At 71.3% G+C, this 113,236-nt stretch carries 105 protein-coding genes and 4 pseudogenes (1 of these 109 cut by a window edge); 68 read left to right on the top strand and 41 right to left on the bottom strand.

The window, feature by feature from the left end; genetic code table 11:
- Positions 1-885, top strand: the 3' portion of a protein-coding gene (locus ICC28_RS12310) for a helix-turn-helix transcriptional regulator (protein WP_188288532.1). 90 nt of this gene lie to the left of the window's left edge; 885 of the gene's 975 nt are visible here — the last part of the coding sequence; the start codon falls outside the window, past its left edge; it ends in the stop codon at positions 883-885.
- A 21-nt stretch (positions 886-906) separates the two neighbouring features.
- On the opposite strand, the gene ICC28_RS12305 is transcribed toward ICC28_RS12310, so the two are convergent.
- The gene (locus ICC28_RS12305; protein ID WP_188288531.1) at positions 907-1,281 is read right to left on the bottom strand and encodes a hypothetical protein; all 375 of its coding nucleotides are present in this window, start codon (positions 1,279-1,281) and stop codon (positions 907-909) included.
- 188 nt (positions 1,282-1,469) lie between these two features.
- Here ICC28_RS12305 and ICC28_RS12300 point away from each other — a divergent pair, with 188 nt between their 5' ends.
- Positions 1,470-2,810, top strand: coding sequence for a ferric reductase-like transmembrane domain-containing protein (locus ICC28_RS12300; RefSeq protein WP_188288530.1), 1,341 nt, complete (start codon positions 1,470-1,472; stop codon positions 2,808-2,810).
- Positions 2,811-2,829: 19 nt separating this feature from the next.
- Here ICC28_RS12300 and ICC28_RS12295 read toward each other — a convergent pair whose 3' ends face one another.
- Entirely contained in the window at positions 2,830-3,507 is a 678-nt protein-coding gene (locus tag ICC28_RS12295) for a hypothetical protein (protein ID WP_188288529.1), read from the bottom strand.
- Complete coding sequence (locus ICC28_RS12290; protein ID WP_188288528.1) at positions 3,504-5,159, bottom strand: serine/threonine-protein kinase; 1,656 nt, start codon at positions 5,157-5,159, stop codon at positions 3,504-3,506. Before ICC28_RS12290 ends, ICC28_RS12295 begins: the two co-directional genes overlap by 4 nt.
- 164 nt (positions 5,160-5,323) lie before the next feature.
- On the opposite strand from ICC28_RS12290, the gene ICC28_RS12285 reads away from it, so the two are divergent.
- Both ICC28_RS12285 and ICC28_RS12280 read left to right on the top strand, forming a co-directional pair.
- The gene (locus ICC28_RS12285; RefSeq protein WP_188288527.1) at positions 5,324-6,589 is read left to right on the top strand and encodes a glycosyltransferase family 4 protein; all 1,266 of its coding nucleotides are present in this window, start codon (positions 5,324-5,326) and stop codon (positions 6,587-6,589) included.
- On the top strand, positions 6,586-7,437 hold the full coding sequence (locus tag ICC28_RS12280) for a transferase (protein ID WP_188288526.1): 852 nt from the start codon (positions 6,586-6,588) through the stop codon (positions 7,435-7,437). The genes ICC28_RS12285 and ICC28_RS12280 overlap by 4 nt, the downstream gene beginning before the upstream one ends.
- Before the next feature lie 36 nt (positions 7,438-7,473).
- Here the strand turns inward: ICC28_RS12280 and ICC28_RS12275 are convergent, their stop codons facing one another.
- Positions 7,474-7,797: an antibiotic biosynthesis monooxygenase gene (locus tag ICC28_RS12275; protein WP_188288525.1), complete on the bottom strand. Its 324-nt coding sequence runs from the start codon at positions 7,795-7,797 to the stop codon at positions 7,474-7,476.
- A 322-nt stretch (positions 7,798-8,119) separates the two neighbouring features.
- Between ICC28_RS12275 and ICC28_RS12270 the strand changes: the two genes are divergently transcribed.
- Positions 8,120-9,655, top strand: a complete 1,536-nt coding sequence (locus ICC28_RS12270) for a fused MFS/spermidine synthase (RefSeq protein ID WP_282700538.1) — start codon at positions 8,120-8,122, stop codon at positions 9,653-9,655.
- Between the two features lie 35 nt (positions 9,656-9,690).
- On the opposite strand, the gene ICC28_RS12265 is transcribed toward ICC28_RS12270, so the two are convergent.
- Together ICC28_RS12265 and ICC28_RS40475 are read right to left on the bottom strand one after the other, a co-directional pair.
- Entirely contained in the window at positions 9,691-10,119 is a 429-nt protein-coding gene (locus ICC28_RS12265) for a VOC family protein (RefSeq protein ID WP_188288523.1), read from the bottom strand.
- A 69-nt stretch (positions 10,120-10,188) separates the two neighbouring features.
- Positions 10,189-10,578 (bottom strand): DUF4232 domain-containing protein, encoded by a 390-nt coding sequence (locus tag ICC28_RS40475; RefSeq protein WP_223188743.1) that lies wholly within the window; start codon positions 10,576-10,578, stop codon positions 10,189-10,191.
- A 402-nt stretch (positions 10,579-10,980) separates the two neighbouring features.
- Between ICC28_RS40475 and ICC28_RS12255 the strand changes: the two genes are divergently transcribed.
- The 4 genes from ICC28_RS12255 to ICC28_RS12240 all read left to right on the top strand — a co-directional run bounded on the left by ICC28_RS12255 (position 10,981) and on the right by ICC28_RS12240 (position 15,260).
- On the top strand, positions 10,981-11,772 hold the full coding sequence (locus tag ICC28_RS12255; RefSeq protein WP_317453999.1) for an alpha/beta fold hydrolase: 792 nt from the start codon (positions 10,981-10,983) through the stop codon (positions 11,770-11,772).
- A gap of 333 nt (positions 11,773-12,105) precedes the next feature.
- On the top strand, positions 12,106-13,305 hold the full coding sequence (locus tag ICC28_RS12250; protein WP_188288521.1) for an NAD(P)/FAD-dependent oxidoreductase: 1,200 nt from the start codon (positions 12,106-12,108) through the stop codon (positions 13,303-13,305).
- A gap of 10 nt (positions 13,306-13,315) precedes the next feature.
- Positions 13,316-14,272: a sigma-70 family RNA polymerase sigma factor gene (locus ICC28_RS12245; RefSeq protein ID WP_188288520.1), complete on the top strand. Its 957-nt coding sequence runs from the start codon at positions 13,316-13,318 to the stop codon at positions 14,270-14,272.
- 688 nt (positions 14,273-14,960) lie between these two features.
- The gene (locus tag ICC28_RS12240) at positions 14,961-15,260 is read left to right on the top strand and encodes a hypothetical protein (protein WP_223188742.1); all 300 of its coding nucleotides are present in this window, start codon (positions 14,961-14,963) and stop codon (positions 15,258-15,260) included.
- A 526-nt stretch (positions 15,261-15,786) separates the two neighbouring features.
- On the opposite strand, the gene ICC28_RS12235 is transcribed toward ICC28_RS12240, so the two are convergent.
- Complete coding sequence (locus ICC28_RS12235) at positions 15,787-16,803, bottom strand: LacI family DNA-binding transcriptional regulator (protein WP_188288519.1); 1,017 nt, start codon at positions 16,801-16,803, stop codon at positions 15,787-15,789.
- A 303-nt stretch (positions 16,804-17,106) separates the two neighbouring features.
- Between ICC28_RS12235 and ICC28_RS12230 the strand changes: the two genes are divergently transcribed.
- The 4 genes from ICC28_RS12230 to ICC28_RS12215 all read left to right on the top strand — a co-directional run bounded on the left by ICC28_RS12230 (position 17,107) and on the right by ICC28_RS12215 (position 21,946).
- The gene (locus tag ICC28_RS12230) at positions 17,107-18,420 is read left to right on the top strand and encodes an ABC transporter substrate-binding protein (protein ID WP_188288518.1); all 1,314 of its coding nucleotides are present in this window, start codon (positions 17,107-17,109) and stop codon (positions 18,418-18,420) included.
- A gap of 103 nt (positions 18,421-18,523) precedes the next feature.
- Positions 18,524-19,519, top strand: coding sequence for a carbohydrate ABC transporter permease (locus ICC28_RS12225; protein ID WP_188288517.1), 996 nt, complete (start codon positions 18,524-18,526; stop codon positions 19,517-19,519).
- A 12-nt stretch (positions 19,520-19,531) separates the two neighbouring features.
- Positions 19,532-20,455, top strand: a complete 924-nt coding sequence (locus ICC28_RS12220; protein WP_188288516.1) for a carbohydrate ABC transporter permease — start codon at positions 19,532-19,534, stop codon at positions 20,453-20,455.
- Positions 20,456-20,503: 48 nt separating this feature from the next.
- The gene (locus tag ICC28_RS12215) at positions 20,504-21,946 is read left to right on the top strand and encodes a GH1 family beta-glucosidase (protein ID WP_188288515.1); all 1,443 of its coding nucleotides are present in this window, start codon (positions 20,504-20,506) and stop codon (positions 21,944-21,946) included.
- 81 nt (positions 21,947-22,027) lie between these two features.
- On the opposite strand, the gene ICC28_RS12210 is transcribed toward ICC28_RS12215, so the two are convergent.
- Positions 22,028-23,017, bottom strand: a complete 990-nt coding sequence (locus tag ICC28_RS12210; protein ID WP_317453998.1) for a Gfo/Idh/MocA family oxidoreductase — start codon at positions 23,015-23,017, stop codon at positions 22,028-22,030.
- A 1,706-nt stretch (positions 23,018-24,723) separates the two neighbouring features.
- Between ICC28_RS12210 and ICC28_RS12205 the strand changes: the two genes are divergently transcribed.
- The 3 genes from ICC28_RS12205 to ICC28_RS12195 all read left to right on the top strand — a co-directional run bounded on the left by ICC28_RS12205 (position 24,724) and on the right by ICC28_RS12195 (position 27,009).
- A complete protein-coding gene (locus tag ICC28_RS12205; RefSeq protein WP_188288712.1) occupies positions 24,724-25,410 on the top strand; it encodes a GAF and ANTAR domain-containing protein in 687 nt (228 codons plus the stop codon).
- 175 nt (positions 25,411-25,585) lie between these two features.
- Positions 25,586-25,762 carry a hypothetical protein gene (locus ICC28_RS12200; protein WP_188288514.1) on the top strand — a complete coding sequence of 59 codons (177 nt, stop codon included), beginning with the start codon at positions 25,586-25,588 and terminating at the stop codon, positions 25,760-25,762.
- A 515-nt stretch (positions 25,763-26,277) separates the two neighbouring features.
- The gene (locus ICC28_RS12195) at positions 26,278-27,009 is read left to right on the top strand and encodes a dienelactone hydrolase family protein (RefSeq protein WP_188288513.1); all 732 of its coding nucleotides are present in this window, start codon (positions 26,278-26,280) and stop codon (positions 27,007-27,009) included.
- A gap of 125 nt (positions 27,010-27,134) precedes the next feature.
- On the opposite strand, the gene ICC28_RS12190 is transcribed toward ICC28_RS12195, so the two are convergent.
- Positions 27,135-28,253 carry a fatty acid desaturase family protein gene (locus ICC28_RS12190; RefSeq protein WP_188288512.1) on the bottom strand — a complete coding sequence of 373 codons (1,119 nt, stop codon included), beginning with the start codon at positions 28,251-28,253 and terminating at the stop codon, positions 27,135-27,137.
- A gap of 7 nt (positions 28,254-28,260) precedes the next feature.
- Positions 28,261-29,316, bottom strand: a complete 1,056-nt coding sequence (locus ICC28_RS12185; protein ID WP_188288511.1) for a ferredoxin reductase — start codon at positions 29,314-29,316, stop codon at positions 28,261-28,263.
- Positions 29,317-29,402: 86 nt separating this feature from the next.
- Between ICC28_RS12185 and ICC28_RS12180 the strand changes: the two genes are divergently transcribed.
- The 3 genes and pseudogenes from ICC28_RS12180 to ICC28_RS12170 all read left to right on the top strand — a co-directional run.
- Complete coding sequence (locus tag ICC28_RS12180) at positions 29,403-30,542, top strand: PucR family transcriptional regulator (RefSeq protein ID WP_188288510.1); 1,140 nt, start codon at positions 29,403-29,405, stop codon at positions 30,540-30,542.
- Positions 30,543-30,827: 285 nt separating this feature from the next.
- The gene (locus tag ICC28_RS12175) at positions 30,828-31,409 is read left to right on the top strand and encodes a GNAT family N-acetyltransferase (RefSeq protein WP_188288509.1); all 582 of its coding nucleotides are present in this window, start codon (positions 30,828-30,830) and stop codon (positions 31,407-31,409) included.
- Positions 31,410-31,570: 161 nt separating this feature from the next.
- Positions 31,571-31,744: pseudogene (locus ICC28_RS12170) on the top strand (VOC family protein); the annotation flags it as partial.
- A gap of 233 nt (positions 31,745-31,977) precedes the next feature.
- Here ICC28_RS12170 and ICC28_RS12165 read toward each other — a convergent pair.
- On the bottom strand, positions 31,978-32,661 hold the full coding sequence (locus tag ICC28_RS12165) for an ABC transporter ATP-binding protein (RefSeq protein WP_188288507.1): 684 nt from the start codon (positions 32,659-32,661) through the stop codon (positions 31,978-31,980).
- Positions 32,658-33,731, bottom strand: coding sequence for an ABC transporter permease (locus tag ICC28_RS12160; protein ID WP_188288506.1), 1,074 nt, complete (start codon positions 33,729-33,731; stop codon positions 32,658-32,660). Before ICC28_RS12160 ends, ICC28_RS12165 begins: the two co-directional genes overlap by 4 nt.
- A 171-nt stretch (positions 33,732-33,902) precedes the next feature.
- On the opposite strand from ICC28_RS12160, the gene ICC28_RS12155 reads away from it, so the two are divergent.
- Both ICC28_RS12155 and ICC28_RS12150 read left to right on the top strand, forming a co-directional pair.
- Positions 33,903-35,129, top strand: coding sequence for a sensor histidine kinase (locus ICC28_RS12155; RefSeq protein WP_188288505.1), 1,227 nt, complete (start codon positions 33,903-33,905; stop codon positions 35,127-35,129).
- A complete protein-coding gene (locus ICC28_RS12150; RefSeq protein WP_188288504.1) occupies positions 35,126-35,761 on the top strand; it encodes a response regulator in 636 nt (211 codons plus the stop codon). The genes ICC28_RS12155 and ICC28_RS12150 overlap by 4 nt, the downstream gene beginning before the upstream one ends.
- 97 nt (positions 35,762-35,858) lie before the next feature.
- Here the strand turns inward: ICC28_RS12150 and ICC28_RS12145 are convergent, their stop codons facing one another.
- A complete protein-coding gene (locus ICC28_RS12145; RefSeq protein WP_188288503.1) occupies positions 35,859-36,728 on the bottom strand; it encodes an esterase/lipase family protein in 870 nt (289 codons plus the stop codon).
- Between the two features lie 166 nt (positions 36,729-36,894).
- Between ICC28_RS12145 and ICC28_RS12140 the strand changes: the two genes are divergently transcribed.
- The 5 genes from ICC28_RS12140 to abc-f all read left to right on the top strand — a co-directional run bounded on the left by ICC28_RS12140 (position 36,895) and on the right by abc-f (position 42,371).
- Entirely contained in the window at positions 36,895-37,551 is a 657-nt protein-coding gene (locus ICC28_RS12140) for a class I SAM-dependent methyltransferase (protein WP_188288502.1), read from the top strand.
- A 290-nt stretch (positions 37,552-37,841) separates the two neighbouring features.
- A complete protein-coding gene (locus ICC28_RS12135; RefSeq protein ID WP_188288501.1) occupies positions 37,842-38,144 on the top strand; it encodes a hypothetical protein in 303 nt (100 codons plus the stop codon).
- A 246-nt stretch (positions 38,145-38,390) separates the two neighbouring features.
- The gene (locus tag ICC28_RS12130) at positions 38,391-39,125 is read left to right on the top strand and encodes a DinB family protein (protein ID WP_188288500.1); all 735 of its coding nucleotides are present in this window, start codon (positions 38,391-38,393) and stop codon (positions 39,123-39,125) included.
- 124 nt (positions 39,126-39,249) lie between these two features.
- Positions 39,250-40,593 carry an MFS transporter gene (locus ICC28_RS12125; protein ID WP_188288499.1) on the top strand — a complete coding sequence of 448 codons (1,344 nt, stop codon included), beginning with the start codon at positions 39,250-39,252 and terminating at the stop codon, positions 40,591-40,593.
- Positions 40,594-40,715: 122 nt separating this feature from the next.
- Positions 40,716-42,371 carry a ribosomal protection-like ABC-F family protein gene (abc-f, locus tag ICC28_RS12120; protein ID WP_188288498.1) on the top strand — a complete coding sequence of 552 codons (1,656 nt, stop codon included), beginning with the start codon at positions 40,716-40,718 and terminating at the stop codon, positions 42,369-42,371.
- Positions 42,372-42,898: 527 nt separating this feature from the next.
- On the opposite strand, the gene ICC28_RS12115 is transcribed toward abc-f, so the two are convergent.
- From ICC28_RS12115 to ICC28_RS12095, 5 genes are all read right to left on the bottom strand, one after another.
- Complete coding sequence (locus ICC28_RS12115) at positions 42,899-44,044, bottom strand: RNA polymerase sigma factor (protein WP_188288711.1); 1,146 nt, start codon at positions 44,042-44,044, stop codon at positions 42,899-42,901.
- Positions 44,041-44,460, bottom strand: a complete 420-nt coding sequence (locus tag ICC28_RS12110) for a YciI family protein (protein ID WP_188288497.1) — start codon at positions 44,458-44,460, stop codon at positions 44,041-44,043. Before ICC28_RS12110 ends, ICC28_RS12115 begins: the two co-directional genes overlap by 4 nt.
- Positions 44,461-44,623: 163 nt before the next feature.
- Entirely contained in the window at positions 44,624-45,172 is a 549-nt protein-coding gene (locus ICC28_RS12105; protein ID WP_188288496.1) for a YciI family protein, read from the bottom strand.
- Between the two features lie 85 nt (positions 45,173-45,257).
- Positions 45,258-45,752 carry a DoxX family protein gene (locus tag ICC28_RS12100; RefSeq protein ID WP_223188740.1) on the bottom strand — a complete coding sequence of 165 codons (495 nt, stop codon included), beginning with the start codon at positions 45,750-45,752 and terminating at the stop codon, positions 45,258-45,260.
- Positions 45,753-45,871: 119 nt separating this feature from the next.
- Positions 45,872-48,568, bottom strand: coding sequence for a heavy metal translocating P-type ATPase (locus tag ICC28_RS12095; RefSeq protein ID WP_188288495.1), 2,697 nt, complete (start codon positions 48,566-48,568; stop codon positions 45,872-45,874).
- A gap of 204 nt (positions 48,569-48,772) precedes the next feature.
- Between ICC28_RS12095 and ICC28_RS12090 the strand changes: the two genes are divergently transcribed.
- The 5 genes from ICC28_RS12090 (at position 48,773) to ICC28_RS12070 (ending at position 51,293) form a co-directional block, all read left to right on the top strand.
- Positions 48,773-49,036: an SHOCT domain-containing protein gene (locus ICC28_RS12090; RefSeq protein ID WP_188288709.1), complete on the top strand. Its 264-nt coding sequence runs from the start codon at positions 48,773-48,775 to the stop codon at positions 49,034-49,036.
- 37 nt (positions 49,037-49,073) lie between these two features.
- A complete protein-coding gene (locus ICC28_RS12085) occupies positions 49,074-49,328 on the top strand; it encodes a DUF2933 domain-containing protein (RefSeq protein ID WP_188288494.1) in 255 nt (84 codons plus the stop codon).
- Positions 49,329-49,508: 180 nt separating this feature from the next.
- Positions 49,509-49,565, top strand: coding sequence for an ATP-binding cassette domain-containing protein (locus tag ICC28_RS41475; protein WP_411158591.1), 57 nt, complete (start codon positions 49,509-49,511; stop codon positions 49,563-49,565).
- Positions 49,566-49,848: 283 nt separating this feature from the next.
- A complete protein-coding gene (locus tag ICC28_RS12075) occupies positions 49,849-50,274 on the top strand; it encodes a hypothetical protein (protein ID WP_188288493.1) in 426 nt (141 codons plus the stop codon).
- A gap of 191 nt (positions 50,275-50,465) precedes the next feature.
- Positions 50,466-51,293, top strand: a complete 828-nt coding sequence (locus ICC28_RS12070) for a hypothetical protein (RefSeq protein WP_188288492.1) — start codon at positions 50,466-50,468, stop codon at positions 51,291-51,293.
- Between the two features lie 20 nt (positions 51,294-51,313).
- Here the strand turns inward: ICC28_RS12070 and ICC28_RS12065 are convergent, their stop codons facing one another.
- On the bottom strand, positions 51,314-52,177 hold the full coding sequence (locus ICC28_RS12065) for a F510_1955 family glycosylhydrolase (protein ID WP_223188739.1): 864 nt from the start codon (positions 52,175-52,177) through the stop codon (positions 51,314-51,316).
- A 115-nt stretch (positions 52,178-52,292) separates the two neighbouring features.
- Here ICC28_RS12065 and ICC28_RS12060 point away from each other — a divergent pair, with 115 nt between their 5' ends.
- The 3 genes from ICC28_RS12060 to ICC28_RS12050 all read left to right on the top strand — a co-directional run bounded on the left by ICC28_RS12060 (position 52,293) and on the right by ICC28_RS12050 (position 54,727).
- Positions 52,293-53,249, top strand: a complete 957-nt coding sequence (locus ICC28_RS12060) for a GlxA family transcriptional regulator (RefSeq protein ID WP_188288490.1) — start codon at positions 52,293-52,295, stop codon at positions 53,247-53,249.
- A 132-nt stretch (positions 53,250-53,381) separates the two neighbouring features.
- Positions 53,382-54,380, top strand: coding sequence for a type I glyceraldehyde-3-phosphate dehydrogenase (gap, locus tag ICC28_RS12055; protein ID WP_188288489.1), 999 nt, complete (start codon positions 53,382-53,384; stop codon positions 54,378-54,380).
- A gap of 170 nt (positions 54,381-54,550) precedes the next feature.
- Positions 54,551-54,727, top strand: a complete 177-nt coding sequence (locus tag ICC28_RS12050; RefSeq protein WP_188288488.1) for a hypothetical protein — start codon at positions 54,551-54,553, stop codon at positions 54,725-54,727.
- Between the two features lie 254 nt (positions 54,728-54,981).
- On the opposite strand, the gene ICC28_RS12045 is transcribed toward ICC28_RS12050, so the two are convergent.
- Positions 54,982-56,070 (bottom strand): hypothetical protein, encoded by a 1,089-nt coding sequence (locus ICC28_RS12045; protein ID WP_188288487.1) that lies wholly within the window; start codon positions 56,068-56,070, stop codon positions 54,982-54,984.
- A 241-nt stretch (positions 56,071-56,311) separates the two neighbouring features.
- Here ICC28_RS12045 and ICC28_RS12040 point away from each other — a divergent pair, with 241 nt between their 5' ends.
- The gene (locus ICC28_RS12040) at positions 56,312-56,836 is read left to right on the top strand and encodes an AAA family ATPase (RefSeq protein ID WP_188288486.1); all 525 of its coding nucleotides are present in this window, start codon (positions 56,312-56,314) and stop codon (positions 56,834-56,836) included.
- A 103-nt stretch (positions 56,837-56,939) separates the two neighbouring features.
- Here ICC28_RS12040 and ICC28_RS12035 read toward each other — a convergent pair whose 3' ends face one another.
- The gene (locus tag ICC28_RS12035) at positions 56,940-57,461 is read right to left on the bottom strand and encodes a hypothetical protein (RefSeq protein ID WP_223188738.1); all 522 of its coding nucleotides are present in this window, start codon (positions 57,459-57,461) and stop codon (positions 56,940-56,942) included.
- Between the two features lie 153 nt (positions 57,462-57,614).
- Between ICC28_RS12035 and ICC28_RS12030 the strand changes: the two genes are divergently transcribed.
- Complete coding sequence (locus ICC28_RS12030) at positions 57,615-59,036, top strand: glycoside hydrolase family 5 protein (RefSeq protein WP_188288485.1); 1,422 nt, start codon at positions 57,615-57,617, stop codon at positions 59,034-59,036.
- A gap of 164 nt (positions 59,037-59,200) precedes the next feature.
- On the top strand, positions 59,201-60,010 hold the full coding sequence (locus tag ICC28_RS12025) for an endonuclease/exonuclease/phosphatase family protein (protein WP_188288707.1): 810 nt from the start codon (positions 59,201-59,203) through the stop codon (positions 60,008-60,010).
- Here ICC28_RS12025 and ICC28_RS12020 read toward each other — a convergent pair.
- Positions 59,979-60,989 (bottom strand): HEAT repeat domain-containing protein, encoded by a 1,011-nt coding sequence (locus tag ICC28_RS12020; protein ID WP_188288484.1) that lies wholly within the window; start codon positions 60,987-60,989, stop codon positions 59,979-59,981. The two genes, ICC28_RS12025 and ICC28_RS12020, sit on opposite strands and share 32 nt — an antisense overlap.
- 6 nt (positions 60,990-60,995) lie before the next feature.
- A complete protein-coding gene (locus ICC28_RS12015) occupies positions 60,996-61,658 on the bottom strand; it encodes a HEAT repeat domain-containing protein (protein WP_188288483.1) in 663 nt (220 codons plus the stop codon).
- A gap of 160 nt (positions 61,659-61,818) precedes the next feature.
- On the opposite strand from ICC28_RS12015, the gene ICC28_RS12010 reads away from it, so the two are divergent.
- A complete protein-coding gene (locus tag ICC28_RS12010; RefSeq protein ID WP_188288482.1) occupies positions 61,819-62,874 on the top strand; it encodes a hypothetical protein in 1,056 nt (351 codons plus the stop codon).
- Positions 62,871-63,989, top strand: coding sequence for a hypothetical protein (locus ICC28_RS12005; RefSeq protein WP_188288481.1), 1,119 nt, complete (start codon positions 62,871-62,873; stop codon positions 63,987-63,989). The genes ICC28_RS12010 and ICC28_RS12005 overlap by 4 nt, the downstream gene beginning before the upstream one ends.
- Before the next feature lie 10 nt (positions 63,990-63,999).
- Here ICC28_RS12005 and vanX read toward each other — a convergent pair whose 3' ends face one another.
- The 3 genes from vanX to ICC28_RS11990 are packed head-to-tail and all read right to left on the bottom strand — an operon-like array spanning position 64,000 to position 66,678.
- Positions 64,000-64,608, bottom strand: a complete 609-nt coding sequence (vanX, locus tag ICC28_RS12000; protein WP_188288480.1) for a D-Ala-D-Ala dipeptidase VanX — start codon at positions 64,606-64,608, stop codon at positions 64,000-64,002.
- On the bottom strand, positions 64,605-65,645 hold the full coding sequence (gene vanA / locus ICC28_RS11995; protein ID WP_188288479.1) for a D-alanine--(R)-lactate ligase: 1,041 nt from the start codon (positions 65,643-65,645) through the stop codon (positions 64,605-64,607). Before vanA ends, vanX begins: the two co-directional genes overlap by 4 nt.
- Positions 65,638-66,678: a D-isomer specific 2-hydroxyacid dehydrogenase family protein gene (locus tag ICC28_RS11990; RefSeq protein ID WP_188288478.1), complete on the bottom strand. Its 1,041-nt coding sequence runs from the start codon at positions 66,676-66,678 to the stop codon at positions 65,638-65,640. The genes vanA and ICC28_RS11990 overlap by 8 nt, the downstream gene beginning before the upstream one ends.
- A 159-nt stretch (positions 66,679-66,837) precedes the next feature.
- Between ICC28_RS11990 and ICC28_RS11985 the strand changes: the two genes are divergently transcribed.
- The gene (locus ICC28_RS11985) at positions 66,838-68,181 is read left to right on the top strand and encodes a UDP-N-acetylmuramoyl-tripeptide--D-alanyl-D-alanine ligase (RefSeq protein ID WP_188288477.1); all 1,344 of its coding nucleotides are present in this window, start codon (positions 66,838-66,840) and stop codon (positions 68,179-68,181) included.
- Positions 68,182-68,221: 40 nt separating this feature from the next.
- On the opposite strand, the gene ICC28_RS11980 is transcribed toward ICC28_RS11985, so the two are convergent.
- Positions 68,222-69,424: a lipid II:glycine glycyltransferase FemX gene (locus ICC28_RS11980; protein ID WP_188288476.1), complete on the bottom strand. Its 1,203-nt coding sequence runs from the start codon at positions 69,422-69,424 to the stop codon at positions 68,222-68,224.
- A gap of 87 nt (positions 69,425-69,511) precedes the next feature.
- Here ICC28_RS11980 and ICC28_RS11975 point away from each other — a divergent pair, with 87 nt between their 5' ends.
- The 4 genes from ICC28_RS11975 (at position 69,512) to ICC28_RS11960 (ending at position 73,049) form a co-directional block, all read left to right on the top strand.
- Complete coding sequence (locus tag ICC28_RS11975; RefSeq protein ID WP_188288475.1) at positions 69,512-70,207, top strand: response regulator transcription factor; 696 nt, start codon at positions 69,512-69,514, stop codon at positions 70,205-70,207.
- Positions 70,200-71,357, top strand: a complete 1,158-nt coding sequence (locus ICC28_RS11970; RefSeq protein ID WP_188288474.1) for a sensor histidine kinase — start codon at positions 70,200-70,202, stop codon at positions 71,355-71,357. Before ICC28_RS11975 ends, ICC28_RS11970 begins: the two co-directional genes overlap by 8 nt.
- A gap of 305 nt (positions 71,358-71,662) precedes the next feature.
- Positions 71,663-72,331, top strand: coding sequence for a hypothetical protein (locus ICC28_RS11965; protein WP_188288473.1), 669 nt, complete (start codon positions 71,663-71,665; stop codon positions 72,329-72,331).
- 97 nt (positions 72,332-72,428) lie between these two features.
- Positions 72,429-73,049: a hypothetical protein gene (locus tag ICC28_RS11960; protein ID WP_188288472.1), complete on the top strand. Its 621-nt coding sequence runs from the start codon at positions 72,429-72,431 to the stop codon at positions 73,047-73,049.
- A 2-nt stretch (positions 73,050-73,051) separates the two neighbouring features.
- On the opposite strand, the gene ICC28_RS11955 is transcribed toward ICC28_RS11960, so the two are convergent.
- On the bottom strand, positions 73,052-73,831 hold the full coding sequence (locus tag ICC28_RS11955; protein WP_188288471.1) for an NAD(P)H-dependent oxidoreductase: 780 nt from the start codon (positions 73,829-73,831) through the stop codon (positions 73,052-73,054).
- A 148-nt stretch (positions 73,832-73,979) separates the two neighbouring features.
- Here ICC28_RS11955 and ICC28_RS11950 point away from each other — a divergent pair, with 148 nt between their 5' ends.
- The 6 genes from ICC28_RS11950 to ICC28_RS11925 all read left to right on the top strand — a co-directional run bounded on the left by ICC28_RS11950 (position 73,980) and on the right by ICC28_RS11925 (position 81,438).
- Positions 73,980-74,894 (top strand): helix-turn-helix transcriptional regulator, encoded by a 915-nt coding sequence (locus ICC28_RS11950; RefSeq protein ID WP_188288470.1) that lies wholly within the window; start codon positions 73,980-73,982, stop codon positions 74,892-74,894.
- A gap of 153 nt (positions 74,895-75,047) precedes the next feature.
- A complete protein-coding gene (locus tag ICC28_RS11945) occupies positions 75,048-75,632 on the top strand; it encodes an ArsR/SmtB family transcription factor (protein ID WP_188288469.1) in 585 nt (194 codons plus the stop codon).
- Between the two features lie 14 nt (positions 75,633-75,646).
- Positions 75,647-75,835, top strand: a complete 189-nt coding sequence (locus ICC28_RS11940; protein ID WP_188288468.1) for a hypothetical protein — start codon at positions 75,647-75,649, stop codon at positions 75,833-75,835.
- A gap of 245 nt (positions 75,836-76,080) precedes the next feature.
- Positions 76,081-76,638 (top strand): PadR family transcriptional regulator, encoded by a 558-nt coding sequence (locus tag ICC28_RS11935; RefSeq protein WP_188288467.1) that lies wholly within the window; start codon positions 76,081-76,083, stop codon positions 76,636-76,638.
- A gap of 71 nt (positions 76,639-76,709) precedes the next feature.
- The gene (locus ICC28_RS11930) at positions 76,710-78,434 is read left to right on the top strand and encodes an acyl-CoA dehydrogenase family protein (protein WP_188288466.1); all 1,725 of its coding nucleotides are present in this window, start codon (positions 76,710-76,712) and stop codon (positions 78,432-78,434) included.
- Between the two features lie 223 nt (positions 78,435-78,657).
- The gene (locus ICC28_RS11925; RefSeq protein ID WP_188288465.1) at positions 78,658-81,438 is read left to right on the top strand and encodes a glycosyl hydrolase; all 2,781 of its coding nucleotides are present in this window, start codon (positions 78,658-78,660) and stop codon (positions 81,436-81,438) included.
- Between the two features lie 80 nt (positions 81,439-81,518).
- Here the strand turns inward: ICC28_RS11925 and ICC28_RS11920 are convergent, their stop codons facing one another.
- Positions 81,519-82,544 carry a LacI family DNA-binding transcriptional regulator gene (locus tag ICC28_RS11920; protein WP_188288464.1) on the bottom strand — a complete coding sequence of 342 codons (1,026 nt, stop codon included), beginning with the start codon at positions 82,542-82,544 and terminating at the stop codon, positions 81,519-81,521.
- Positions 82,545-82,744: 200 nt separating this feature from the next.
- On the opposite strand from ICC28_RS11920, the gene ICC28_RS11915 reads away from it, so the two are divergent.
- Both ICC28_RS11915 and ICC28_RS11910 read left to right on the top strand, forming a co-directional pair.
- A complete protein-coding gene (locus ICC28_RS11915) occupies positions 82,745-84,016 on the top strand; it encodes a DUF418 domain-containing protein (protein WP_188288463.1) in 1,272 nt (423 codons plus the stop codon).
- Positions 84,017-84,071: 55 nt separating this feature from the next.
- Positions 84,072-84,698 (top strand): DUF6000 family protein, encoded by a 627-nt coding sequence (locus tag ICC28_RS11910; RefSeq protein ID WP_188288462.1) that lies wholly within the window; start codon positions 84,072-84,074, stop codon positions 84,696-84,698.
- A 47-nt stretch (positions 84,699-84,745) separates the two neighbouring features.
- Here ICC28_RS11910 and ICC28_RS11905 read toward each other — a convergent pair whose 3' ends face one another.
- The 3 genes from ICC28_RS11905 to ICC28_RS11895 form a co-directional block, all read right to left on the bottom strand.
- Positions 84,746-85,798 carry an alcohol dehydrogenase catalytic domain-containing protein gene (locus ICC28_RS11905; protein WP_188288461.1) on the bottom strand — a complete coding sequence of 351 codons (1,053 nt, stop codon included), beginning with the start codon at positions 85,796-85,798 and terminating at the stop codon, positions 84,746-84,748.
- Between the two features lie 26 nt (positions 85,799-85,824).
- On the bottom strand, positions 85,825-86,832 hold the full coding sequence (locus ICC28_RS11900) for an NADP-dependent oxidoreductase (RefSeq protein ID WP_188288460.1): 1,008 nt from the start codon (positions 86,830-86,832) through the stop codon (positions 85,825-85,827).
- A 197-nt stretch (positions 86,833-87,029) separates the two neighbouring features.
- Positions 87,030-87,488, bottom strand: a complete 459-nt coding sequence (locus tag ICC28_RS11895; protein WP_188288459.1) for a MarR family winged helix-turn-helix transcriptional regulator — start codon at positions 87,486-87,488, stop codon at positions 87,030-87,032.
- A gap of 257 nt (positions 87,489-87,745) precedes the next feature.
- Between ICC28_RS11895 and ICC28_RS11890 the strand changes: the two genes are divergently transcribed.
- Positions 87,746-89,299: a M28 family metallopeptidase gene (locus ICC28_RS11890; RefSeq protein ID WP_188288458.1), complete on the top strand. Its 1,554-nt coding sequence runs from the start codon at positions 87,746-87,748 to the stop codon at positions 89,297-89,299.
- Positions 89,300-89,670: 371 nt separating this feature from the next.
- On the opposite strand, the gene ICC28_RS11885 is transcribed toward ICC28_RS11890, so the two are convergent.
- A complete protein-coding gene (locus tag ICC28_RS11885; protein WP_188288457.1) occupies positions 89,671-90,009 on the bottom strand; it encodes an STAS domain-containing protein in 339 nt (112 codons plus the stop codon).
- A gap of 133 nt (positions 90,010-90,142) precedes the next feature.
- Here ICC28_RS11885 and ICC28_RS40465 point away from each other — a divergent pair.
- Positions 90,143-90,433: pseudogene (locus ICC28_RS40465) on the top strand (ANTAR domain-containing protein); the annotation flags it as partial.
- Between the two features lie 117 nt (positions 90,434-90,550).
- Here the strand turns inward: ICC28_RS40465 and ICC28_RS11875 are convergent.
- Positions 90,551-91,009, bottom strand: a complete 459-nt coding sequence (locus ICC28_RS11875) for a hypothetical protein (protein WP_188288456.1) — start codon at positions 91,007-91,009, stop codon at positions 90,551-90,553.
- Positions 91,010-91,143: 134 nt separating this feature from the next.
- Here ICC28_RS11875 and ICC28_RS11870 point away from each other — a divergent pair, with 134 nt between their 5' ends.
- The 3 genes from ICC28_RS11870 (at position 91,144) to ICC28_RS11860 (ending at position 96,422) form a co-directional block, all read left to right on the top strand.
- Complete coding sequence (locus ICC28_RS11870) at positions 91,144-92,301, top strand: serine hydrolase domain-containing protein (RefSeq protein ID WP_317453997.1); 1,158 nt, start codon at positions 91,144-91,146, stop codon at positions 92,299-92,301.
- Positions 92,302-92,954: 653 nt separating this feature from the next.
- On the top strand, positions 92,955-94,121 hold the full coding sequence (locus ICC28_RS11865; RefSeq protein WP_188288455.1) for a sugar phosphate isomerase/epimerase family protein: 1,167 nt from the start codon (positions 92,955-92,957) through the stop codon (positions 94,119-94,121).
- Between the two features lie 180 nt (positions 94,122-94,301).
- Complete coding sequence (locus tag ICC28_RS11860; protein WP_188288454.1) at positions 94,302-96,422, top strand: PQQ-dependent sugar dehydrogenase; 2,121 nt, start codon at positions 94,302-94,304, stop codon at positions 96,420-96,422.
- A gap of 242 nt (positions 96,423-96,664) precedes the next feature.
- Here ICC28_RS11860 and ICC28_RS11855 read toward each other — a convergent pair whose 3' ends face one another.
- Both ICC28_RS11855 and ICC28_RS11850 read right to left on the bottom strand, forming a co-directional pair.
- Positions 96,665-97,309 carry a hypothetical protein gene (locus tag ICC28_RS11855; RefSeq protein WP_188288453.1) on the bottom strand — a complete coding sequence of 215 codons (645 nt, stop codon included), beginning with the start codon at positions 97,307-97,309 and terminating at the stop codon, positions 96,665-96,667.
- A 38-nt stretch (positions 97,310-97,347) separates the two neighbouring features.
- The gene (locus ICC28_RS11850; RefSeq protein WP_188288452.1) at positions 97,348-98,640 is read right to left on the bottom strand and encodes a metallophosphoesterase; all 1,293 of its coding nucleotides are present in this window, start codon (positions 98,638-98,640) and stop codon (positions 97,348-97,350) included.
- 252 nt (positions 98,641-98,892) lie between these two features.
- On the opposite strand from ICC28_RS11850, the gene ICC28_RS11845 reads away from it, so the two are divergent.
- On the top strand, positions 98,893-99,084 hold the full coding sequence (locus ICC28_RS11845; RefSeq protein ID WP_188288451.1) for a hypothetical protein: 192 nt from the start codon (positions 98,893-98,895) through the stop codon (positions 99,082-99,084).
- 87 nt (positions 99,085-99,171) lie between these two features.
- Here the strand turns inward: ICC28_RS11845 and ICC28_RS11840 are convergent, their stop codons facing one another.
- A complete protein-coding gene (locus ICC28_RS11840) occupies positions 99,172-99,774 on the bottom strand; it encodes a DJ-1/PfpI family protein (RefSeq protein WP_223188736.1) in 603 nt (200 codons plus the stop codon).
- Between the two features lie 321 nt (positions 99,775-100,095).
- Between ICC28_RS11840 and ICC28_RS11835 the strand changes: the two genes are divergently transcribed.
- Complete coding sequence (locus tag ICC28_RS11835; RefSeq protein WP_223188735.1) at positions 100,096-100,779, top strand: hypothetical protein; 684 nt, start codon at positions 100,096-100,098, stop codon at positions 100,777-100,779.
- A gap of 109 nt (positions 100,780-100,888) precedes the next feature.
- Here the strand turns inward: ICC28_RS11835 and ICC28_RS11830 are convergent, their stop codons facing one another.
- A complete protein-coding gene (locus ICC28_RS11830) occupies positions 100,889-101,815 on the bottom strand; it encodes a phytoene/squalene synthase family protein (protein ID WP_188288449.1) in 927 nt (308 codons plus the stop codon).
- 435 nt (positions 101,816-102,250) lie between these two features.
- On the opposite strand from ICC28_RS11830, the gene ICC28_RS11825 reads away from it, so the two are divergent.
- The 6 genes and pseudogenes from ICC28_RS11825 to ICC28_RS11800 all read left to right on the top strand — a co-directional run bounded on the left by ICC28_RS11825 (position 102,251) and on the right by ICC28_RS11800 (position 108,364).
- Positions 102,251-103,159, top strand: coding sequence for an aminoglycoside phosphotransferase family protein (locus ICC28_RS11825; RefSeq protein ID WP_188288448.1), 909 nt, complete (start codon positions 102,251-102,253; stop codon positions 103,157-103,159).
- Between the two features lie 1,061 nt (positions 103,160-104,220).
- Entirely contained in the window at positions 104,221-105,147 is a 927-nt protein-coding gene (locus tag ICC28_RS11820) for a hypothetical protein (RefSeq protein ID WP_188288447.1), read from the top strand.
- Between the two features lie 420 nt (positions 105,148-105,567).
- Positions 105,568-105,966 (top strand): hypothetical protein, encoded by a 399-nt coding sequence (locus tag ICC28_RS11810; RefSeq protein ID WP_188288446.1) that lies wholly within the window; start codon positions 105,568-105,570, stop codon positions 105,964-105,966.
- Positions 105,963-106,154: a helix-turn-helix transcriptional regulator gene (locus ICC28_RS11805; RefSeq protein WP_188288445.1), complete on the top strand. Its 192-nt coding sequence runs from the start codon at positions 105,963-105,965 to the stop codon at positions 106,152-106,154. Before ICC28_RS11810 ends, ICC28_RS11805 begins: the two co-directional genes overlap by 4 nt.
- Before the next feature lie 761 nt (positions 106,155-106,915).
- Positions 106,916-107,070 (top strand): annotated as a pseudogene (locus ICC28_RS41470) (IS256 family transposase); the annotation flags it as partial.
- Positions 107,071-107,881: 811 nt separating this feature from the next.
- Positions 107,882-108,364 carry a GNAT family N-acetyltransferase gene (locus ICC28_RS11800; RefSeq protein WP_188288444.1) on the top strand — a complete coding sequence of 161 codons (483 nt, stop codon included), beginning with the start codon at positions 107,882-107,884 and terminating at the stop codon, positions 108,362-108,364.
- A 490-nt stretch (positions 108,365-108,854) separates the two neighbouring features.
- Here ICC28_RS11800 and ICC28_RS11795 read toward each other — a convergent pair whose 3' ends face one another.
- A complete protein-coding gene (locus tag ICC28_RS11795; RefSeq protein ID WP_188288443.1) occupies positions 108,855-109,592 on the bottom strand; it encodes an SDR family NAD(P)-dependent oxidoreductase in 738 nt (245 codons plus the stop codon).
- 84 nt (positions 109,593-109,676) lie between these two features.
- Here ICC28_RS11795 and ICC28_RS11790 point away from each other — a divergent pair, with 84 nt between their 5' ends.
- The gene (locus ICC28_RS11790) at positions 109,677-110,318 is read left to right on the top strand and encodes a TetR/AcrR family transcriptional regulator (protein WP_188288442.1); all 642 of its coding nucleotides are present in this window, start codon (positions 109,677-109,679) and stop codon (positions 110,316-110,318) included.
- 229 nt (positions 110,319-110,547) lie between these two features.
- The gene (locus tag ICC28_RS11785) at positions 110,548-111,444 is read left to right on the top strand and encodes an IS982 family transposase (protein WP_188288441.1); all 897 of its coding nucleotides are present in this window, start codon (positions 110,548-110,550) and stop codon (positions 111,442-111,444) included.
- Between the two features lie 20 nt (positions 111,445-111,464).
- On the opposite strand, the gene ICC28_RS11780 is transcribed toward ICC28_RS11785, so the two are convergent.
- Positions 111,465-111,632: a hypothetical protein gene (locus ICC28_RS11780; RefSeq protein WP_188288440.1), complete on the bottom strand. Its 168-nt coding sequence runs from the start codon at positions 111,630-111,632 to the stop codon at positions 111,465-111,467.
- 507 nt (positions 111,633-112,139) lie between these two features.
- Between ICC28_RS11780 and ICC28_RS40460 the strand changes: the two genes are divergently transcribed.
- Complete coding sequence (locus ICC28_RS40460; RefSeq protein WP_317453996.1) at positions 112,140-112,574, top strand: DsbA family protein; 435 nt, start codon at positions 112,140-112,142, stop codon at positions 112,572-112,574.
- Between the two features lie 278 nt (positions 112,575-112,852).
- Here the strand turns inward: ICC28_RS40460 and ICC28_RS11770 are convergent.
- Positions 112,853-113,236: pseudogene (locus ICC28_RS11770) on the bottom strand (hypothetical protein); the annotation flags it as partial.

The following is a 113,236-nucleotide window of genomic DNA, read 5'->3' as shown; positions in this document are numbered from 1 at the left end:
TCCACCCGCACCGTGCTGCGGGACATCGAAGCGCTGTCCGCGGCCGGCGTCCCGGTTCATTCCGAACGCGGCCGGCACGGCGGGTTCGCGCTGCTGCCCGGTTTCCGGACCGAGCTCACCGGGCTGAACCACGACGAGACCCTGGCCGTGCTGACCGCCGTGTCGGGCCGCGGCGCGCGGGTCTTCGGCCTGGGACCGTCGCTCGCCTCGGCCGTACGGAAGGTGGTCGACGCACTGCCCGACAGCCACCGGGCCACCGCGAGCGACGCGGCTCAGCGCTTTCTCGTCGAGCCGGAGACCGACCTCCTCTCGCGCAGGGCGGGCATCGAGCAGGTGTCCGGCACCGCCATGAGCGAGGTCAGGCGCGCGGTGCTCGCCGGACACCAACTGCGCATCCACTACGCCCCGGAGGGGCAGGATCCGCGCTGGCGCACGGTGCATCCGATCGGCCTGGTCACCGTACGAGACCGAAGCTACTTGCTGGCCACGAGATCCGGCGCGGACCGCACCTACCGCCTGTCGCGGGTCCTGGCCGCCGAGGAACTGCCCGAACCGGCGCAGCGACCGGACCGGATCGACCTGGACCGGATCTGGCGTGAACGCTCCGCGCGGTTCCTTGCCGGCGGCGACCACGTCATGGTGTCGGTACGGGTCGATCCGGCGCGTCGGGAGGAACTGCTGGACACCGCGCTGGCCGTCCGCGCGGAGGAACCCGACGCCGACGGCTGGCTGCGGCTGGAGGTGACCTTCCAGGACGCACGCCACGCGGCATGGGCGATGTGGCAACTCGGCACCGACGCCGAGGCCCTGGCCCCACAGTCGCTGCGCACCACCCTGCACCAACGCGCCATGGCACTGGCCACCCGCTACGCGGACCCGACCTGAACCCCGAGCGGGGGACCCTCATCAGGCGCGGTAGGTGAACCGGCCGAGGTAGTGCAGAGCGGTCCCGTGCGGGTTGGTGACCACGTGGGGAGCGAAGACGCAGATCGCGGCATCGGCCGGCTCGGTCGACTCCACCTGGGGCAGCCATTGGTCGGCGTAGGAGGCCCCTCGGAGGAGTACCTCGGGGGCGACCGGCGCGAGGTGACCGTCGTCCGCGGCGTGGACGGCTTCGACGCACATCGGTTCGAGCTCGACGATCCCGGCCTCGCGCATGAAGACGGGCGGCTCGGCGTCCCCGTTCTCCGACCACCCTGCGTCGACATGGGCGCGGATGTCCTCGTACGAGGAGAATCGGCCGTGCCAGAGGAAAGCGTGCTCCATGCAGGCTTCGGTCACCCGGCGATTGTCGCCCGACACCGACCCCGCCCGCCGGGGGAGACCGGGACAACCCGGTCTGAACGGATCGGGGCCGCGGGCCGTATCCTTAGCCGATCGGGGTTCGCATTTGGTCGAGTTCCTTGGTCTTCAAGGTGTTTGTGCGCATTGGGTCGCGAGCGGCGCGGCCACGGGGGAGGGGACCGACCATGATGGCGACGAGCGACGCGGTGCGGGCGCGCACCGTGCTTCCGGTGGATGTGGCGCGCCGGGTGATGTGGGCCTTCGTCATCGCCAACGTGGCGGTCGTCGAGGGCCTGTTCCTCAGCGCCGGCGAGGGCAAGAACGACGTGCTCACCGTCGCGAAGTGGTTCGGACTGCACGCGGCGCTGCTGATGATGTTCCAACTCCTGCTGGTGGCCCGGCTGCCGTGGCTCGACCGGCGCATCGGGATGGACCGTCTCACGGTGTGGCACCGCTGGATCGGCTTCACCCTGCTGTGGACGGTCCTCACCCACGCCACCCTGGTGGTGCTCGGCTACGCGAAGCTCGACGACGCGTCCATGGCGAAGACGTTCGCCGCACTCAGCGGCGTTCCCGCCTCCTTGCTGGGCATGCTCGCCGCCGCCGTCATCGTCGTGATCGCCGCGGTCTCCACCCGGTCCGTCCGGCGTCGTCTGAGGTACGAGGTGTGGCACGGTCTGCACCTGCTGCTCTACGTCGCCCTCGGGCTGTCGTTCGTGCACCAGCTGCAGGAGACGACGACGTTCACGTCCTCCGCGTTCGCCGAGGCCTACTGGTGGGGTCTGTGGCTGTTCGCGTTCGGTGCGTTGCTGGTCGGGCGTCTCGCCCTGCCGCTGTGGCGCAACGCCTACCACCGGTTCCGCGTCGTGGCCGTGGTGCCGGAGTCGCTGAACGTGGTCTCCGTGTACGTGACCGGACGGCACCTCGACGCGTTCCCCGCCCGGGCCGGCCAGTTCTGCATCTGGCGGTTCCCCGGACACAACAGCTGGTGGACCGCCAACCCCTTCTCCCTGTCGGCGGCACCGGGCGGGCAGGGGCTGCGCCTGACGGCCAAGGCGGTCGGCGACACCAGCGCCGGCCTGCGGAACGTCCCGGTCGGCAGCCGCGCCTTCGTCGAGGGACCCTACGGTGCCTTCACGTCGTTGCACCGGTCCCGGCCCGGCACCCTGCTGATCGCCGGCGGCGTGGGGATCACTCCGGTGCGGGCCATGCTGGAGGAGCAGACGGGCGGGGACGTCGTCGTGCTCTACCGGGTGCGCAGCGAGGCCGACGCCGTGCTGCTGAACGAGGTGCGCCACCTGGTCGAACTGCGGGGCGGTCGGCTGCACCTGCTCGTCGGCCGGACCGGCGAGAACGGTGTTCCGCCGTTGGGCCCCAGCACCCTGCACCAGTTGGTCCCCGACCTCACCGAACGGGACGTGTACGTCTGCGGTCCGCCCGCCATGACCACGGCCGTGCTCGCCGCCCTGCGCGAGCTGCGGGTGCCCGCGCGGCAGGTGCATTCCGAGCGGTTCGGCATGGCCTGACCGCCGGACACGCGGGTCGTCACGGGCAGGCGTACGTGAACCGGGCGGAGGCCGCCTCGCGGGTCGGCGAGAGGATCTGAAGCTCGGCCCGCGCCGTGCGCTGCCCCGGGCCCTCGAAGGTCCACAGCAGATGCAGCCTCGCGTGCTTCTGGCCGCGGACCACCTCCTCGCGCAGTACGCCGGAGGCGGTGCCGTCGCTGCGGACCCAGCGGTAGGTGAGCCGGCCGGGACGGCCGTTCGTGCGGACCACGCCGACGACGTCCGCCGTCCCGTCGCACCCCAGGACCGCCGGCCGGGACGTGACCGTCACCGCGTCCACCTCGACGGACGGCCCGAGGCGCTGCCAGGCGAGGAACGCCAGCACGCAGAGCAGCACCAGGGCGGGCAGCGCGTGCCTGCGCCACCGCCGGCGAGGGGGTGCCGGGGGCACCGTCACCACGGGGAGCGTGCGGTGCGCGAGGGCGGCGGTGACCCCCGGGCCGAAGCGCAGTACCGTGCCTTCGACACGGTCGGGCGCGGTCGGCGACGGGGTCTCCGCGACGGGCGTGTCGTGCACGGTCGGCGACGGTGTCTCCGCCACGCGCGTGTCGTGCACGGTCGGACGCTGCACCCACTGGCTGCCCAGCACGGTGGCGCTGTACTCGGCGTCGGGGCGGTCCGCGTCAGGCGGGGGAGTGCGGTCGTCGGTGGCGCTCATCGCAGGTCGCACCGCCTGGTCAGAAGTTGGTCGGAGGCGTCACCGCCGGCGGGCACCGGGCTGGTCGTGACATGGATCGACCAGTAGCAGCCGGTGTTCTGGAACGTGTGCTCGACGGTGATCGAGTACGTGGTGGCGCCGCTGCGGGTGAAGGTCTCGGGCGCCCCGTCGCCGTCGCCGGGCTGTCCGCCGGTGTTGCCCGTGAACCAGGAGACGGTGACGGAGACCGGTCCGGTGCCGTCCGTGGTGACGTCGACGGTGGCGGTGGCGGTCGTAGGGCCCGTCTGGCGGAAGCCCGACACCGTGACGGACTTGACGGCGGGCGCGGCAGGCGCCGGGGGAGCGGTGGTCGTCGGTGCCGTCGTGCCCTCCGTGCCGCCGGGCGGGGCGGAGGTCGCCTCCCCGGGCGGTGCGGTGGACGCGGAGGGCTCCTCGCCACCGGCGCCCGCCGTGCCCGTGGCCGACGGGCCGGGGGACGACGAGGGGCCGGCCGAGACGGTGGACGTCGGCGTGGAGGACGGGGAGACCGACGCACCCGGCGCCGCGGACCCGTCCGGAGCCGTGCCGGACCCGGCACTGGTCGTGGCCAGGGCCCGGGCCGCCTCCTGCGCCGCGGTCCCGGCGTCCAGCGGGGTGCCGTACGTCAGGAGCAGGCCGAGAAGGACGGCCGCGGCCGACACCAGCATCCCGGGACGGCCGGGCAGCCAGGAGCGCGCCGGGACGGGCCGCGGCCCCTGCGACAGGACCGTACGCGCGCTGTCCGTGGTGGTGCGGGGCGTGCTGCGGGCCGAGGGCAGCAGCAGGGGCAGCAGAGCCACCAGCGCCGCGAGCCGGCCCCGGCCCCGCTCCTCCCAGTCCATCCCGTAGGCGGCGCCGGCGGCCGCCTCCAACTGCGCCACGAACTCCTCCGCCTGCGCGGGCCGCTGCGCCGGGTCCTTGGCCAGACCGCGGCGGACCAGCGCCCGCACCGGCTCCGGAACCTCCTCGGCCGGAACGGGCGCCTCGACGTGCTGCAGGGCCAGCTCGGCGAAGTTGTCCCCGGAGTACGGCCTGCGCCCCGTCAGGCACTCGAAGAAGGTGGCCGTGGCCGCGTACACGTCGGCGGCGGGTGAGGCGGGCGCGCCCGTCCACTGCTCGGGGGCCATGTACGACGGGGTGCCCGCCACGCCCGCGCCGGTGCCCGAGTCGACCGCGATCCCGAAGTCGACGAGCTTGGACGTCCCGTCCGGCACGACCAGGACGTTCTCCGGCTTGTAGTCACGGTGGACGACGCCGACGCGGTGGGCGTCGGCCAGGCCGAGCAGCGACCCCTTGAGGAGGGCGAGGGCGGCTTCGGGAACGAGAGGGCCGTGCCGGGCCAGCAGGGTGCGCAGGGAGACGCCGTCCACCAGCTCCATCACGATGGCGGCGCCGTGCGGGCTCTCCACGTACTCGTACAGACCGGTGACGTAGGGGCTCTCCAGCCCGCCGAGCAGCCGCGCCTCCGCCCGGAAGTCGTGGACGAAGCCGGGCCGGGTGAGCAGCGACTCGCTGAGGTACTTCACCGCGACCGCGACGCCGCTCTCCTCATGGACGGCGAGGACGACCCGCCCGCTCGCTCCCGAGCCGAGTTCGAGAGATCCTGTGTATCCCGGTACTTCCCAGGTGCTCATCGCATCCCCCCGCATCGCGCAGCCCTCACCACGCGCTCAGAGACACATTTTCGGCCACCGCGGTTGCACCGTACGCCCACCGCGGCTCACCCGGGCTTGATCGAGAAGAGTACGAAGTGATAACGGAAGGCAACGGCATGGGGACGGGTGCGGTCTAGTCCGCTATGAAGATCTCTTTCCTGCTGCACAACGCCTACGGCATCGGCGGCACGATCACCACGACCTTCAACCTGGCCCAGGCGCTGGCCGAGCGGCACGAGGTGGAGATCGTCTCCGTGCTGCGCCACCGGGAGCACCCCAACTTCGCCCTGGACCCGAAGGTCTCCCTGCGACCACTGGTGGACCTGCGGAAGGAGAAGGAACATCCGCTCCACCTCAGACCGGCGAAGGTCTTCCCGGCCGCCGAATACCGGTACCAGCAGTACAGCGAGCTCACCGACCAGAGGATCGGCGAGTGTCTGGAGACGATCGACGCCGACGTCGTCATCGGCACCCGCCCCGGCCTCAACGTGCACCTGGCGCTGCAGGCCCCGCAGCACGTCGTCCGCATGGGACAGGAGCACCTCACCCTCGACAACCACTCACCGGGGCTGCGCACCGCCCTGCGCCGGGCCTACCGGCGGCTCGACGTGCTCACCACGGTCACGGAGGCGGACGCCGCCGCCTACCGGCGCAAGATGCGGCTGCCCGGCGTCCGCGTGGAGGCCCTTCCCAACAGCGTCCCCGACCCCGTGCTGCCGGCCGCTGACGGCCGTGCGAAGGCGGTGATCGCGGCCGGCCGACTGGTTCCGGTGAAACGTTACGACCTGCTCATCGAGGCATTCGCCCCGGTCGCCGCCGCCCACCCGGACTGGCAGCTGCGGATCTACGGCAAGGGAGAGGAACACGACCGCCTGCGCCGCCTCGTCCAGAGCCTGGACCTGTGCAACAACGTCTTCCTGATGGGCGCGGCCGCCCCGATGGAGGCGGAGTGGGTCAAGGGCTCGATCGGCGCGGCCACTTCCAACTTCGAGCCGTTCGGCATGACCATCGTCGAGGCCATGCGCTGCGGACTCCCTGTGGTGAGCACCGACTGCCCGTACGGACCCGGCGAGATCATCAAGGAGGGCGTCGACGGGCGCCTGGTACCGGTCGGCGACCGCGAAGCACTGGCCAACGCCCTGCTGGACCTCGTCCGCGACGACGAGCTGCGCCGACGGATGGGCCGCACCGCCCTGGAGAACGCGCGCCGCTTCGCCCCGGCCCCCGTCGTGGCCCAGGCCGAACGCCTGATCGGCGAAGCCCTCTCGGCGAGAAGGACCGGACAGCCGGCCACACCGGAACGCGACCGCATGGACCGCGCCCTGATCAGCCATGGCTTCGCCGCCCGAGACGCCGCCTACGCCGCGGCCGCCACCGCACTGCGCACCGTACGAAGGGGACAGCGATGAACCAGCAGCCGGCCACGACCACCACGGCCACCACACCCGCCGCACAACTGCGCACCCACTGCACGACCGACGCGGACGGCCGGATCACCTTCCACCTCCCCGCACTCGAGACCCCCGACCGCGAGTCGGCCCAACTGCTGCTGCGACTGCGCCCCAAGAAGGGCCGGCCCGAGGACACCCTCCTCCACCTGCCCGTCGAAACCGCCGCCGACGGCGGCCGACGCGCGGTCCTGGAGCCCCGGCCCGCCCTCGCGGAGGGACGGTGGGACCTGTACCTGATCCCCGCACCGGGAGCGCCACGCCAGCGCCTGCGCCCAGGACTCCGAGACCTGCGCGCCCTGGTCGACGGACACACCCGCGACCGGCCGTCGCCGGTGGCGGTACGCATCCCGTACGCCACCAAGGACGGCTACCTGGCGATACGGACCTGGCGGCGCACCGCCCATGCCGAGGTCGAGGCCCTCGACGTGACGTCCACGTCGATGACGGTCAGGGCACGCCTGCACGGCGCCACCCTGTCGGCGGAATCCGCCGTACGCCTGCGTGCGCGCGGTGCCGACGGCGCCGTACGGCACCAGGAACCACAGGCCGACGGATCGGGCCGGTCCTTCTCCTTCACCGTGGACTTCGCGGAGCTGACCGCCACCGGCAGCACCGTCTGGGACCTCAGCGTCCGCACGCACCCGGCCGGGCAAGCCGCACCCATCCGGATCGGCCGCCTGCTGGACGACATCGCGGACCGCAAGGAGATCTTCGTCTACCCGTCCGCCACGGTCGGCGGCGCCACCGTACGCCCCTACTACACGGTCGACAACGACCTCTCCGTGGAGGTGACAGCCGCTCCCTGACGCTCGCGCACCGTCCCGGCGACGGCACGCTGCCGGCTACCGGGGCTGCTCGCGACGGTCGAGCACCTCGTAGTGCGCGGACTGCTCGTCGAAGTCCGGGAGCACCGCCCGGGCGGCCGCCGGCACGTGGGCCGTCTCGTAGTCCTCGCCCATGAACGCCCGTACGGAGTCCAGGGCGTCGAACCACATCAGGGTCATGAACTCGACGTCCTCCGCCCGGTCGCGTCGTACCAGGTCGATCGAGAGGAAGCCCGGGATGCGCCGCGCCTCGATCCCGGGAACGACCTGCCCGCGGACGATGCGCTCGTATGCGTCGGCGTTCTCCTTGGTGCTCCAGCCCCGCCACACACGACAGATCATGCGCCGAGCGCAGGCGCGCCGCCGCAGCCGGACAAGGGTCGGCAGGGAGGTGGGGGACAGGCGGTCCGGGCGGGGACTTCTCGTGGGCGTCGGGCGAGGGGAAGGGACACCGTCACGCAGCGCGCCTGCCCGGGCAGAGACAGCGAAAGTGCGGCGCACGGGGCGCCCCCGCCCCGGCAGTCCGGGTCCCGCGGCGCCCCCCGGTTCGCCCGGCAGGGGACCGTCCGGAACACGGGAGCGAAGGCCCGTCGAGCCGACGGCGCGGGACCGGCACACGTCTCAACTCCTGTGCGCGGGCAAGCCACATGGAAGGATGCCGTGCGTGACCGGATTGTCTTCGTCGCCCGTCGCCGGGGGCACGCCTCGCGGCCAGGGCCTGGGTTCCCGCACGGCCGCCGTGCTCGTGTTCGTCTCCTCGTCCGCGGTCCTGGTGGTCGAGATCGTCGCCCTGCGGCTGCTGGCTCCCTACCTGGGCCTGACCCTGGAGACCAGCACCATGGTGATCGGCATCGCCCTCACCGCGATCGCCGCGGGCTCCTGGCTGGGCGGGCGCATCGCCGACCAGGTCAGCCCACGCCGCCTCCTCGGCCCCGCGCTCGGACTGTCGGGGGCGGTCGTGGCGCTGACCCCCGCGGTGCTGCGCACCACGGCGGAGTGGGCGCCGGCGGCCCTCTTCCTGATCGCGGGCTTGACCATCCTCGTGCCGGGCGCGCTGCTCTCCGCGGTGACGCCGATCGTGACCAAGCTGCGTCTCACCAGCCTCGCGGAGACCGGAACGGTGGTCGGCCGCCTGTCCGGCGTAGGAACCGTCGGCGCCATCTTCGGCACCGTCCTCACCGGCTTCGTCCTCGTCTCACGGTTCCCGGTCAGCGGCATCCTGATCGGACTCGGGATCGTCCTCGTGATCGGCTCGGCACTGGTGGAGTGGCGGACGCGCGGATGGACCGGCACTCCCGCGCTCACCCTCGTGATCGTCGCCGGCGGCCTCGCCACCACCGTCGCACCCGGCGGCTGCGACGCGGAGACCCGGTACCACTGCGCAACGGTCGTCGCGGACCCCGACCGCGACAGCGGCCGCACCCTCGTCCTGGACGGCCTGCGGCACTCCTACGTCGACCTCGACGACCCGACCTTCCTGAAGTTCACGTACGTCCGCGCCCTCGCGTCGGCCGTCGACACCGCCTTCCCCGAAGGCGACCCCCTCGCCGCCTACCACCTCGGCGGCGGCGGGCTCACGTTCCCCCGCTACCTCGCGGCCACCCGGCCCGGCACACGCAGCCTCGTGTCCGAGATCGACAGCGGAGTCGTCCGCGTCAACCACGACCACCTCGGCCTCGGACCACAGCCTGGCATCGACGTACGCACCGAGGACGGCAGGCTCGGCCTGCGGCGCCTGGACACCGACAGCCGCAATCTCGTCGTGGGCGACGCCTTCGGAGGCGTCAGCGTGCCCTGGCACCTCACCACCGAGGAAGCGATGACGGACGTACGGCGAGTGCTCACCCCGGACGGCCTCTACGCCGCCAACCTCATCGACCACGGCACCCTGGCCTTCGCCCGTGCCGAAGTCGCCACCCTCAGCAAGACCTTCGAGCACGTCGCCGTTCTCGGCGACCCCGCCGACATCGGCCTCGACCCGACCACCACCCCCGAGGGCGGCAATCTCGTGGTGCTCGCCGCCGACCGTCCCCTCGACCTGCCCGCAATCCAGGAAGCGCTGAACTCCCGCGACACCGGCTGGAGGATCGCCACCGGCGACGACCTCACCTCCTGGATCGGCGAAGCCCAACTCCTCACCGACGACTACGCCCCCGTGGACCAGCTCCTCCAGCCCTACAGCCCACGAAGCGGCCACTGACCGGACCCGGAACACCCACCGGCCTCGGCCGAGGCTCAGTCGAGACAGAACTCGTTGCCCTCGACGTCCTGCATCACGATGCACGCGTCATGACCGTCGTACAGCGTCTCCACGTGCACCGCGCCGAGCGGAGCCAGTCGCGCACGCTCGGCCTCAAGAGCGGCGAGCCGCTCTTCCCCCACGAGCCCGGTGGCCACGCGCACATCCAGATGCACCCGATTCTTGACGACCTTCCCCTCGGGCACGCGCTGGAAGAACAACCGCGGCCCGACCCCCGAGGGATCGCTGCACGCGAACCACGCCCCCCGCTTCTCGGGCGGCTGCGCACTCCAGTAGGCGTCCCAGGTGGCAAAACCCTCGGGCGGCGACGGCACGACGTATCCCAACACCTCGCACCAGAAGCGAGCGACGCGCTCCGGTTCCGCGCAGTCGAAGGTGACCTGGAACTTCTTGATCGACGACATCCGCGCACCCTAGCAAGTGAGTTGAAGGGACCACACACCCCTTTTTGCCGCGCACGGACGGGAACGGCCTCAGTAGGTGAGGGCGTCCTCGGCGGAGCCGAAGAAGCTGGTGACCCGGCCGTCGTTGACCGTGACGGGGCCGCCGTCGATCAGCACGGTCGCCGGGCTCTCGGCCGCGCTGAGGGCGACTTCGACCTTGTCCGTGCTCCTGCCGCCCGCGGTGTCGGCGCGCGCGAACATGATCCCCGCGTAGGCCTTCTCACCGGCCTTCAGGATCCAGTCCCTGCCCTCGGGTCCCATGTGCTCGGCGGCCCCGTCGAGCTCCGGAATCGTGATCACCAACTCGTCGGCGGCGAGCAGACACGGCTCGGCGCCCTTGTTGGTGGCGGTCAGCAGCGCATGGTTGACAGGTCCGGACGCGACGGTGACGTCGTAGGCCAGGTCGGTCGTCTCACACATGCCCACGCCTGCGTCCTGCCCGTCCGCGGAACCGGGCTCCGAGGGCGCGCCGCTTCCCGTGTCGACCGGGGATGCGCTCGTGGGGGAGGAGGACGGGCCGGCCGCGGTACCGGGGGCAGCCGCGTCCGGCTCCCCGCCCCCGTTGCAGGCGGTCAGCGCCGGCACGCCGAGCGAGAGAGCCACGAGCGCGGCAGCGGTACGACGAGAACGAGCGGTGTGAGCCATGAGAAGTCCCCCGGAAGTCGGAATGTCCCGGCGATCGTGCCCCACCGAGTCCCCGCCGCAGCCCGCAGGCACGGACAGAGATCCGTCTCCGAACAGCCCTGTGACACTGTGACAGGGAAGCAGGGGCAGGGACACGCCAGGCCTGTTGGCGGACTCACGACCGGGACGGGGACGACGGTGACGACTGACGGCGGAAAGCAGATGGCCGACGTGGCGGGCGACCCGCCCGCGGCGAGGCCGCTCACGGTGGTGCGCCGGGGCAGCGGTCCGGAGGTGCTGCTCGTCCACGGCGGCGCCGGGCCCACGGCGACCTGGCAGGGCCTGGCCCCGTTGAGCACGCGCTGGACACTGGCGTTCGTGCACCGCCGCGGCTTCGCGCCCAGCCCGCCCCCACCGGCAGGCCGCCAGGACTACGAGGTCGACGCCGACGACCTCGCGCCTCTCCTGGACGATCGCCCCCACGTCGTCGCGCACTCCTACGGAGCCTTGGGCGCCGTCATCGCGGCCGCGCGCAGACCCGACCGGGTCCGGTCGCTGACCCTGATAGAGCCGCCCTTCTTCCTGGCGCCCGACGATCCCGAGGTGACCCGCTTCCGACGCCTGAGCGACGCCGCGCTCACCCAGGGCCTGGACGCCGAACCGGCCGTGCTGCGCGAGTTCCTGCGCATCACCGGCGCCCCGGTACCGCAGGAGGGACCCCTGCCCGAAGCGGTCGTGCGCGGGGTACGCCGCGCCCACAAGTGCCGGCCACCCGCCGAAGCGAACCTGCGACTCGACGTCCTCCGGCACGCCGACGTCCCCGCCCTCGTGGCGTCCGGCCGACACACGACCGCGGTCGAGCGCATGTGCGACGCCACCGCCGAACAACTCCACGCCCAGCGACTCGTCGCACCCGGCGCAGGCCACTTCGTAGCCGCGGCGCCCGGATTCGCCGAACAACTCGACCGCTTCCTCGACGCCCGGAGCTGACCGCACTCACCGGCTCGGGCCCCGGCCCGGAAGCGGTGTGCCGCTTCCGGGGCCCTACCGGAGACTGCCCGGCACCGTCCCCGCGACGTCACCGGGGAGCTCTCGGTCAAAAGAGCGTGCCGCCCGTCATGCCGACCGCCGCTCCCGCACGGCGAGCAACGGGATTCCGCATGATCCCGGGGACCGGGGACCGGGGACCGGTGCCGCGGGCGCCGCAGACCACCCCCCTGCCGCATGTGACCCACATCACAGTCAATCCCTGTCAGGGATCGTCGGCCTGCTCCGCTCAAGTCACCGAAGGAGCCAAGCGAACCGACCGACAGGAGCAACGCCATGAAGCACCGCATCGTCGTCCTCGGCGCCGGTTACGCCGGGGCCTACGCAGCCGGCACCCTGGCCCGCCGCCTGTCCCCGGCGGACACCGAGATCACCGTGGTCAATGCCGTGCCCGAGTTCGTCCAGCGGATGCGGCTGCACCAGTTCGCGGCCGGCCGCGAGATCGAGGCCCCCCGCCTGACCGAGGTCTTCGCCGGTACGGCGATCAGGGTGCGCGTCGCCCGGGTCACCGCCATCGACCCGGACCAGCAGATCGTGCGCGTGGCCGACGCGGGCGGTGGCGGTGAACTCGCCTACGACACACTGCTGTACGCGCTGGGCAGCCACGTCGCCGACCACGGCGTCCCCGGCGTGCTCGACCACGCCTTCGACGTCACCGGCCGGCCCTCGGCGCTCCGCTTGCGCAAGCGCCTGGACGCCCTGGAGAAGCGGGGAGGCGGGACCGTACTGGTCGTCGGCGACGGGCTGACCGGCATCGAGACGGCCACCGAGATCGCCGAGGCCCGTCCCGGCCTGTCGGTGACGCTGATCGCCCGCGGCGAACTGGGCGCCCGCCTCTCCGCCGGAGCCCGTGACCACCTGCACCGGGCCTGCGACCGCCTCGGCATCACCGTCCTGGAGCACACCACCGTCGAGGCCGTCGAAGCGACTCAGGTGCGGTGCGCCGACGGCACCGCCCTGGCGTCCGACGCGACCGTGTGGGCGGCAGGGTTCTGCGTGAACCCCATCGCCGCGGCCGGCGGCCTTGAGGTCACCGACGACGGCCGGATCGTCGTCGACCGCACCATGCGCTCGGTCTCCCACCCGACCGTGCACGCGGCCGGCGACAGCGCCTACGCGATCGGCGACAACGGCCAGCCGCTGCCGATGTCCTGCGCATCCGCCGGCTACACCGGCAAGCAGGCCATCGAGGCGATCGTCGGACACCTGACCGGTCGCAAGACCACGCACACCAAGCTGGCCTACCCGGGCAACCACATCAGTCTCGGACGCCGCGACGCGATCCTGCAGATGGTCGACTCCGACACGCGGGCCAAGCCGAAGTACCTCGGCGGCCGCACGGCCGCGCGCATCAAGGCGGGCATCCTGGCCACCTCGCTGTGGGCCACCGCGCATCCCACCTTCGGCCTGCCCAAGCGCAGGCACCACCTGGCCGCAGCACCGACTGCCCCTGCCGAGACGGAAGTTGCCGCTTAGGGTGACCGGCATGGACAGCACCGCCATCGACCGTTTCGACACCGACCGGTTCGAGGCCGGCCGCAGCCGGCTGGCCTCGCTGGCCTACCGTCTGCTGGGCTCGGCGACCGATGCCGAGGACGCCGTACAGGATGCGTTCCTGCACTGGCAGGCCGCCGACCGGCAGCTCATCAAAGTGCCGGAAGCATGGCTGACCAAGGTCGTCACCAACCTGTGCCTCGACCGGCTCCGGTCCGCCCAGGTCCGCCGCGAACGCGCCGCCGGCGCCTGGCTGCCCGAACCGCTCCTGGACGGCGACCCGATGCTCGGCCCGGCCGACACCTTCGCCCAGCGTGAATCGGTCTCGCTGGCCGTGCTGACCCTCATGGAACGTCTCTCTCCCCTGGAGCGGGCCGTCTACGTCCTGCGCGAAGCGTTCTCCTACCCGCACGCCGAGATCGCCGAGATCCTCGACATCACCGAGTCCGCAAGCCAGCAGCACCTGCACCGGGCCCGGCACCGCGTCACCGCCGCCCGCCGCCGTGGCGGCAGCGAGATCGACCCGGCCTCCGCCCGCAGGATCATCGAGGAGTTCCTCGCCGCCGCGACCTCCGGCCGCACCGAACGCCTGGTCGCGCTGCTCACCGACGACGCCACCGCCGTCTCCGACGGCGCCGGCCTGAGCGCGAAGCTGCTGCAGTACGACACCCCGCAGCGCATCGCCGCCATCGCACGGGCCGGCTTCAGGCCCACGGACGCCAAGCGGCGCCTCGCCGGCGGCACGCCCGCCATGCACTACGCCGTCCTCAACGGCGCCCCGGCCATCCTCGCCGTGGTGGGCGGCCACGTCGTCGGCTCCGTGACCTTCGACCTCACCGCCGGCAAGATCGCCACCGTCCGCGGCATCGCCGCCCCCGCCCGGCTGACCCGCCTCAACGAAGCCTGGCGACAGCACGAACCCGACACGCCGCTCATCGCCCAGTGGTGACACGACGCCGGCAACACGGACGGGCAGGGCGGCCGCCGCACTGACCAGCGGTCACATGGCCGCCCGTCCCGCGCCTGCCGCCCGGTCCGCACCCCGTCATGCGCTGCCGGATGGCGCTTCGTGAGCCTCGGCAGGGCGGCGGAGGTGCTGCGGTACGGGGGCGCGGTCGCTGGTGGGCGCCCCTGCGGTACGGGGGCGCGGCGGCTGGGGGCGCCCCGTGGATCAACGGGTTGCCCCGGGACAGGAAGAGCAGTTCGTGGGCGAGCGCCTGGTGTGGGCCAGGGCGCTGCCCACAGCCTGCCGCACCCGGCCGGGGAGACCCGCCGGCCAACCCCTCTCGCCCCGCACGTGCGGAGGCTTCCGGCACTCCCGCGCCGGTACCGGAAGGAAGCCGCGCATGAGCGCAGGGCCAACTGCCCGGCCCGTCGAACCGTCCTGCGCGGACGGCACGTCGTGCCTCACTCCGGCCGGGACCGGCCCCGTCCGAACGGTGCCCGCTGTCCGCTCGCGATCCGACTCCCCGAGCGCGCGGAGGCCTTCACGGACCCCGGTACGCATCCACGCGCTCTGCCCGGGACGCCCCGGGGGTGGAACGATCCCGGTGCCGGTACCGGTTCGGAACACCATCGGCCCCCGGCCGGCAGGCCCGGGGACCACGCACACCACACAGAGGATCAGGGGGCTGGACATGGCAGTGGTGATGTCGATGCACTGGTCGGGAGTCACACCGGAGCAGTACGACGCGGTGCGGGACGCGGCCGGCTGGGAGGAGACCCCGGCGCCCGGTGGCCAGATACACGTGGCCTGGTTCGACGGGCAGGGCCTCCACGTGACCGACGTATGGGAGTCCGAGCAGGCCTTCGAGACCTTCTTCACCGAACGACTGGCAGCCGCGCTCGAGAAGGCAGGCATCACCGGAACCCCGGAGACCACCTTCAGCCCGCTGCACCGGCGCTTCGTCGCGCCCGGCGTCAGCGGCGTCGCCTAGGAGCGCTGCTGTCTCCTCCTGGGAGGTGTCCGCTCGTCTGCCCGGTCCCGGTGGGGCGGGGCAGACGAGCGGACCGCGTCGGTCCTGGCCGCGGTCCGGCACGGGCGGAGAGTGATTGTCGCCCTTGCTGATCCCGACCGCGGGAGTGAACTCCGGTCAGGCCGGTGTGCGCGGCCGCTGTACGGTACCCCGGCCGCGAACGCGGTTGCCCCGCTCCCGCCCTGGGCGCGCGGCGTGCTCGGCCTTGCGCGGCCCGCCCTGGTGGAGGACCTCGCGGTACGTCCCGCCGGTCTGCTGCTGACCCGCGCCGTCCGGTGGGCCATGGCCCCGGTCCGGCGATCGGATCAGGGCTGAGGCGCCAGGGGTGTCACCCGCGTCGGGTGACCGTGGTTGCGCTGCGGCTGCTTCACCGCGGCGGCCCTGCTGTCCGACAAGACGTACGCCAGGCCCGGGTTGCAGGGCGTTCGACCGCGCGACCCCCGTCTCCCTGCCGGAGACGCCGGGTTCGGGCTGTGCGCAACCTCGATCAGGACGACTCACGCACCACCAGTTCCGTCGGCAGTGTCAACTGCCGTGGACCGGAGGCGGCATCGGTGATCTCGTCGAGGAGGATCGCGGCCATGGTCCGGCCCAGTTCCTCGACCGGTTGCCGGACCGTGGTCAGCGGTGGGTTGGTGTGGCGGGCGAGCACGGAGTCCTCGAAGCCGACGACCGCGACGTCGCCCGGCACCTGCCGTCCCTGACGGCGCAGTTCGCTCAGGGCGCTGACGGCCATCAGGTCGGACGCCGCGAAGACGGCGTCCAGATCCGGTGCACGTTCAAGAAGCGAACGCATGGCCCGGCGTCCGCCTTCCTCGGTGAAGTCGCCCACCTCGACCAGGTGTTCGTCGGCCACGACCCCCGCCTCCTCGTGGGCGGCGCGCCAGCCGGCGAGGCGGCCGCGACCGACGTCCATGTCCAGCGCGCCGGTGATGGTGGCGATGCGGCGCCGGCCGCTGCCCAGCAGATACCGGACGGCGGCCGCGGCGCCCCCGGCGTTGTCGGAGGTGACATAGCTCAGCGGCTCGTTCTCGTCGCGCCGGCCCGCCAGTACCGTGGGCAGGCCCATCTCCATGAGGATGCCGGGCAGTTGGTCGTGGGCGTGGACCGAGACGAGCAGCACGCCGTCGACCCGGCGGGTCGCCACCGACTCGGTCAGCTGGTCCCGTTCGGCCTGGTCGCGGACGAGCATCAGCTGGAGCTGCGTGCGGGTTTCGGAGAGCGCGCCGCTCACTCCGCGGATCAGGGCGGCGAAGAAGGGTTCCGAGCCGAGCCGGCTCTCCGACTCGGGGATCACCAGGGCCACCGCGTTGGTGCGGTTGGTGACCAGTCCGCGGGCCACCGAGTTGGGGACGTAGTCCAGCTCCTTGATCGCGGCCAGGACCCGGGCCCGTGCGTCGGCGCTGACGAGTTCGGAGCCGTTGATGACGCGGGAGACCGTGGTCCGACCCACCCCCGCGCGGGCGGCGACCGTCTTGATCGTGGGACGGCGGTTCCCTGTCATGTGCTCCTCCCGGCAACGGTCGCGCGGCACCGGCCGCGGACCTGACCAGCGGCAATTGTGGCAGACGCGGGGAGGGGCACAGCACTCCCGCCGAGGTCACGAAGCGAACACCGGACCCGGCCGCCGCGCACGAATTGTTTTCAAGTTATTGACATAGCCGATCCCTGCCACGAGTCTTCCATCCACTGGTGGGCACGTTCCCACCCGTCGGTGGGAACGTGCCCACCGACATTTCACCCACCCCGTAGGCATCACGGAACCCGCTGCTCCGGTGCGCCGGCGCCGTCGCTTGGAGGAAGAAACATGGCAACTGTCAGAAGGTCATCACGGACCGGAGCGCTCGCGGCCGTCGCGGCCACCGGCGCGCTCGCGCTCGTCGTCGGCTGCGGCGGCAGCGACGACTCCGTCACCGGCGGCGGCAAGAAGGACGGCAAGGTCGTCATCACCGTGGGCCTGTACGGAGTGATGGGCTTCAAGGAGACGGGCCTGCTGGAGCAGTACGAGAAGGAGAACCCGGGCGTCGAGATCAAGGCCGAGGTGGCCGGTGACGAGCAGACGTACTACACCGCGCTGCAGACCCGGCTCGCGGCCGGCAAGGGCCTGAAGGACATCCAGGGCATCGAGATCGGCCGGGCGAAGGAGATCGTCGACACCCAGGCCGACAAGTTCGCGGACTTCTCCGACGTGCCGGGCACCGACCACTTCCTGCCCTGGAAGCAGTCCCAGATCACCACCGAGGACGGCAAGGTCCTGGGCCTCGGCACCGACATCGGCCCGATGGCGGTCTGCTACCGCAAGGACTACTTCGAGCAGGCCGGCCTGCCCACCGACCGCGACGAGGTCGCCAAGCTGTGGGAGGGCGACTGGAAGAAGTACGTCGAGGTCGGCCGCACCTTCAAGAAGGACTTCAAGGGCGGCGACGTGGCGTTCATGGACGCCGCCAGCGGCCTGTTCAACGCCATGGTCTTCGGCTACCCCGAGCAGTACTACAACGCCCAGGGCGAGCTGATCTACGACAAGAACCCGGCCGTCAAGGAGGCCTGGAACCTCGCCGTGGACGCCGCCGAGGACGGACTGACCGCCAAGCTCCGCCAGTTCCAGCCCGGTTGGGACCCCGGCCTGGCCAACGGCACGTTCGCCACGGCCGTCTGCCCGGCCTGGATGCTCGGCCACATCGGTGAGAAGGCCGGCGAGGCGAACAAGGGCAAGTGGGACGTCGCCAAGGCCCCCAAGGGCGCCAACTGGGGCGGCTCCTTCCTCGGCGTGATGGAGCAGAGCCCAGTGAAGGAGGAGGCGAAGAAGCTCGCCGCCTGGCTGACCGCGCCGGAGCAGCAGGCCCACATCTTCAAGAAGCAGGGCAGCGTCCCGTCCTCGCAGAAGGCACTGGAGAGCCCCGAGGTCAAGGACATCACCTCGGAGTACTTCGGCAACGCCCCGATAGGCGAGATCTTCGGCGCCGCCGCCCAGGAGATCCCGGACAAGCAGGTCCTCGGCCGCAAGGACGGCACGATCAAGGACACCTTCTCCCAGGGCCTGACCCTGATCGAGCAGCAGGGCACCGCACGCGACGAGGCGTGGGAGACCACCGCGGAGCGCATCGAGAAGGCGGTCGGCTGACCCCTCGGTCCCTCGACCGCTCCGGCCGACCGGGCCCGTCCGTCTCCGACGGCGGGCGGGCCCGGGCCCCGGCCCCCTCATCCGCTCTCAGGAAGGAAGTCCGGTGGCCACCTCCACCACCAAGGCCCAGGCCGGCGAGGGCCGTCGGGGTCCGTCTCCGCACCCCGGCGGCGAAGGCGCCGGACGGCGCCGCGGCGCGCTGCTGCACCGCCTCGACCTCAAGGGCGCGCCCTACGCCTTCGTCGCCCCGTTCTTCGTCGTGTTCGCCGCGTTCAGCTTCTACCCCCTCGTCTACACCTCCTGGATCTCCCTGCACCGGGTGGAGCTCGCCACCCTGGACGTCATGGAGTGGGTGGCGTTCGACAACTACGTCGACCTGTGGAACGACGACCGCTTCTGGAACGCGCTGGCCAACACCATCACCATCGGTGTCATCTCCACGGTGCCGCAGCTTCTGATGGCACTCGGTCTGGCGCACCTGCTCAACTACCGCATGCGCGGCTCGCTCTTCTTCCGGGTCGCCTCGCTCGTCCCGTACGCCACCTCGGTCGGTGCCGCGGCCCTCGTCTTCACCATGCTCTTCGAGCGCGACTTCGGCATGATCAACTGGGCGTTCGGCGCGATCGGCCTCGACCCGGTGAACTGGGAGGCCGACAAGTGGCCCGCCCAGATCGCCATCTCCACGATCGTCATCTGGCGGTGGACCGGCTACAACGCGCTGCTCTACCTCGCCGCCATGCAGGCCGTCCCCGCCGACCGGTACGAGGCCGCCGCCCTCGACGGCGCCTCCCGCTGGAAGCAGTTCACGCACGTCACCGTGCCGGGGATCCGCTCCACCATCGTCTTCACCATCGTGCTCTCCACCATCGGCGCGACCCAGCTGTTCGGCGAGCCACTGATCTTCGGCCAGGGCCCCAACGGGGTCACGGGCGGCGCCGACAACCAGTACCAGACGCTGGGCCTGCTGCTGTACGAGGAGGGCTGGAAGAACTACCAGATGGGCCGCTCGGCGACCGTCGCCTGGGCGATGTTCCTGCTGCTCGTCGTCGTCTTCGTGGCGCAGCGCCTCATCAAGCGCCTGCGCGCCCGTACGTCCTGACCTGGAGTCGTCATGACCACAGAAAGCCTCCCGGTCCGGACGGACGCCCCCGCCCGGACCCCCGTCACCAAGCCCGCCGCCCGCCGCGGCCTGGGTGTGTTCCGGCCCGGCGCCGGCCGCCAGCACCACGCGGGCCCGCTCGCCTACGTCCTGCTCGGTATCGTCGCCATCCTGTCGATCTTCCCGCTGTACTGGACGATGGTGGCGGCCTCGACCGACAACACCCGTGTCAGCCAGACGCCGCCGCCGTTCCTGCCCGGACCGAACCTGTTCAGCAACCTGGCCCGCGCCTGGGACGAGGCGGCCATGGGCAAGGCCATGGTCAACAGCACGATCGTGGCCGGAGTGATCGCCCTGTCCACGGTGATGTTCGCGACCCTCGCCGGCTTCGCCTTCGCCAAACTGCGCTTCAAGGGCCGCAACGTCCTGCTCATGCTGGTGATCGGCACGATGATGGTGCCGCCCCAACTCGGCGTCGTGCCGCTGTTCATGATGATGTCCGAGCTGGGCTGGTCGCAGCAGCTGCCCGCCGTCATCTTCCCCACCCTGGTGAGCGCCGTCGGGGTGTTCTTCATGCGGCAGTACCTCAGCGAGGCGCTGCCCGACGAACTCGTCGAGGCCGGCCGGGTGGACGGCGCGCACTCGCTGCGGATCTTCTGGAGCATCGTGCTGCCCGTCGCACGGCCCGCGATGGCGGTCCTCTTCATGATCACTTTCGTGCACGCCTGGAACGACTTCTTCTGGCCGTTCGTGGTGCTCGACATGAGCAACCCGACCGTCCCCGTCGCCCTCACCCAGCTCAGCGCCGGATACGTCCGCGACCAGTCCCTGATCATGGCGGGCGCCCTCCTCGGCACGCTCCCGCTGCTGGCGATGTTCATCGTCTTCGGCCGGCAGATCGTCAGCGGCATCATGGCGGGCGCGGTCAAGGGCTGACCCCCGCCCCCACTCCCACCGATACACCCTCTTTCCGAAAGGACACACGTGGTCACCGCAGCACGACAGCAGACCGCGTCCGCCCCGGACGCCTCCCGCACCTTCCCGAAGGGCTTCCTCTGGGGCACCGCAACCGCCTCCTACCAGATCGAGGGGGCCGCCGGAGAGGACGGCCGGACCCCGTCCATCTGGGACACCTACGCCCGCACCCCGGGCCGGGTCCGCAACGGCGACACCGGGGACATCGCCACCGACCACTACCACCGCTGGCGCGAGGACGTCGCCCTCATGGCCGAACTCGGCGTCGGCGCCTACCGCTTCTCCCTCGCCTGGCCCCGCATCCAGCCCACCGGCCGCGGCCCCGCCGTGCAGAAGGGCCTGGACTTCTACCGGCGTCTCGTCGACGACCTGCTCGACAAGGGCATCCAGCCCGTCGCCACCCTCTACCACTGGGACCTGCCCCAGGAACTGGAGGACGCCGGCGGCTGGCCCGAACGCGCCACCGCCGAGCGGTTCGCCGAGTACGCCTCACTGGCCGCCGAAGCCCTCGGTGACCGCGTGCGCACCTGGACCACCCTCAACGAACCCTGGTGCAGCGCCTTCCTCGGCTACGGCTCGGGAGTGCACGCCCCCGGCCGCACCGACCCGGTCGCCGCGCTGCGCGCCGCCCACCACCTCAACCTCGGCCACGGCCTGGCCGTACAGGCGCTGCGCGACCGGCTCCGTGCCGACGCCCAGGTGTCGGTCACCCTCAACATCCACCACGTACGCCCCCTCACCGCGACCGGGGCCGACACCGACGCCGCCCGCCGGATCGACGCCCTGGCCAACCGGGTCTTCACCGGACCCATGCTGCGCGGCGCCTACCCGGAGGACCTGTTCAAGGACACCGCCACGGTGACCGACTGGTCCTTCGTGCGGGACGGCGACCTGGCGACGGCCCACCAGCCGCTGGACTTCCTCGGCGTGAACTACTACTCGCCCACGCTCGTCTCGCACTCCGACGGCAGCGGCACCCACACCTCCGACGGGCACGGCCGCAGCGACTTCAGCCCGTGGCCGGGCGCCGACACCGTCGCCTTCCACCAGAGCCCGGGCGAGACCACCGCCATGGGCTGGGCCATCGACCCGAGCGGCCTGTACGAGCTGCTGCGCCGGCTGTCCTCCGACTTCCCCGAACTGCCCCTGGTCATCACCGAGAACGGCGCGGCGTTCGACGACTACGCCGACCCCGAGGGCAACGTCAACGACCCGGGCCGGATCGCCTATGTGCGCGACCACCTGGCCGCCGTGCACGACGCCCTGCGCGACGGCTCCGACGTACGCGGGTACTTCCTGTGGTCGCTGCTGGACAACTTCGAGTGGGCGCACGGATACAGCAAGCGCTTCGGCACCGTCTACGTCGACTACCCGACCGGGCGGCGCATCCCCAAGGCGAGCGCCCGCTGGTACTCCCAGGTGGCGCGCACCGGAGTCCTGCCCGGCGCCTGACCCACGCCCGGGGCGCCGTTCTCCGGCCCCCTGCCGCGTTCCGCAGCCCGTCCTCCGGCCCGGGGGACGGGCTCGCGCGCGTCACTCGCCGGGGTAGCGCACTCCGATCCGTTCACGCACCTGGTCCAGGGTGTCCATCACGGCCAGGGTGTGGGCCGGAGGCAGCAGCGGTGACGCCGTCAGGCCCGCCCGCAGACAGCGCATCACCTCTCTGGCCTGGTGCCCGTAGCCGTGTCCTTCCTGCGGCGCGGCGGTCACGGCCCGGGGCTCGTGCCCGTCGCGGTGCAGGACGAAGGACGGGGGATTGAAGAAGTCGGCCGGTATCTCGATGCGGCCGGTGGTGCCGTACACCGTCGCCCGGTGCTCGTCCTGCGCGAGCAGCGAGCACGTCAGTACGGCCATAGCGCCGTCCCGGTAGCCGAACAGCATGCCCGTCTGCTCGTCGACACCCCGCGGCGACAGCCGGGCGTGGGCGGTGACCGTCTCGGGAGCGCCGAGGAGCAGGTGGGCGAAGGACACCGCGTAGGTGCCCAGGTCCAGCAGGGCGCCGCCGCCCGCCGCCGGGTCCCACAGGCGGTGTTCCGGGGGCGCGTCCACGCGGATGCCGAAGTCGGCGTGCAGGGCGCGGACCTGCCCGATGGCGCCCTCGGCCACCAGCTCCGCGATGCGCAGTACGGCCGGGTTGACGCACGTCCACATCGCCTCCATCACGAACAGGCCCTGCTTCTCGGCCAGTTCGGTCAGCATGCGGGCCTGTCGGCCGCTGAGGGCGAAGGGCTTCTCGCACAGCACCGGCTTGCCGGCCTCCAGGCAGGCCGTCGCGGCCGCCACATGCTGGGCGTGGGGGGTGGCCACGTAGACGACGTCGACCTCCGCATCGGCGGCCAGCTCCCGCCAGCTGCCGTGCGCACGGGGGATACCGAACCGTGCCGCGAACGTTCGCGCGGCCTCCGCCGACCGGGATCCGACCGCGGTGACCCGCGCGTCCGGCAACCGCAGCAGATCCTCGGTGAAGGCGGCGGCCATGCCCCCGGTCGCCAGGACACCCCAACGCAAGGGCTCTTGTGTCACGTGCTTCTCCTGTTCAGCGGTGCTCGCGGTACGTCCCGCACTCTATGGGTACGTTCCCATGGCGTGGGCGACGCGGTCGGATGCGGCACGGGCATGCGGGGATCGCGGGAACGCGGGAACGCGGGAATGCCCCGCAGGAGAGCGCCGGCCCAGTGGTACGGGCCGCAGCTCCCGGCACTCCGAGCGCGCGACGCCGGCCGAGCCGCTGGTGCAGGACCACCACAGCGAGCACCGCAGGATGGGTGGGGCCGGCAAGGCGGGGACCACGACGACGACGGCATCGGCCGTCGAGCCGCGAGCGGACAGGGGCGCAGTGCCGGAGCGGCGCCTGCTCCGACGATCAGCCCGCCGCCCATCCCCCGTTGCCCGCCGCCCATCACCCATCACCCGTTGCCCGTCGCCGCTGCCCGCCGCCCGCTGCGAGGCGGCCGAAGAACTCGGCGTCACGCTCGGCACCTGTGCCTGGTCGCCCCACCATGAGGGCCCCGCGACCGAATACCAGGACCTGCTCACGCCGCCGGACAGCGTGTGGGATTCCCTCGCCCGTGACGTGGGCTTCCCGAGTGGGCCCGATGTTCCCGAAGGCCCACCTCGCCCGGCATACGCCGACTCCGCCCGCCGACCGGTGTTCCGTCGGCTGCGCCGGTACGGCCTCGTGCGGACGGCCCCGGCCACGACGGACGGCACACGACGCGACTCCCTGCCGTCGGCGTCGGCGGGTTGAGGCCGTCCGAGCGACACCGGTGGCCGCCGCATGCTCGACATCAGGCACCGCGGACGGCACAGCAGCCGTCGGACGGGGTGCTTCCGGCGGCTGCTGTGCGGTCTTGCTTCGGCCGAGGAGCCGACACCCGTCATCCACCTCGCGTCACGGGACGCGATTGCGCCGGCAGTGCAACGGTGGCCTGCTGGGCCTGCGGGCGCCCCACAGGCCGCGGCCTCACGGGGGAAGAAGTCTTCGACCTGCTGCCCCGCCACTCCCAGGTAGACAGCCTCGCAGTCCGCGAAGGCGCCCGCTGCGCCCGCGCACAGGACACCGTGCCCTGGCCCCGGTGACGGCGCCCCCCGGCTCCCTGCTGAACCGGAGGGGCCTGAGCCGGGTCGGCCCCCCGGGGAATACCGCCGGACCCGGCCTGCGGACCAAGTCCCCTCGACGGACACCTCAACACCTTTGCGCCCTGGGCAGCAGGGCCCAGGTCTGCGGGCCGCGCCGTCGACGTACGGGAGCACGAGGGAGGAGAACAGCGCGGCAAACGCCCCACACGCGGCGATCAGGCAGCCCGCGAGGCGTGATCGGCAAGCAGAGCACCCTCCGGGCCAGGGCCGATGTCCCGGGTGCGGTGTGCGGCAGCGCGCTGTGGCCGACCGGGGCGAAGCGCGGCGGCAGACCGCCACGGAAACCGGGCTTCTTGCGCCGGGATGCGCGGTCAGCCGTGTCGGGGACGGCGCAGACCGTGCCGCGCGCACAGGCCGGCACGTGATCACCGGGCTCGGCAGAGACTCTGTTCAAGGGCCCTCGTGCCCGGAACGGACGAGCCGCCCCGGGCGCCCGCGGCAGGTGTGCACGCTGTGAGCGATAGTGGGGAGCAAGGGCTTCCACAGGTGTGGTGGCGGCCGGACCCGGCGGTGACGGGCGGTTCGGCGATAGGGTGGCCACACAGGCATCGAGACAGGCGGTGGCCGTGGAGTGGCGGGAATTCGCCGAGATGATGGCCCAGCTCGCCCGGGACCTGCTGTCGCAGGATTCGGTGCAGGAGACGCTGGACGAGATCGCGCAGGCGGCGGTGCGACTGGTGGCTGGCTGCGACGCGGCCGGGATCCTGGCGGTGCGCAAAGGCCGGGCGGTCACGCTGTCGTCCTGCGGGAACTTGGTCGAGGCGTCCGACCGCCTGCAGGGCGAGCTGAACGAAGGTCCTTGCTTCGACCTCGCGCGCCGCTCGAAGGACGCACAGAGCGAGCGCGTTTTCCGGATCGCGGACATGACACAGCCGCAGACGGGTTGGCCGCGGTTCGCAGCCGCGGCCCGCGGGCTGGGGATCGGCAGCATGACCGGCGTGCTCCTCTACACCCATGACGAGGACTTCGGCGCGCTGAATCTCTACGCTCGCCGTCCCGGCGCATTCGATCAGGACATCGAGACCGCCGCCTGGCTGCTGGCCTCGCACGCCGCCGTCGCCCTTGCGGACGCCCGCACCATCGATCAGCTCGAGGACGCCATGAAGACCCGGCACGCCATTGGTGAGGCGATGGGCATCCTGATGGAACGTCACAAGCTCAGCGAGGACGAGGCCTTCAACGTGCTGCGCCGCATCTCTCAGCAGCACAACGTCAAGCTGCGGGACATCGCCCAGCGAGTCCGTACCGACCACACAGGCCGCACCGACCGGGGCTGATCATCCAACCTCCCCCTCCCGGAACCGCGCCGGTCCGCTCCTGGCCCACGGCCGCGGCCCGCCGCCGCCACGAGGTGGTGAACACAGTTTGTCGGCCGCCGACTGTGTGGTCCGGCGCCTGCGGGGCATTCGCACGGCACACGTCCGACGAGTTCCGACTCGAAGGGGGACAGCCATGCTGGCCATCATCTCCGCAGTACTGTTCTTCATCGCCTTCCTGATCAACGCCGCCGACATCTCCACCAATGACGCCTTCAGCTCGACCAACGTGATGCTTCTCGGGCTGACCGCGCTCGCCCTGCACGTCGCGGGCGTCGGCGGCGGCTGGTCGCTCGGTGGCCGCAGACGCTGACGCCGACGTCGCCCGGCCCACAGGTGCCCGTGAGGAGCGTGCGCGACCTGGCCGGCACGAGCCGCCCGGATTTGCTCAAGCGCCAGATGCTCGGCTGTTCGGCCGGGCCGGCTTCGCTCTCCTGCGGAAGAGGGGTCTTCTGGCCATCTGACCACAGCTGGTCGCAGGGTGACGGGGACGAGAGAAGAACACGACATCGTCCTCCCCGCCGCCTACCGGCAGTTCCTCACGCAGATCGGCGGCTCAGGCAGTGACGTCGTTTCTCGGGTTGGCCGGCAGGCTCCCGCCGACGTGATGATCACCGGATGCCGAGCGTCCAGTGCCGCATCGGCCAGGGTGTGCCCTGCCCGGATCCCCATCCGGACCCGGCGGAGGCCGTCGTGATACGTTCCTGCCGCCGTGCGCTGCTGCGATCCGAGGAGGTGAGACCCATCAACGCTGTGACAGGTCGGGCCTCCCTCCCTCGCATGGCCCGGGGAGTGCCCGCGGAGGCATTCCGAAAGGCTTGAAACGCTATGCGCTTCCTCTCCGAGACGTCGTCCGACGGCGTCCGCGAACAGCTCTTCACCCTCGGTGGGATTCCCGGGGTCCTGTGGACACCCGAAGGTGCCGTCGACGCTCGTCCCCTTGTCCTGATGGGGCACGGTGGCGGTCAGCACAAGAAGGCCCCCGACATCCTGGCCCGTGCACGCCGCTTCGTGACAGAGCTCGGCTTCGCGGCCGTGGCGGTCGACGTGCCCGCCCACGGCGACCGGCCGAAGGTCGAGGAGTACGACCGGATCGCGACCGAGAACCAGGCTCGCATCGAGGCCGGTGAAGAGCCGGCTCCGCTGATCGCCGGTTTCCAGGCCCTGGTGGCCCGCCAGACCGTACCGGAATGGCAGGCGGTCCTGGACGCAGTCCAGCGGCTCGGCCATGTCGGCGCTGGTCCGGTGGGCTACTGGGGGGTGTCGTTGGGGTGTGGCCTTGGCGTTCCGTTCGTCGCTGCCGAGCCCCGAATCCGCGCGGCGGTACTGGGGTTGGGTGGGGCGTCGGCATCGGCCGAGGCTGCCGCGCGGATCACCGTCCCGGTGGAGTTCTTGGTGCAGTGGGACGACGAGCGGGTGCCGCGAGCGCAGAGCCTGGCGCTGTTCGACGCCTTGGCCTCGGCCGAGAAGACGCTGCACGCCAACCCCGGCAAGCACGCGGAGATCCCGACGTTCGAGCTGGACAGCACGCTGAGGTTCTTCTCCCGGCACCTCGGCTGATCCCCGCCGCCCGCGCCCGTGGCGCGCCGATCAAGTTGGTCTTCCGATCGGCGCGTTCACGGAAACCGGTCGACGTGGCCTGCGACCGACCCCGGCCGGGGTGCGCTGCCGCGGCGGCTGCCCGATCAGGCGGCGAGGATCTGCGGCTCGCGGTCCGGTGTGTTGACCTTGGTCTTCCTGTTCGGCAAGGAGAGCCGGAAGACCTTGCCCCACGCGGAGAGCACCTGCTTGGGCAGCGGGCCGGTGACGTACTCCAGCTCGTACTTCTCGAACAGCGCGCGCACCTTCACCGCGACCTCGGCGTAGCGGTTGCTCGGCAGGTCGGGGAACAGGTGGTGCTCGATCTGGTGCGAGAGGTTGCCGGTCATGAAGTGCATGGCCTTGCTGCCGCTGATGTTCGCCGAACCCATCATCTGGCGCAGGTACCACTCGCCGCGCGTCTCGCCCTTGATGGACCGGCGCTCGAAGACCTGCACGCCCTCCGGGAAGTGCCCGCACATGATCACGGAGTGGGACCACAGGTTGCGGACCACGTTCGCGGTGAACGTGGCGGCGAGCGTGGGGAGGAACGACGGCCCCGACAGCAGCGGGTGGATCACGTAGTCCTTGAGCACCTGCTTGCGGATCTTGCGGCCCACGGCCTTGGCGCGCGCGCGGAACTCCGGGTTCTTGCGCCGCCGCTTGTGCAGGTTCTTGCCGAGCTCCAGGTCGTAGGCCGCGATGCCGTACTCGAAGAAGCAGGCGTTGATGAAGTTCCACAGTGGCTGCCCCAGGTGGAACGGGTGCCACTTCTGGTCCTCGTCGACGCGCATGATGCCGTAGCCGAGGTCGTTGTCCTTGCCGATCACGTTGGTGTACGTGTGGTGCAGCTCGTTGTGCGAGTGCTTCCACTGGTCGGCCGGCGAGACGTGATCCCACTCCCAGGTGGTGGAGTGGATCTTCGGGTCGCGCATCCAGTCCCACTGTCCGTGCAGGACGTTGTGGCCGATCTCCATGTTGTCCATGATCTTCGCCACGGACAGCCCGGCGGTGCCGATCACCCACGCGGGCGGGAAGATCGAGAACAGCAGCACGCCCCTGCTGGCCAGTTCGAGCCTGCGCTGCGCCGCGATGACCTTACGGATGTAGGCGGCGTCCTTCTCGCCGCGACTGGCGAGCACCTCGTCGCGAATCGCGTCCAGCTCGCGGCCGAGTTCCTCGATCTGCTCTGCGGTCAGGTGGGCGGTGGGGTCGATGGCTGTCAAAGTGTTCCTACCGTTCGATGTCGCAGGGGCCCGCCGCGGCGGACACGCAGGTCTGGATGAGGACGCCCGGCTCGGCCTCGGTGATCTCGCCGGTGCGCAGGTCGCGGACGGCGCCCGCCTTGAGCGGCGTGACGCAGCCGAAACAGATGCCCATGCGGCACCCGGAGGGCATGAGGACGCCGGCTTCCTCCCCGACGTCCAGCAGCGGCGTGGCGCCGTCCGCGTCGACGGTCTTGCCGGTCGTGCTGAACGTGACCTCGCCGCCGTCGCCGGCGACGACGATGCCGGGGCGGAAGCGTTCGGTGTGCAGCCGCTCCGGGATGCCGTGCTCTCTCCAGTGGTCTTCGACGGCGTCGAGCAGGCCCGTCGGCCCGCAGGCCCAGGTCTCGCGCTCGGCCCAGTCGGGCACGAGTTCGTCGAGACGGGCGATGTCGAGCATGCCGTCCGTGTCGGTGTGCACCTCGGTGAGCCGCAGCTTCTTGTCCGTGACCAGATCGTGCAGTTCGTTGCGGAAGATCACGTCCTGCGGCCGTGGCGCGCTGTGGACCATGACGACGTCGTCGAACTCGGTGTCGCGCAGCATGCCCATCACGGGCGTGATGCCGCTGCCGGCCGTCAGGTAGAGCACCTTGGCGGGCTTGGCCCGCGGCAGCACGAAGTCACCGGTCGCCTGGTCGAGCTGGATCAGCGTGCCCGGTTTCGCTCTGCGGACCAGATGGTTGCTGACCTTGCCGTCCGGGATCGCCTTCACGGTGATCGAGACGCGCCCGTCCCGGCGGTCCGTCGGCGAGGTGAGGGAGTACGCACGCCACAGGCGCACCCCGTCGACGTCGACCCCGATCCGCACGTACTGACCCGCCCGGTGGCCGCGCCAGCCCCGTCCCGGCCTGATCACGATGGTCGCGGCATCACTCGTCTCGGGGTGTACGGCCTCGATGCGCCCCCGCAGGTCGGCGCCCGCACGCAGCGGGCTGATCAGGTCGAGGTAGTCCGACGGCAACAACGGCGTCGTGACCATTTCCAGCAGCTTCCACGCCCCGCTACGCAGGGCTGTACTCGTCATGACTCCAGCTTGCTGTGCCTCAGAGCGTAAAGTCCTGACCGCAGGATGTGAATCTGGTCGGCCGAATTGTTCATAGGGAACAAAAGATGAGCCATGCAATCCAACGGGCCAGCCAACTGGTGCTGGATGAGACGACGGTCACCGCACTTCGGGCCGAGCTGAGGACCACCGCCGACGAGGTCGTCCAGGCGATCATCGACGAGGTCCCTCCCTACGCGGGCGCCCTTTCGGGCCGCATGGGCGTCACCATCCGCCGAGCCGTCCGCACCGCCCTCGGCCACTACCTGGACCTCGCGAGCGGCAATGCCACCGGCGGCGACGCCGGTGACGCGGCCTACGAGCTGGGCCGCGGCGAGGTCCGCGACGGCCGTTCGATGGACGCCCTCCTCAGCGCCTACCGCGTCGGCGCCCGCGTGGCCTGGCGTTGCCTGGCAGCCGGTGCCGTACCCGCGGGTCTGCCCGCCGCCGAGGTGGCCAAGTTCGCCGAGCTGACCTTCGCCTACATCGACGAGCTCTCCGCCGCGAGCGCCGCGGGCCACGCCGACGAACTTGCCGCCCGGGGCCGCGCCAAGGAGCGCCACCTGGAACACCTGGCCCGCGACCTCCTCGCCGGCGCAGGCCCGGACGTGCTGCTGGCCTCTGCTCAACGGGCCGCATGGTCGCCCCCGGCGTCACTGACCGCGGTCCTGCTGCCCGCCGTCCAGGCCCGGCCCGCCTACCGCACGCTCGACCCGAGCACCCTCGTCCTCGACGATCTGCCGGACGCCACCGGTGTACTGCTCGTTCCCGACGCCGACCGCTCCCGTCTCCTGCGGCAGTTGACCGACCGCACCGCCGTGGTCGGCCCGGCCCGGCCGTGGACGCGTGCGTCCGACTCGTACGCACGAGCCGCACGCGCGCGCTCCCTGTCCGCCGACATCCGCGACACCGAGGACCATCTGCCCGAACTCGTGCTGAGCGCCGACGCGGACGCCTTCGCGGACCTGCGCGCCCGAGCCCTCGCACCGCTACGGACCCTGCCCGCCGCGACCGCACGGCGGCTGGAGGAGACCCTGCGGGCGTGGCTGCTGCACCAGGGCCGACGCGACGAGGTGGCGGCGGCCCTGTTCGTCCACCCCCAGACCGTCCGCTACCGGATGGCACAACTGCGGGAGCTGTTCCCGGATCTCGCAAACCCGCACCGGGTCCTCGAACTGACACTGGCGGTCGGACTCCGGACCGACTGACACGCACTCCGACCGTCCACGCCCGCGCCCGAGAGGGAGCCCGCCGCATGCATCGCCACCGCGCTGATGAAGCTGATGAAGACGAACGCGCGGCCCGGCGTCGCCCGGTTCACCCGCGGTCCCCGAGGCGGAGAATCGCGCGTCGGCCGGACCTGCCGACTCTGCCGGCGTTCACCGTACCGGCCGGGCTCACCTCCTCGACCACCCGGAGCCGCGGAGACCCTCCTCTGCGGACCATGGGCTGACCTCGGCACACCGGACGGGCGCGGGACATAGGTTCACGGCATGAGGAACATGGACGACATGGGGTATGAGATTCGCTCGGCCCGGTCTGAGGACACCGAGGCCATCGAGACGCTGGACGGGTCCTTCACCACCCGCACGATCTTCCAGGTGGCTGTGACCGAGAGCGGGTTCGCCCTTCAGGAGATTCCGGTGGATCCCCCCATCCACAAGGTCTTCCCGGCTGAGGACACCGACAGCGCTGACGCTTCCGTGACCGAGGAGGAGGATGCGAACAGCCGCACCTTCGTCGCGGTGGGGGCCGACGGCGGTGTGGTGGGATTCGCTGCTGTCTCCTACGCTGCGTGGAACCGGCGGCTGGTGATCGAGGACATCGAAATCGCGCCCGCGCATCGGGGCCGGGGCCTCGGCCGCGCCCTGCTCGGTCACGTCGTCAAGTTCGCCGGTGAGCGCGGCGCCGGGCACATCTGGCTGGAGGTCTCCAACGTCAACGCGCCGGCGATCCACGCCTACCGGCGGATGGGGTTCACCTTCTGCGGCCTGGACACGACGCTCTACGACGGCACCCCCTCGTCGGGGGAACAGGCTCTCTACATGAGCATGCCCTGCCCCTGCGGCGTTTGAAGGCGGCGCACCCTTGACGAGCCCGGACCCGGCCCGGCGCCGGCTCATTGAAGGACTGCCGGAGGGCCTCGTGGGCGTCTGCGCCACCGTGCAGGGCCCGGTCGTCCCGCCCGCGGACGCCGCAGCGCTGAGTGGGGGAGTCGTGCAAGCGCGTGCGGTGGCCGGTCACCCCCGACATGAGCGTTGAGGTCGACGACGTCGACGCCGCCTACCAGGTTCTGAGGAACAGCGGCGCGGAGATCGTGCACCCGCTGCGGGACGAGGAATGGGGAGTACGGCGGTTCTTCGTCCGCGACCCCAACGGCCGGGTCGTCAACGTGCTCAGCCACCGCTGACCCTCAAGGCGTCCGATCGTCACCGAGACGCCTCAGCCCAGAGCCAGCGGGAGCCCCGCGGCGCCCTCGCCCAGCGCCGCCTCCTCCGCCTCGGTCGGTGCGCGCCGCCCGTGGCGGCCATCAGGGCGTCCTTGTCGCGGAGCGAGGCGGGGAAGGAACGGGCGCCGGTGAAGAGGTGAACGGCGAGCGGATGAACGGCGCCCGGACACCAAGCGGTCCGGGTGCAGCGGCGCTCAGTGAGTCGGCGAGGCGTGGCGCAGACGTCCGTCGCGTACCTCCGCGATCCGGTCGACCGCCGTGAGATGGGTGCGGTCATGGGTGACCAGGACGGTGGCGGTGGCCCGTTGGCGCGTGAGACGGGTGAGCAGGTCGATGACGGCGGCCCCGCGCTCGTGGTCGAGGGCACTGGTGGGTTCGTCGACCAGGAGGACCGTGGGGTCGTTCATCAGGGCCCGGGCGATGTTGACGCGCTGGCGCTGGCCCCCGGAGAGCTGGTGGGGCCGCCGCTCGGCCCGGTCGGACAGGCCGACCGCCGCCAGCAGATCCATGGCCCGGCCGCGGGACCCGGCCGCGGACCGCCCGTCGATCCGGGCCATGACCTGGAGTTGCTCGACGGCGGTGAGCGAGGGCAGCAGGTTGGGCTGCTGGAAGACGATGCCGATGGTCCGTCGGCGCAGTTCGGCGAGCTCGCCGCGGGTCAGGCCGGCGGTGCTCGTACCGGCGACGGTGACCGTGCCGGCGTCCGGGGTGATCAGGGTCGCGGCGACGGCCAGCAGGCTGGACTTGCCGGAGCCGGAGGGGCCGACCACGGCCGTCAGGCCGCCCCTCGGCACCTCCAGGCTGACGTGGTCGAGCGCGGTCAGGCGGGACTCGCCGTCCGGATAGGTGAGGGTGACGCCGGTCAGGCTCAGGCTCATCGGGTGCTCCCCAGCGCGGTCAGCGGGTCGACGGAGGTGATGCGGCGGATGGCCAGGGCGGCGCCGAGCGCGCCGAGGAGGGTCATCACGGCGGCCGGGGCCACGACGGTCGTAGGGGTGAGGACGAAGGGCACGGTCGAGCCGGCGACGAGCGCACCGATCCCGACGGCGACGCCGCTGCCGAGCGCGGTGCCGCCGACGAGCAGGATCACGACCTGGGCGAGGGCGTCCTTCAACAGGTGGGCGGTGGAGGCGCCGAGGGCCTTCAGGACGGCGACGTCGCCACTGCGCTGGATCGTCCAGACGGTGAAGAACGCGCCGACGACCAGCGCGGAGATGGCGAACAGGAACCCTCGGATCAACTGCAGTGAGCCGTTCTCGGAGGCGTAGGAACCGATCGCCGCCAGCGACTCCTGCCGGGAGACCGTCCGGGTGCCCGCCGCCCGGTCACCGGCCGGCACATCGACGCCGGAGGAGGTGCTCAGGGCGATGACGGTCGCACCGCCCGAGGCCGGCGCGGCCTTCCGCCACACCTCGAGACCGGTCCAGACGACGGGAGTGTGGCTGAACGAGGCGTCCCCCCGCACGGCGGCCACCCTCAGTTCCCGTCCGCCGAGGGCAACACTGTCGCCGGGCCGCACACCGAGGGCGTCGGCAGCGGTCGAGGACAGCACCGCCGACCTCCCGTCGAGGGCGCCGCTGTCCGGGGCGAGGCCCGAGCCGCGCCGGACACCGAAGACGGACACCCCGGCGCTCGTGCCGCCCGCGGTGGCCTTGGCGCTCGTGATCCCCAGCGGCTCGGCCGCGGTGACCCCGGGCGTCCTCGCCCACCGCCGCCACTGCTCGGCGGTGACGGCGGAATCCGCGTACGACAGCTTCCGCCCGTCGCCCGGCGCGTCGAAGGCGATCCTGTCGGCCGGCAGACCGGTGATCGCGGAGACGTTCTGCCGCTCAAGGCCCGCCGCCAGTCCGGACAGCAGGCCGACCAGCAGGGTGATCAGCACGATGACGGTCCCCATCAGGGCGAACCGCCCCTTGGCGAACCGAAGATCTCTCCAGGCGACGAACACGGCTGCGGCTGCCCTTTCCGGCGGTGGACGCGGTACGCCTCCACCCTCGCCGCCGCCCCCGGGCGCAGGCATCCGGCAACGGGCGGCACTTCGCGGAACGAAAGGCGCCCCACCCCTTGCAACTTTCGATGGAGGCCCGAGGCGCATCCGCCTCCTTAAAGTGGAAGGACTGTGAACACCGCCGCTCTCGCCCCGACCCCCACCGGCCGCGCCCTGACCTGGTGCCTGCACCTGCTGATCGCCGCCCTGCTCGCCCTCGCCGCGGTCCGGGCCGTGGCCGGCGGCAGCCCGCACGCCGCGCCGGTCGTCACCGCGGCGGCGGCATGCGCGCTGACGTACACGGCCGGACCGCTGCTGCCCCGCGTCCGCCGTTCCCGGCCGGCCGCGGCATGGTGGCTGGCCGCGGTCGGCGCCGTCTGGCTGGCGCTGCTGGCCCTGACCGCCGACGGCGTGTGGCTGGCCTTCCCCCTGTACTTCCTCCAGCTCCACCTGCTGCCGCGCCGCGCCGCACTGCCCGCCGTGGCGGCGACCGCGCTCGCGGCGATCACCGCCTACGCCGCCCACCAGGGCTCCTTCGGCCCGGCCATGGCCATCGGCCCCGCACTCGGCGCCGCCGTCGCGATCGCGGTGGTGTGGGGATACCAGGCGCTGTACCGGGAGAGCGAGCACCGCAGACGCCTGATCGAGGAGCTCACCACCACCCGCGCCGACCTCGCCCACGCCCAGCACACCGCCGGAGTCCTCGCCGAACGCGAGCGTCTGGCCCGCGAGATCCACGACACCCTCGCCCAGGGCCTGTCCAGCATCCAACTGCTGCTCCGGGCCGCCGAACGCGCCCTCCCCGACCGGCCCGACGTCGCCGCCCGCCACGTGGAGCAGGCCCGCCAGGCCGCCGCGGACGACCTCGCCGAGGCCCGCCGCTTCGTCGCCGCCCTCACCCCGCCCGCCCTGGACGGCACCACCCTGCCCGACGCACTGGCTCGCCTGTGCGCCACCACCAGCACCCGCCACCGGCTCACCGCACGCTTCCACCTCAGCGGCGACCCCGCCCCGCTGCCGACCGCGCACGAGGTCGCCCTGCTGCGCATCGCCCAGTCCGCCCTCGCCAACACCGTCCGCCATGCCCACGCGACCACGGCCGAGATCACCCTCCGCTACGACGGTGACCACGCCGTCCTGGACATCGTGGACGACGGGACCGGCTTCGACCCCGACCGGCCACCGCCCCCCGACCCCGAGAACGGCGGCTTCGGCCTGGCGGCCATGCGCGCCCGCCTGCAGGCGCTCGGCGGCACCCTCACCGTCGCCTCCGCACCCGGCCGCGGCACCGTACTGGCCGCCCGGCTGCCCCTCGCCCCGGCCACCGTGCCCCCGAACGATCCCGAGGCCCGCCCGTGACCGACGCCCCCGTCCGCCTCCTGCTGGCCGACGACCACCCCGTTGTCCGCGCCGGACTCCGCGCCGTCCTGGAGACCGAGCCCGGCCTCGCCGTGGTGGCCGAGGCCGCCACCGCCGAGGCCGCCGTCGCCCGCGCCGCCGCGGGCGACATCGACGTCGTACTGATGGACCTGCAGTTCGGCAAGGGCATGACCGGCGCCGAGGCCACCGCCGCCATCACCGCGCGACCGGGCGCCCCGCGCGTGGTCGTCGTCACCACCTACGACTCCGACGCCGACACCCTCCCCGCCATCGAAGCCGGCGCCACCGGCTACCTCCTCAAGGACGCCCCGCCCGAGGACCTGGCCGCCGCCGTCCGCACCGCCGCGGCCGGCCGCACCACCCTGGCCCCGGCCGTCGCCCACCGCCTGATGAACCGTCTGCGCGCCCCCGGCACCACCCTGACCCGCCGCGAGACCGAAGTCCTCACCCTGGTCGCCCGGGGCCTGTCCAACCAGGCCGTCGCCCACCGCCTCCACCTCACCGAGGGCACCGTCAAATCCCATCTGGCCCGCATCTTCACCAAACTCGACGTCGACTCCCGCACGGCGGCCGTCGCCACGGCGGTCGACCTCGGGCTGATCCGCCGGTGAGCCCGACGCCGGTGAAGGAGGGCGCGGCAGACGAAGGGCCCGCCGGGAGTACCGGCGGGCCCGAACAGGACCGGAGCGGCTGTCCGGCCTGAGAGGGTCAGGAACTGGAGTGGTAGAACACGGCGGTGCGGGCGAGGGACACCGGGGAGACGTAGCTGCCCCAAGCGCTCCAGGTGGCCCCGTTCGTCGTGGTCTTCTTCCGCGCCCTGTACGAGCCGGTGGACACGGTCTTCAGGTCGCCGTGGCTCAGGTTGGCGTCACCGTGGTACTGCCACTCGTGTTCGGCGACGCCGGCGACGGCGGAGGTCTCGGAGACGACCCCGTCGTCGTAGGAGCCGATCGTGGTCCAGTCCGTGCCCATACGGGAGTCGGGCATCCTGGAGCCGAGCGCGTTCAGGAAGGCGCTGCCCGGCTTCATGTCCTTGCACTGCTGCCAGCCGGCCGCTGAGCAGGCGGTGCCCCAGCCGGTGCCGCCGTGCGGGCTGCCCAGCGTGACCACGTCCTCGATGTAGAGGTACGACGGGAAGCCCGAGGCGCCCGTGCGGGTGTAGTGCAGCGCGGCACGCACGACGAGACCGCCCATGGAGTGGGCGACGACATCGACCTTGATGTTGTTCTTGGAGTAGCTGTGGACGTAGTTGGCGAAGGCCTTGGCCACGGTCTTCAGCGAGGTGTCGCGGCTTCCGGGGTAGTTCTTCGAGCAGCCGTCCTGGTCCCTGTAGTAGCCGAAGGTGAGCAGGGAACCCCTCCATCCCTTGTCCTTGAAGTGGGAGAGGGACTTCGAGAAGTAGGACGAACACGAGCTGTGCTTCCCGGTGGGAGCGAAGCCGTGGACGAAGATGACGCGGGACTGGTTCGAGTTCGTGCGCGTCGGCGCCGCGGCGGCCGGCGTGACGGTGAACATGGTGACGACCGTCGCCAGCACCACGGAAAGAAGCAGCGTGAGCCGCCTCTGGTGTCTCTGCATGAGAATCCCCGTTGTCGAGTCCGAACGTGCTTTGTCGGACGCGGACTTCCGGTGTGCTGAGGAATCAGGACCGGAGGTCTTGCGTCATCGGGGACGGTAGTTCTGCCCGGTCATGGGGTGTGCCGGTCGTTCGACCCGCAAAAAGCCGACGTGATGGACTCACCTCATGACGACACTGGTGCCGCGCGTCCTCCACGCACTCGACCGGTTCCACGCGGACCACCCCTGGGACCACAACGCCCACTACCACCGGTGGCTCCTGCGGCAGCTGCCCCGGCGCTTCGACAGCGCCCTGGACGTCGGATGCGGCAGCGGCGATCTGGCCAGGCGCCTGGCCCGACGGGCCGCAGTGGTGCAGGGAATCGACGCCGACCCGACCGTCGTCGCCCGCGCGCGGCAGCTCACGGCTCCCCAACTCCCCGTGACCTTCACCGTCGGCGACGCGCTCCACGACACACCGCCCGGTCCCTACGACGTCATCACCTGCGTCGCCACCCTCCACCATCTGCCGTTCGCCGACGCCCTCACGCACTTCCGCCGGCACCTGGCGCCCGGCGGAACCCTCGTCGTCCTCGGTCTCGCCCGGGCGCAGTCCCTCGGCGATCATCTCCTCGGCGCCGCCGCCGTACCGTCGAACATCGCCATGGCCTGGATCAGGAACAGGGGCCGCAAGACCCCGCCACCGGCCTCGATGACCGCACCGACCCGACCGGCGACCATGGGCTTCGCCGACATCGCCCGCGACGCCCGCCGAGTACTGCCCGGCGCACGCCTGCGCCGCCGGCTGTTCTGGCGCTACACCCTGGTCTGGCACAAGCAGTGACCGGCAGGGCGGCTGAGGTTCTCCGGGCGCTCCCGGGGCCGCCCGCCCGGCCGTGCGCTTTCGGTCGTCGTGCGGCCCGCCCACGGGGCCCACGGGCACCCCCGCCACCGCCCTTCGCCCAGCCCGGCCGTCTCCGTCACCCGCGCCCCGGCCGTTGCACCCGGCAGCGGCCGACGGGCGACCCGGCCGGAGCGCCGGATGCCGGGCGAGCGTTCTCCCGTCGGCCTCCCGGGTACGCGAGCGGCCGTCCGGCGGCCGTCGGACGGAACCGAACGGAAGGCAGAGAGACCATGACCACAGCCTCGTCCCCCGGGTATCCGGAATCCGGTGGCGCCCGGGACACCTACACCGCGCCACGCACCCGCACCGAGACCAAGTCCGCCTTCAGGACCACCGAACTCTTCGTCTACGCGGCCTCCGTGATCGCGGTCCTCATCGCCTCACTCGCGGTGGGGGACGACGCCGCCGGCGTGGACCGCTTCCCGGCCGACCAGGCATGGCTCTACGTCACCCTCCTGACCATCGGTTACCTGGTCAGCCGCGGGCTGGCCAAGAGCGGAACCCGCGAACCCACGGACGACACACGCCACTGACCCACAGGCGCCCGACCGGGGTTCGGCCCGGCGCCGACGGCATCCACCACCCACGCCGTCCACGCCTGTGACGTGCCGGATCGCCATGGGCCACCGCCCGTGGCGGCACGCCGGTGCCCGTCACCCGGGCGCCGGCCCGGACCCGCGGGCCCGGCCCAGGAAATCGGTCGCGTCCCCCTGGGCCGAGCCGTTAGCGTCCGCCTGACCGCAGTCAGGTGGCAGGCGCCACAGCGAGGGGAGCCGGGTATGGAGTTCGAGGGCGTGCGGACGGATCGGCTGGGACTGCTGCTGGAGCAGTTCGACCAGGCCCGGGAGATGGCGCAGGTGCGGCTGACGGGGCTCGACGACGAGGAGTTCTTGTGGGAGCCGGCCCCCGGCTGCTGGTCCGTCAGACGCAGAGGAGAGGCGACGACGCCCAGGGCGTTCGGGCCGGGGGAGTGGGTGCTGGACCTGGGTGCCCCGGACATCCCGGCGAGCGAGTACGCCGAGGTCGCCCGGCAGGCCGCGGACGGCATGTCCGTCGCCAAGATCGCCGAGGACTGGAGCGTGAGCGTCGAACGGGTCGAGGAGGTCCTCGCCCACACCGGTGAACCCGAGCCCGACGACACGCCGGTCACCACCATCGCCTGGCGTCTGGCGCATCTGCACCTCCAGTTCGCGGGCGCATGGGAGTGGACCTTCGGCGAGCGGCGCCAGGACCCGAAGCAGATGGTCGACCTCACGCCCTCCGCCGCCCTGGCCCTGGAGCGGTTCTGGCCCACGGTCGACCGCTGGCGCGAGAGCGTCGGCACCGTCACCGAGGAGCAGCTCGACACGGTCGGCTTCTCCCGGTACCCGTACAGCAACGACGCCGAATACCCGTACGTCAATGTGCTGGCGGCGGCCAACCTTGAGTTCATCCACCACATGGCCGAGATCGCGCTGCTCCGTGACCTGTGGCGGGTACGTGCCGGGACCTCCGGACGGGAGCAGGTGAGCTGACGGATGGTCGGTCTCCCGAGCGCGCGCTGACCCCGTAGGCCGACATCGGCCTGTCATCGCGTGCTGCCCCGACTTGTGCGGCACAGCGAGCCTCCCCATCCGGTAGGCCACACAAGGGATCTCCGTGCCGTCCTCCCCTGCGTCCGACTCACCTCGACCTGTTCCGGCGAGCCTGTGGCGGAACACCGACTTCCGCGGACTCTGGGCCGGGCAGACGGCCTCCCAGCTCGGCGAACACGCAACTCTGGTGGTCCTGCCGCTCGTTGCCGTCCTGACGCTGCACGCCGACGCCGGCGAGGTGGGCGTCCTGCGCGCGGCGGGGCAGGCGCCGATCCTGTTGCTCTCCCTCCTCGCCGGTGCGTGGGTGGACGGCTGGCGGACCCGTACGACGATGATGCTCACGGACGCCGGCCGGGCCCTCGCCCTGGGCGCCACCGCCGTGGCAGGGCTCCTCGGCCTCCTCGGTCTGCCCGCGCTGCTGGTGCTCGCCGTCGTGGTCGGTGCCCTGTCGGTGCTGTTCGACGTGGCCTACCAGGCCGCCCCCGTACGCCTGGTGACACGCGATCACCTGGTGCGGTGCAACAGCGCACTCGAGGGCAGCCGGTCCGCGGCGCAGATCGGCGGGCCCGCTCTCGGCGGAGCGCTGGTGTCCCTGGTGTCGGCGCCGCTCGCCGCGGCCTGCTGCGCCGGGTTCTTCACGGCGTCGTTCCTGTCGATCCGGCGGATGCGCCGGGCCGAGCCGGTTCCGCAGCGCCCACGGCGTCCCGCCCGGGTCTGGCGGCGCATCCATGAAGGCGTGCGTTTCGTCGTCGCCGACGCCGCGCTGCGGGCCGTGTGCCTGGCCTCGGCCGCCTTCCAGTTCTCCTTCGCCGCGATGACGACCGTCTATCTGCTCTTCCTGCCACGGGAACTGCACCTGCCGGGCGCCGTCGTCGGCCTGGCATTCGCCGCGGTGGGGCCGGGCGCGCTCCTGAGTTCGCTGCTGGCCGCCCGTCTGCCGCGCCGGTTCGGGCACGGCGCGGTCCTGGTGTCCGCCGCGCTGCTCGGCGACGGCGCATTCCTGTGCGTGCCCGCGCTGCACGGCCCCTCCGCGGTGACGGTCGCCGCGCTCCTCGCGGTCGGCTTCGTGTTCGGCGCCGGCGGCCAGTTGGTGAACGTCACGGTCATGGCCGTCCGGCAGGCCGTCACTCCGGACGGGATGCAGGGCCGCGCCGCCGCGACGATCACCTTTGTCGGCATGGGGCTGACCCCGCTGGGCTCTCTGCTCGGCGGCTTCCTCGCGCAGGAGTGGGGCTTGCGGACCAGCCTCCTGGTGACGGCCGCGGGCATGCTGCTGTCGCCGGTCGTGATGGCGGCCTCACCGCTCGTCCGCCTGGGGCGGGAGCTTCCGGGGCCCGGACCCGACCGCATGGGCAGGGACAAGGGGGCCGCCGCGGATCACGGACTGCGCGCCCCCGAAAAGAATTGAGGCGAGACGGTTCGTCTTGCTACGGTGGAGGCATGGCTTTCCTCTTCTTCGTCTGAGTCCGGGCACGGCCGTCGCCGCCGTCACCGCTGCCCGCAGACCCTTCGCACGCCCAGGGAAGTCATATGCGCGACCGCGCCCATACCGCCGTACCCGGCACCGCCCCCGCTGCCGTGGCGCAACTGTCCGTCAGGGACGTCACCAAGTCCTACGGCACCCGGACCGTCCTCGACCAGGTCTGCCTCACCGTCCGTCCGGGCGAGAAGGCGGCCGTCGTCGGCGAGAACGGCTCCGGCAAGTCCACCCTGCTGCGGCTGCTCGCCGGCGTCGAGACGCCGGACGCCGGGGAGATCACCGTCCGCTTCCCCGGCGGCACCGGCCACCTGGCCCAGACCCTCGACCTCGACGCGGACCGCACCGTTCAGGACGCCGTCGACCTAGCCCTGGCCGAACTGCGCGCCATGGAACGCCGGTTGCGGGCGGCGGAGCAGTCCCTCGGCGACGCCACGGACGCGGAACTCGCCGCGTACGGCGAACTGCTGACCGCCTACGAGGAACGCGGCGGATACGAGGCCGACGCCCGGGTGGATGCCGCGATGCACGGGCTCGGGCTCGCCCGGATCACCCGCGACCGCCTGCTCGGCTCGCTGTCCGGCGGCGAGCAGTCGCGGCTCGCGCTCGCCTGCGTCCTGGCCGCCGCACCCGAACTGCTGCTCCTCGACGAGCCGACGAACCACCTCGACGCGGCGGCCGTGCGCTGGCTGGAGGAGCACCTGCGGGCACACCGCGGCACCGTCGTCGCCGTCACCCACGACCGCGGCTTCCTCGAACGCATCGCCACCACCATCCTCGAAGTCGACCGGGACGAGCGCACGGTGCGCCGCTACGGCGACGGCTGGACCGGCTACCGCGCGGCGAAGGCCGCCGCCCGGCGAGGCGCGGAACAGCGGTACGCGGACTGGGCCGAGGAAGTCGCCCGCACCGAGGAACTGCTGGAGGCGGCGGCGCGGCGGCTGGCCACCACCGGCCGCGACCCGAAGCAGGGATTCGGCAAGCACCGCCGGTCCAGCGAGGCGAAACTGGGCGGGCAGGTGCGTTCCGTCCGCGAGCGCCTGGCCCAGCTGCGGCGCAACCCGGTGCCGCGGCCACCGGAACCGCTCCGCTTCACGACCGGGCTGTCGGCGGCGGGCGGCCCGGACCGGGGCCCACTCGTCGAGCTGGAGGGGGTGCGGGTCGGCGACAGGCTGCGCCTGGACGGGCTCCTTGCCATCGCGCCCGGACAGCGCCTGCTGATCACGGGCGAGAACGGCGCGGGCAAGACGACGCTCCTGCGCGTCCTGGCCGGCGACCTGGAGCCGGACGCCGGCACGGCACACCGCCCCGCCCGGATCGGCTACCTCGCGCAGGAACTGCCGGTCCGCGCCACGCGGCTCCCGCTGCTCGCCGCGTTCGCCGCCGGGCGGCCGGGGCCGCCCGACGAACACGCCGAACGCCTGCTGTCACTGGGCCTGTTCCGCGCCGAGGACCTGGGCGTCCCGGTCGCCTCCCTGTCCGTGGGGCAGCGGCGCCGTCTGCAGATCGCCCGTCTGGTGACCAGGCCCGCGGACCTCCTCGTCCTCGACGAGCCGACCAACCACCTCGCGCTCGACTTGGCCGAGGACCTGTGGACGGCGCTCGCCGCGTACCCGGGAGCGGTGGTCATGGTGTCGCACGACCGCGCGTTCCGCGCCCGCTTCGAAGGGGAGCGACTGGAGCTGCACGACGGCCGCAGGCGCCGCTGATCCCGCACGTTCCGCCTGCCGTGATCCGCGCACGCACGGAAGGACGCGGGCGCTGATCCCCGTGCGTGCGGGGAAGGTGGTACGCGGGTGCTGATGCTGCGTGTGCGGGGGCGGTGGTACGCGGGCGCTGACCCTGCGCGTGCGCGGAAGGCGGCCCGCAGACGCTGACCCCCTGCCTGCGCGGACGGCGTCCCGCAGGCGCTGACCCCGTGCATGCGCGGCAGGAAGGCACGGCGTCCACCGGGCACGGCGTCCACCGGGCACGGCGTCCACCGGGCGCGGCCGGCGACGGGAGTGGCCTCACGCCCGGCCGGGGCGGAGGGCGACCGAGCGGGTGAGGGAGGGCGTCACGACAGGCCTGGACCGCGGGGCGCCCGGCCACCGCCGCGGCGTACCACCGTGGGGATGCGGCGACTGCGCCGGCCGCGGGGGCGCGGGCGCAGGGCGCAGGCTGTGGGCTGTCCGCTCCACGAGGGCTGGGATCGGGGACGTACACCATCACCGCGCGCCCGGTGTCGTAGCGGCCCTCAGCGTCTGCCCCGGGTATTCAGCCGGGCCGCACGGCGGGTCAGGTGGTCGCGTTCGGCGAGGTTGGAGGCCTTCCGGACCGCCTCGGCGTACAGCCGGGCCGCCGTCGACAGGTCGCCGTCCAGCTCGTGGAGGTAGGCCGCCACCGCGGCATGGCGGGGCAGCGAGGCGTCCAGCTTCGCGAGCTCCGCCAGCCCGGCGCGCGGCCCGTCGGCCTCGCCGACGGCCACGGCCCGGTTGAGCCGGACGACCGGATTGTCCGTGAGGAGCGCGAGTTCGTCGTACCACTCGACGATCTGCACCCAGTCGGTCTCCTCGGCGGTGCGCGCGTCGGCGTGGAGCGCCGCGACGGCGGCCTGCGCCTGGAACTCGCCCAGCCGGTCACGGGCGAGGGCCGCCTGAAGGATCGCCACTCCCTCGGCGATCAGCCGCGTGTCCCACCGGCCGCGGTCCTGCTCGGCGAGCGGCACCAGGCTGCCGTCGGGCGCGGTCCGGCTGTCGCGGCGCGCATGGTGGAGCAGCATGAGCGCGAGCAGCCCCGCCACCTCGGGATGGTCGATCACCGTCGCGAGCTGCCGGGTGAGCCGGATCGCCTCGGCGGCGAGGTCGACGTCACCGGAGTAGCCCTCGTTGAAGACCAGGTAGAGCACGCGCAGCACGGTGGCGACGTCGCCCGGCCGGTCGAACCGCACGTCGGAGACGGTCCGCTTGGCCCGGCTGATCCGCTGCGCCATGGTCGCCTCGGGCACCAGGTAGGCCTCGGCGATCTGGCGGGTGGTGAGCCCGCCGACGGCGCGCAGCGTGAGCGCGACCGCCGACGACGGCGTCAGCGAAGGATGGGCGCACAGGAAGTACAGCCGGAGCGTGTCGTCCACCGAGGACGCCGGTCCGGGCGCCGGCTCCTCGCCGAGGAGGTCCTCACGCCGGCGGCGGGCGGCGTCCGAGCGGGCCTGGTCGAGGAACTTGCGCCAGGCCACGGCGACCAGCCACCCCTTCGCGTCCCGCGGCGGATCGTCCGGCCAGACACGGACCGCCTCGATGAGCGCCTCCTGCACGGCGTCCTCGGCCGCCGCGAAGTCGGCTCCGCGGCGGACGAGGACGGCCAGCACGCTCGGTGTGAGGCTCCTGAGCAGCGCCTCGTTCACCGGTGCGGGCACTCCGTGGTGGTGGGCTCCGCCGTCAGGAACGGGCGCAGCTCCAGCCACTCGTGGATCGGCTTCCCGCCCGCCCCGGGCGCCGCCGACAACTCCCCGGCCAGTTCGACGGCCCGCTCGTAGCTGTCTACGTCGATCACCATCCAGCCGGCGATCAGATCCTTGGTCTCGGCGAACGGGCCGTCGGTGACCGGCGGGCGCCCTTCGCCGTCGTAGCGCACCCACGCCCCCTCGGGCGCCAGCGCCTGCCCGCCGACGAACTCGCCGGTCTTCTCCAGCCGGGCCGCGAAGTCGTTCATGTACTGCACGTGCGCCGAGATCTCCTCCGGCGTCCACTGGTCCATGGGCACGTCGTTCACCGCTGCCGGGGCGCCGCGGTAGTGCTTGAGCAGCAGGTACTTGGCCATGATGGTTCTCCTCGATACCGGTGCGACCCATTGTGGTCGCGTTCACCCCGGGGACGGAGCCGGTCGCGGGTTCTCGACATCGGCGGGGAAGTTTTTTTGTCCCGGCCGCATCGCACGCCGACGCCTCGATGCCGTCCAGAGGGACGGCCCCCTCAGCTCGTCGCTACGACCGCCCCCCGAACTGCCACCGGTGCACCTCCACGTCCGCGTACCGCCCCGCCGTCAGTACGGCCCGCGCCGCCTCCGGATCCGGCGCCCGGACCAGCGCCGCCGTGCCCACCCACCTCTCGCCGTCGTCGGAGAGCAGCGGCCCGTACGCGATCAGCCCGTCACGGCCGGGCGGTACGGCGAGGTCGGCGCCCGGACCCTCGCCGAGACCGAGCACCAGGTACCGGTCGCCCTCCGTCGGCCCGCCGGGGAACTCCCACATGGTGCGCCCGAGCAGGTTGCGCCACCGCCGCAGCAGGACGTCCCGGTACACGCCGGCCTGGTAGCCGGGCTCGTCGAAGGCGAACGCGCGGGCGGTGGCGACATCGGGCAGGTCCACGATGTGCACACTGCCGGTGGGCAGTTCGCCGTCACCGGTGAGGGTCGGGCCGCGGGCGATCATCTCCTTGTCGAACCGGTCCATGTAGGACCAGTGCTCCTCCAGCAACGCGTCGCGCAGGGGCAGCGATCCGGTCCGGTCACGGTGATAGCAGAAGAATTCCATGCCGACACTCTCCACTACCGCCGCCGCACACCGCCTCGCATTTGATCGCGCAGGTCGAGGCAGGAGCCGTGGACGCCGGCGTCGGTCAGTGGCGTGCCGGGACGTGCGCAGTGGCGGTACGGCCGAGGCGGGCGTCCAGGGAGTGGGCGCCCGCGCCGACGATCAGCAGGAAGAGGCTGCCGCACAACTGGGCGAGGTCGGTGCGGGACTCGTGCGCGAAGTCCCACCAGCCGCTCTCGCCGTCGAACAGCGGGGCGCCGCCCCACAGGATCGGCAGCTTGGTGATGAGCAGGGCGCCCACCATGTTGACGACCATGGGGAGGGTGGCGAGGCGGGTGAGCAGCCCGGCGAGCAGCAGCGCACCGCAGACGATCTCCAGGACGCCGTCCAGCGGGGCGAAGAAGCCGGGCGCCGGAATACCGGCCCTGTCGAAGCGGCCCGAGCCGAGGGCATCCGGGTAGCGGAACTTCTGCACGCCCTCGGAGACGAAGACCGCCCCGACGTAGAAGCGGATCAGCACGACCGATCCCGGCGCGCGGGTCCGGATCAGCCGGGTCTGCCAGGGGCTCATCGAGGGCATGGGGCACGGACCTTCCGCGACAAGCGGCATCGGGCCCGGACATCGTCGCCCGTCCACGTGGTCACCGGCGGTGCGACACCGGGTCGTACCCGCGCACGGGTGACGCAAGCACTGCGCTCTCAGCGCTCACGAGGCGTGGGCCCGAGGGCCTGACCACGGCCGGTGGGGTCGGCGTCGTAGGCGCTCGCGCAATGGGCGGAGCAGAAGTGCACGGTGCCCTGCGGGGTGTCCCGGTGCTCCGGTGCCGTGGCGGGATCGACCCGCATGCCGCACACGGGGTCGGTCACCTCGGACGGGGGTGCGTCCGTGCCGGATTCGACCGTCGGGCGTACACCCGACACCTCTGCCTCGGGCAGGGGCGCCGGACGCCAGCCGCGCAGCCGGGAGGCGTTGGTGACCACGGACAGGGAGGACAGGGCCATGGCCGCGGCGGCGATGATCGGGCTGAGCCTGAGACCCCACAGCGGATAGAGGGCGCCGGCCGCGACGGGTATCCCGACGGCGTTGTAGACCAGTGCGAAGAACAGGTTCTGCTTGATGTTGCGCATCGTCGCGCGCGACAGGCGTACGGCGGTGACGACACCGGACAGCGAGCCGGATATGAGGGTGACGTCGGCGGCCTCGATCGCCACGTCCGTGCCGGTGCCGATGGCCAGCCCGACATCGGCCCGGGCGAGCGCGGGGGCGTCGTTGATGCCGTCGCCGACCATGCCGACGGTGCGGCCCTCGCCCTGCAGCCGCCGGATCTCGTCGGCCTTGTGCTCGGGCAGCACCTCGGCCAGCACCCGCCGCACGCCGACCTGCTCGGCGATCGCGGCGGCCGTGCGGGCGCTGTCGCCGGTGAGGATCACGGTCTCGATGCCGAGGCCGTGCAGGGCCGTGACGGCCCGGGCGGAGTCCTCCTTGACGGTGTCGGCGACGGCCAGCACACCGGCCGGACGCCCGTCCACGGCGGCCAGGATCGGCGTCCTGCCCCGCGCCGAGAGGCCGTCGGCGGCGCCGGTGAGGTCCGCGGGGTCGATGCCGGCGTCGGAGAGCAGCCGGGCCGTGCCGACGAGCACGGCCCGGCCCTCGACGGTGGCCCGGACGCCCTTGCCGGTGACGGAGTCGAAGCCGGAGGCGGCGGGCACGGCCAGCCGGCGCTCGCGGGCGCCCTCGACGACCGCGGTGGCCAGCGGGTGCTCGCTGTCGCTCTCCGCGGCGGCCACGAGCCTCAGCAGATCCTCCTCGCCGAACCCGTCGGCCGGCCGGACGTCGGTGAGGACCGGCTTGCCCGCGGTCACGGTGCCGGTCTTGTCGAGGACGACGGTGTCGAGCTTGTGCGCGGTTTCCAGCGCCTCGGCGGAACGGATGAGGATGCCGGCCTGCGCGCCCTTGCCGGTGCCGACCATCACGGACAGCGGCGTGGCGAGTCCGAGCGCGCACGGGCAGGCGATGATCAGCACGGCCACGGCGGAGACCAGCGCCAGGGTGAGCGCGGGGGAGGGGCCGACGGTGTACCAGAGGGCGAAGGCGGCGATCGCCACGGCGATGACGGCGGGCACGAAGTAGGCGGAGATCGCGTCGGCGAGCCGCTGGATGGGCGCCTTGGACACCTGGGCCTGCTGCACCAGCCTGATGATCTGCGCGAGCATCGTGTCGGCGCCGATCCTGGCCGCCCGCACCCGCAGGCTGCCGGTGGTGTTGACGGTGGCGCCGATGACGGTGTCCCCGGCGCGCTTGGTCACGGGCATCGGCTCGCCGGTGACCATGGACTCGTCCACCGCCGACGTACCGGAGAGCACCTCGGCGTCGACCGGGATCTTCTCGCCGGGGCGGATGAGCATCTCGTCGCCGACGACGACCTCGTCCACGGGCAGTTCGGTCTCCGTGCCGTCGCGGATCACGCGGGCGGTGCGCGCCCGGAGCCCCAGCAGGGCGCGGATCGCCTCACCGGTGCCGGCCTTGGCCCGGGCCTCCAGCAGACGGCCGAGCAGGATCAGGGTGAGGATCACGCCGACGGCCTCGAAGTAGACCTCGCGGACGTCCTCCGGCAGCAGCGAGGGGGCCAGCGTGACCAGCAGGCTGTAGCCGTAGGCGGCCGACGTGCCGAGCGTGATCAGGGAGTTCATGTCGGCGCCGCGGTGGAGCAGGGTGAGCCAGCCGATCCGGTGGATCGGCCACCCGGTGTAGAGCATCACGGGCGTGATCAGGGCCAGTTGCAGCCAGTGGTCCAGCATCCAGCCGGGCACCCAGTCGGCGCCGAATACCTCGTGCGCCATCACCGCGAACAGCACGGGCAGCGTCAGCAGCGCACCCACCCCGACCCGCCGCGTCAGGTCAGCGATCTCCGACTGCCGCTCGGCGGCCTCCGCGGCATCGGCATCGGCGGCCGACGCGCGCTCCTCGGTGACGCCGGCCGTGTCGTACGGCTCGTCGGACGCACCGACTTCGGGACCCTCGGCCGGATCCACGACGAGCGTTCCGTGGATCATGTTCATCCCGCAGGCGAACCCGTACGACCCCGCCCGCTCCGGCCGCAGCCGCACGGTGGTGCGCTGGTGCGCGGGCAGTCCCGCGCTGACCTGCAGATCGGGGAAGACGACCCGGTTGGTGCACTCCCCGGCCTCCTGCCGGTCGAAGACCAGCTCCACCGGCATGCCCTGCTGCACCCGGATCACATCCGGGCTGTACCCGCCGCGCACGGTCACGTCCACCCGTTGCACCCCGCCCTCGATCCGGGCGGTGCGGGCGCGGCGCGGACCGAAGAAGTACCAGCCCAGCGCGGCGACGAGCACGACGGCCAGGGTCACCACGACGATGTCGACGGTATCCATGGCGGACCTTCTCCCTGTGCTTCGGTCGGCTGTTTCCCACGCTCCTCCGAATACCCCCGAGGGGTAAGGGCCTAACGGCCTGCCCGCGTTGGCCCCATCGGCCCATGACGGACTTCGGAGCCGGCACGACGGTGGAGGCGAGGCGACGGGAAACCGAGGCCGCCGGGTTCCGGGACCGCAGCCTGCGAGGCAGGGGTGATGGCGATGCTCTGGTACGACCACGATGTCAGCGGATGGGGATGGTTCGCCATGTCCGCGAGCATGATCGTCTTCTGGGCGCTCTTCGTGGCCCTCGGCGTCCTGCTCTTCAGGGCGCTGACCGGCAACGGCACGACGGCGAGGCCCAGGCCCACGCCAGAGGAACTGCTCGCCGAACGCTTCGCGCGCGGAGAGATCGACGAGGACGAGTACCACCGCCGTCTGGCGGTGCTCCATGCCGACGGCGGCCCCCGCCCGGGCAAGAGCTGACCCGGCACCCGCCAGGTACGTCCCGAGGAGGCCCGTGATGAACACCAACCCACACGCCTACGGCCTGTACGCGATCGCGGTGGCGATCGCCACGGTCGGTGCCCTGGCCCTCGGCGTGCCGGTGGCCACGCTCTTCCTCGGCGCGATCGTCCTGGCCTGCCCGCTGATGATGATCTTCATGATGCGTGGCATGCACGGCGGCGGCATGCACGGCGGCCACGACACCGGACACGAGTACCGGCCGGGGAACGACCCACTGTCCCGGCACGACGAGCCGCACCGGAGGCCGTGACCCAAGGACGCTTCGGACCCGGACTTCCCGCCGCCGGGCGAAGAGGCGACCGGTCATGACCGGCCAGGACGCGCTGCCGCAGGCCGACGGCATCGAGAAGGGCTACCGGCGCGGCGCCTCGCCTCCCGGCGCCGCACCCCCGTTCTGCGCGGCGTCGACCTGACGCTCACGCAGGGCGAGGTGGTCGGCCTGGTCGGGGAGAACGGCGCCGGCAAGAGCACCCTGATGACAGCATGACGGCAACCGTGTTCGACGCCCTCCGGCGGGGCTGGTACATCGCGGCGAACACCCTGGTCGCCCTCACCTAGGCTCTGATCGGAGCCGTTCTCGGGCCCTCTCGGGCCCTTCTTCGGCAGGCTCGGCGGCGTCCAGATCGCCTGCGCGCCTCCCCGAACCCCGCGGGCCCCTCACCGGGATCCGGGGGACCGAGCCCGACGGACCATGAGTACGCTGATGCCTCCAGCACGAGCCGGCACGAGGACGAGCACCGCGCACAACCGCCTGCACGAGGGACGACGACGTGACGAGCAGATCGAGGACGGCCGGGAATCTCCTGGCGCGCCTGCTGCTGCTCGGCGTGCTCCTCATCGGCCTCGGCGTCGTCCACACGCTCGCGCACGCCGACGCCCATGACGGCGTCACCGGCCGCACGACCGCCCACCACCTCGACCCCGGCCCGGCGCAACCGGCGTCCGCGGCCGTGAGCGAGGGACACGACACGGACCGGTCCGGCGGGAGCTCCCACCACACCGGACTCGCCGCCGCGGGCTCGGACTCGCTGCCCGAGGCCGACTGCTGGGCCTCCGTGCCCGCGGGACCGTGGCCGGCACCCCCGGCCCAGCTCGCGGCGGGAATCACGACGGCCGCCGCCGCGCCACCCGCCCATACGCTGCTCCACTGCCGCGCACACACCCCACCCCACGCACGGGGAGTCCTGCGGATCTAGAGAGGCACCCGCGCCGACGGCACTGCCATGCCCCGGCGCGGCCCGCCACCGCGGTCCGCGGCCCCGATGAGGGAACGCCCGCCCCGCTGCTCTCCCTGTCCGTGTTCCTCCGGGCCGCCGTCCCCGTGCCCCGCACGTCCACCGGCGCATCCCCCTACGGCCGGCCCGTGCCGAAAGGTGTCACTGTTCCCGTGTCCGAGTACCCCGTAGCCGAAGCCCGCCGCCCCGCGCCGGTGCCGCCCCGCCCCTACCGCCAGGCAGCGCCGGAGGTCCACCGAGCCGCCGTGCCCACACCGCGCCGCGCGGTGCCGGAACCCGCCACCAGGAGCGCCGGCCGCCGCGGTAGGCGCCGGGCGCCCAAACGGCCCCCGCTGCTCGGCGACTACCTGGGCTATGCGGCTACCTTCGTCGGAGCGGGCCTGATCAGCGGCGCTATCGTGCACCACCCGCTCGACCCCACCCGCTACACCCTCATCGCCGTCATCGGCGCCGTCGTCTTCCTGTGCGCCACGCTGCTCAACGAGTTCGTCCTCACCCGCAGCCGCCCCAGCGCCGCGAAGGTCTGCGGGGTGGTGGCGGCCTCCCTCGCGCTGTCGTTCGGCATCGGCATGCTCAGCGGCGGACTTCAGCACTTCGAGGACTTCCCCGACCGCGCGGCGATGCTCATCCCCTTCGGCCTCGCACTGTCATTCGTCTCGTACGTGCTGCGCCACCAGCCCGCCCGCTGGCGCGCCATCGTCGGCCCGGCCGGCATCCTCGTGGCGGCGACGGCGGCCGTCGCCTTCCTCGGTCTGAAAGGCATCGCCGAGGACATGGCCGCACAGCCGGGCGGCGACGGCCACGGCCACAGCCACGGCGAACAGCCGTCCGGTGAGGTCGAGCCGGAAGCGCCGGAGCAGGACGGCCATCAGCACCGGCCCGGATCCTCCGAGAGCCCAGGTGCCGCGCAGCGCGGGGAGTCGACGGCGTCGTCCGCCCCGGCTGCCGAGGACCACGGCGCACCGGGGCACGGTCACTGACGTTCAGTGCCCGCGGGCATTCAGTGCCCATTGGCGCCGGAAAGGGGTAGGCGCTCGGCGAAGGTCCTGCCGCCGTCACGGGACTCGTACACACCGTCCTGCGTGGCGGCCAGTACGCGGCGGGCGTCGACGGCGGTCAGGGCCTGCGGCCGGCCGCCCGGGACGGTACCCGTCCGCCGCCAGGTGGCGCCGCCGTCGCCGCTGCGGTGCAGGGCGCCCGCCAGGTCGATGCCGTAGAGGGTGTCGGCCGCGGGCCAGGAGAGGAAGGCCAGGACCCGACCGGTCCCGGCGCCGAAGGTCCGGCCGCCGTCGGTGCTCCTGGCCAGGCCATCCTGTGTCGTGGCCAGCACGAGATCCCCGGACGTCGGGCTGACGGCGATGTCCAGGGCGGTGAGCCGGGCACGGTCGTCCCAGGTGGAGCGGTCGGCGCTGACCCGCAGCAGACCTCGGGTGCTGTCGTAGCCGTAGACGGTGTCGTGCGCGTACTTCAGGGAGTGGAAGTCGGCGGTGCCGCCCAGCGAGAGGGTCTGCCACGTCCTGCCGGAGTCGGTCGACTCGAGCAGGCCGCGGTTGGCGTGGTCGCCGCTGCCCTCGGCCGGATGGCCACTGCCGAGGAACGTCCGCGCGCCGACCACGGCGAAGCCCATGTAGTCGGCCCTGTCGCCGACCCGTTCGGCGCGGCCGTCGTCGGCCACGGCGATGACGCCTTCGTGGGTGGCTACGTACAGGCGTCCGTCGGCGGGGTCGACGCCCAGGCCGTGGACGTGGCTGACGGTGAGCTCGTCGGAGCCGTCGGCCGACGTCGTGTCGGCGGCGGGGGAGCACGCGGACAGTACGGTCGCGAGAACGGCCGCGGTGACGGCGGTGGCCGTGCGGGAACGCATCTTCATTACTCCATCAGCTGGTTTTCGCCCCAGCGCCCATCATGGCGCATCCCGTCCCGGCCAACGGGGCCGGGTCGGCGGCCGGTGCCGACCCGGCCCCCCTACCCTGTCTCCCGTGCCCAGCTCCCGCCTCCGTCGCGTCGCCGTCCTGGTCCTCGAAGGCGCGAAGCCCCTCGACGTCGGCATCCCCGCGCAGGTGTTCACGACCCGGGCGAGCATGCCGTACGACGTGCGGGTGTGCGGCGCTGCCCCCGGACTGGTGACCGGTGGTGACGGACTGTCGTACCACGTCGCCCACGGCCTGGACGCGCTGACGTGGGCCGAGCTCGTCTTCATCCCCGGCTACCGGTTCCCGGACCGCGACGACCCGCCGCGGGCCGTCGTGGACGCCCTGGTCGCCGCCCACGAGCGGGGCGCGCGGCTCGCCGCCATCTCCACGGGCGCCTTCGCGCTCGCCGCGACGGGCCTGCTCGACGGCAGGCGTGCCACGACGCACTGGCACTACGCGCGGGCGCTAGCGGCCAAGCATCCGCAGGTCCGGGTCGACGAGAACGTGCTGTTCGTCGACGAGGGCACGGTGCTGACGTCGGCCGGCGCCGCCTCCGGAATCGACCTGTGCCTGCACATCCTGCGCGGCGACCTCGGGGTGTCCGCCTCCAACCACGCGGCCCGGCGCCTGGTCGCCGCCCCCTACCGCAGCGGCGGCCAGGCGCAGTTCGTGCCGCGCAGCGTGCCCGAGCCGCTGGGCGAGCGGTTCGCCGCGACCCGTGAGTGGGCGCTGCACCGCCTCGGCGAGCCCCTCACCCTGAAGGTGCTCGCCCAGCACGCGGCGGTCTCGCCCCGCACCTTCTCCCGGCGATTCGTGGAGGACACGGGATACACGCCCATGCAGTGGGTCATGCGCGCCCGCATCGACATGGCCCGCGAACTCCTCGAACGTTCCGAGCGCAGCGTCGAGCAGATCGCCACCGACGTGGGCCTTGGCACGGGGGCGAACCTGCGCCTGCACTTCCAGCGGATCCTCGGCACCACCCCGAGCGAGTACCGGCGCACCTTCACCCGCGGCGAGTAGCGGCGCATCCCCCTGCGGCGAGGAGCCGGCCGCCTGGCACGATCCTTGCGAACCGTGGCGCTCTCGCCGCGGTCCCGGGCGAGCCCGCCGCGCGAGGCTGGGGGTGAGACGAGAGACGAAGGGACGCGACTCATGACCCGCATCGCCATCAACGGTTTCGGCCGCATCGGACGCAACGTGCTGCGCGCGCTGCTCGAACGCGACAGCAGCCTGGAGGTCGTCGCCGTCAACGACCTCACGGAGCCCACCGCCCTCGCCCGGCTGCTCGCCTACGACTCCACGGCCGGCCGCCTCGGCCGACCGGTGACCGTCGACGGGGACACCCTCGTCGTGGACGGCCGTCGCATCAGGGTGCTCGCCGAGCGCGAGCCGGCGCAACTGCCGTGGGCCGAAATCGGCGTCGACCTCGTGCTGGAGGCCACCGGCCGCTTCACCTCCGCCAAGGCCGCCCGCGCCCACCTCGACGCCGGCGCGAAGAAGGTCCTCGTCGGCGCGCCCTCGGACGGCGCCGACGTCACGCTCGCCTACGGCGTCAACACCGACGCGTACGACCCGGCCGTGCACACGATCGTCTCCAACGCGTCCTGCACCACCAACGCGCTCGCCCCGCTGGCCTCCGTCCTCGACGAACTCGCCGGTATCGAGCACGGCTTCATGACGACCGTGCACGCCTACACGCAGGAGCAGAACCTTCAGGACGGCCCGCACCGCGACGCCCGCCGCGCCCGTGCCGCCGGGGTCAACATCGTGCCGACCACGACGGGCGCCGCCAAGGCGATCGGCCTTGTGCTGCCCAACCTCGACGGCAAGCTGTCGGGCGACTCGATCCGTGTGCCGGTCCCGGTGGGTTCGATCGTCGAGCTCAACACGACCGTCGCCCGCGAGGTGACCCGCGACGAGGTACTGGAGGCCTACCGCGCCGCCGCGCAGGGCCCGCTCGCCGGTGTCCTGGAATACTCGGAGGACCCGCTCGTCTCGTCCGACATCACGGGCAACCCGGCCTCGTCGATCTTCGACTCGGCTCTCACCCGGGTCGACGGCCGTCACATCAAGGTCGTCGCCTGGTACGACAACGAGTGGGGCTTCTCGAACCGGGTGATCGACACCCTCGAACTCCTCGCGGCAGGCTGACCTTCCGGGCCGGAGCGCCCCTCGCGGTGGGCGGGGGCGCTCCGACTTTCCCGTACCACAAGTAACATGATCCACTTCTCTCGCGGGTGCTGCCTCGCGAGTGCTGTCGCGGTCACCTCGGCATCCGCCTTGCCTCCCACCCCTGTCTGTCTGCCCTTGCGAGGACCCCGATGCCGACTCAAGGCGATGCCCTCCAGCGCGCCCACGCCGACTACGAACACCACCTGCGCACCTGCCGGCAGTGCTACGTCGACACCGTGCCCTGCGCCGTCGCCAAGCACCTGCTGCGCCTGTACAACAACGCCCGGAGGGGCGCCGGCACACAGCAGGGCGGGCGGGGCCGCTGAACGCCCAGCGGCCCCCGGCCACATGACCCGGCAGGCGCGATGCGTACTCGCCCCGCCGGGCACCCTCCCCTCGCGGACGATCGACAGCACGTCTGAGCCGGCGGATGCCCGGGCGGCGTACGAACCCTCCGCCCGAGGGCACTTGCACGGCGGCGGCGTACGAACGCGCCGCCCGAGGGCACTTGCACGGCAGGGTCGTGCTCATCGTCCCGTAGCCGCGTGCCGTGCCGTGCCGCCCGCCCGGGGCGGCGCCGTCAGTCCAGCTCCGGGTGGACGGTGGGGCCGGGAAGCTCCACCTCGGTGCAACCGCGGCGCTCGGCCTGGTCCGCCGTGAACCTGTTGAGGAGGTCCCGCACCTCGCTCATCGGCAGCACCGAATCGGACCTGTCCTGCGTGTAGCTGTTGGCGAGGAAATTGGCGGGCTCCTCGGCGCAACGGGCCTTGGCGCGGCCGAACTGCTCGGTGAGCAGCGCGTCCCGGGAGCTGTGCTCCTTCGGGATCCGCACGTTGGCCGCGAGCAGCAGCTCGAAGGGCTCCACCGCCCAGTCGCCGTACCATCCCGTGAGATCCACCGCGGACTCGCCCGTCCCGGAGTCGACCAGTGAGCAACTGGTGATCGAGGCCCGCTCGTCCGTGGGCGCGATCACCTCCCACTCCTCGCCGGACGGGCTGTCGGGCAGCCGGCCCTCGGCCAGCCAGCCGCACATCGTTCCCTCCGCCCGGCTCAGGGACAGCTTCCGCACGGGTTCGACGCGGTCCGGCAACGGCAGCCGTTCGGCCCCGCAACCGGTCTCGCCATTGGCGCCGTTGGCTATGCGCACCGCCGTGCGCAGGGACTCGGGGGAGGGGTCGGACTCCACCCCGTGGGCGTACACCATGGTGACGAGGCGCCACTTGCGGCCGTAGGAGTCGGCGCCGAGCCGCGGGCACTCCTGAATGATCACGGGGCCGAACTTGCCGTAGAAACCGGGGACGGACGTGGGGAAGACGTACTGAGGGTCCCTCGGGACCGTGAACTCCATGGCCAGCGGACCGTACGGCTCGCCCGTGTCCGTCCGGGACTCGATCTTGAGGACGAAGTGCCGGCCGTCGTTCTCGTTCACCCCGCACTTGAGCACGCCGGACCCGGAGCCGAAGGTGTCTCTGGCGGCCTCCAGCCGCTCGTTCGGCAGCAGTTCGGCGAGTTCGTCACCCGACAGATTGCCCCCGCACAGCGTGGCGGCGTACCACCAGGGCTGCCACAACGGCTTGGCCGCCCAGCCGATGCCCGCGACCAGGCCCAGCACCACAACCACAACCCCGACCACCCGCCCGCTCGGCAGCCACCGCCTCCCCGTCGCCATGCCCCGCGCTCTCTCCCTCGACAAGATCCTTCACAACGGCCGAAGCCTATGCGGCACACCCCCGCACCGAGCCCCGGGGTGCCCCCACCCAAAACACACCCGCCCCCCGACCGCCCAACGCCCGCCGTGCGGAAGATCTCGCTGAGCAACGTCCTGGGAGGTCTGCCCGGGCCCCGCCGAGGCCGGGGCGGATTTCCGCTGCCCCGCTCTCGCGGCGCGCCCGGCGCTAGCATCGGGTGCCATGATCGTGTGGCTGAACGGAACCCACGGGGCGGGCAAGACGACGACCAGTGCGCAGGTGCAGCAACTGCTGCCGGACTCCCGGGTGTTCGACGCCGAGAAGGTCGGCGAGACGCTCATGGACATCACGCCCGGGCTGCCCCGTACGGACAACTTCCAGCACTGGCCGCCCTGGCGGCCGCTCGTCGTCGAGACCGCTCGCCGCGTGCTCGACTACACCGGCGGCACCCTGGTGGTGCCCATGACGGTCCTGGTCGAGCAGTACTGGCGGGAGATCAGCGCGGGTCTCGCCGAACACGCCATCCCGGTCAGGCACTTCGTGCTGCACGCCGACCAGGCCACGCTGCGCGAGCGCATCGCGGGCGACACCGTGCTCGGCCCCAACTCCCCGTTCCGCCTCCGATACCTCGAGCCCTACGCCGAGGCGGCCCGCACCTGGCTGCACGCCGAGGCCAAGGTCGTCGACACCACCCACCTCACACCCGCCCAGGCCGCCCAGCACATCGCAGAAGCCGTCAAGAAGTGAGGCCCCGGTGGTGGCGGCGCGGCTCCAACCGCACGGCCCCAAGCGCACGGCCCCAAGTGCACGGCCCCAGCCGCACGGTCCCAGCAGTCACCGACCCGGACGATCAGGACGCGCGGCTCACCAAGTAGGCGGTGCCCACCGATTCCCCCTCGGACGAATCCGCGTGGATCGCGAGACTCGATCCGGCCGTGGTGAAATCGAAACCGTCCCTCGGTGACCGCGCGCAGTCCACGCGCTTGGCCGCCTTGGCCGTGCCCGAGGTCACTGTGAAGATCACCGTTCCCTCGCCCGCGCATGCAACCTCCACCCGCAGCGCGGTGCCGGACGTGATGGTCTTGTCCACGTTCATTCCGGGCACCGCGAGGGAGCCGGCGGAGACGAAACCCTTCTCGTCCGTGGCCGGGCGATGCGCCGGGTCGAGCAGGTCGCGGGCCTCCTTGTTCAGTCGCTCCCGATCGGGGCCGGAGGCCGGCCGCGCCGTGGGCGTGGCACTGCCGGAGCTCGCTGCCTCCGAGGTCTGCGGAGCCTTTGACGCCGTGGACGAGTCGGAGCACGCGGCCGTCAGACCGGCGACCAGCGCGGCGGCGGCCAAAGCGCGGCCGGTGCGGCGCGTGAGGCGGTACATGAGATCCCCCGAAGTGCACTCAGAATGCATGAGGCGAACAGAATCAGTTGATCATTATGCGGGAACGTTCGCGCCCCACCCCCTTGATGGATCGTCAGTTCTGCTGGTGAGATCTTCGGCGTCAGTCGATCCGCGCCCGCCGGAGGTCCGCCTGTGTACCGACGCCTGTTCGCCGCGCTCGTCTGTTGTGCCCTGCTCGGAGCCGGAACCGCCGCACACGCGGAGGGCCCGCCCGGCGCGGCGAGGGACGCGGCGGTCGTCGGGGCACCGCTCGCCGCGGACATCCCCCGGATCACCGACGACCGCGGCCGGACACTGACCCTGCGCGGCTGGAACGTCGAGGACAAGGTGCACCGCGGCGAACAGGCACTCTCCGCGATCACCGAGCGGCACTTCAGGGACCTGCACCGCAACGGCTTCAACTTCGCCCGGCTGCTGGTGTTCTGGGACGACCTCGAACCCGAGCGCGGCAAGTACAGCAAGGACTATCTGCGCCGCATCGAACGCGTCCTGGACTGGGCGCACAAGTACCGGATCCATGTGCTGATCGACGCCCACCAGGACGTGTTCGGTCCCGCCTTCGGCCACCGCGGCATCCCCGCCTGGGCCACCAGGACCGACGGACTGCCGTTCACCCCGCACCCCGAGGACTGGTTCTCCGAGTACTTCGAGCCCGCCGTGCAGCGGGCCTTCACACACCTCTACGAGGACGCCGACCTGCGACGCGCCCAGGCCGACATGTGGCGGGTGCTGGCCGGGCGGTTCGCACACCACCCGGCCGTGCTCGGCTACGACCTCATCAACGAACCCATGGGTGAACTGCGCCCCGGCGAGGACCTGTTGACCGCGGCGGCCCGCATCGAGGCCGAACAGATCACGCCCATGTACAACCGGCTCGTCGACGCCGTCCGTTCCGTGGACCGCGACTCCTGGATCTTCTTCGAGCCCACCCCGATCGTCGGCGAGGGCGTCCCGACCGCACTCGGCCGCATCGACGACGCGAAGACGGTGTACGCCCCGCACTTCTACAACACGGCGATGGAGGCCGGCGCCGACTACGACCCGGCCGCGGGCTGGATCGAGGCCTACGAGGCGGCCGTCACCGTCTATCCCCGCCAGTACGGCGTACCGGTGCTCGTGGGGGAGTGGGGCCCGCTCAACAACGGCCTGCCCAACATGGGCCGCTTCTACCGCGACGCCCTCGACTCCCTGGGCCGCTACACCTCCGGCTGGGCGGGCTACGTCTGGTGCTACGGCGGCGGCTACTGCGCCCTCGACGACACCGGGGCGCTGCGGCCCAACAAGGACCGGACCGCCGCCCCCTACGCCGCCGCCGTGGCCGGCACGATCACCGCCGAGACCCACGCCCCCGACACCGGCGCCCACCGCCTCGTCTACCGCGCCGGCCACGGCGTCACCGAGATCCGGGTACCGGCTGGGCCGGGCGGCTGGCGGATCACCGTCAAGGGCCCCGCCGCCACCCCCACCCCCGTTCTGCCGGCCGACCGCCCGGCCACCGCCCGCGTCCACGCCCGCCCGGGCGCCGAGATCACGGTGTCGGTCACCCCGCGCTGACCGGGCTCCGCCCGCACGCCGTGGTGAGGCGTGAAACAGATGGTGCCGACCACCATGTCTCACCACGTCACATACCCTCGTAGAAGGCGGCGGCCGATGCCGGAGGAACCGACAGCCGGGAGGCGAGGGTGCTCGGACGGGGCACACGGTGGCTCGTGGGCGCCATGATCGTGGCCTGCGCGGTGCTGGTGGGCCCCAGCACCCCACGCGGCGCCCCCATCGGCAGCGCACTGCCCGTCATCGCCGACCGGGAGGTCGTGGCGAACCGGGTGATGACGTGGAACCTCTGCAACCCCTGCGACACGAGCAACATCGACCGGGCGGCGGAGATCGCCGCGTACGCGCCGCAGGTCATCGGCCTGCAAGAGGCGTGCGCGGGCGACGTCGAGAGGATCCGCGACTATCTGGAGCACCTCTACGGGCTCGTCTACCACGTCGAGTACGGGATGGTCCTGCGCAACTGGAGCCGCTGCGGCGGAGCGCCCTGGAGCCCGGGCGAGTACGGCCAGGCGATCCTGTCGGCGGCACCGATGACGGACCGCGTCGCCGTGGAGTACCCCGACGGCGGCTCCGAGGACCGTGGGTACGTCGCCGTCACCACCAGGGTGGACGGCCGGCTCGTCCGGGTCTTCAACACCCACCTCGCCGAACGGCGCCAGGAACAGGTCCGGGCGGCCCAGACGGACGTGCTCGCCGCGGCCGTCGCCCGGCACGACCGCGCCATCGTCCTCGGCGACTTCAACGCGGTGCCGGACGCCCCCGAACTCACCCGCATGTGGGAACTGGCCACGGACGTCGACCCCGAGTGCCGCCCCTCGCCCGTCGGCACGTGCCAGCACACCACCGAATGGCACGCCAAGTTCGACTACATCTTCCTGCGCGGCATGGCTCCGCGCACGCATCAGGTGCAGCCCAGCCCGCACTCGGACCACCACATGCTGATCAGTGAAGTGGATGCGACCCGCGCAGCGTGAGGACGTACGCCGCGGTCAGCGCGACCGCACGGTCATCGTCCTCCGCCAGTTCCGCCAGCGCTCGTGACGCGGTGGTGCCGGGGACGTCCGCCAGGGCCTGGGCGAGACGCCGGCGGGCCAGGGGGGTGGCGCTGCCGGCGAGGCGGCCGACGAGTCCGGCGGCGATCGTCTCCGCCGTCGAGGACTCGGCGGCCAGCGTACTCAGCGCATCGGCGGCCTCCACGTCGTTCACCCCGTCGGCGATCATGTCGATGAGCGCGGGGATCGCGTCGACCACCCCCCGCGCACCCAGCACCAGGGCCGCGCACCCGCGGACCGCGGGGTCGGAGTCGGCGAGTGCCCCCTGGAGCAGGCCGGTCGCCGCCGCGTGCGGAATCTCGGCGACGGCCCGCACGGCACGCTCGCGCACCTCTGGCTCGGCTGAGCCCAGGCCGTCCGCCAGGGCTGCCAGTCCTGCGTCACTGGTCCGAGCCAGAGCCCAGCGAAGGGCACCGGCGACGTTCGGGTCCGTCTCGTGCAGCGCGGCCTCGACCAGGGCCTCCACCGGTACCGGCACCTCTTCGACGGAGGACAGGGCCGCGCGCTGCCGCTTCCCGGCGCTCTCCGACGTCAGGTCCTGGAGGAGGGAGACGACCTGGAGGACGTTCTCCCAGCCGGTGGGCTCGGCGGCATCGATCCGGCGGAGCCGCCGGAGCAACTCCGTTTCGCGTGCGATGCGTTGCCGCGTCTGACTGATGAGGTCGGCGACGAGTTCCGAGGGCCTGAAGCCGGGATCGTCCAGGGCGCGTCCGACATCGCGCAGCGACATGCCCAGTGACCGCAGGCTCTCGATGTGGAAGATGCGCTGGATGTCCGCGCCGGAGTACTCGCGGTAGCCGGTCGGTGTGCGCTGTGCCGGCTGCACCAGGCCGAGCGACTCGTAGTGCCGCAGCATGCGGGCGCTGACGCCGGATCTTCGTGCCACTTCGCCGATCAACACCGCTCGTCACTCCTCCTGCCTAGTGGGTCCCAGGGCTACGATGCGCTTCGCCTCCTCGATCGCGAAGTCGAACACGGCATCCGGGTCGCGCAACAACCGCTCCGTGGCCACGGCGTGCTGCCGCACACGCGCGTCGCCGCAGGTTTTCGCGGCCCGCAGGACGGGCCCGGCGACCTCGCCGAGAGCGATCAGCGCCCGGCTCAGACTCACCTGCGTCTCCCGCCCGCCGCGCCCGAGCTGACCCGCCAGCACCTCGGCCAACCGCGGCCTCTCGGCCTCGGGCACCAGGACGACCGCGGCCCGCCAGGCGCTCCGTGCCACCTCGTCGTCGGCGTCGGTCAGATGCGCGTGGGTGAGGGCCGGCCACGCCCGCCGGTCGCCGATCTTCGACAGGGTGTGCAGTGCCTGGCTGCGCGCCTGCGCGCGGTCCGAACGCAGTTCCTCGATGAGCCTCGGGACCGTGCTCTGCGCGGAATGCCGGGTGAGTGCCCAGGTGAGCATGTCCCGCACGGGGAACTCGGGCTCGATCGCGCACTGCTCGATGAGCCGGTCGACGTACCGGGGATCCGGAGCCGTCCCGACCGCCAGCGCCGCCCTGAGCCGCACCGACGCACTGCTGCTCCGCAGCCCGCGAAGCGCTGCCATCGTGTTCGTGTTCTCCTCGTGCATGGAAAGCACCTCCCTGGCCACAGCGAAGACCTTGTCACGGTGTCAAGGTCAAGCCGACGGCCGCAGCAGCTGCTTGACACATCGTCAACTATGTTCCATCTGTTCACAGTTGAGGCCGGCGCCCATAAGCTGAGCGGCCTTCGTGTTCTGGGGAGGTCTCGTGATCGGTCTCCGTGCGTTCGTCGTCTGCCTGGTGATCGCGTGTGCCGCGGTGGTGTCGCCGGCCGCGGCCGTGACACCGGGCTGGACGGCGCTGCCGGTGCCGGCGGCGGCCGCGCCGGTGACCGTGTCCGACATCGCCGCCCGCGGGCCGGGCGAGGCGTGGGCGACCGGGTACGAGCGCGTCGCCGACGGGATGCGACCGATGCTGTACCACTGGGACGGCACCGCATGGAGCCGGGACACCTCCTTCCCCGGCGCCGCCGAACCGGGCCGACTCGGCGCCGTGCAGTTCGTCGGCGAGGAGACCTGGATCTTCCGCGTCCGGGCGGGTGCGGGGGAGATCCTGCGCCGGTCGGCGCAGGGCTGGAGCGCCGTACCGCTGCCGCAGACCCTGTGGACCTACCAGGACTTCACCGCCGTACCGGGTGCCGCGTGGGTGGTCGGAGAGGACGCCACCGGGCTGAAGGTGCTGCACTACGACGGCTCCGGCTGGACCGCACAGTCCACCCCGGACGGCGTGCTGTACCTGATGGGAATCACCGCGCGCACCGCCACCGACACCTGGGCCTGGGCCGACACCACCACCGGGACCACCGTCCTGCGCTGGAACGGCACGCAGTGGCGGGACGCGGACGTACCGCTGCCGCCGAACAGCAACGTGCACACGATCCTGCTCGACCCGTCCGGCCGGGCCACGATCAGCGGCAGCCGGTACACCGACGGCGTCCCCCGCACCTACCTGATGACCTTCACCGGACACACCTGGCACACCACCTACCCGAACCTGGGCGACACCCAGACCGGGGCCATGGTGCGCGGCCCGGACGGTGCGCTGTGGCTGCCGGTGCGCAGCGACCGCGCGTTCCAGTCGAAGTACGCCCGCCTGTCCGGGCCCCGCACGACCTTCTCGTACGGCCCGGAGCGCACGAACGCCATCGACGTCAAGCCGCGCGCCCTGACGAGGGCCGGGGCCTCGCTGCTGTCCTTCGGGACGGTCGAGATCTACGGCTCCGAACCGAACCTGATGAGCGAGCGGCTGGGAGGCCGACCATGACCCGCAGACTTCTCGTCGCGGCCCTCGCCGCCGTCCTGACCGCCCTCGGCCTCATGAGCTCGGCCGCGGCGGACACCGAGTCCTGGCACCACGTTCCGGTCCCGGCCCAGGTACGCCCACAGGCCGCGCTGAACGAGGCCGTGGCCTTCGGCCCGGACCGTGCATGGGCGGTCGGCGCCGACGCCGTCGGCCGTGACGCACCGGGCTTCCCGCTCGTCCTGCGCTGGGACGGAACCCACTGGCAGCGCCAGAGCCTGCCCCGCACCGGCTGGCAGGGAGAACTGCTGTCCGTCGCCGCGACCTCACCGACCGCCGTCTGGGCGGTCGGCCGCGACTCGGCGGGCGGCGCCCGCCTGCTCCGCCACGACGGCAGGACCTGGTCCGAGAGCCGGCCGCCGCGCGGAGTCGCCCTGACCAAGGTCGTCGCCGGCGGCGGTGAGACCTGGCTCATCGGTTCCCGGGACGGCACCCAGGCACTGCTGCGCCACGACGGCCGCGGCTGGCGTGACATGCCGGTGCCGCCGGGCGCCGTGTACGGCCTGCACATCCGGGCAGCCGACGACGTCTGGGCCGCCGGCACCACCGACTCGGCCGCGGCCGTGTCGCACTGGAACGGACAGGAGTGGCAGCAGACCATCGTGTACGGGTACCCGCGGTCGGCCGTGGGCAGCGTGCTGGCGGTCTCGCCGACGGAGGTCTGGGCAGGCGGCACGGCCGGGTTCATCGGCGGTCCGGTGGGCCGCCCGATACCGCCCCTGCTGGTCCGCTTCGACGGGCAGACGTGGAGCCGCGTCACCCTCCCCACCGACTTCGGCTCGGTCACTTCACTGGCCGCCACCGAGTCCGGCGCGCTGGGCTGGGTCGCCGTGTCCCGCTCGCAGAAGTTCGGCCCGCCGGGAACCTTCCCGCCGTTCGTCCCCGGACCGGCCTTCCTCGCCCGGAACGGCGAGTCGTTCACCGAGTACAGCGAACCGGCGGTGCCCGGCGAGGGCGAGTCCTCGGTGCTGCGCCTGGCACCGGTACCGGGCACACGGACGGTCTGGTCGGTCGGCCGCGCCGACGGCCCCGAGGCCACCTTCGCCCCCCGCATCCTGCGGTTCGGCCGAGCCCTGTGAACGGACCCCGTTATGCGACCGGAAAATCGAAGTAGGTGTCTGGATAAGGCTCACCCCGCAACGTGTAATGCCACCACTCGCGTTCGTACGAGCTGAATCCGCAGTCCTCCATGACGGAACGCAGATGTGCACGGTTCCGCGTCTCGCCCGGCTCGATTCCCGCCGCTCCATGATGGGAGAGGCAATCCATCAGATCGTGACCGCCCCCCATGGAGGCGAGTTCGCCGGTGTCCAGGTGATACAGCGTCACATCCACGGTGCTGCCCCGGCTGTGGCCCGACTTCGCGGCCACGTATCCCCTCGCGAACATGTCGGACCTGTCGATGTGCGGATAGTGCCGTGATTTCGTCCGCCCGTCCTCCGGCTGCCGCGACCAGCGCACGAAACAGTCCACGGCACGCTGCGGCCGGTAGCCGTCCCAGAGGAGCAGGCCGAAACCGAGGGAGGCGGCCTTCGCCCGCGCGTTTTCCAGAGCCGCGCACAAGGCCCTCGTGCCGACGATGCGATTCGCCAGGTAGCCGTCCACCGGCTTGCCCGTGAAATTGTCCCAGGTGGCGTACTTGGCGTCCCAGCGTATTCCGGGGACGAGTTCGTCCACGAAGACGAAGTCCCCGTTCATCGCAGCTTCCCGGTCAGCGCCAGCGACACCAGCCGGTCGATCACTTCGGAGAGCGGCAGATCCGCGGCCGCCATCATCCGCGGGTAACGGCTGTACGAGGTCATACCGGGAAACGTGTTGACCTCGTTGAGGACTACGTCGCCCTCCTCCGTGAGGAACATGTCCACCCGCGACAGTCCCCGGCAACCCAGGGCGCGGTAGACGGCCTTCGCCGTCTCCTGGACGAGTGATCGCGACGCCTCCGGAATATCGGCGGGAACGACGGCTACGGAGTTGTCGGATCCGGTCTCGGGCCGGTCCTCCTGGTGAATCCTGAAGAACCCGTGGGAGAGCGCGATGTGGTCCACTTGCCCCACGATCGGATCCCGTTCGTTCCCGAGGACGGCGCATCCGATCTCGCGGCCGGCGACGGCCTCCTCGATCAGCACCTTCGAGTCGTACCGCCGGGCGTTCTCCACCGCAGCCGGAAGTTCCTCCTTCCGGGACACCTTGCCGACACCGAACGACGACCCCGAACGGGCCGGCTTGACGAAGACGGGATAGGAGATCCGGTCGGGATCGACGTTCTCGTCCGCCGTGACGGTCCAGAAGTCCGGCGTGCCGATTCCCGCGCTTCGCGCGACGAGATAGGCGAGGGACTTGTCCATGCACAGCGCGGAACTCTGGATGCCGCAGCCGACGTAGGGGATGCCGGAGAGTTCGAGGAGACCCTGGATCGCGCCGTCCTCGCCGAGCCTGCCGTGCAGCACCGGCAGTACGACGTCCAGGGCGACCGCCTCGTACCGCCCCCGGTCCAGGACGAGAAGTCCGCGCACGCTGCGGTCCGGTGACAGCACGGCCGGGCGGCCGTCGCCCCTCTCCCAGCCCGGGTCCGGCCCGTCGCAGAGCCTCCAGTCGCCGCCCTGCGTGATCCCGACGTAGAACGGCTCGTACTTCTCGACGTCGAGACTCCGCGCCACCTCTCGCGCCGACTTCACGGAGACAAAATGCTCCTCGGAACAGCCGCCGAAAATGATGCCGACCCTCAACCTACCCATGCTGATTCCTTCCCTCGAATTTCAGGCAGTTGGTGATGGAGTTTTCGACCGCGTCGCTCAGCGCGTGGTCCGTGTAATACGCGGTGTGCGGAGTGATGAGCACGTTCGGCATCTCCTGCAGACGCAGCAACGCCTTGCTCTCGATGTGCCGGTCGCGGCAGTCGGCGTAGAAGACTCCTTCTTCCCCTTCGACGACATCCAGTGCCGCACCACCCAATCGGCCACTTTCCAGTGCCGCGACGAGGGCCTCGGTGTCGATCAGGGAACCGCGTCCGGTGTTGATGACGAAAGCGCCGGGTCTCATCTGCTCGATCCGTCTGCGGTCCAGGAGATGACGGGTGTCCCCGGTGAGCGGAGCGTGCAGCGTCACGATGTCGCTCAGCACCAGCAGTTCATCGAGGGAAACGTGGTCCGCAGCCGATTTGGGGCGGCGGTCACAGGCAAGAGTGCGCCCGCCGAAACCCCGCAACCGTTCCACGACGGCCGTTCCGATACGTCCCGTTCCGACGACCCCGACGGTCAGGTCGCGCAGTTCCTTTCCGCGCACCTCGTTCAGCCGGTAGTCATGGCAGTCCGAGCGCCGGACCGTGGCCTTCGCGTTCCGTACCGCCATCAGCATCAGCATGAGCGTGTAGTCGGCCACGCTGTCGGGCGAGTAGGAGACGTTCTCGACGCGGATGCCGACGCTCGCCGCGTATTCCACGTCGATGTGATTGCAGCCGACGCTCCGAGTGGAGACGTATGTGACGCCGATCCGGCTGAGGGCAAGAAGCGTGGGACGGGTGATCCGGTTCTTGTGACTCACGCTGATGCACCGGTGTCCGGAGGCCAGTTCGCTGTTGGCCTCGGACACCGCCGCGTCCGTGATGGTGGTGGTGATCCCGAATCGAGGTGCCAATTCCCGGAACAGGGCGGCCTCGTCCTGCTCGGCTCCGTAGACGGTGATCCCGGTCACGGGAATGGCCGCGGAGGGCGAATACGTCGGCGACCGGGGGCGGACGGCCGCTTTTCGGGCTGGTTCGCGGTAGGTCATGCCGACAGTCAAGACGACCGGGTGTTTCCGCGGCGTATGCGGTTTTCGATACGCCGACGATAGGCAACAGGCCGATAGCGTCGAGCACATGACCACGCTGATTGTCCGTCGGACATCGCACCTCCCGCACCTGTTCTCCGAGACCCGCGAGGCCTCGGCATGATCCCGCTCAGCCTCCGTCGGATCGCCGCGGTCGTCGGCGGGGCGGTCACCGGCGACGGCTCCGTGACGGTGACCGCGCCTGCCGTGCTCGACGGCCGACAGGCCGAACCGGGCGGCCTCTTCGTCGCCTTCGCCGGAAACCACGTCGACGGCCACGACTGCGCGGAGCAGGCAGGCCGGGCCGGCGCCGTGGCGGTGCTCGGCTCCCGGCCGACAGCGCTGCCCACCGTCGTCGTCGAGGACACGCGGGCCGCGCTGCAGGCGCTCGCCGCCCACGTCGTGGGCCTACTGCGCGACGGGCTGACCGTCGTCGGGCTGACCGGCTCGCAGGGCAAGACCACCGCCAAGGACCTGCTGGCGGCCGTGCTGTCCGGCGCCGGGCCGACGACCGCCACGATCGGCTCGCTCAACAACGAACTCGGGGTGCCGCTCACCATGCTGCGCACCACCCCGGCCACCCGGTTCCTCGTCCTGGAGATGGGAGCCCGCCATGTCGGCGACATCGCCGCACTCACCGGCCTGGTCGCGCCCGACATCGGTGTCGTCCTCAACGTCGGCCGGGCCCACATCGGCGCGTTCGGCTCGCGCGAGGCCATCGCCAGGGCCAAGGGCGAGATGGTGCGGGGGCTGGCGCCCGGCGGCACCGCCGTACTCAACGCCGACGATCCCCGCGTGGCCGCGATGCGTTCGCTCACCGACGGCCCGGTGCTGACCTTCGGCCGGGCAGCCCACGCCGACGTGCGGGCGCTCGACCTGGTTCTCGACCGGCTCGGCCGGCCGTCCTTCACCCTGCGGACCGCCGCCGCCTCGGCCTCCTCCGTGCTGCCGGTCGTGGGCGCTCACCAGGCGCTCAACGCGTCGGCCGCCGCGGCGGCCGCGCTGGTGGCCGGCGTCCCCCTCGACAAGGCCACGGCGGCCATGGCCACCGCCTCCCCGTCGAAGTGGCGGATGGAGCTGCGCCGCCTCGCCGGCAACGCGATGCTGCTCAACGACTCCTACAACGCCAACCCCGACTCCACCCGCGCCGGCCTGGACGCGCTGGCGGCGATCGAGGGCCGGCGCCGCATCGCCGTCCTCGGCGCGATGTTCGAGCTCGGCGACGACAGCGAGGCCGAGCACCGCGCCGTCGGCGAGTACGCCGCCGCCCGCGCCGATGTCGTGGCCGCCGTCGGCCGCGCCGCCCGGCCCATCGCCGACGGCGCGGGGGAGCGGGCGGTGGTGCTGGCCGACAACGACGCGGCCGTCGACTGGCTGCGCGGCCACCTCGCCGCCGGCGACGTGGTACTCGTCAAGGCCTCCCGCGCCGCGCGCCTCGACGCGGTCGCCGCCGCGCTCGCCTGAGCCGCTCGCACACGGCCACCGACCGGCGGCGCAGGCGGACTCACCGCCCGCGCCGCCGCATGTACAGATCGAAGGCCCGATAGACCATCGGCCGCAGCGGCAGATCCCACTCGCCGACATACCGCACCGCCCGACCACCGGTGCCGGCCTTGAACCGGATCAGCCCGACGTGCGGGTCGTCGGCGTCGAGGGTCGGAGTGATGCCCCGCAGGTCGTAGACGTCGCAGCCGGCCGCCAGCGAGTCCCGGATCATCGCCCACTGGCAGGCGTTGGAACCGCGCACCTCACGCTTCTCGCTGGAGGAGGCGCCGTAGCAGTACCACGCGTGGGCGCCCACGCGGACCAGGATGGCGGCGGCGACCAGGTCACCCCGGTGGCGGGCCAGGTAGAGCCTGATCCGCTCGGGGTCCTCCGCGCTCAGCGCCGCGAACATGGTCTCGAAGTAACGCAGCGGCCGGGGCGTGAAGCCGTCGCGCTCGGCGGTGTGGACGTAGAGGTCGTGAAACGCCCTCAGATCCTCGCCGACGGTGACCTCGACCCCCTCCTCGGCCGCCCTCCTGATGTTGCGGCGCCACAGCTGGTTCATGCCCCTGAGCAGGTCCTCCTCGGTCCTGCCGGCCAGCGGGATCTCGTACTTGAACTGCGGATGCCCGACCCCGAAGCCGTCCGCGGGGCTCTGCGGCAGCCAGCCGGTCTTCCTCAGCCGGCCGGTCACGCGGGCGCCCACGGGGTCGGCCCACTGGCTGGGCAGCTCGGTGAGCCGTCGGATGCCCGGGTCGGCCATGCCTTCCTTGACCTGGGCGGCACTCCAGAGGTCCGTGCACACCGGCGGGCCCAGCCGGATCGCGAACGCGCCCCGGGCCTTGAGCCGGGCCGCCAGCGGACCGAGCCACGCGTCGAGGTCGCCGGAGGACCAGTCGATGACGGGCCCCTCGGGCAGATAGGCCAGCGTGAAGCGGTCGAGCCGCGGCACCGGCCGGTACAGGACAAGCCCGGCACCGACCAGCCGCCGACCGTCGAACCAGCCGAGGGACTCGCTGCGCCACTCGGTCTTGACGCGACCCCATGCCGGGGTCTGCAAGAAGCTGACCGATCGCTGCGTCCGCACGAACGCCAGGTGCTCGGCGGCGGTGATGGGCTCGACGGTCGGACTCCCGCCCGCGGCCCCGGTCGCGGGGTGGTGTGCGGTGCGGTCCCGACCGGTCGGGGCTGCTGCTGTTCGCGACGGTTCGCTGGAGGACATGGCCCCACTCAAATCGGCGCGATGTTGCCTGCACGTATGCGGTTTTCGATACGCCGACGATATGCGCCGACTCGTAGCATCCCTCACATGCGCGTGCTGATTGTCGAGGACGAACCGTATATGGCGGAGGCCATCCGTGACGGGCTGCGCCTGGAGGCGATCGCGGCCGACATCGCAGGTGACGGCGGCACCGCCCTGGACATGCTGAGCATCAACGCCTACGACATCGCCGTCCTCGACCGCGACATCCCCGGCCCCTCCGGTGACGAGATCGCCAGACGCGTCGTCGCCTCGGGAAGCGGCATGCCGATCCTCATGCTCACCGCGGCCGACCGCCTCGACGACAAGGCCTCCGGGTTCGGACTCGGCGCCGACGACTACCTCACCAAGCCCTTCGAGATGCGGGAGCTCGTGCTCAGACTCCGGGCACTCGACCGCAGGCGCGCGCACACCAGGCCGCCCGTGCGGGAGATCGCGGGCCTGCGCCTGGATCCGTTCCGCAGAGAGGTCTACCGGGACGGCCGCTACGTGGCGCTCACCCGCAAGCAGTTCGCGGTGCTCGAAGTCCTCGTCGCCGCGGAGGGCGGGGTCGTCAGCGCCGAGGAACTCCTGGAACGCGCGTGGGACGAGCACGCGGACCCCTTCACCAACGCCGTGCGCATCACCGTCTCGGCACTGCGCAAACGACTGGGCGGATCCGGGCTCATCGCCACCGTGCCGGGCGTCGGCTACCGCATCGACACAGCACCCGGCACCGGAGGCGGGGGAGCGGACCGTGGATAGGGCACCCGGTCTGAGTGTCCGCCTCAAACTCACCCTCAGCTACGCCGGATTCCTCATGCTCGCGGGCGCCTTGCTGCTCGCCGCCATGGGAGCGTTTCTCCTGCGAGAGGGGTGGCTGCAAACCAACGAAGAGGGCGCATGGCAGGCAACGCCGGGCACCGACTTCGTCCGCGGATTCGCCCCCATGGCAGTCGCCGTCATGGTGTTCCTCCTGGTCTTCGGTCTCCTGGGAGGCTGGATCCTGGCCGGCCGCATGCTCGCCCCGCTGCACCGCATCACGCACGCCACCCGCACGGTCGCGAACGGGTCGCTCTCCCACCGCATCCGGCTCCCGGGCCGTCAGGACGAGTTCCGCGAGCTCGCCGACACCTTCGACACGATGCTCACGCGGCTCGAGGCGCACGTCGCCGAGCAGCAGAGGTTCGCGGCGAACGCCTCCCACGAACTGCGCACCCCGCTGTCGGTCTCCAAGTCACTGCTCGAAGTGGCCCGCGCCGATCCGCACCGCCCCACCGACCCCCTCATCGACCGCCTCCACGCCGTCAACACCCGGGCCATCGACCTCACCGAAGCACTGCTCCTGCTCAGCCGCGCCGGCCGCCGGTCCTTCACCCGGGAACACGTCGACCTGTCCCTCACGGCGGAAGAGGCCACCGAAACCCTCCTCCCCCTCGCGGAGAGACACGGCATCACCCTGGAGACCGACAGCGGCATCGCCCCCACGATCGGATCACCGGCGCTCCTGCTGCAGCTGACCACGAACCTCGTGCACAACGCGATCGTCCACAACCTGCCGGAACACGGCGGCGTGTGGGTGACCACCGCGGTCCGCCCCAGGACGGTCGTGCTCACGGTCGAGAACACCGGCGAGCCGCTCACCCCCGAGGTGGTCTCGACCCTCACCGAGCCGTTCCAGCGCGGCACCGAGCGCGTGCGCACCGAACACGCGGGCGTCGGCCTCGGCCTGGCCATCGCCAGAACCATCACCCACGCACACGACGGAACCCTCACCCTCACCCCGCGCCCCGCCGGCGGCCTCCGCATCACGGCGGAACTGCCCCTGGCGTCCCCGCCCCAGGACAGCGACCCACCCCCACGCCCAGGGCCGGCCCCGAGATCCGAACGAGGAAGAACCCCCGTTCTCGACTGACCCCACGCCCGCCACCCGACGGCCGCGCCCCGCTGCGAAGTCCGCCCACACGCCGCCTTCAGGCGGCAGACCGGACGGTGATGCCCGCGGCCTGCGCGGCCTGGGGGCATCCGCCGACTGCCCGCATCCGGCAAGAAAGTACCCTGCTGACCTGCCCGTACCTGCCATGGCCGGGCATTTCCCGGCAGGGGAGGATACGCCGACAGGCCGGGACGACCAGTCCCGCAGGGGTGGAGTGCGCGATGACCGGACCGCGAGAAACGACGGCCTTCGGAACCTGGAGGACGAGGGTTCTGGGACTGTTGATGACCTTGGTGTCCCTGGCCCTGGTCGCGGGCTGCTTCTTCGTGCTCACCGACTGGCTGCCCGCCGACCTCGCGCGGTACAAGGAGTACCGTGCCGCCGAGCACTGCCCGGTCGGCTCGACCCCGGACGCGTGGTGGGAGGACTGCCTGCGCGAGATCGAGCTGAGCGTCGTCGACACAGTGGTCGAGGACCGGGCCAGGAACAGCGAGTACCGGGCGACCGTGGAGAGCGACCGGGTCAGGGGCGATGTGCACTTCGGCGACCCCGGCCCCCTCCTGGACACGCTCCGCGCGGGCGACACGGTCGTAGGCACCGCCTGGCGCGGCGACATCGTCGCGCTCACCAAGGACGGAATCCGCCAGAAGTCCATCAACGAACCGCGCGACGAGCCCCAGATGATCGCCGCCGCAGGCGCGAGCCTCGGCCTGCTCGCGCTCCTCGGCCTCACCTTCGGCACGGCACGCCTCGCCTCGCCGCGCAACCTCGGTCCCCTCACCTGGAGCGGATCCGGCAAGAAGCTGTTCTTCACCAACCTGGCGGCCACCTTCGGCGTAGGGCTGCCCGCGGTGTGGATCGGCATCCCCTGGCAGTTCGTGACCCCGACGATCGTGGTGGTCTGGCTGGGCGTGGGGTTCCTCCTCCTGGCCGTCCCGCGCTCGGAGAAGTAGCCGTTCGGGATTCCGGGAGTTCCCCGGTCGATGCCCAGCTCACATACCGGCCGTAATCCCCATGCGGCGCGAGCGGTCGTGCCGCAGACTTCCCCGGGTGATTGTGCTTCAGCCCGTCCTGGAGGTCTACGCCTGTGATGGCTTCGCCCTCTGGCCTGTCGCCGAGTCCGCGCCGCACGACTTCCTGGCGCTCGGCGGTGCCCTCGGTCCCGCGGAGGTCGGCACAGCGGTGATGCGCATCGCCGACTGCAACACCGTCGAGCCCGAGAGCGACGGCGGCCCACCGCGCCCCGCCGACCCGCTCGGAGGCTTCCTGCACGGACTCCTCACCATGGACGACCTCTTCGCGCCCGGCGGCCTGCGGATCACCGACACCGCAACCGGCATCACCCTGCTGCCGGGCTGCTGCAGCGGGCTGGGCGAGAGGCGCGACTGGCGTGAGATCGTGGACGGCGACGGCTGGGCTTCCTTCGGGCACGACCCCTCTCCGTCGGCCGAACGGCGGGGCGACGTCGTCCGATTGACCGTCGACGACGAGCAGGACGACAGCCCGGTGATCGAGCTGTCCGTCACCGAGCTGCGGCGTCTGCTCGCCGATGCGGAGCGCGACCTGACCGACTTCCTCCCCTCGGCCGCCGCCTGGGCCGCCCGGCACGTGCCCGATCACGCCACCGCCGTCACCTCCGCCCTGGGCCGCGCTCTGGACCTGCCTGCCTGAACTCAGGCGCGCAGATGGAGGCCGAAGCCACTGCGGCCGGGCACCTCCAAGCCTTCGCGCAGCCGTACCGAGGGCATGTCGTAGTCCCCGTCGTTCTGACGGCGGTAGGGGATGGGCTCGGTCTCCTCCAGGCCCAGCAGCCTCTTCCGCCACAGCTCGGCCGCGTCCGTGAAGGCCTCGGGGGACAGGTGCACCGTGCGGTACAGCACGAACGGCGGCAGTACGGCCATGCCGGGGTGGTAGAGGATGCCGTGCTGGATGGGGTACAGCAGGTCGTCGATCGGACCGTTGATGCCGCGGTCGGAGTAGTGGGACTCGGGGCCGCCGACGGTCACCGAGAGCATGGCGCGTTTGCCCTGGAGGACGCCTTCGCCGAAGCGGTCGCCGTAGCGGACGTCGTTGTGCTCGCCCACGCCGTAGCCGAAACCGTAGGTGAACACCCGGTCCACCCAGCCCTTGAGGATCGCGGGCATCGTGTACCACCACAGCGGGAACTGGAGGATCACGGTGTCGGCCCACCGCAGCTTGTCCTGTTCGGCGCGGATGTCGGCGGTGAGCGCGCCGGTTTCGTAGGCGCGGCCGGAATCGTGGACCGCGTCCAGGGGCTGGGAGGCGGCGGCACCGAAGTCGTCGGCGTCGACGACGGACTTCCAGCGCATCGCGTACAGATCGCTGACCCGGACCTCGTGGCCCGCGTCGGTGAGCGTGTCGAGCGCGATGTCGGTGAGGGCGCCGTTCAGCGACCGCCGCTCGGGGTGGGCGTGCACGATGAAGACCTTCACGTCTGCTCCTTGAACCGGTGTGGCTGAGTACGGCTTCGATGCTGGCCGGTTCGGGCGGTGCGGTTCAGGGACGCCTTCTCCGTAGGCCCGGACTTCCTGGTACCGGCAGGGCCACCCGGGCGGCGCGTCCGGCGCGGATACTTGAGTGATGGACGATCTGGCCGACTTCCTGCGGACACGGCGAGCCCGGGTCCTCCCGGAGAGCGCCGGCATCCCCGCCGATCCCCGCCGCCGGGTGAGCGGGCTGCGGCGTGAGGAGGTCGCGCACCTGTCCGGGGTGAGCGTCGACTACTACGTCCGCCTCGAACAGGGGCGGGCGCGCCGGCCGTCGGCACAGGTCCTCGACGCGCTCGCGCGAACCCTGCGCCTGGACGAGGCGGAACGTGCCCACCTCCACCGGCTCGCCCATCGCCCGACGCACGCACCGCGCCGGGCGTCCGCGGTGCGGCTGCGCCCCGAACTCCTGCGGGTGCTGGACCTCGTCGCCGACGCCCCCGCCTTCCTCATCGACCACCGCCTGACCGTGCTGGCCGCGAACCGGCTCGCCGATCTGCTCTACGGCCGTCCGCTCCAGGGGCTGAACATCGCCCGGCATGTCTTCCTGACCGAGGAGGGACGCGCGCTGTTCGCCGACTGGGAAGCCTGCACCCTCGACACCGTCGGCCATCTGCGGCTGTCCGCCGGTCACCACCCCGACGATCCCGAACTGGCCTCCCTCATCGGTGAACTCGCCATGCACAGCGAACGCTTCCGCCGACTGTGGGCGCGTGCGGACGTCCGCCCCCGCACCCATGGCCGCAAGGCCTACCACCACTCCCTGGTCGGCCAACTGGAACTGCACCAGGAGAACTTCGCCCTCCCGGACACCACCGGCGCGGAACTGATCGTGCAGTCGGCCGCCCCGGGCACCGCCGCCCACGACAGCCTGCGCCTCCTGGCCGGCTTCGGCGCCCCGGCCCCGGCCCAGGGGGACGAGGGGGAGGGCCCCGGCCGGATCACCGCACGGCCTCAGCCGCGTCGCGGAGTCCGGCCGGGCCCGCCGTCCAACGGCGATCCTCGGTGACGGATCGCGGCGGGGGGCTCCCGTCGTCCGCCTGTCGGCGGCGGCGCACCCGTGTACCCCGGTCGGCCGCCTGACTGCGGGGCTTCCGGTCCCGGAGAACGCGATACAAAGACTCCGTTGCAAACACTCCTTTGCATCGCTATCTTTGTCAGCATGAACGAGCCCCAGGACTCGCCCGTCCGCAATCTCGATGCCCGATCCCTGCGCGGACTCGCACACCCACTGCGCATGCGGCTGCTGGACGCCCTGCGCTTCGGCGGCCCCGCCACCGCGTCCCAACTCGCCGACAAGTTGGGCGAGTCGAGTGGTGCGACCAGCTATCACCTGCGGCAGCTCGCCGCACACGGCTTCATCGAGGACGCACCCGAGCGCGGCAAGGGCCGGGAGCGGTGGTGGAAGGCGGTCCACAAGGGCCTGCGCTTCGACGACGCACTGCTCACGGACTCCAACCCGGACGTGCGCGGGGCTGCCGACATGTACCTCCACGAGGTCGCCACCGCCCAGACCCGGGACCTGTCGACCTGGCTCGGCACCCGTCAGGAATGGCCGGAGGAGTGGAGCCGCACCTGGGACATGAGCAGCGCGACCCTGCGGCTGACGCCCGAACTGACCCGGGAACTCGTCGAGAAGATGCACGCCCTCGTCGACACCTACCGGGACCGGGCCACCGACGAGAACGACGCCGACACCGCCCAAGTACGCATTCACACACACGCGTTCCCCCTCGCCACGGACTGAAAGGCCACAGCGCGATGCATCCCGAGACCCACCTCGCCCTGCACCACGTCCACGCCGCCGAACTCCGCGCCGAAGCCGACGCGTACCGCCTCGCCGCGGCGGCCCGACACCCCCGGGACCTCCGTACCCGACTCGGCTGGGCCCTCGTGGGCGCCGGCCTGCGACTGGCCACCGCCCCCAAAACGGCAGCCGCCCTTCCGTAGCGCCGCTCGTGACCGCCGCCCCGAGGCAATCAACCCTTCGGCGCACGGACTGCCGGCGCTGTCCCCCGTGGTGGCCGGGCATCATCCCCACCTGATCGCGGCGTCGTCGGTGAGCGAATCCGGCCCCGCCCCGCGCCCCGCCCGGCACACGCCCTCGGCAGTGACCTGCGCGACCTGCCCCAGGTGAGCCGCGTCTCACCAGCACCGCGTTGCTATGCAACAAGGTGCATAGGAAGATCGTAGGCATGGCGCTCGAACACGCGATCCTCGTCTCCCTGCTGGAGAAGCCGGGCTCCGGCTATGAGCTGGCCCGGCGGTTCGAGCGGTCCATCGGCTACTTCTGGACCGCCACCCACCAGCAGATCTACCGCGTGCTCAAGCGCATGGAGAGCGACGGCTGGGTCGACGTCCGGGACGTGGCGCAGTACGGGCGCCCGGACAAGAAGGAGTACTCCGTCGCCGACCCCGGACGCGCCGCGCTCGCCGCGTGGCTCACGGAGGCGACCGAGCCGGAGAGCGTGCGGCACGACCTGGCGGTGAAGATCAGGGGCGCCGCCTTCGGGGATCCGGCCGCCCTGATCAGTGAGGTCGAGCGGCACCGGCAGGCCCACACGGACCGCCTCGCGCACTATCTCGCGGGTGAGGCACGCGACTTCGGTGACCCGCCGCCCCACGGCGGGCCCGACGCCGAACGGGAGCTCCAGCACGTCGTGCTGCGCGGCGGCATCGCCTACGAACGGATGATGATCGCCTGGCTCGACGACGTCCTCGCCACCCTCGCCCACTTCGACACCGACCACTGACGGGCCTCAGAGAGGCCCCGCCGCAACCCCCATCCCCCTGTCCGCTACCCCCACCCGAAAGGCAGCCCTCCATGACCGACCCCCTGCTGTTCAACCCGCGGACCTACGACCCCGCACACTTCGACGCGGAGACCCGCAGGCTGCTGCGCGCCACCGTGGAGTGGTTCGAACAGCGGGGCAAGCGCGCCCTGATCGAGGACTACCGCGACCGCGCCTGGCTCGGCGACTTCCTCGCCTTCGCCGCCAAGGAGAACCTGTTCGCCACCTTCCTCACGCCCTCCTCCGCCGCCGCGGAGGGCGAGGCCGACAAGCGCTGGGACACCGCCCGCATCGCCGCCCTCAACGAGATCCTCGGCTTCTACGGCCTGGACTACTGGTACGCGTGGCAGGTCACCATCCTGGGCCTCGGCCCCGTCTGGCAGAGCGGCAACCCCGCCGCCCGCGCCCGCGCCGCCGAACTCCTCTCCCGGGGCGAGGTGTTCGCCTTCGGACTGTCGGAGAAGGCCCACGGCGCCGACATCTACTCCACCGACATGCTCCTGGAACCCGACGGCACGGGCGGCTTCAGGGCCACCGGCTCCAAGTACTACATCGGCAACGGCAACGCCGCAGGCCTCGTCTCCGTCTTCGGGCGCCGCACCGACATCGAGGGCCCCGACGGCTACGTCTTCTTCGCCGCCGACAGCCGTCACCCCGCGTACCACCTGGTCAAGAACGTCGTCGACTCCTCCAAGTACGTCAGCGAATTCCGTCTGGAGGAGTACCCGGTAGCCGCCGAGGACGTTCTGCACACCGGCCGTGCCGCCTTCGACGCCGCCCTGAACACCGTCAACGTGGGCAAGTTCAACCTGTGCACCGCCTCGATCGGCATCTGCGAGCACGCGATGTACGAGGCCGTCACCCACGCGCACCACCGCATCCTCTACGGCCGCCCGGTCACCGCCTTCCCGCACGTGCGGCGCGAGTTGACCGACGCGTACGTCCGGCTCGTCGGCATGAAGCTGTTCAGCGACCGCGCGGTGGACTACTTCCGCACCGCGGGCCCGGACGACCGCCGCTACCTCCTCTTCAACCCGATGACGAAGATGAAGGTGACCACCGAGGGCGAGAAGGTCATCGACCTGATGTGGGACGTCATCGCCGCCAAGGGCTTCGAGAAGGACACCTACTTCGCCCAGGCCGCTGTCGAGATCCGCGGTCTGCCGAAGCTGGAGGGCACCGTCCACGTCAACCTCGCGCTGATCCTGAAGTTCATGCGCAACCACCTCCTCGACCCGGTCGCCTACGAACCCGTACCGACCCGCCTGGACGCGGCCGACGACGACTTCCTCTTCCGGCAGGGCCCCGCCCGCGGCCTCGGCTCGGTGCGCTTCCACGACTGGCGGCCGGCCTTCGACGCATACGCCCACCTGCCCAACGTGGCCCGCTTCCGCGAACAGGCCGACGCCCTCTGCGAGTTCGTCCGCACGGCCGCTCCCGACGAGGAGCAGAGCCGGGACCTCGACCTGCTCCTGGCCGTCGGGCAGCTGTTCGCGCTCGTCGTGCACGGGCAACTGGTCCTGGAGCAAGGGGCCCTGACGGAGTGTCACGAGGACGTGCTCGACGAGCTGTTCGCCGTCCTCGTCAGGGACTTCTCCGCGCACGCCGTCGAACTGCACGGCAAGGACTCCGCCACCCGGGAACAGCAGCGGTGGGCACTCGGCGCCGTCCGGCGCCCGGTCGTCGACACGGCCCGTTCGGAGCGTGTCTGGCAGCGGGTCGAGGCGCTGTCGGGCGCGTACGAGATGAAGCCCTGACGACACCCCGACGCCTCGCTCAGGGGACCGCCTCGTGGAGCACCGCGGCTGCCGCCGCACTCCACGAGGCGGCCGGGCTCAAGTGCCGTCCGTGTCAGACGTCTTGACGTCAACGTTTCGGGAGTCTTACGTTTCCCGCCATCTGAGAGCGCTCTCAAAAACGTTCCGGACGCACACACGGTGAGACCCCACTACCCGTCGTGATGACACGAGGTGCCCCTCCATGCCAGCCACCCGCAACAGACCGGCCACCGTGCTGGTTCTGGCCGCCGCCCTGGCCGCCACCGGACTCGGTCCGGCGGCAACTCCGGCCTCCGCCGCCACGATCCCCGTCGGCGCGGGAAGCTACTCCGACACCCGGCCGCCCGGTACGACCGGCCCGACCACCAACACCGGCACACCCATCACCCCCAAGGTGACCTCCGCCGCCCGGGGCAAGCCCGTGCCCACCAACGACTGGTGGTCGTCACTGGCCTTCCAGCGCTACGGCGACAACCCCTACTCGACCCCGATGTACGGCCACCCCCTCACCTACCAGGCGGTGTCCGGCGGCCTGGAGATCGGCTACCCCACCACCCCCACGATCGTCGGCGAGGGCCGCCAGTACGAGTACGCCCACAAGGCCGACCTCACCCTCGGCCTCACCGGGCTCAACTCGCCCGACACCAAGGCCGACGCCTGGTCCGACTGGACCGTCACCCCCTACTGGTCCGACGGCACCCGCACCCTGCGCACCACCATCGGCCACGGCATGCCCTTCGTCTACGCCAAGGGCTCCGGCGGCGACGCCCGGATCACCACCGCCACCGCGCCCACCGTCTTCTCCGACCAGGGCAACGTCCTCGGCATCACGGTGGCCGGACACCACTACGCGCTCTTCGCCCCCACCGGCAGCGACTGGAACGTGTCCGGCTCGGCCGTCACCGCGGGCCTGGGCGGCAAGGACTACTTCTCCGTCGCCCTGCTGCCCTCTACCGACGCGCTCGCCACGTACCGCAAGTACGCCTTCAGCTTCGTCACCGGCTCCACCGTCGACTGGAACTCCAGCGGCGGGACCGTACGCGCCACCTACACCCTCACCACCGAGGCGAAGGAGGGCACCGAACGCGGCACGCTCCAGGCCCTCTACCGGCACCAGTGGCTCCACACCACGGACCCGCTCACCCCGTACACCTACGTCTCCCCGCGCGGCACCATGAAGGTGCGCGAGTCCGCCTCGTTCACCACCTCGCAGAAGGCCTCCCCGGTCCTGCCCGGCCTGCCGAGGACGAACGCCGTCGACACCGCACGGCTGCGCGGCTACCTGAACGACGTCGTGAACGCCTCGGACCCGTTCTCGGGCGCCGTCGACACCTACTGGACCGGAAAGGCGCTCGGCAGGCTCGCCCAACTGGTGCCGCCGGCCGACCAGATCGGTGAGGACGCGATCCGCGACAAGCTCCTCGGGCTCATCAAGGGACGCCTCCAGCAGTGGTTCACCGCGGGCGGCGCCCACGAGTTCTCCTACGACCCGGCCTGGAAGACGCTCACCGGCTACCCCGCCTCCTACGGCAGCGACAGCGAACTCAACGACCACCACTTCCACTACGGCTACTACGTCTACGCCGCAGCGATCGTGGCCCAGTACGATCCCGCCTGGGCCGCCGACTCCGCCTGGGGCGGCATGGTGAAGACCCTGATCCGCGACACGGCCAACCCCAGCCGCACCGACAGCGCCTTCCCGTTCCTGCGCGGCTTCGACGTCTACGCCGGCCACAGCTGGGCCTCGGGCCACCAGGGCTTCGCCGCCGGCAACAACCAGGAGTCCTCCTCGGAGTCGACCAACCTCAGCGCGGCCCTGGTGCTGTGGGGCTCGGCCACCGGTGACCCGGCGCTGCGCGACCTCGGCAGCTACCTGCTCGCCACCGAGGCGGAGGCCATCGCCCAGTACTGGTTCGACGCCGACGAGCAGGTCTTCCCCTCCTCCTTCGGTCACGACACGGCCGGCATGGTCTGGGGGAGCGGCGCGGCCTACGCCACCTGGTGGACGGCCAACCCCGAGGAGATCCACGGGATCAACGTCCTGCCGGTGACCGGCGGTTCCCTGCACCTCGGCGGCGAGAAGGCGGCCATCCGGCGGAACCTGGCGGAGATGGAACGCGAGAACGGCGGCCCCGCCGTCGAATGGCGCGACATCCTCTGGGAGTTCCAGTCGCTCGCGGACCCGGCGGCGGCGAAGACCAAGTGGGACGCGGGCCACGCTTCCTACACACCGGAAGAGGGCGAATCGAAGGCGCACACCTACCACTGGATCGAGACCCTCGCCGCCCTCGGCGCCCCCGACCCCACGGTGACCGGTGACATCCCCACCTCCGCGGTGTTCGCCAACGGCACGACCCGCACCTACGCCGCCCACAACCACGGCTCCAGCACCCGCACGGTGACGTTCTCGGACGGCAAGACCCTGTCCGTGCCCGCCCGTTCGACCGCGACCGGCACCGGAACCGGCGTCGACCCCGATCCCGACCCCGACCCGGATCCGTCGACCGGCAACACCTTCCACCTGCGCTCCGGCGGCACCCTCACCACGGCCACCGGAGGCACGGCGGGCAGCGACACCCTCGCCTCCGCCGGCGGCGCCAACCACGACGGCACCCCGTACCGGCCGCTCGTCTACGAGGCCCGCGGCGTCAACGGCACCCTCACCCCGGGAGCGGCCACCGCCTTCCGGCTCCAGGTCGACGCGGGCACCACGGTCGGCCTCGGCCAGCAGGTGAGGATCAGCTACGACCTCACCGGCAACGGCACCTTCGACCGCACGGAGACGTACCACTACTTCGCCACCGACCCCGTGCCCGGCTGGGAGGAGTACGCCCAGACACGCGGCCTGAAGTCGGCCACCGGAAGCCTCGGCCGCATGACCGACGGCACCGTCCGGCTGGAGGTGTGGAGCGCCATCGGCAACGGCACGTCAAAGCTCCGGACGGGCACCGACACCTCCGTGCTGGTGATCCCCTTCGGCTGACGCGGACGGCTTCACCCGCCCGGCCTCCACGGGGAGCGCGGCGGGCACCGGCGACCGAACCGGTGCCCGCCACGCGGGAATCAGGCCGACGCGCGCCGCACCAGCGACGTCGGTGTGATCACGGACGCGGGCGCAGGGGACCCGGTCTCGTCGAGCAGCCGCATCAAGAGCTTCACCATCAGCCGGCCCATGCCCTCGATGTCCTGGTGAACGGTGGTGAGCGCCGGGTCGGACACGTCGACCACCGACGCCATGTCGTCGAACCCGACCACGGCCACGTCATCGGGGACGCGTACGCCCCGCTCCCGCAGCGTGCGCAGCGCGCCCAGCGCCATCAGGTCGTTGGCGGCGAACACCCCGTCGACATCCGGGCGCCGCTCCAGCAGCTCGGCCATTGCGAGGGCGCCGCTGCGCTCCGTGAAGTCGCCCTGGCACATCAGCGTGGGGTCGGCGTCGACGAGGACGTCGTGGTAGCCGTCGACCCGGTCGAGGGCCGCCGTCAGATCGAGCGGTCCCGCGATGTGCGCGATGGTGCGCCGGCCCAGGGAGACCAGGTGCTGCACCGCCTGACGGGCCCCGCCGCGGTTGTCGCAGTCGACGTAGGGCGCCGCAAGACTCCGCTCCCCGACCGACCGGCCGCCGAACACCGTGGGAATGCGTGACTTGGCGATCAGCGCGGGCAACTGGTCGTCGTTGTGCACGGAGAAGGCGAGTGCGCCGTCGACATGGCCGCCGCCGAGATAGCGGGCGATCCGGTCGTGATCGCCACGGCCTTCGACCCACAGCAGGACCAGCTGCGCGTCGTGCGCCGTCAGCTCGCGGCTGATGCCGCGCACCTGCTGCTCGAAGAACGGGTCGGAGAAGATCCGGAACTCCGGCTCCGCGATGATCACGGCCACCGCGCCGTTGCGCCGGGTGACGAGGGTCCGGGCCGCGTGATTGGGCACGTAGCCGAGCTCCTCGACCGCCCGGCGCACCTTGTCGACCAGCGGGGCACGCACCCCCGCACCTCCGTTGACCACACGGGACGCGGTGGCGCGGGAGACGCCGGCGCGCGCCGCGACGGCTTCCAGAGTGGGGCGGGGCCCCGTGAGCGGCTCGGGCAAGGCGGGCACTCCCTCGTCTGGGGCATGTGTCGGTCGGCGGCGCTGTGGTCCTTGAAGGATATCGACGGCCCCAAGGTGGATGAGAGCGCTCTCGATCGGGTGGTGGGGCAGGCAAGCGGGCACGGGCGGCATACTTTTGTCGGCCGTGGCGAGACCGAAGACGGATTCTTCGGTCCTGGGCGCCTTCCTAGCGTGGCCGTATGACGAGGACCGATACCCACAGCGCCCCAAAGGCATCGCTGCAGCGGGGAGCCGTCCAGGGCCGGGAGCGAGCGCCGGCGCCCGACCTCGCGCGCGGGATGATGCTCCTGCTCATCGTCCTGTCCAACACCGCCTTCCACCTCTGGGCGGCTCGGCACGGCCCTTCGGGGTGGCAGCCGGTCGACGGCACATGGGCCGACCGCGCGGTCCAGTTCACGATGATCACCGTCCTGGACCTACGGGTCTATCCGCTCTTCGCGTTCCTCTTCGGCTACGGCATGACGCAGCTCTACCTGCGCCAGACCGAGGCCGGGACCTCGGAGCGCGCCGCGGTGGGCATCCTGCGCAGGCGGAGCCTGTGGCTGATCGTCATCGGGCTGTCGCACGCCACCTTGTTGATGGCCGGCGACATCGTCGGCTACTACGGCCTGCTCAGCCTCGTCCTCGGCTGGCTCTTCGTCAGGCGCAGCGACCGTGCGCTGAAGTGGTGGATCGGGATCGCGGCCGCCCAGCTGGTCCTCTTCACGGCACTGCCGGTCGTCACAGCCCTGCTCCAGGGCGAGTTGGGGTCCCTGGGGGACTCCGGAGCGGAAGCGGGCTTCGAGGCGTACGCGTCGGGCGAGGAGAACGCGCTCGCCGCGCTCGGCACCCGACTGACGACCGGTCTGTTCATCACCTTCGTCGGTGCCCCGCTCGCCCTCGTCGGCGGCGGCTACCTCGTCTTCCTGCTCGGCTTCTGGGCGGCACGCCGTCGCATCCTGGAGGAGCCCGGGCGCCATCTGCGGCTGCTGCGCCGCACCGCGGTCATCGGCATAGCGGTCGGCTGGCTCGGCGGCCTGCCCGCCGCACTCGCCCATGTCGGCGCCCTCAAGGTGCCGGACGACGCGCAGAGCGAGGAAGGGGCGCTCACCATCCTGCGGGACTTCACCGGGAACGCCGCCGGCATCGGCTACGTCGCCGCCGTCGCCCTGTTCGCGCACTGGTGGACCCAACGGTCCGGCCGCCACAGCCGGTGGGGCGCCACAGCCGTCACCGCGGTCTCCGCGGTCGGCAAGCGATCACTGTCCTGCTACCTCGCGCACTCGCTGATCTTCTCCCCGCTGCTGGCGGCCTGGGGCCTCGGCCTCGGCGAACACCTCACCAGCGCCACCATGGCGGCCTTCGCGGTCGGCGTCTGGCTGCTCACCGTGGCCGGGGCGTACGCCCTGGAGCGCGCCGGGCGACGCGGCCCGGCCGAGACCGTCCTGCGGCGGTTGGCGTACCGAGCGTGACACCGATGCTGCCCGCGTCCTGGCCGGCCGGCCTCGCTCAGGACAGGATGCGGCCATGCGTCACGCCCACGAGGATCCCGAGTTGCTCGCTCTTGTCCGCCGCTATGTCACACCCGACCGGCGCTACCTCAGACTCGGCGGCCCGGCCATCCGCATGGCCGGCCCCGACCGGGCGAGATTCACCCGGGACCTGGGCGAGGCAGCCGGTGACATCACACCTCGCGAGCTGACCGTCCTGCTCGAAGGCGGGTGGCGCGAACGCAAGACCGCGGCTTGGCTCATTGCCGTAGCCCGCAGAACCGAGTTCCGCGAACGCCTCGGCGAACTCCTGCTCGCCAGCGAGGTCTGCTACGCGGGCTCGGACTACTGCGTCACCCTCGCCACCTTCGGCACCCCCGCCGACGCCTGCCTGTTGACCGGCTACCTCGACCGCTACCTGCGACGCCCCGATCTCTACTACGACCAGCCGGCCGCCATCGGCGCACTCCTGCACCTCGACGCCGCACTCCGTGCCGATCGAGCGGCCCCGTTCCTGGCCCCGGACGGCCTGTGGCACAGGTGGATCGACGGACCACCTCGCAAGCAGCACCACGGCACGGCGGACAGCTACCGCGAGGTCATCGACCGGCTCTGCGGCTTCGCCGATGAAGCGGCCGCGCACTGCACGGCGAGGAAGCGATGACACCGCCTCGCTGCGCAGCGCCCCCTTGTCTCCAGGCCCCGCGCGGGTCAACCGGTCGGGTCGAGGAGGATCTTGCGGACCCCGTCGGAGCGGCCGGCGAACAGCTCGTAGGCCGCGGGCCCCCGGGAAAGGGGGAAGCGGTGGGACACCACGACCTCCGGCGTGATCCGGCCGGCCTGGGCGAGGGCGATCAGGGTGGGGAGTTCGTAGTGGATCGAGCACAGCCCGATGGCGAACTCGAGTTCCTTGATCTGCGCCAGCCCCATGTGGAAGGGAAACGCCTTGTTGTGGCTGACCCCGACGACGCTGACCCGCCCGGCCTGCCGGACGGCTCTGAGAGCCAGGTCGATGGTGGCGTCCGAGCCCACCGCCTCCACCACCGCGTCCGGTCCGCGGCCGCCGGTCATCTCCCGTACGGCGGCCTTGGTGTCCTCGCCCTCGACCGGCTCGACCCCCAGCCCGGCGGCGAAGGCGCGGCGCTCGGCGACCAGGTCCGCGCCGAGCACGCGTGCGGCCCCCATCGCGAAAGCGGACTGGGCCGCCATCAGTCCGACCGGGCCGAGCCCGATGACCAGCACGGTCTCGCCGGGCCGGATACGGGCGCGGCGGCAGCCGTACCAGGCCGTCGGGGCGTTGTCCGTCAGGACGACCGCGGCCTCGTCGGAGATGCCCTCGGGCAGGTGCACCAGATTGATGTCGGCGAACGGCACCGCGAGCGCCTCGGCCTGACTGCCGGGGAGTTGGGGGCCGACGCCGTAGCAGAGCTCCGTACTGGACTTGGCGCGCTCGCACCGCGCGGTGAACCCGGCCGCACACGACCGGCACCGGGTGCAGCCGGCCGAGGCGGGCACCAGGACGCGGTCGCCGGGCTTGAATCCGGTGACCGCGTCGCCCGTGTCGACGACCACGCCGACACATTCGTGCCCCGGTGTGTAGCCGAGCTCCGGGCTGAACGGATTGCCGTGGTAGATGTGCAGGTCGCTGCCGCAGATCCCGGCGGTGGTCACCTGGACGACGGCGTCGGTGGGGCCGGTGACGGCCGGGTCGGGGACATCGCCGTAGCGGATGTCGTGAGGGCCGTGGTAGCTCAGTGCCTTCATCGGATTGCTCCCGCCGCTCCGCCCGGTCAGTCCGCGATCTTCAGCACGAGCTTGCCTCGGTTCTCGCCACGGAAGAGTCGCATCAGCGTGTCGGGGAAGTCCGCCACCGTGCCGGGGACGACGTCCTCGACGGACGTCAGGCGCCCCTCCGCCCGCCACGCGGCCATCCGCGCGATGCCCTCGGCATAGCGGTCGGCGTAGTCGAAGACCACCATGCCGGTCATGGTGGCTCGGTTGACCAGCAGCGAAAGGTAGTTGGCGGGGCCCTTCGGGGCGGTGCTGTTGTACTGGGAGATCGCTCCGCAGACGACGACGCGGGCACCGCGCGCCAGCCGCAGCAGTACGGCGTCCAGGACCTCGCCGCCGACGTTGTCGAAGTACACGTCGACACCGTTCGGAGCGTGCTCGCGCAGCGCCTTGCGGATGTCCTCGCTCTGGTAGTCGATCGCGGCGTCGAACCCCAACTCGTCGACCAAAGTACGGCACTTGGCCTCGCCACCGGCGATACCGACGACCCGGCAGCCCAGGATCCCGGCTATCTGGCCGACGACGCTGCCGACCGCGCCCGCCGCACCGGAGACGACGACCGTCTGGCCCGGCTCGGGGCGGCCGATGTCGATCAGCCCGAAGTAGGCCGTCAGGCCCGACATGCCGAGCGCGCCGAGGTACGTCGGCAAGGGAGCCGCGGCCGGATCGACCTTGGTCACGCCGCGCCCGTCGGACACGCAGTACTCCTGCACCCCGAAGGACCCCGTCACATGGTCCCCGACCGCGAAACCGGGGTGGTGCGAGGCGATCACGCGGCCCACCGCACCGGCGCGCATGACCTCGCCGATCTCCACCGGGCGGATGTAGGACCTGCCCGCGTTCATCCAGCCGCGCATCGCCGGATCGATCGACAGACACAGCACCTGGACCAGGAACTCCCCGTCGCCCGGCTGCCCGACGGGCTCCTCCACGTGCGCCCAGTCGGTGGGCCGCGGCTCTCCCACGGGCCGTGCGGCCAGACGCACCTGGTGGTTGGTTCTGCTCATCTTCGGCGGCTCCTCGGACGGTCGTCGCGGCGGACCGGCGGCGCGTCACGATCGGCGGATCGCCCGTCGTCCTGCACTACGACGAGATCGCCACGCGACATACCATCTGGTCGGTATGGATGGTGAGCGTACGGTGCCGGGGCCGGGGAGGCAAGAGACGCCGGTCGGGCAGGCGGGCGAGGGGGAGTGCGGGCCCGTCAGCCGGGCAGGTTGCCGTCGCCGCCCATGTTGGCGACCATGCGGCGCAGGACGTCGATCGTGGTCGCGAAGTCGGCCGTGTCGATGCCTTCGTGCACCTGTCGATGTACGCGCGAGGTGCGCTCCCTGATCCGAACGCAGCCGTCCGCTCCCGCCTCGGTCAACGTCATGAGCCCTGCGTCCTCCGTCAGCCAGCCACGGCCGACCAGGTCGTCGAAGACGCCGTGGAAGTCGGTCCCGAGGTCGTCCCACTGCCTCAGCCGCTCGATCAACGCCGCCCGCGTCCACGTGCCCGGCTCCCGGGTCACATGGTTGAGCGTCCACCAGTGCGGCTGCGTGAGGCCCTCCGCCGCCAACTCCTCGCGAATGGCTCCGACCACCAGTCGGTACGCCATGCCGGTCCACGCGCCGACGGGCTGCGCCGCCAACTCCTTCTGCGTGTACTCCCTGAGCGTCATGCTCGCGTGCCCCTTCCTCGCCCGATCAACGGAACATGGCGACCGTAGAATCTCAAGTTAAGTTGAGGTCAAGGTCGTGTGTGCGGGGGCTCTGCGGCACGGCCCGACCGGGTGTCGTGTTCCGCATCCGTGCGGCACACCAGTTGCCACCGAAGTCGAACTGTTCCTTGGCAGCGGGCAGTCACAGGGTTAACGTTCCTCGACCGTGTTCTCCCGAACTGCCGATCAGTCTTTTGACCTGCTGTGAGAGGACCGCTATGTCCGCACGTCGAAGAGCGACGGTGACCGCCACCCTGGCTGCCGCCGCACTTGTCACCCCCCTGCTCGTCGCCGGCCCCGCCACCGCGGGTTCCGGCAACCCGAGCTCGGCCCACCGGGGCGATGCCCTGGCGAGGGAACTCGTCAAGAAGTCCACGGCCAAAGACGCCAGGCGCCATCTGAAGGTCTTTCAGGCGATAGCCGACCGCAACGGCAACACCCGAGTGGCCGGTTCGAAGGGCCACGCGCTGTCCGCTGCCTACGTGGAGGTGGTGCTCAAGGCCGCGGGCTACAAGGTCTCCCGTCACGAGTTCGACTTCGTCTACACCGACGAGATCGCCGAGACCCTCACCGTGGTCTCGCCCACGCCCCGCGACGTGCCCATCCAGCTGATGACGTACACCGCCAGCGGCCCCGAGAGCGGCGTCACCGCGGACGTGGCCGTCGCTCCGGTGGACGCCGACGGCACCCACGGCTGCGAGCCCGCCGACTTCGCCGCCGGCGCCTTCACCGGGAAGATCGCCCTGATCAAGCGCGGTGGCTGCACCTTCGCCGCCAAGCAGGCCAACGCCGCCGAGGCGGGCGCGGTCGGCGCCGTGATCTACAACAACACCGAGGGCACGCTCAACGGCACCATCGGCGACGCGACCCTGGGCCGGATCCCCACCGGCGGGATCACCCAGGCGGACGGCGAGGCGCTGGCTGCCGAGGCGGCCCAGGGACCGCTGAAGGTCACCCTCGACATCCGCGAACTGCGCGAGGACCGCAAGACCTTCAATGTCGTCGCGGAGACCCGCGGCGGCAATGCGGCCAACACCGTCTTCCTCGGAGCGCACCTCGACTCGGTCGCCGACGGCCCGGGCATCAACGACAACGGCTCCGGCTCGGCCGGCATCCTCCAGGTCGCCCAGAAGCTGGCCAAGCACCAGGGCAAGGTCAAGAACAAGGTGAAGTTCGCCTGGTGGTCGGCCGAGGAGTTCGGACTGGTCGGCTCGGAGGCGTACGTGGCCTCGCTGACCGAGGAACAGAAGAAGCGGATCAAGCTCTACTTGAACTTCGACATGATCGCCTCGCCGAACGCCGCCTACTTCGTCTACGACGGCGACGACTCGGACGGCGTCGGCGCCGGTCCTGGCCCCGAGGGCTCGGCCCAACTGGAGAAGGGCATCAACGACTTCCTCGACTCCAAGGGCATCCCGCACGAGGGCACCGACTTCACCGGCCGCTCCGACTACGGCCCGTTCATCGAGGTCGGCATCCCCTCCGGCGGCACCTTCACCGGCGCGGAGGGCATCAAGACGCAGGCGCAGGCCGCGAAGTTCGGCGGCCAGGCGGGTGTGGCGTACGACGTGAACTACCACGGCCCCGGCGACGACATCAACAACATCAACATGCGGGCGTTCGACATCAACATCGACGTCATCGCGGATGCGGTCGGCCACTACTCCTACGACCTCGCACCGCTCACCAGGCCGGTGGAATCCATCCCCACCGACGGGGACTCCGGCAGCGGCGGCGGCCTGCACGACGGCCACGAGTACGTGACCGAGTAGACGCCCCGCGAACCGGCGCGCCGCGGCCCTCGGGAGAGGGCCGCACTCGCGCCGGGCACCAGGCTCCACCCTCGCCAGGCTCTGCTTCCGGTGCCGTTACGGGCTTCAGCGCGGCCCCGACCGCACTCGGAGCGGCTTCGGCGGCATCCGGCCTCTGCACGAACGAGGGCTGAGCGCTCCGGGGCTTCGCACCAGCCGCCTGCCGAGCGCCGGGAAGACCCACCCGGGGCCACCGCCGTCGGCGTGGCAGCGGCCCCGGGCGGGGGCGGGCGGCGAGGCTCCCCGTTCCCACCGCCCTTCTCGGGCCCGGCCCGACGCCCGGGACGGGCGGGAGTTCCGCCCTGGGCGGTCGGCCGGGAGGTGCTGCGGGTTCAGGACCGGCCCAGTGCGCCGGCCAGATCGGGGTGGACCGCCAGGACCTGGTCGGCGCCGGTGATCGACAGCACCCGGCGGGTCAGCGGGCGACGGGCCGCGATGCGCAGCCTGCGCCGACGGCGGGCCGCTACCTCCGCGAGGTGTTCCAGGGCCTCGACGCCGGTGGACGTCAGACAGGCAGTGTGCAGGTCAACCACCACGCCCGCGTCGCCGCCGGTCCGCACCAGGCGCTCCAACTCGCCCAGCACACGCGGGGAACTGGCGAGGTCGAGGGCTTCGTGCACCTCAATGACCCGCATCCCGGCCACCCGGTAGGTCGGCAAGGGAAAGAACATGATCGGCTCCAGGCAGCGTGCAGTCCGGGACGGGCCGCTGCCTGACCACGCTCATCCCGGACGGTAGCCGACAAAGGGCAGAGCGTGAAGACCGTGCCGGGCAATCACGGCCCCGACGACGGCCGGGCGCGCAGTGCATCACCCGCCCACGCGCGGCTACCTGCCCTCCACCAGCCACCCGGCCGCACCCCGAAGACCGGCCCGTGCCCCCTCCACCGCCTCCCGATCAACGCGGCGCGGGCGAGCGGGACATCGCCCGGAAGATCTCCCGTCACGCCCGGTTCAGCGAGGACGGACCTCCAGACCGCCCTCGGCTTCCCGCACCCTCATCGACAAGGCCCTGGACATCACCATGGGCCGGCAGCGCTGCACCGCCGAACGGGCCTTCCAGGTGCTCGGCCGGGCCTCCCGGAACCGCAACGTCAGACTCCGCGACGGCGTCATCAACCAGGCCACCGGGCAACGCCCCACCGCCAACCCGCCGTTGCACCCTCGCCCCACCCCGCCCGTAGCTCCCCCCCCGTTCGTCGGCCGGCGCCGGTCAGGAGCGGGGCAGGTGAAGCGAGGTCCGCGTCCGTTCGACCTCCACGTCGTCGGTGAAGGCGCCGGCCGCCGACGCCCCGGCAAGGAGCACGCCGACGAGCGCCACGGCCCCGGCGAGCGCCCGGCCGGGCCGCCCGAACGACCTGTTCCGCGCCGTGGGCGTGGCCTCGGCGGGCCCGCCGCACGCAATGGTCACGCGTGCGTCCAGCCACGCCTGCGCCTGGTCCGCCCGGAGCCCGCAGGCTGCCACGAACGCGGCGACCAACTCCTGGCGGGGCAGCCGGTCCCGGCCGAGCATGGTCGCCGCCGTGGAGTAGGGCAGGGAATGGCCCGCCTGTGTCGCCCGGCGCTCCAACTGGCGGTAGCTGAGGCCCGACCACGCCTTGAGGCGTCGCAGCGCCGCCACGAAGGCGACCGCGTCGGTGTCCGGCGGTGTGGGAGGTGCGGTGGTGGTCATCGTGGTTCCCCCTGGTTGACCTGGACGTACACGGGCTCGCACAAGCTCGAACACCATATCGGCTTGAGGTAGGGCAAGCGTGGCGGTCAACGTCGGGACGGATTCCCGACGTTGGAGGTCATGTGGGTACCCCTGTGTCTCGTCACCGCCGCCGTACGGCCGTCGCCGGCGCCCTCGGTGTGGTGCTGCTGCTCGGCGGATGCACCGAAGGATCCGGTGCCGGGGGGCCGACGGCGCGCTCGCCGAAACCCCAGAACCGCGACGGAGAGTCGGTCGCCGACTTCCTCCGCCGCACCCTGCCCCCCGGTCCCAGCGGCACCGTGGTCGCCGCGCGCGGCGACCACCTCGTCCACTGCGGCGGATTCGGAGCGGCGGACCGCGCCGCCCGCACCCCCGCGAGCTGCCGGACCGTGTACGACGTCATGTCGATGACGAAGCAGTTCACCGCGGCCGCGATCGTGAAGCTGGAAGTGATGGGCCGGCTCCGGGTGAGCGATCCGATCAGCCGTTTCCTCGCAGACGGGCGGCCCCTGCCCGAGGACAAGCGCGGCATCACCGTCGAGCACCTGCTCACCCACACGTCCGGCCTGGTCGAAGGCCTCGGCGACGACTACGACCCGGTATCGCGGGCGGAGTTGGTGCGCCGGGCCATGTCATCGACACTGCGGTCCGCACCGGGCAAGAAGTACCTCTACTCCAACACCGGCTACAGCCTGCTCGCCGCGATCGTGGAGAAGGCGTCGGGGGAGACGTACGAAGGGTTCCTGAACCGGCACCTGTTCACCCCGGCCGGAATGGAACACACCGGATACGTCCTGCCCCGCTGGCCGCGGCACCTCGTCGCCGTGGAGTACGACAGCAAGGGGCGCGGCCGGGGCAGGCCCTTCGACCACCCCTGGGCCGACGACGGGCCGTACTGGAACCTGCGCGGCAACGGCGGCATGCTCTCCACCGCGCAGGACATGTTCCGCTGGCACCGCGCGCTCCTGGGCGACGAGATCCTCCCGGCACGGGCCAGGGAGAAGCTCTTCGAACCCCGCGTACCGGAGCCGGGATCGGAGAACTCCTACGGGTACGGCTGGAGCATCCACGACACTCCCGACGGCCCTCTCGCCTGGCACGACGGCGGAAACGACTGGTCACTGGGGCTTCTCGCCCGGTCCCTGCGCGACGGCGTCCTCGTCTTCTGGATCAGCAACCACGCCTTCCGCGACGGCAAGTGGAACCTTGAGGACCATGCGCAGGAGCTGACCACGGGCGTCGCGCAACGCGTCCGCGCAGAGGGGAAGTGACCGGGCCGACTCGCTGCTGAGCGCGGTGTCAGATGCCCGTGCCGCAGCCGTCACGAACCGCTGCCCGTATCGGGCACGGGTCTGCCGGGAGGCGTGAACGCGGCGAGCACGGTGGCCGTGGTGTGGTCGGCGGCGCGCTCGGAGGCCAGACGGCCCTCGCCTTTGTCCTGGTCCGGGAAAAAGTTCGCCCGATTCCTTGCGCGAGGGCTATCCACCGGGGACGAACCGGGCTACGGTCCCCTTCGTATACAGGCGCCACACAGTGGTTTTGAGACTGACAGCGCATTCCGGCCGTACGGGCTCACCGCCCGCTCGACCGCCCCACGAAGGACAGCCGCGCCCAGCACAGGGCCAACAGCCCGCTGGCGCCCCGCACTTCTCTTCGCCGCCCACTCGCATGCCGTAACGACGCCCACCGCACAGCGGCCCCCCGGGCCGCGGCCGAAGCCGTCTCCAACGATGCCGTCCCCAACGAAGCGACCACCTCCCCGCGAACGACGACCAAGGTCCGCCCGTCCTGGTTTCGCCCCCGAGCAGTGTCCGGCCGCACAGCGGCCACCGATGTGAAGTCCTTGCTGCGGCGGGCTGTCCTCCGTCGAGGCGGCCACCGGCAGGCACCCGCAGCACCGCGACAACAGAAAGCGAGACACACCGTGACCGCGTTCAACGACGAAGCCGTCACCGGCGACGCCCTGCGCCGCACGCTCGGCATCAACCGCCGCCGCTTCCTCAGCACTTGCACGGCCGTCACGGCCGGGGCGATCGCCGCACCGGTGGTCGGCGCCGCTCCCGCACTGGCGCAGGACGGCATGGAGGCCGCCGGCGCCGACCGGGGCCGCTCAGCCCTGGTGCCGCCGCACAAGCGCGGCATCATCCTCTACACCGTCCGCGATGCGATCGCCCGCGACCCGCTCGCCTCTGACCTCCCCTCCGGCTTCCGGGAGGTCTTCCGGCAGTTGGCACGCTTCGGCTACCGCCAGGTGGAGTTCGCCGGCTACGGCCAGCACGCCAACGCGCCCGGCGGCGGGGACCTCGGCACCGTCAAGGGCGCGAAGCTGATGCGCTCCTGGCTCGACGAGTACGGGCTGCGGGCGCAGGGCAGCCACGGCTTCATCCCGCCCTCCTGGCCGCTGACTCGGGCAGACCTGGACACCTTCAAGCGCTTCCTGGAGATAGCCAACATCCTCGGCATGGACCACATGGGCACCGGCGGCGATCCCACCAACAGCCCCTACCGGGCCGATTGGGACGTCGCCGCGGAGAAGTGGAACACCATGGGCGCCATCGCCCGCTGCGAGGGAGTGAAGCTCTACACCCACAACCACGACAGCGCCTACGACTTCCTGCTCGACGGCGGTCCGCTCGACGACCAGGGCCGCCCGACCCGAAGTTCCGGCATCAGAAAGCTGGAGTACTTCCTGCGGGTCACGGACCGCAGGAACGTCTACCTGGAGCTGGACGTCTTCTGGGCCCACGTGGCCCAGTACAAGTTCCACACCTACACCGCCCACGACGGCGCCCAGCGGGAACGGGTCTTCGACCCGGCCGGTCTCGTCGTACGCAACACCAAGCGCTTCCCTCTCTTCCACGCGAAGGACGGCGTGGTCAACCCCGAGAGCGGCCTGGGCTACGACATGGTGCCGTTCGGCACGGGCGACATCGACTACCGGAAGTTCTTCACCCGGGTGGGCGCGAAGAACTACCACAACCCGATGGTCGAGCAGGACAACGCCCCGAGCACGACCGCCCCCGGCCAGTCCCTGGAGTTCGCCCGGATCGGCTACAAGAACCTGGCGGCGCTGCGCCCCCGCCACGCCTGACACTACGTCACCCGCGTTACCGGCTCGCCGACTTGAAGCGGGCAGGCCAACCGAGCATGCCCCAAACCGCCCCGAACACCCCTAACCGCACGGGTCCTTCACCCGATGTCACTCTGCAGCGGCCACCCGGGCCACGCCCCCGGGTCCTTGGTGCCGCCGACCGGACCAGAGGAGTTCTGAGTGCGCAACAGACGGATCGTCACCCTCGTGGGAGCGGCTGTGCTCGCCGGAGCCGTCGGCCTCCTGCCCCTCTCCGCAGCGCAAGCCGCCCGACCGGATTCCACACCCCCGGACCCGTCGGACTTCCAGAAGGTCACCCTCAACGACCGCCCGGGCGAGCCCATGGCCCTCGCCGTGCTGCCCGACCGGCGCGTGCTGCACACCGCGCGCACCGGAGAGATCCGCATCCACGATCCCAGGAGCGGCGTCAACTTCCTCGCCGCCGACATGAAGAAGAGCCCCGCCGGGCTCTACCAGCACGACGAAGAGGGCGTCCAGGGCATCGCCGTGGACCCCGACTTCGCCAAGAACCGCTGGGTCTACCTCTACTACTCGCCCCGCCTGAACACCCCCGTGGACGACCCGGCCACCCCGGGCGTCAACGAAGGCGACGCACCGCAGTTCGGCACCCCCGCGGACTTCGCCAAGTACAAGGGCGTCACCCGGCTGTCGCGTTTCAAGCTCGTGGGCAACAAGCTCGCCTACGGCACCGAGCAGAAGATCCTCGACGTGCCGGCCGACCGCGGCATCTGCTGCCACGTCGGAGGAAAGATCGACTTCGATCGCAAGGGCAACCTGTTCCTGTCGACCGGCGACGACTCCAACCCGTTCTCCTCCGACGGCTACACACCCATCGACGACCGCCCCGACCGCAACCCCGCCTATGACGCCCGGCGCACCGCGGGCAACACCAACGACCTGCGCGGCAAGGTCCTGCGCATCAAGGTCAAGCAGAACGGCGGCTACGCGATCCCCAAGGGCAACCTCTTCACCCGGGGCACCCCGAAGACCCGCCCCGAGATCTACGCCATGGGCCTGCGCAACCCGTTCCGCTTCGGGGTGGACGACAGGACCGGCGAGCTCTACGTCGGCGACTACTCACCGGACGCCCGCACCGCCAACCCCGGCCGGGGCCCGGCCGGCCAGGGCCGCTGGATGGTCATCGACCGCCCCGCCAACTACGGCTGGCCGTTCTGCGTGACCCAGGACCAGCCGTACCAGGACTACGACTTCGCCACCCAGACCTCCAGCGGCCCGTTCGACTGCGCGAAGCCGGTCAACGACTCGCGCCACAACACCGGCCGGAGCGTACTGCCGCCGGTCGAGGACGCGGAGATCGTCTACGGCTACGGGCTCTCCGAAGAGTTCCCCGAACTCGGCACGGGCGGCATCGGCCCGATGGGCGGCCCCGCCTACCACTACGACAAGCGGAACAAGGCCCAGAACCGCTGGCCCGCCTACTTCGACGGCAAGCCGCTCTTCTACGAGTGGACCCGCGACCAGATGAAGGCCATCACCCTCGGCAAGCACAACGAGATCCGGAAGATCGAGGACGCCATCCCCTCGATCACGACGGACGGCCCGATCGACGTCGAATTCGGCCCGGACGGCGCGCTGTACGTCCTGGAGTACGGCACCGGATACTTCGCCGAACTGCCCGAGGCACAGCTCTCCCGCATCGACTTCACCCGGGGCAACCGCACCCCGGAGCCCAAGGCCGCCGCTGACGTGACCAACGGCACCAGCCCGCTGACGGTCCAGTTCTCCAGCGCCGGCACACGGGACGCCGACGGCGACGCCCTGCGCTACGCCTGGGACTTCGACGCCGACGGCACCGTCGACTCCAGGAAGGCGAACCCGACGCACACCTTCGACAAGAACGGCGTCTACGACGCCACCCTGAAGGTCACCGACAGCACCGGCCGCTCGGCCTCCGTGTCCGTTCCCGTCGTGGTCGGCAACAAGGCGCCGGTCGTCTCCCTCACCACCGACCCGGCCCCGCACGGCGGCACGCCGTTCCACTGGGGCGACACCGTCACCTGGGAGGTCACCGTCACCGACGACCAGCCGGTCGACTGCTCGAAGGTCACCGTCTCCTTCATCCTCGGCCACGACACCCACGGCCACCCGCTGTCCTCCAGCACCGGCTGCTCCGGATCGTTCGTGACCTTCGTGGACGGCGGCCACGCCGGCGCGGACAATCTGAGGGCAGTCTTCAACGCCACCTACACCGACACACCCCCCGACGGCCTGCCGCCCCTCTCGGGCAGCGCCGAGGTCGCCCTGATCCCGGCCGACTGACCGAAGTCGACAACCCCCGGACGGGGCACCCCGCTTCCGCGGGCCTCACGGTTCACGACCGTGAGGCCCGCGCGGGCCTGCCCCGGGAACCGTGCGCGGAACACGGCGGAACGGTCGGGAGTGTCTCGTACCGATGCCGCTCCCAAACCCGGGCCGCCCGCCTGCCCTTGCCGGCATCCACCTCGACGGCGACCTCCCCCCACCGGGGAACCCCTCCAGTACAAGGAGCAGTCCGTCGCCCTCTACGCCCGGTTCAGGCCCGCGCGCTCCAGTGCCCTGGCCATGGCGGGCCGCTCCGGCTCCCGCCACTCGGGCACGGTGACCAAGGACATCAGGAGGTCAGGTGTCAGCCGGTAGCCCTCGGCGTGGTCCAGCAACGTCTCGGCGTCGACGGCCGACATGCCTCCGTGGTCCTCGTCGGCGATCGTCATGAGCACCTCCTTCCTGTCGACGAAGCGGCCCACACCACAGTCGAGCCCGTCGTCGCCCAGGGTTTCCGGATACGGAGCACGCGCCCAGGCACCGTTCTCGAACCAGTAGACACAGCCCAGCTCCCAGCCGTTCAGCAGGTCCCTCAACCGCTCGTGGGGGAGCCAGTCGGGAGCGCCGGCGAGCATGTCGACCGGGGGCCGGTGCCATTTGACGCCGCTCGACTCGTCCTCGCCGTAGAGCACGTACCGGCCTTCGCCGCGCTGCTCGAAACCCCACCACGTGCAGCCGGAATCGTCCAGACGGAGACCTTCGCCGTCCACCCAGGTGCCCGTGCGGTGGCGGCCCTTCCGCTCCCCGGCCGTGGTGGCCTCCAGGACGCCGATGAGCGCCCAGCGCGCCCACAGCACCCGCGGCGACGGCAAGTCACCGGGCTGTCCGGGCCGGTTGATGGCCATGCCCTGCCCTCCAGGCTTCGTAACGATCATGTTCAAGGTCAGACCTCACCGTGCGAGGACGCGCCCCCTGGTTCGTGGACCGCGCGGAGCGAACGCTCCTGTGCCCGGTCTGCGGAAGCCGCAGGCTGCTGGGGCGAGCGGAGCACGAGCAGGGTGATCTCGCTGGGCGCGAAGATGCGGAAGGGCGGGCCCCAGAAGCCGGTGCCGCGACTGGTGTAGAGCAGGGTCCGGGCGCCGTGGTGGCTGAGGCCGGCGACGACGGGCTGGTCGATGCGGACCAGGTGGTGGAAGGGCCAGATCTGGCCGCCGTGGGTGTGGCCGGAGAGTTGCAGGTCGATGCCGGCGGCGGCCGCCCGGTCGACGAACTTGGGCTGGTGAGCCAGGAGCAGCACGGGGAGATCGGGGTCGGCACCGTCCAGGGCCCCGGCGAGATGCGCGCGGTGGCCCGCCAGCCCGGAGGATTCGGCCGTGACGTCGTCCACGCCGGCGACCACGAGGGTGTCGCCACCGCGTTCGAGCAGCAGATGGCGGTTGCGCAGCGGTTCCCAGCCCAGCTCGTCCATCAGGTCCACCCAACCCTGGGCCTCGCTGTAGTACTCGTGGTTGCCGGTGACGTAGACCCGGGCCCGGCCGGCCCGCACGGTGCCCAGCGGGGCGGCCTGGTCACGACGGCGCTCGGCGGTACCGTCCGCGATGTCGCCGGCGTGGCAGACGAGATCGGCTTCCAGGGTGTTCACCACCTCACAGACCCGTGCCGACCAGCGGACGCGGTCGAGGGGCCCGTAGTGCGTGTCGGTGATGAGGACGACACGGGTGCCGTCGAGCCCGGCTCCCAGGCGCGGGAGCCGCACGTCCAGTTCACGTACGCGTGGCACGCGACGGGCCTCGACGTACCCCCAGGCGAGCAGCACGGCGGTCACGCCGAGAACGGCCCAGGTCACGATGCGGGCCCGGTCCTGGCCGTCCCCGACACCGGCCACGCCCAGGGCCGGCCGCAGCAGCACGCCGAGCAGAACGGACCAGGTGAACAGGACCCAGCTGCTCCCCAGCAGGGTGGCGCCGGCGATCGCCGCCCCGTCCTGCTGCCGCCGACCATGACCACGCACCATCGCGAGCGGCATACCGATCAGACCGAGGACGAACAGGGCGGTGCCGGCCAACGTGACGGGCAGCGGCCAGTGCTGCCCGGAGTGCAACAGCACCCAGCAGGGCACGCCCCACAGCAGGACGGGCGCGACCAGGGGGATGTAGCGCACCAGCCGGTGCAGTGGGCTCTCCCGGCCCTTCTGCGCTGCACCGTCCACGGATCGGGTGTCGCTGGTATGGCTCACGCTGCTCCTCCTGCCGACTCGGTCCGACACATGATGCCCGTCGCGGTGCCGGAGGGCGGACGGCGGAGGCACCGGACCGGCGATCCATGTGCCCATCGTCCGACGAACCGCACTTGACCCACCCCATGACCCACGTGCCGGACAGGCCGGTCACCCGGCCCCGGCGCCGTGGGACATTCCCGGTCGCTTCGTCGAACGCGGTCCCCGGCAACGGTGTTCCCGGTCGCCGCCCCCCACAGGACTGTCGAGCCGATGAGCAAGGCCAACGTCCGGCTCGAACAACGAAACGCCGAGATCCGCGGCATGCGCCTGGAGATCACCGTCCTGGAGGCCCGGCCCGCCGACTGCACGCCCGCCCGCACCACCGACGCCTGTCCCGACATCTCCACGTCCACGCCGACCTACGACGCCGGACCGAAACCCTCCGCGGTCAGAGGCAGGTAACACCCCGCGCTCCGGCCGAGGCCGCGGCCGGCAAGGACGGCTCAGCGAGCGCGGCCTGCCCGACTGATCGTCGCCGAAGCGGCCAGGTCACACCGGTGGCTGCGGATCGTACTGAATGCCGCGGCGCACCTGACGCGCGCGTTCCGGAGATGACAGCCGGGCGACAAGGTGGAGGGCCATGTCGATGCCGGCCGAGACCCCGGCGGAGGTGACCATGTCACCGTCATCGACGAACCGCTCGTCGGCCCGCACATCGATGGTCGGGTCGAGTTCCTTGAGCCGTTCCAACGCGCCCCAATGGGTGGTGGCCGGACGCCCGGCCAGCAGGCCTGCCGCGGCGAAGACCAGCGAACCGGTACACACGCTCGTCATCAGCGGAACCGACCGGCGCTGACGGCGCACCCACTCCAGATGCTGACTGTCGGCCAGCCGAGGCCGGGTTCCCCGACCGCCGGGATACAGCAGGACGTCCAGCGCGGGCATGTCGTCCATGGAGTAGTGCGATCCGACCGTGAGTCCTTTCGCACAGGTGACGGGCTTGCCGTCGGCGGAGAAGCAGAACACCGCCCATCCGTCGTCAGGGAAGACCCGCGTCCAGTACGACAGGACCTCCCAGGGACCGACCGCGTCCAACTCCTCCACGTCCGGGAACAACAGGATCCCGATCTGCCGCACGTCGCCGTTGCTCATACCGCGATCCAAGCAGACCCGATCATGGATGGACCGCGTTTTTTCGGAACTCTGGCCAGGTCGAGGGAGGCGTGACCAGAGCTGAGCCCCCAAGCGCATGGGCTTCGGCCGGGCCAACCTCACCCCCTCCGCGGACGCATCGTTCACAGCCCGTGTCATTCTGTTGGCGCGCTGGGGCCCGACCAGGTAAGTTAGCGATCTTCGGGCGGTGCCAACTCCCGGAGTCCTCGAAGGCGTACGTCCATGACGAAACTCGACCGATCCCGTGCCCGACTTCGCCTCGACGGCGCACTGGATGACCTGTCAGTCACCTTCCGGGGGATGACCGCCCACCCCGACGAGCACAACTGCGACTGCCACTGGGGCAGCGCGGAAGATCTTGCCCAGCTCAAGGTGGCGGACACAGAGCTGGACCCCGACCTCCTGCGGCGCACATGGGAGGCCATCGACTGGAGCGACCACGCGTCCGTTCTCCGCAGGATTCTGCCCCAGTTCGCCACGGCCCTCGTCCACGGGCTCATCGAGCCCCTCTTCGGCATGGAAAGAGTCGGGCGCTCGTTCGCACTCGGCCACTGGCAGCAGTGGCCTGCTGAACAGGCCGCGGCAGTCGAGGAGTTCCTGCACGCCTGGTGGGCGCACACGCTCACCGAGCCGGATCCCGCCGTACCCGCTTACCAGGTCCTCATCCTGTGCGCCGAGGCATCTGGCACGCTGAGCCCGTGGCTCCACACCTGGGAGGCACTGACCGGACCCGCGGCCGACCAGCACCTGGCCGAAGCGGCGACAGAATGGGAATACGACCTGCTCGGTGACCAACTGCCCTGGAGCGTTTGGGAGAATGAGGAAGAGATGCGCGCCGAGCTGACACTCTGGCTCGTTCGCCATGCTCCGACACGGCTACGAGCCATCGGCGTATCCGAAGAACTGCTGCACCGGATACGGCTGCTCGGGGTCACCGGTCCCGACCGCTGGGAGGACCCGCACTGGCCCGGCCACCGCTACTGATCCGCCGAACGCGCGAGACCGCCGACAGAGCCGAATTGCGCGACCGTCCACACTGGCTCACCAACTTCCGTTCGTCCGGGACGGCCCCGCGTTGAACGGAAGGCCGCGCTCAGCGCCGACGCATCCGCCAAGCCACGGCAGTTTGGCGAGCCAGAACCCGGACAGCGGCCACAGCAGACGGTCGCACTTCGTCTTCTTCGAGTACGGCGCCGCCCGCGCGCCGCAGCGCCTCCAGGCGCAGCTCCTGCATGGAGATAAGAGTCCTTACGAACGGCCGGAACTCGTCTTCGACCAGGTCCGGGAGTGTCCGGCACTCACCGAGCGCATGGCCGGCGAGATCGGCTTGGGCCCTGACCAGCAGGCTGACCGCCGGATCAGCGGACGGTCGCCTCCGGAGGTCCTCCGGTTTCAACCCGTACTCGGCGAGGGAGAGAAGCGGGATGCCGATCTTGTCGTTCTCGGCGTCCTCACGCAGGTCCGCGAGGTGATCGATGCGCTGCCAGGCCTCGATCAGTTTCAGACAGCCCTGGTGAAAGGGTGCGTCCCGGCCGGACCCGGGAGGCGGGGCGAAGAGTGAGGCTGTGAGCATCAAAGCGGGCAGGGAGTACCTCCGCACATAGGCCTGGAAGTCGTCCTCCGTACGAAATCCGGTCCAGGCTGCCTCGACTGTCGCTCCGTCGAGGAAATCCCGCACCCGGTCGGCCATGTGCTGACTGCGTCGCACGGTATCGGCCAGGGCCCTGAGCACGGATTTGTCGGAGCCCTGATGCAGGGCCTCCGTCACCTGGTGGCTCCAGGAACGAAGGGTCTCCTGGCGGGTGTTCACGTCCCCGGAGTCGATCAGCTCGTCCGTGTGATGCATGAAAGCGACGGCGGCAACGACCAGCGGGTGAAAGCGCGAGGGGAGCAGTAGCCGCGCGGCGAGGTAGGCGTGACGATCGAACCGCCTGACGAGCCGGCGCTGAGCGTCGTAGTCCTCACGAAGTTGCGGGCTGCGGATACCGGCGTGAGTGAGGGCTGCGGACCATCTGGTCACTGTTCTCCTGAAGGGGCGGGCTACTCAGCGGGCAAGAAGGAGGCGAGCGGTACGCAGCAGGAAGCGTGGACCGGTGAACGCGCGCGGATGTTCAAGCGTGTTGACAAGGCCCATGAAGACCGGTTGACCTCCGGCTCGGTGATGGATGGACGCCTCCGCGATGCGGCCCGCGACCCCAGGCAGGACCGGATAGGCAGGCAGGCGAATACGGGCTGGTCGCATGGGGCCGTGCCAAGTCTACGGCGGCCAGAAAGCGGGCGCCTCGAACGCGCTTGTGAATGGGAACCGGGAGCCGGGAGCGCACCGTCAACGCAGAATCGCCCTGCCCCGCAACACGACGCTGCTGCGGTGACGTCCCGCGATCGCTCTCCGAGACCTGCGCCAGACCCCAAAAGTCACTGGCGTACCTGTCCCGCTTGCGGTGAGATTTCCGACGTGGCGCTTCACGAGGATGAGATTCCGGTCGACGAGACGGTGGTCCGGTCACTGCTGAAGGCGCAGCGCCCAGAGTGGGCTCACCTGCCGTTGTCACCCGCCGGCGCAGGCACGGACAACACCATGTACCGGCTGGGCGACGACCTGCTGGTGAGACTTCCACGCACCGCCGACAAGGGGCGGTCCGTGCGGAAAGAGCAGGAATGGCTTCCGCGCCTTGCCCCCTTCCTCGCATGCCCGATTCCCGAGCCCGTCCACGCCGGGACGCCCACCAACGACTTCCCTCTGGTCTGGTCGGTCTACCGCTGGATCGACGGTGAGGAAGCCGGTCCGGACACCGTCCAGGACTGGTCGGCCTTCGGAGCCGACCTGGCTGCGGTCGTGAGAGAACTCCACGGCACCGACCTCATGGGAGCGACTCGGGCAGACGACCTCAGCTGGTACCGCGGAGGCAGCTTGGGGCCGTGCGACCCATGGGTCAGCAGGTGTCTCGACGACTGCCGAACCACCGTGGGCGCCGAACTCGACGTTGACCTTCTGGAACAGTTGTGGCGATCTGCACTCACGCCGGCCGAGCCATCCGGGCCTCACGTATGGCTCCACGGAGACCTCAAACCAACCAACCTCCTGACCAGGGAAGGCAAACTCCACGCAGTCATCGACTTCGGAGGACTCTCGGTCGGCTTTCCCGACGCCGAACACTCCACCATCTGGGACCTGCCGCCACAAGCCCGACAGAGCTACCGGGACACCCTGAACCTCGACGATGCGACCTGGGCCCGCGCCCGTGCCTGGGCCGTCGCGGTGGGCGTCAGCGGAATCTCCTACTACTGGCACACCTTCCCCGCCTTCGTCGACGAGTGCCGAGCACGACTTCGCGCAATAGTCATCGACGCCGCTGCGCGTTGAGCCGCCTCCCCGGTTCGATCCGTAGGCGAAGTCGCCCGAGAATCATCCGCGGACAGGACGCTTGGCCTGACAGTTCGGGTTCTCGGTTCCTGCCATCGGCTCCCCGCCGCTGCGTTGGTCTCCCGCTGAGAGCCCGCCGGTTCAGCTGTGAAAACTCCGTCCGCGCACGCCGTACCCTCTTCGAGCAGCTACCCGGCCCGACACGCCGGCACGGTCAGAAGGCCGAGCGACTGAACTCCTCCCTGGCTGCTGTCGGCCCGGCCCACGCGGGGCAGTCCGGGGCCCGCATCGTCCGCGTTCCCGGGGCATCCGACAGCCGCAGCACGGTGCTCCGACGGGTGAACACCCTTCCCGAATCCGAGATCCCCGCGCCGCGAGCGTCGGCGTTCGACGAACACGCCACGCCCAAGGAATCGCCACCACGGCACCGACCTGTTCGACACCGAGCCCCGCTGCCCTGCCGATTGGCTGCCTGCCCGGGAGCCGTCCAGCCTGGAGGCCGGGCCCGCCGACCAGCCGGGCACCGAAGTCGTGTGCCGCCCAGGGCACTTCCACCCACGCTCCGCAGGCCGCCCAAATCGTGGACCGGCGGCATCTGCGGCACCACCCGACCAAGGCCGCCGAGCGGACCGTAGCCCAGCACCGCCGCTGCCAGCGGCCCCTTGTCCCGGCCACCCCCGAACCCGAGCCAGAACACGCCCCGGAAGAAGAACTGTCCGGTTCACCTTGGCCGACCGGACACCGGTTCGCCGACCACAAGCCCCACCGGGACGACCGCCGGGACGAGCGCATCATCCATGTCTGGAAGGCCTGGGAGGAGATCGTGCCGCGCGGCTACCAGGGCAGCTACCAGCGCGTCCGTGCGACGGTGGCCGACCGGGGGCGGGGCAGTTGCGCCTCGCCGTCCGGTCGTTGGCCGTGCCGGGGGCGTCCCGCGCCCTGCCGGGCCGAGGCGCGGCCGGACAATGCGCCGTCTGCTCCGTGCAGACCAGGCCGCCGATGGGTAAGGACCGGTCGGCGCGACCGGCGCCGGAAGCCGGGCGGCGGGGGAGAGGAGACAGGTGAACGGCGAAGGGGAGGGGTTGCGGGCCCGTCTGGACGCGCAGTACGCGGTCTACGGGGAGGCGCTGCGCGGTCTGGGGTTGCCGGTGCATGACATGCCGGGGCGGGAGGACGTAGAGGCCCTGCTCGCGCCCGGTGTCCGGCAGTGGCTCGAGGAGCGTGCCGACGCCGGGCACCGCGACGATCTGGTCATGGCGCCGAGCGTCCGGCATCTGGGGGGCTGGCGTGCGTTCCGGGAGCTGCTCGCGACCACGCATCCGGCGGTTGTGGTCGACACGGTCCCCAGGAACCCTTACCGGTACCCCTTCGACCCGCCGGAACGGCACCTCACCGTGTGGCAGCGACTCGCCGACCGGCTGCACGCGGCCAGGGGTCTCCCCGCCGTCCACACAGCGGCGGTCGAGGCCGAACGGGTCCGCCACGTGGTGCAGCACGACGACGGTCAGCAGGCCGATTGGCTCGTCGGACTGGTCCTCGACGACTCCGACGAACCGGAACCGGAGGGCAGGGGATTGAAATACACCCGCCGCTACCTGGCGGAGCAACGGGAGCGGGTGCGCGAGGAGGACGAGACCGTGCACCGCCCCGAAGGACGGCACATCGGCTCGATCACCGTTCCCCAGTACCTGGCCTGGCAGGCGATGCGCCGCCTGGTGGGACTCCCGCCGGCCGACGGCCGGAGCACCGAGCCGTTCGTGGGTAACCCGGCCGAAACCCTCACCATCCAGTGGAAGACCCGCTTCCCGTGCTACCCGCCCGGCCGCTACCAGCCCCCCTCCCCGGACCCCAACACGGCCAACGCCACGATCAGCTACGGCATCGTCGGCTACTGCCTGCCCGACGGCTCCGTAACGGTCCGCCCCAACGAGCGCAGCGACGGCTTCAACCGCCACGAGGGCGTCCGCCGCGTCCTACGCCTGAACTGACGCCCGGGCTCCGCCCGTGCCTTCTTCGAAGCGGCCGTCGAGCACGATACGAGGCGGTCCGCGCCTGGCGCGAGGAGACCTGGCCGGCGATCCGGACCAAGGCAAAGGCGTAGAACGGTGGGGTCCTCTTCGCCGCCCCGGTCACCGGCCGCACCTTGGAGTGCGTAGGGGAAGACTCGGGTCGTCCGTCGCGCCGGGAACCGGGTCCTCGTGAACGGGATGTCCGCGATCAGCGCCCACGGCGGGATGCACTTCGTGGTCTTCACCGAGTCGGTTGGTCAACGCCGCCCCCGCGTCGTCACCGGCTTCTAATCAGTATGGCTGACCAGACGGCACTCGATGTCAAGCACACTTGACATCGAGGTGTGATGCTCCATACCGTGTCAAGTGTCCTTGACATCGCGCCCGGGGGTGACACCCGTGCAAACGCATAACGAGATCAAGACGAGCGCTCGGCTGGTGCTCTGGACATTCGCCTGGGTGGCAACCCTTGCCCTGGCCAAGTTCGGCCCGCAGCTCTTATGGGATACGCCACAGAAGGTGGCGGGCTGGGCCGCCGTTGCCGTCAATCTCGCCGTCGGCATCGGCTGGATCGTCGCCTTCACGCGCTTTCTCCGCGCGCTCGATGAGCTGCAACGGAAGATCCTGCAGGATGCGCTGGCGGTCACCCTCGGTGTGGGCTGGATCCTCGGATTCGCCTATGTCGTTACGGATGACGCCGGCCTCGTCGCCCGCGACGTCGATATCGCAGTCCTCCCCGCGCTCATGGGAGTCGTCTTCGTGGTCGTCTTCGTGGTCGGCAAGATCCGATACCGATGAAGAACCGCATCACGGACCTTCGCGCTGAACGGGGCTGGACGCAGGCCGATCTGGCTCAGCGTGCCGGCGTGTCAAGGCAGACGATCAACGCCATCGAAACAGGGAGGTTCGACCCAAGCCTGCCCCTTGCTTTCCGTCTCGCCAAGCTCTTCGACATGAGGATTGAAGAACTCTTCCTCGGTGAGTGAACCGTGCGTTCTTGATCTATGGACCGACCTGCTCGCGAAATGCCATCTGCACAAGGTTTGTTGGCTGAAGGGGGCCATGTATCCGGAGGTTCGGCGTTCTCGAACTTCGCAACGACCTTGCTGGGTAGGGGGTGAGCAGTGAAGCGGAAGAGTCCGGTCGCCGTGGAGACTGGGGCATGGGTGGTTCATGCAGGAAGCGGTGCCGCTCAAGGGGGGTGCCTTCGCGGATGCGCAGCTCGTGGAGTACGTACGAGCCGGTTTTCTGCAAAGCCCTAGCTGGGAAGCAGGGTGCGGTTGTCGAGGCGGGGGTCCTCGGTCAACGGGTACGGTGTGCGCAGCCCGTGGCCGACATTGGCCTGAAATTCGGCATCCCAGTGCGCCGGGCCGGTGGGCGCCCCGGTTCCCTGTGCGTCGATTATGCCCCGTGCGTTTCGTGAATCCCGCTCACCGTTCCAGCAGCGAAGCACACGGTAGTAGTGCACCGTCCTAGTTCCGTCCACACCGGGGAACTTGTTTCGTGCTCGCGGCTCGATGGCCGTCGCCTCGCGCAGAGGGATGCGGTTGGTGCGCTCCCAGGACAGTGGTCAGAGCCGGTTCGTAATAGTGAGGGTGTGTCTGTAGAAAGTCAGTCGGACGAACGGGGTCGACGCGGTAAGGGGAGAGCGGGCGGGCGGTTCGCTCACTTGTCTGGGATTCTTCATGACTGTAATGGTGGCCAGTAGAAGGCCCGTTGACGCCGCCACAGCGAAGCCCTCCACTCGGTCGCGCGCGGGGCCGGCTCCCGACCGTCGCCCTGGCCATGGTCTTCAAGCTCGTCGAGTCCGCCCAGCAGCGGTGGCGGGTCGTGAACGCACCCCACCTCGTCCCCCTTATTCGTGCCGGGGCCCGCTTCGAACGCGGATCGTGTCCGTGGTGAGGGTCCCGGCTCGGTGGGCGGCGGTGAGGCCGGCCGCGGCCTGCTGGTGGTCCATGCGCCTTGCCGGCAGTGCTTTGATGAACGCGCGAGTGTCGGCTGCGTCGCTGTGCGCGGCGTTTTCCGTGGCCCGCCACTCGTTGTGGACAGGAGTGATGCGCCTCTCTGGGAGGGGTGCTTCAGAGCGGTCGACCTGGGAAAGGCACCTGGCTTGCGCTGCAGGGCGTCGAGGCAGTGGTCCAGGACCAGGCGGGACTCGCGCCGGTCGTCGAGGCGCTCGTGCCGGGTGACGACCTGTACGTCCGTCGTAGACGATGAGGTCGTCGGCGTGCAGCAGCACCCGGAGCTTGCGGGCCTCATCGTCCTTGTCTCGCTGATCAATCACGGGGACAGAGTGATTGCGGTGAAAGTGGCATGGTCTGCCTCTCGCCCCCGCCCTTCTCGTGGGTGCCCTCGATATCGGGCCGGCAGTGGAACGGTTCGATGCCCCGGTGTGAGTGGGGGTGCACGTGGCCCTCCAGCATGCCTCCTGGCCGCAGGTGGCGAACACCTGGTGCACGGCCTTGCCGGAGTACGACAGCCGCAGCAAGAACAGATAGCCCGCTGCGGCGAAAGCGCACTCCACCGTCCCACCGCAGGCCCCTGGTTGACGTCAAAACACAGCGGGCATGGCAAGGTCGGTCAAAATGTCGACGATGACGTAATCTTCGGTTCTTCCCGTCACGCTGAGGGCGTGAAGCCCATGTCCCTGGCCCCAGGGAGCTGGCGGGGTTTGCGGGGTGGTTGTCGGATGCTGCGGGTACTCTCGCCATCCATGAGTGATCGTGAGATGGAGATCACGGTTCGCCGTGCGGTGGCCGCGGACATTCCCGGCCTGGTGGAGTGCAGTGCCGGCCTCTTTGCCGAGGATGCCGGAACCCGGGATGACACGGTCAACGTGGACTGGCCGCGTGAACACGGTCCGGATCGGTTCGCGCAGGCCATTCAGGAACCGGACCGGCTGGTGCTGGTGGCCGACCGCGGTGGGGTGATCGTGGGGTGTCTGACGGGGGGTGTTGCGGAGCCCTCGGCGATGAGGCTGGTGAAGATCGCAACGTTGGTGAGTATGTTCGTGCGGCCCGAGCTTCGTGGCAGCGGCCTCGGTGCCCGGCTGGCTGATGCGTTCTTCGCCTGGGCGAAGGAGTGCGGCGCCGCGAAGGCCGAGGTCACGGCGTATGCGGGCAATTCCGGAGCGATCAACTTCTATGAACGCAACGGCTTCCGCCGGCTCTCCGTCACGCTGGAGCATTCGCTCTAGTGCCGGTCCCCGCCGGCGGGTTCGGCGAGGATGCGCCGGTCTTGCTGAAGCGGATGTTGGCGCCGTGACGGACGGCCTGGTGGCCGAGGGCCTGGGCGGCTGCGTCTTCCCGGCGACTGCCGTTGTTCCTCGATGACCGCGACGGCTTCGGCGTCGGCGAGGATGTTGTCCTGCGCAATGTCGATTTTGCTTTGTGTGCAGTGGAGGCGGGTGATCTGAGGTCGGGTCCCAGGGGTGGAAGGCGGCGGCCGGCTGGACGGCGTGGCCGGGGCCGCCAGGGCGTCCGGCGGGCCGGTGAGGGTCTCCTGCCGCCGGTCGGACGGGGTGAAGCACCGCGTCCTTTCCTGGTTCCCCGTCGGGCAGCTTCTTCACGCTGTGTGTCCCGCGTGCTGTCTGGTCTCCGGACGCACCGGGCCCTTTCACGCGCGGGTGCGGCCCCGGAGTGCGCTCCTTTGCTGTGAGGGGGCCGGCCGCGTTCCCCGGCTGTCGTTCAGGCCCGGGTGTAGCCGCCGTCGGCGAAGAGTTCGGCGCCGGTGACGAACGACGAGGCGTCCGAAGCCAGGAAGAGGGCGGCCTCGGCGATTTCCTCGGCGTCGGCCAGTCGCCCCAGTGGCACGACGGCCTCGGCGAACCGATCGGCGTCCGGCCCTGCGGCGCGCAGGAGGCCGGGGGTCCGCGTGGGCCCGGGGCTGAGCACATTGACCCGGAACCGGCGTTCCCGCGATTGCCGGGCCCAGTTGTGCACGAGGTTGCTCACCGCCGCTTTCGAGGCGCTGTAGACCTCGAGTTGCGCATGGGGCCGCACGCTGTTGCTCGAGCCGACGACCAGGACGGAGGCGTTCTGCGCCAGCAGCGGCAGCGCCTTCTGCACGGTGAAGAGGGTGCCCTTGATGTTGACGGCGAGCGTCAGGTCGACGTTCGCCTCGGTGTGGGCGCCGAGCGAGGCGTCCGCGACGATGCCCGCGTTGGCCACCAGCACGTCGATGCGTCCGGCTTCCTCGCGGACCCGTGCGTAGAGCGCGTCCAGGTCGGACAGGACCGAGAGGTCGGATCGTACGCCGGTGGCCGCAGGGCCCAGTTCCTTGACGGCCGCTTCGAGGCGATCGCTGTCCCGGCCGGTCACGAAGACCCGCGCGCCCTCCCGGACGAAGCGGCGGGCGATGGCCAGCCCGATCCCGCTGGTCCCTCCGGTGATCACGGCTGTCTTCTCCCGCAGTACGCCCGGCATGGCGGCCCCCTTCATTTATGGAATGGATCGTCCATAACGTAGGCAGTAATGGACGATCGAGTCAAGAACGAATAGCCTGAGACCATGCCGAGACCACGCGCATTCGACGAACGCCAAGTCCTGGAACGGGCCCGGGAGCAGTTCTGGGCGACCGGCTACGCGGGAACCCGGATGGACGACATCGCCCGGGCGACCGGCCTGGGCAAGGGCAGTCTGTATGGGGCGTTCGGCGACAAGGGCACGTTGTTCCACCGCGTGTTCGACGACTGGTGCACCGCGGTCGTCGAGGTGGCCGAAGGCCGGCTGACAGGGGGCCCGGACGCGGAGGCCCTGGCCCGGTTGTCGGGATACGTACACCTGATGGCGGAGAACACCGCCTCCGACACCGAGCGCCGCGGGTGCCTGCTGGCCAAGGGCGCGGCGGAACTGGCCCAGCACGACCCGACGGTCGCCGGACGGTCGGCCGAGACCATGACGGCGCTGCTGGCCTTGCTGCGGACGGAGATCAGCGCCGCCCAGCGTCACGGCGACATCGACAGCGCTGCGGATCCGGAGCGGCTGGCGGCACTGCTGCTGACGGTGGTCCGCGGCATCGAAGCGGTGGGCAAGGCCGGCTTGGACCCGCAGGCGCTGCGGAACGTCGCGGACACCGCGCTGGCGGTCCTGCCCAGGCCCGAGGGCCGGAAACGCCGCACAACCGGGCGCGGTGCGGCCGGCGGGAACTGACCCGGTGCCGTCGCGGTCACATGATCCGCCGCACGGCGCCTGAAGCGTGGTGCGCATGGCTGTGAGTCGGGCATTTCCCTCGTGGGGCCGGGGGGTGAAGGGCTGAGTGGGTGTGGGTGGATGGAGGCCTTCCCCGGGCTGCGGGTGACGCAGTGTGCGTGTCTGTGCTAGACGAGTAGTTCCGAATGCGGGGGTTCACGGACGCAGGGAGGGTGTCCAACATCGGGTTGTGACGACCGAGTTAGACACCCTCTTGACCGCACTGTACGTGCACATCGACGACCGCTTGAAGACCTCCCGCTGGCGCGGACGGCCGCCCCGGCTGACCGACGCGGAACTGGTCACCCTGGCCGTGGCCCAGGCCATGCCGGGCTTCCACTGCGAGGCCCGCTGGTTGCGCTTCGCCCACGCCCACCTGCACGGACCGTTCCCCTACCTGCCCCAGCGGCCCGCCTACAACAAGCGTCTGCGGGCCGCGCTGGGCCTGGTCAAGCAAGCCATCCGGTCCTTGGCCGCCGACTGTGACCTGTGGCTGGACGATGTGTGGATTGTGGACTCCACGCCCGTCGAGTGCGCCCGCTCGCGTGAGACCGTCAAACGCTCCGGCCTGGCCGGCTGGGCGAACTACGGCTACTGCCGCTCCCACTCCCGCTTCTACTGGGGACTGAAGCTGCACCTGGTGTGCACCCCGGCCGGACTGCCCATCACCTGGGCCCTGGCCGACCCCAAGAGCGACGAACGACAGGTCCTGGCCGCACTCATCGACAATGAACCGTACCTGGCCGCTGACCGGCCCGGCCTGCTGATCCTGGCCGACAAGGGCTACATCGCCGCCGAACTCGACCGCTTCCTCGCCGCCCGCGGCATCAGCCTGCTGCGGCCCTCCTACCGCAACCGCGGCACCCCACGGCCAGGAGAGTCCCTGTTCAAGACGGTGCGGCAGCTGATCGAGTCGGTCAACGACACCCTCAAGGGCCAGCTCGACCTCGAACAGCACGGCGGACGCACCATCGAAGGCGTCGGCGTCCGAGTGGCCCAGCGGATCCTGGCGATGACCTGCGCCATCTGGCACAACCGCACCATCGGCGCACCCATCACCCGCTCACTGATCGCATACGACCACTGAGCCACATCGGAACTACTCGTCTAGGCGGTGCGGGAGCGGGGCGGCGACGGCACCTTGCGGGGTCGGCTGTGGCCGCTGTCGCCGGCCGAGCGGGCACTGACGGCCGCGGCCTCCTTCCGCACGAACCCCGCGATCCGGCAGTTGGGCCCGCGGTCCGGTGTCTCCTCCTCCAGGGTGTGCCGGGTCATGCCTCCGTGGCCCGCCCCGGCCCCGTCGTCGACGGCACCGCCCACACCGTGATGCCCGCGTCCGCCGGTACTCTCGCGTCCGCCGCTCTCCACGCCGGATGCGGCGCCCCATGCACCTGCCGTGACAGCGGCTCGGCTCCTCTGTGCGCGCCGCCTGATGGTCCGCCGGCCGGGACAGGAACGGGGAGACCGCAGCCTTCGCTGAGGAGCACTGCAGCGGTCAGTTCCCCACGTCCGCTCCGCTTTGGTCCTCGCTCGCTCGGCTCCTGCCCAGCGCGGACGGTGAGGGCTGGGGGAGGCGTCCGCCCGGTCGGAGACTGCGCCAGGGGAGTCTCTGCGGGCGGGTGGTGGGCTGTGCTGTGTGCGGGCGTGGTGCTGATGCCGGCGGGGTGCGGGCAGTGAGGGCCACAAGCCTCTCCTGCGTACGCGAGCGAGGAGGAACTGCCGGAGAAGCTCGGTGCGGACGGTGTCATCATCACGGCCGGCGATCCCGACGCGCAGGTGAAGGTGCACCCGTATGAGGACCCCCGCTGCCCGTACTGTCAGGAGTTCGAGACCACCGGCGGCGGCCCGCACCGGCGGCAGGCGATGCTCGATGGCCGGGCGAGAGCCGGGTGCGCCCTGGCTTCCTTCCTGGGCGAGCGGGGCGGCGGCGACGGGTGGAAGAAGGCGGTCAACGCGCTGCGCGCCGCACTGGAGGAGGGCGGGTTCGTGGAGTACCACGAGGTGCTCTACGCCAACCAGCCCGAGGAGAGCGTCGACGGCTGCGCTGGCACCTACTTGCGTCAACTGGCCGGCACGGTGAAGGGCCTGCGCAGTCCTACGTTCGACGCGGCCGTGACATCCGTGAAGTACCGCGCCTTCGTGACCGCCTCCCGGAAGGCCTGCGAGCGGGCCGGGGGGCCAAGGATCCTGACGGCCCCGGTGCACCCGCCGTGGTGATCAACGACAAGCGGATCCCGCTGGAGTGCAACGCCCTCTTTTTCGAGAGTGACGCTTTCGCCGAGCTGCTGCAGCGGATCCATGACCAGCGGTGGGAGTGGAAGGGGACCGTTTTGCAAACCATCGCGCCATGCGCCGTACCCTCACGTGGCTCGGCAACGAAGTGCGGCGCTGCCGCAGTCCGTCGGCCAGCCGTGAAGGCCCGCCGGGCCGGCGAGGACGCCGGGCCGGCCGGTGGACTGGCGACCAAGGGAAGCGGTCGGGGCGGGGTTGGCTGATCAGCCGGAGGACGGGACCGGGGCCTGCGGCGGGGCACGCTCGGGCGGGCCGGAGGAGAACGCCAACTGCCACGCCTCGTTGCGCTGCTCAGATCGCATGCGCAGGTGCAGGAAGCCGGTGAGGTCGCTGCCGTACAGTGTCCCGCCGCCGAGGGCGGCCGGGAACTGGGCGGTTCGGGTGGCTTCGTTGAGGTGTGGGGGCAGCGTGTGCCGACGGTTTCCGGAGCCGGTCAGTGATGAAGCGGCTCGGTGAGGGCGGGGGGAGGTGACGGTGCTGCCGTGTCCGCGAAGCGGGATGCCGGCGCGGCAGGTCAATGGGGCCCACCGGGGACGGCCGATCCAGCCCAGGTCCATGGCGATGCCCGGGGTGGGATCTGCGGGGTC

Source organism: Streptomyces sp. TRM68416, assembly GCF_014596915.1.
Taxonomy (GTDB): Bacteria; Actinomycetota; Actinomycetes; order Streptomycetales; family Streptomycetaceae; genus Streptomyces.
This window is presented reverse-complemented; position numbering and strand designations above follow the sequence as displayed.

Coding starts and splice junctions, on each gene's coding strand:
- ICC28_RS12090 (WP_188288709.1), top strand. CDS start 48,773: ATGCTCTGGTACGACCACGATGTCAGCGGATGGGGATGGTTCGCCATG.
- ICC28_RS12110 (WP_188288497.1), bottom strand. CDS start 44,460: ATGGCCAAGTACCTGCTGCTCAAGCACTACCGCGGCGCCCCGGCAGCG.
- ICC28_RS11935 (WP_188288467.1), top strand. CDS start 76,081: ATGGCGCTCGAACACGCGATCCTCGTCTCCCTGCTGGAGAAGCCGGGC.
- ICC28_RS12220 (WP_188288516.1), top strand. CDS start 19,532: ATGACCACAGAAAGCCTCCCGGTCCGGACGGACGCCCCCGCCCGGACC.
- ICC28_RS12045 (WP_188288487.1), bottom strand. CDS start 56,070: ATGGCGACGGGGAGGCGGTGGCTGCCGAGCGGGCGGGTGGTCGGGGTT.
- ICC28_RS12175 (WP_188288509.1), top strand. CDS start 30,828: ATGAGGAACATGGACGACATGGGGTATGAGATTCGCTCGGCCCGGTCT.
- ICC28_RS12245 (WP_188288520.1), top strand. CDS start 13,316: ATGGACAGCACCGCCATCGACCGTTTCGACACCGACCGGTTCGAGGCC.
- abc-f (WP_188288498.1), top strand. CDS start 40,716: ATGCGCGACCGCGCCCATACCGCCGTACCCGGCACCGCCCCCGCTGCC.
- ICC28_RS12205 (WP_188288712.1), top strand. CDS start 24,724: ATGATGGCCCAGCTCGCCCGGGACCTGCTGTCGCAGGATTCGGTGCAG.
- ICC28_RS12025 (WP_188288707.1), top strand. CDS start 59,201: ATGATCGTGGCCTGCGCGGTGCTGGTGGGCCCCAGCACCCCACGCGGC.
- ICC28_RS11780 (WP_188288440.1), bottom strand. CDS start 111,632: ATGACCCGGCACACCCTGGAGGAGGAGACACCGGACCGCGGGCCCAAC.
- ICC28_RS12235 (WP_188288519.1), bottom strand. CDS start 16,803: ATGACAGGGAACCGCCGTCCCACGATCAAGACGGTCGCCGCCCGCGCG.
- ICC28_RS11950 (WP_188288470.1), top strand. CDS start 73,980: ATGGACGATCTGGCCGACTTCCTGCGGACACGGCGAGCCCGGGTCCTC.
- ICC28_RS12130 (WP_188288500.1), top strand. CDS start 38,391: ATGGAGTTCGAGGGCGTGCGGACGGATCGGCTGGGACTGCTGCTGGAG.
- ICC28_RS11800 (WP_188288444.1), top strand. CDS start 107,882: ATGAGTGATCGTGAGATGGAGATCACGGTTCGCCGTGCGGTGGCCGCG.
- ICC28_RS11990 (WP_188288478.1), bottom strand. CDS start 66,678: ATGACCTACCGCGAACCAGCCCGAAAAGCGGCCGTCCGCCCCCGGTCG.
- ICC28_RS12050 (WP_188288488.1), top strand. CDS start 54,551: ATGCCGACTCAAGGCGATGCCCTCCAGCGCGCCCACGCCGACTACGAA.
- ICC28_RS12195 (WP_188288513.1), top strand. CDS start 26,278: ATGCGCTTCCTCTCCGAGACGTCGTCCGACGGCGTCCGCGAACAGCTC.
- ICC28_RS11905 (WP_188288461.1), bottom strand. CDS start 85,798: ATGAAGGCACTGAGCTACCACGGCCCTCACGACATCCGCTACGGCGAT.
- ICC28_RS12095 (WP_188288495.1), bottom strand. CDS start 48,568: ATGGATACCGTCGACATCGTCGTGGTGACCCTGGCCGTCGTGCTCGTC.
- ICC28_RS12015 (WP_188288483.1), bottom strand. CDS start 61,658: ATGCACGAGGAGAACACGAACACGATGGCAGCGCTTCGCGGGCTGCGG.
- ICC28_RS12035 (WP_223188738.1), bottom strand. CDS start 57,461: ATGTACCGCCTCACGCGCCGCACCGGCCGCGCTTTGGCCGCCGCCGCG.
- ICC28_RS12165 (WP_188288507.1), bottom strand. CDS start 32,661: ATGAGCCTGAGCCTGACCGGCGTCACCCTCACCTATCCGGACGGCGAG.
- vanA (WP_188288479.1), bottom strand. CDS start 65,645: ATGGGTAGGTTGAGGGTCGGCATCATTTTCGGCGGCTGTTCCGAGGAG.
- ICC28_RS12275 (WP_188288525.1), bottom strand. CDS start 7,797: ATGATCTGTCGTGTGTGGCGGGGCTGGAGCACCAAGGAGAACGCCGAC.
- ICC28_RS12200 (WP_188288514.1), top strand. CDS start 25,586: ATGCTGGCCATCATCTCCGCAGTACTGTTCTTCATCGCCTTCCTGATC.
- ICC28_RS12280 (WP_188288526.1), top strand. CDS start 6,586: ATGAACCAGCAGCCGGCCACGACCACCACGGCCACCACACCCGCCGCA.
- ICC28_RS12185 (WP_188288511.1), bottom strand. CDS start 29,316: ATGACGAGTACAGCCCTGCGTAGCGGGGCGTGGAAGCTGCTGGAAATG.
- ICC28_RS11875 (WP_188288456.1), bottom strand. CDS start 91,009: ATGACCACCACCGCACCTCCCACACCGCCGGACACCGACGCGGTCGCC.
- ICC28_RS12290 (WP_188288528.1), bottom strand. CDS start 5,159: ATGAGCACCTGGGAAGTACCGGGATACACAGGATCTCTCGAACTCGGC.
- ICC28_RS12230 (WP_188288518.1), top strand. CDS start 17,107: ATGGCAACTGTCAGAAGGTCATCACGGACCGGAGCGCTCGCGGCCGTC.
- ICC28_RS11945 (WP_188288469.1), top strand. CDS start 75,048: ATGAACGAGCCCCAGGACTCGCCCGTCCGCAATCTCGATGCCCGATCC.
- ICC28_RS11855 (WP_188288453.1), bottom strand. CDS start 97,309: ATGGCCATCAACCGGCCCGGACAGCCCGGTGACTTGCCGTCGCCGCGG.
- ICC28_RS12180 (WP_188288510.1), top strand. CDS start 29,403: ATGAGCCATGCAATCCAACGGGCCAGCCAACTGGTGCTGGATGAGACG.
- ICC28_RS11930 (WP_188288466.1), top strand. CDS start 76,710: ATGACCGACCCCCTGCTGTTCAACCCGCGGACCTACGACCCCGCACAC.
- ICC28_RS11885 (WP_188288457.1), bottom strand. CDS start 90,009: ATGTTCTTTCCCTTGCCGACCTACCGGGTGGCCGGGATGCGGGTCATT.
- ICC28_RS11940 (WP_188288468.1), top strand. CDS start 75,647: ATGCATCCCGAGACCCACCTCGCCCTGCACCACGTCCACGCCGCCGAA.
- ICC28_RS12105 (WP_188288496.1), bottom strand. CDS start 45,172: ATGGAATTCTTCTGCTATCACCGTGACCGGACCGGATCGCTGCCCCTG.
- ICC28_RS12040 (WP_188288486.1), top strand. CDS start 56,312: ATGATCGTGTGGCTGAACGGAACCCACGGGGCGGGCAAGACGACGACC.
- ICC28_RS12265 (WP_188288523.1), bottom strand. CDS start 10,119: ATGTCGTCGATCAAGAAGTTCCAGGTCACCTTCGACTGCGCGGAACCG.
- ICC28_RS12300 (WP_188288530.1), top strand. CDS start 1,470: ATGATGGCGACGAGCGACGCGGTGCGGGCGCGCACCGTGCTTCCGGTG.
- ICC28_RS11895 (WP_188288459.1), bottom strand. CDS start 87,488: ATGACGCTCAGGGAGTACACGCAGAAGGAGTTGGCGGCGCAGCCCGTC.
- ICC28_RS11795 (WP_188288443.1), bottom strand. CDS start 109,592: ATGCCGGGCGTACTGCGGGAGAAGACAGCCGTGATCACCGGAGGGACC.
- ICC28_RS11965 (WP_188288473.1), top strand. CDS start 71,663: ATGACCTTGGTGTCCCTGGCCCTGGTCGCGGGCTGCTTCTTCGTGCTC.
- ICC28_RS12240 (WP_223188742.1), top strand. CDS start 14,961: ATGGCAGTGGTGATGTCGATGCACTGGTCGGGAGTCACACCGGAGCAG.
- ICC28_RS12065 (WP_223188739.1), bottom strand. CDS start 52,177: ATGCGTTCCCGCACGGCCACCGCCGTCACCGCGGCCGTTCTCGCGACC.
- ICC28_RS11890 (WP_188288458.1), top strand. CDS start 87,746: ATGTCCGCACGTCGAAGAGCGACGGTGACCGCCACCCTGGCTGCCGCC.
- ICC28_RS12145 (WP_188288503.1), bottom strand. CDS start 36,728: ATGCAGAGACACCAGAGGCGGCTCACGCTGCTTCTTTCCGTGGTGCTG.
- ICC28_RS11840 (WP_223188736.1), bottom strand. CDS start 99,774: ATGAGCAACGGCGACGTGCGGCAGATCGGGATCCTGTTGTTCCCGGAC.
- ICC28_RS11975 (WP_188288475.1), top strand. CDS start 69,512: ATGCGCGTGCTGATTGTCGAGGACGAACCGTATATGGCGGAGGCCATC.
- ICC28_RS11910 (WP_188288462.1), top strand. CDS start 84,072: ATGCGTCACGCCCACGAGGATCCCGAGTTGCTCGCTCTTGTCCGCCGC.
- ICC28_RS11985 (WP_188288477.1), top strand. CDS start 66,838: ATGATCCCGCTCAGCCTCCGTCGGATCGCCGCGGTCGTCGGCGGGGCG.
- ICC28_RS12085 (WP_188288494.1), top strand. CDS start 49,074: ATGAACACCAACCCACACGCCTACGGCCTGTACGCGATCGCGGTGGCG.
- ICC28_RS12285 (WP_188288527.1), top strand. CDS start 5,324: ATGAAGATCTCTTTCCTGCTGCACAACGCCTACGGCATCGGCGGCACG.
- ICC28_RS11845 (WP_188288451.1), top strand. CDS start 98,893: ATGAGCAAGGCCAACGTCCGGCTCGAACAACGAAACGCCGAGATCCGC.
- ICC28_RS11835 (WP_223188735.1), top strand. CDS start 100,096: ATGACCGCCCACCCCGACGAGCACAACTGCGACTGCCACTGGGGCAGC.
- ICC28_RS11925 (WP_188288465.1), top strand. CDS start 78,658: ATGCCAGCCACCCGCAACAGACCGGCCACCGTGCTGGTTCTGGCCGCC.
- ICC28_RS12250 (WP_188288521.1), top strand. CDS start 12,106: ATGAAGCACCGCATCGTCGTCCTCGGCGCCGGTTACGCCGGGGCCTAC.
- ICC28_RS40475 (WP_223188743.1), bottom strand. CDS start 10,578: ATGTGTGAGACGACCGACCTGGCCTACGACGTCACCGTCGCGTCCGGA.
- ICC28_RS11915 (WP_188288463.1), top strand. CDS start 82,745: ATGACGAGGACCGATACCCACAGCGCCCCAAAGGCATCGCTGCAGCGG.
- ICC28_RS12100 (WP_223188740.1), bottom strand. CDS start 45,752: ATGCCCTCGATGAGCCCCTGGCAGACCCGGCTGATCCGGACCCGCGCG.
- ICC28_RS12005 (WP_188288481.1), top strand. CDS start 62,871: ATGACCCGCAGACTTCTCGTCGCGGCCCTCGCCGCCGTCCTGACCGCC.
- ICC28_RS11805 (WP_188288445.1), top strand. CDS start 105,963: ATGAAGAACCGCATCACGGACCTTCGCGCTGAACGGGGCTGGACGCAG.
- ICC28_RS11980 (WP_188288476.1), bottom strand. CDS start 69,424: ATGTCCTCCAGCGAACCGTCGCGAACAGCAGCAGCCCCGACCGGTCGG.
- ICC28_RS12135 (WP_188288501.1), top strand. CDS start 37,842: ATGACCACAGCCTCGTCCCCCGGGTATCCGGAATCCGGTGGCGCCCGG.
- ICC28_RS12295 (WP_188288529.1), bottom strand. CDS start 3,507: ATGAGCGCCACCGACGACCGCACTCCCCCGCCTGACGCGGACCGCCCC.
- ICC28_RS11790 (WP_188288442.1), top strand. CDS start 109,677: ATGCCGAGACCACGCGCATTCGACGAACGCCAAGTCCTGGAACGGGCC.
- ICC28_RS11900 (WP_188288460.1), bottom strand. CDS start 86,832: ATGAGCAGAACCAACCACCAGGTGCGTCTGGCCGCACGGCCCGTGGGA.
- vanX (WP_188288480.1), bottom strand. CDS start 64,608: ATGAACGGGGACTTCGTCTTCGTGGACGAACTCGTCCCCGGAATACGC.
- ICC28_RS12140 (WP_188288502.1), top strand. CDS start 36,895: ATGACGACACTGGTGCCGCGCGTCCTCCACGCACTCGACCGGTTCCAC.
- gap (WP_188288489.1), top strand. CDS start 53,382: ATGACCCGCATCGCCATCAACGGTTTCGGCCGCATCGGACGCAACGTG.